Source organism: Poseidonibacter antarcticus, from assembly GCF_003667345.1.
Taxonomy (GTDB): Bacteria; Campylobacterota; Campylobacteria; order Campylobacterales; family Arcobacteraceae; genus Poseidonibacter; species Poseidonibacter antarcticus.
Window position 1 is genome coordinate 1 of the sequence record NZ_RCWF01000005.1, and the last position, 115,343, is coordinate 115,343.

124 protein-coding genes and 6 tRNA genes (1 of these 130 running past the window's edge) are annotated in these 115,343 nt (G+C 27.6%); 62 read left to right on the forward strand and 68 right to left on the reverse strand.

Annotated features, from left to right (window positions below):
- Positions 1-335: 335 nt before the first annotated feature.
- The 20 genes from D9T19_RS14530 to D9T19_RS07380 form a co-directional block, all read right to left on the reverse strand.
- Positions 336-485 (reverse strand): hypothetical protein, encoded by a 150-nt coding sequence (locus D9T19_RS14530; protein WP_162984558.1) that lies wholly within the window; start codon positions 483-485, stop codon positions 336-338.
- Between the two features lie 76 nt (positions 486-561).
- Positions 562-638 (reverse strand) — tRNA-Arg (locus tag D9T19_RS07290).
- A 62-nt stretch (positions 639-700) separates the two neighbouring features.
- Positions 701-777, reverse strand: a tRNA-Gly gene (locus D9T19_RS07295).
- Positions 778-821: 44 nt separating this feature from the next.
- Positions 822-906: transfer RNA gene (locus tag D9T19_RS07300), tRNA-Leu, on the reverse strand.
- A 32-nt stretch (positions 907-938) separates the two neighbouring features.
- Positions 939-1,015, reverse strand: a tRNA-Arg gene (locus D9T19_RS07305).
- Positions 1,016-1,032: 17 nt separating this feature from the next.
- Positions 1,033-1,109: transfer RNA gene (locus D9T19_RS07310), tRNA-His, on the reverse strand.
- An 11-nt stretch (positions 1,110-1,120) separates the two neighbouring features.
- A tRNA-Pro gene (locus D9T19_RS07315) sits at positions 1,121-1,197 on the reverse strand.
- Positions 1,198-1,318: 121 nt separating this feature from the next.
- Entirely contained in the window at positions 1,319-2,098 is a 780-nt protein-coding gene (locus D9T19_RS07320; RefSeq protein ID WP_121627578.1) for a thiazole synthase, read from the reverse strand.
- On the reverse strand, positions 2,091-2,405 hold the full coding sequence (cutA, locus tag D9T19_RS07325) for a divalent-cation tolerance protein CutA (RefSeq protein ID WP_121627579.1): 315 nt from the start codon (positions 2,403-2,405) through the stop codon (positions 2,091-2,093). The genes D9T19_RS07320 and cutA overlap by 8 nt, the downstream gene beginning before the upstream one ends.
- On the reverse strand, positions 2,396-3,787 hold the full coding sequence (locus D9T19_RS07330) for an NAD(P)H-hydrate dehydratase (protein WP_121627580.1): 1,392 nt from the start codon (positions 3,785-3,787) through the stop codon (positions 2,396-2,398). Before D9T19_RS07330 ends, cutA begins: the two co-directional genes overlap by 10 nt.
- 8 nt (positions 3,788-3,795) lie before the next feature.
- Positions 3,796-4,311 (reverse strand): permease, encoded by a 516-nt coding sequence (locus D9T19_RS07335; protein ID WP_121627581.1) that lies wholly within the window; start codon positions 4,309-4,311, stop codon positions 3,796-3,798.
- The gene (locus tag D9T19_RS07340) at positions 4,308-4,727 is read right to left on the reverse strand and encodes a permease (RefSeq protein ID WP_121627582.1); all 420 of its coding nucleotides are present in this window, start codon (positions 4,725-4,727) and stop codon (positions 4,308-4,310) included. Before D9T19_RS07340 ends, D9T19_RS07335 begins: the two co-directional genes overlap by 4 nt.
- Positions 4,728-4,737: 10 nt before the next feature.
- Positions 4,738-5,121 carry an SUI1 family translation initiation factor gene (locus D9T19_RS07345; protein WP_121627583.1) on the reverse strand — a complete coding sequence of 128 codons (384 nt, stop codon included), beginning with the start codon at positions 5,119-5,121 and terminating at the stop codon, positions 4,738-4,740.
- On the reverse strand, positions 5,122-6,123 hold the full coding sequence (gene tsaD, locus D9T19_RS07350; protein ID WP_121627584.1) for a tRNA (adenosine(37)-N6)-threonylcarbamoyltransferase complex transferase subunit TsaD: 1,002 nt from the start codon (positions 6,121-6,123) through the stop codon (positions 5,122-5,124).
- The gene (locus D9T19_RS07355; protein ID WP_121627766.1) at positions 6,120-6,650 is read right to left on the reverse strand and encodes an RBBP9/YdeN family alpha/beta hydrolase; all 531 of its coding nucleotides are present in this window, start codon (positions 6,648-6,650) and stop codon (positions 6,120-6,122) included. Before D9T19_RS07355 ends, tsaD begins: the two co-directional genes overlap by 4 nt.
- Before the next feature lie 13 nt (positions 6,651-6,663).
- Positions 6,664-7,086 carry an Lcl C-terminal domain-containing protein gene (locus tag D9T19_RS07360; protein WP_121627585.1) on the reverse strand — a complete coding sequence of 141 codons (423 nt, stop codon included), beginning with the start codon at positions 7,084-7,086 and terminating at the stop codon, positions 6,664-6,666.
- On the reverse strand, positions 7,086-7,376 hold the full coding sequence (locus D9T19_RS07365) for a hypothetical protein (RefSeq protein WP_121627586.1): 291 nt from the start codon (positions 7,374-7,376) through the stop codon (positions 7,086-7,088). The genes D9T19_RS07360 and D9T19_RS07365 overlap by 1 nt, the downstream gene beginning before the upstream one ends.
- On the reverse strand, positions 7,366-8,433 hold the full coding sequence (dxr, locus tag D9T19_RS07370; protein WP_121627587.1) for a 1-deoxy-D-xylulose-5-phosphate reductoisomerase: 1,068 nt from the start codon (positions 8,431-8,433) through the stop codon (positions 7,366-7,368). The genes D9T19_RS07365 and dxr overlap by 11 nt, the downstream gene beginning before the upstream one ends.
- Entirely contained in the window at positions 8,430-9,188 is a 759-nt protein-coding gene (locus D9T19_RS07375) for a phosphatidate cytidylyltransferase (RefSeq protein ID WP_121627588.1), read from the reverse strand. Before D9T19_RS07375 ends, dxr begins: the two co-directional genes overlap by 4 nt.
- A 73-nt stretch (positions 9,189-9,261) precedes the next feature.
- Positions 9,262-10,590, reverse strand: coding sequence for an NFACT RNA binding domain-containing protein (locus D9T19_RS07380; protein WP_121627589.1), 1,329 nt, complete (start codon positions 10,588-10,590; stop codon positions 9,262-9,264).
- Between the two features lie 91 nt (positions 10,591-10,681).
- On the opposite strand from D9T19_RS07380, the gene D9T19_RS07385 reads away from it, so the two are divergent.
- Both D9T19_RS07385 and D9T19_RS07390 read left to right on the forward strand, forming a co-directional pair.
- Positions 10,682-11,002: a cytochrome C gene (locus D9T19_RS07385; protein WP_121627590.1), complete on the forward strand. Its 321-nt coding sequence runs from the start codon at positions 10,682-10,684 to the stop codon at positions 11,000-11,002.
- A 146-nt stretch (positions 11,003-11,148) separates the two neighbouring features.
- The gene (locus D9T19_RS07390) at positions 11,149-12,687 is read left to right on the forward strand and encodes a DUF3373 family protein (RefSeq protein WP_121627591.1); all 1,539 of its coding nucleotides are present in this window, start codon (positions 11,149-11,151) and stop codon (positions 12,685-12,687) included.
- A gap of 30 nt (positions 12,688-12,717) precedes the next feature.
- Here D9T19_RS07390 and D9T19_RS07395 read toward each other — a convergent pair whose 3' ends face one another.
- Entirely contained in the window at positions 12,718-13,248 is a 531-nt protein-coding gene (locus tag D9T19_RS07395) for a hypothetical protein (protein ID WP_228197983.1), read from the reverse strand.
- Between the two features lie 96 nt (positions 13,249-13,344).
- On the opposite strand from D9T19_RS07395, the gene thrS reads away from it, so the two are divergent.
- The 4 genes from thrS to rplT all read left to right on the forward strand — a co-directional run bounded on the left by thrS (position 13,345) and on the right by rplT (position 16,488).
- Complete coding sequence (gene thrS / locus D9T19_RS07400) at positions 13,345-15,153, forward strand: threonine--tRNA ligase (RefSeq protein ID WP_121627592.1); 1,809 nt, start codon at positions 13,345-13,347, stop codon at positions 15,151-15,153.
- Positions 15,150-15,689, forward strand: a complete 540-nt coding sequence (gene infC, locus D9T19_RS07405; protein ID WP_121627593.1) for a translation initiation factor IF-3 — start codon at positions 15,150-15,152, stop codon at positions 15,687-15,689. The genes thrS and infC overlap by 4 nt, the downstream gene beginning before the upstream one ends.
- A gap of 140 nt (positions 15,690-15,829) precedes the next feature.
- Entirely contained in the window at positions 15,830-16,027 is a 198-nt protein-coding gene (gene rpmI, locus D9T19_RS07410; protein WP_121627594.1) for a 50S ribosomal protein L35, read from the forward strand.
- A 104-nt stretch (positions 16,028-16,131) separates the two neighbouring features.
- Positions 16,132-16,488 (forward strand): 50S ribosomal protein L20, encoded by a 357-nt coding sequence (rplT, locus tag D9T19_RS07415; RefSeq protein ID WP_121627595.1) that lies wholly within the window; start codon positions 16,132-16,134, stop codon positions 16,486-16,488.
- A 110-nt stretch (positions 16,489-16,598) separates the two neighbouring features.
- On the opposite strand, the gene D9T19_RS07420 is transcribed toward rplT, so the two are convergent.
- From D9T19_RS07420 to glmM, 5 genes are all read right to left on the reverse strand, one after another.
- Positions 16,599-18,068 (reverse strand): NAD(P)/FAD-dependent oxidoreductase, encoded by a 1,470-nt coding sequence (locus D9T19_RS07420; protein WP_121627596.1) that lies wholly within the window; start codon positions 18,066-18,068, stop codon positions 16,599-16,601.
- An 82-nt stretch (positions 18,069-18,150) separates the two neighbouring features.
- Entirely contained in the window at positions 18,151-18,750 is a 600-nt protein-coding gene (gene mobA, locus D9T19_RS07425; protein WP_121627597.1) for a molybdenum cofactor guanylyltransferase MobA, read from the reverse strand.
- Positions 18,751-18,752: 2 nt separating this feature from the next.
- The gene (locus D9T19_RS07430) at positions 18,753-20,033 is read right to left on the reverse strand and encodes a 3-isopropylmalate dehydratase large subunit (protein WP_121627598.1); all 1,281 of its coding nucleotides are present in this window, start codon (positions 20,031-20,033) and stop codon (positions 18,753-18,755) included.
- Between the two features lie 78 nt (positions 20,034-20,111).
- On the reverse strand, positions 20,112-20,576 hold the full coding sequence (gene lspA / locus D9T19_RS07435) for a signal peptidase II (protein WP_121627599.1): 465 nt from the start codon (positions 20,574-20,576) through the stop codon (positions 20,112-20,114).
- The gene (glmM, locus tag D9T19_RS07440) at positions 20,573-21,907 is read right to left on the reverse strand and encodes a phosphoglucosamine mutase (protein WP_121627600.1); all 1,335 of its coding nucleotides are present in this window, start codon (positions 21,905-21,907) and stop codon (positions 20,573-20,575) included. Before glmM ends, lspA begins: the two co-directional genes overlap by 4 nt.
- 83 nt (positions 21,908-21,990) lie before the next feature.
- Between glmM and rpsT the strand changes: the two genes are divergently transcribed.
- From rpsT to D9T19_RS07525, 17 genes are all read left to right on the forward strand, one after another.
- Complete coding sequence (gene rpsT, locus D9T19_RS07445) at positions 21,991-22,251, forward strand: 30S ribosomal protein S20 (protein WP_121627601.1); 261 nt, start codon at positions 21,991-21,993, stop codon at positions 22,249-22,251.
- A 24-nt stretch (positions 22,252-22,275) separates the two neighbouring features.
- Positions 22,276-23,343: a peptide chain release factor 1 gene (gene prfA, locus D9T19_RS07450; RefSeq protein ID WP_121627602.1), complete on the forward strand. Its 1,068-nt coding sequence runs from the start codon at positions 22,276-22,278 to the stop codon at positions 23,341-23,343.
- Between the two features lie 30 nt (positions 23,344-23,373).
- Positions 23,374-23,559 carry a DUF1653 domain-containing protein gene (locus tag D9T19_RS07455; RefSeq protein ID WP_121627603.1) on the forward strand — a complete coding sequence of 62 codons (186 nt, stop codon included), beginning with the start codon at positions 23,374-23,376 and terminating at the stop codon, positions 23,557-23,559.
- Positions 23,560-23,641: 82 nt separating this feature from the next.
- The gene (locus D9T19_RS07460; RefSeq protein WP_121627604.1) at positions 23,642-24,703 is read left to right on the forward strand and encodes a substrate-binding domain-containing protein; all 1,062 of its coding nucleotides are present in this window, start codon (positions 23,642-23,644) and stop codon (positions 24,701-24,703) included.
- A 156-nt stretch (positions 24,704-24,859) separates the two neighbouring features.
- The gene (gene pstC, locus D9T19_RS07465; protein ID WP_121627605.1) at positions 24,860-25,789 is read left to right on the forward strand and encodes a phosphate ABC transporter permease subunit PstC; all 930 of its coding nucleotides are present in this window, start codon (positions 24,860-24,862) and stop codon (positions 25,787-25,789) included.
- A complete protein-coding gene (gene pstA, locus D9T19_RS07470) occupies positions 25,786-26,970 on the forward strand; it encodes a phosphate ABC transporter permease PstA (protein WP_162984559.1) in 1,185 nt (394 codons plus the stop codon). The genes pstC and pstA overlap by 4 nt, the downstream gene beginning before the upstream one ends.
- 14 nt (positions 26,971-26,984) lie before the next feature.
- Complete coding sequence (gene pstB, locus D9T19_RS07475; RefSeq protein ID WP_121627607.1) at positions 26,985-27,755, forward strand: phosphate ABC transporter ATP-binding protein PstB; 771 nt, start codon at positions 26,985-26,987, stop codon at positions 27,753-27,755.
- Positions 27,755-28,423: a phosphate signaling complex PhoU family protein gene (locus tag D9T19_RS07480; RefSeq protein ID WP_121627608.1), complete on the forward strand. Its 669-nt coding sequence runs from the start codon at positions 27,755-27,757 to the stop codon at positions 28,421-28,423. Before pstB ends, D9T19_RS07480 begins: the two co-directional genes overlap by 1 nt.
- A 19-nt stretch (positions 28,424-28,442) precedes the next feature.
- Positions 28,443-28,895, forward strand: a complete 453-nt coding sequence (locus D9T19_RS07485) for a phosphate-starvation-inducible PsiE family protein (RefSeq protein WP_121627609.1) — start codon at positions 28,443-28,445, stop codon at positions 28,893-28,895.
- The gene (locus tag D9T19_RS07490; protein ID WP_121627610.1) at positions 28,882-29,559 is read left to right on the forward strand and encodes a response regulator transcription factor; all 678 of its coding nucleotides are present in this window, start codon (positions 28,882-28,884) and stop codon (positions 29,557-29,559) included. Before D9T19_RS07485 ends, D9T19_RS07490 begins: the two co-directional genes overlap by 14 nt.
- Positions 29,553-30,929, forward strand: a complete 1,377-nt coding sequence (locus D9T19_RS07495; RefSeq protein ID WP_121627611.1) for a sensor histidine kinase — start codon at positions 29,553-29,555, stop codon at positions 30,927-30,929. The genes D9T19_RS07490 and D9T19_RS07495 overlap by 7 nt, the downstream gene beginning before the upstream one ends.
- 76 nt (positions 30,930-31,005) lie before the next feature.
- The gene (rplM, locus tag D9T19_RS07500) at positions 31,006-31,425 is read left to right on the forward strand and encodes a 50S ribosomal protein L13 (protein WP_076083216.1); all 420 of its coding nucleotides are present in this window, start codon (positions 31,006-31,008) and stop codon (positions 31,423-31,425) included.
- Between the two features lie 5 nt (positions 31,426-31,430).
- Positions 31,431-31,820 (forward strand): 30S ribosomal protein S9, encoded by a 390-nt coding sequence (gene rpsI / locus D9T19_RS07505; RefSeq protein ID WP_121627612.1) that lies wholly within the window; start codon positions 31,431-31,433, stop codon positions 31,818-31,820.
- Positions 31,821-31,926: 106 nt separating this feature from the next.
- A complete protein-coding gene (locus tag D9T19_RS07510; protein ID WP_121627768.1) occupies positions 31,927-33,426 on the forward strand; it encodes a peptide-binding protein in 1,500 nt (499 codons plus the stop codon).
- 24 nt (positions 33,427-33,450) lie between these two features.
- Positions 33,451-34,101, forward strand: a complete 651-nt coding sequence (locus D9T19_RS07515; protein WP_205588699.1) for an HAD family hydrolase — start codon at positions 33,451-33,453, stop codon at positions 34,099-34,101.
- 21 nt (positions 34,102-34,122) lie between these two features.
- A complete protein-coding gene (locus D9T19_RS07520; RefSeq protein WP_121627613.1) occupies positions 34,123-34,686 on the forward strand; it encodes a pyruvate flavodoxin oxidoreductase subunit gamma in 564 nt (187 codons plus the stop codon).
- On the forward strand, positions 34,687-35,721 hold the full coding sequence (locus D9T19_RS07525; RefSeq protein ID WP_228197984.1) for an AbrB family transcriptional regulator: 1,035 nt from the start codon (positions 34,687-34,689) through the stop codon (positions 35,719-35,721).
- 7 nt (positions 35,722-35,728) lie between these two features.
- On the opposite strand, the gene D9T19_RS07530 is transcribed toward D9T19_RS07525, so the two are convergent.
- Genes D9T19_RS07530 through D9T19_RS07545 form a run of 4 tightly spaced genes read right to left on the reverse strand, consistent with a single transcriptional unit; the run spans position 35,729 to position 39,070 of the window.
- The gene (locus D9T19_RS07530; RefSeq protein WP_121627614.1) at positions 35,729-36,319 is read right to left on the reverse strand and encodes an ABC-type transport auxiliary lipoprotein family protein; all 591 of its coding nucleotides are present in this window, start codon (positions 36,317-36,319) and stop codon (positions 35,729-35,731) included.
- Positions 36,309-37,223, reverse strand: a complete 915-nt coding sequence (locus D9T19_RS07535) for an MlaD family protein (protein WP_121627615.1) — start codon at positions 37,221-37,223, stop codon at positions 36,309-36,311. Before D9T19_RS07535 ends, D9T19_RS07530 begins: the two co-directional genes overlap by 11 nt.
- Complete coding sequence (locus D9T19_RS07540; RefSeq protein WP_121627616.1) at positions 37,224-37,961, reverse strand: ABC transporter ATP-binding protein; 738 nt, start codon at positions 37,959-37,961, stop codon at positions 37,224-37,226.
- Positions 37,961-39,070, reverse strand: coding sequence for an MlaE family ABC transporter permease (locus tag D9T19_RS07545; RefSeq protein ID WP_121627617.1), 1,110 nt, complete (start codon positions 39,068-39,070; stop codon positions 37,961-37,963). The genes D9T19_RS07540 and D9T19_RS07545 overlap by 1 nt, the downstream gene beginning before the upstream one ends.
- 153 nt (positions 39,071-39,223) lie before the next feature.
- Between D9T19_RS07545 and D9T19_RS07550 the strand changes: the two genes are divergently transcribed.
- From D9T19_RS07550 to D9T19_RS07575, 6 genes are all read left to right on the forward strand, one after another.
- Positions 39,224-40,183 carry an HlyD family secretion protein gene (locus D9T19_RS07550; RefSeq protein ID WP_121627618.1) on the forward strand — a complete coding sequence of 320 codons (960 nt, stop codon included), beginning with the start codon at positions 39,224-39,226 and terminating at the stop codon, positions 40,181-40,183.
- 5 nt (positions 40,184-40,188) lie between these two features.
- The gene (locus D9T19_RS07555; protein ID WP_121627619.1) at positions 40,189-41,889 is read left to right on the forward strand and encodes an ATP-binding cassette domain-containing protein; all 1,701 of its coding nucleotides are present in this window, start codon (positions 40,189-40,191) and stop codon (positions 41,887-41,889) included.
- A complete protein-coding gene (locus D9T19_RS07560) occupies positions 41,876-42,988 on the forward strand; it encodes an ABC transporter permease (protein WP_228197985.1) in 1,113 nt (370 codons plus the stop codon). Before D9T19_RS07555 ends, D9T19_RS07560 begins: the two co-directional genes overlap by 14 nt.
- Positions 42,988-44,082, forward strand: coding sequence for an ABC transporter permease (locus D9T19_RS07565; RefSeq protein WP_162984560.1), 1,095 nt, complete (start codon positions 42,988-42,990; stop codon positions 44,080-44,082). The genes D9T19_RS07560 and D9T19_RS07565 overlap by 1 nt, the downstream gene beginning before the upstream one ends.
- A gap of 92 nt (positions 44,083-44,174) precedes the next feature.
- Complete coding sequence (locus D9T19_RS07570) at positions 44,175-44,735, forward strand: cysteine hydrolase family protein (RefSeq protein ID WP_121627621.1); 561 nt, start codon at positions 44,175-44,177, stop codon at positions 44,733-44,735.
- A gap of 8 nt (positions 44,736-44,743) precedes the next feature.
- Positions 44,744-45,427 carry a response regulator transcription factor gene (locus D9T19_RS07575; RefSeq protein ID WP_121627622.1) on the forward strand — a complete coding sequence of 228 codons (684 nt, stop codon included), beginning with the start codon at positions 44,744-44,746 and terminating at the stop codon, positions 45,425-45,427.
- Between the two features lie 4 nt (positions 45,428-45,431).
- On the opposite strand, the gene D9T19_RS07580 is transcribed toward D9T19_RS07575, so the two are convergent.
- On the reverse strand, positions 45,432-46,361 hold the full coding sequence (locus D9T19_RS07580; RefSeq protein ID WP_121627623.1) for an HNH endonuclease: 930 nt from the start codon (positions 46,359-46,361) through the stop codon (positions 45,432-45,434).
- A complete protein-coding gene (locus tag D9T19_RS07585) occupies positions 46,354-47,856 on the reverse strand; it encodes an ATP-binding protein (RefSeq protein ID WP_121627624.1) in 1,503 nt (500 codons plus the stop codon). Before D9T19_RS07585 ends, D9T19_RS07580 begins: the two co-directional genes overlap by 8 nt.
- A gap of 125 nt (positions 47,857-47,981) precedes the next feature.
- Between D9T19_RS07585 and D9T19_RS07590 the strand changes: the two genes are divergently transcribed.
- The 3 genes from D9T19_RS07590 (at position 47,982) to D9T19_RS07600 (ending at position 50,773) form a co-directional block, all read left to right on the forward strand.
- Positions 47,982-48,488 (forward strand): GNAT family N-acetyltransferase, encoded by a 507-nt coding sequence (locus D9T19_RS07590; protein WP_121627625.1) that lies wholly within the window; start codon positions 47,982-47,984, stop codon positions 48,486-48,488.
- 241 nt (positions 48,489-48,729) lie between these two features.
- Positions 48,730-49,518 carry a substrate-binding periplasmic protein gene (locus D9T19_RS07595; RefSeq protein WP_121627626.1) on the forward strand — a complete coding sequence of 263 codons (789 nt, stop codon included), beginning with the start codon at positions 48,730-48,732 and terminating at the stop codon, positions 49,516-49,518.
- Positions 49,490-50,773: a GGDEF domain-containing protein gene (locus D9T19_RS07600; RefSeq protein WP_121627627.1), complete on the forward strand. Its 1,284-nt coding sequence runs from the start codon at positions 49,490-49,492 to the stop codon at positions 50,771-50,773. The genes D9T19_RS07595 and D9T19_RS07600 overlap by 29 nt, the downstream gene beginning before the upstream one ends.
- A 31-nt stretch (positions 50,774-50,804) precedes the next feature.
- Here the strand turns inward: D9T19_RS07600 and D9T19_RS07605 are convergent, their stop codons facing one another.
- From D9T19_RS07605 to D9T19_RS07630, 6 genes are all read right to left on the reverse strand, one after another.
- Entirely contained in the window at positions 50,805-51,698 is an 894-nt protein-coding gene (locus tag D9T19_RS07605; protein WP_121627628.1) for a LysR substrate-binding domain-containing protein, read from the reverse strand.
- Positions 51,699-51,892: 194 nt separating this feature from the next.
- A complete protein-coding gene (locus D9T19_RS07610) occupies positions 51,893-52,684 on the reverse strand; it encodes an amino acid ABC transporter ATP-binding protein (protein ID WP_121627629.1) in 792 nt (263 codons plus the stop codon).
- Positions 52,685-52,711: 27 nt separating this feature from the next.
- A complete protein-coding gene (locus tag D9T19_RS07615) occupies positions 52,712-53,371 on the reverse strand; it encodes an amino acid ABC transporter permease (protein WP_121627772.1) in 660 nt (219 codons plus the stop codon).
- Positions 53,372-53,383: 12 nt separating this feature from the next.
- A complete protein-coding gene (locus D9T19_RS07620; RefSeq protein ID WP_121627630.1) occupies positions 53,384-54,034 on the reverse strand; it encodes an amino acid ABC transporter permease in 651 nt (216 codons plus the stop codon).
- 1 nt (position 54,035) lies between these two features.
- Positions 54,036-54,983, reverse strand: a complete 948-nt coding sequence (gene speB / locus D9T19_RS07625; protein WP_121627631.1) for an agmatinase — start codon at positions 54,981-54,983, stop codon at positions 54,036-54,038.
- Positions 54,983-55,876: a transporter substrate-binding domain-containing protein gene (locus D9T19_RS07630; RefSeq protein WP_121627632.1), complete on the reverse strand. Its 894-nt coding sequence runs from the start codon at positions 55,874-55,876 to the stop codon at positions 54,983-54,985. Before D9T19_RS07630 ends, speB begins: the two co-directional genes overlap by 1 nt.
- A gap of 284 nt (positions 55,877-56,160) precedes the next feature.
- Here D9T19_RS07630 and D9T19_RS07635 point away from each other — a divergent pair, with 284 nt between their 5' ends.
- Positions 56,161-56,997: a DMT family transporter gene (locus tag D9T19_RS07635; RefSeq protein WP_228197990.1), complete on the forward strand. Its 837-nt coding sequence runs from the start codon at positions 56,161-56,163 to the stop codon at positions 56,995-56,997.
- A gap of 137 nt (positions 56,998-57,134) precedes the next feature.
- Here D9T19_RS07635 and D9T19_RS07640 read toward each other — a convergent pair whose 3' ends face one another.
- Positions 57,135-57,767, reverse strand: coding sequence for a LysE family translocator (locus tag D9T19_RS07640; RefSeq protein WP_121627634.1), 633 nt, complete (start codon positions 57,765-57,767; stop codon positions 57,135-57,137).
- A 330-nt stretch (positions 57,768-58,097) separates the two neighbouring features.
- Between D9T19_RS07640 and D9T19_RS07645 the strand changes: the two genes are divergently transcribed.
- The 6 genes from D9T19_RS07645 to D9T19_RS07670 all read left to right on the forward strand — a co-directional run bounded on the left by D9T19_RS07645 (position 58,098) and on the right by D9T19_RS07670 (position 61,738).
- Positions 58,098-58,580 (forward strand): GNAT family N-acetyltransferase, encoded by a 483-nt coding sequence (locus D9T19_RS07645; protein ID WP_121627635.1) that lies wholly within the window; start codon positions 58,098-58,100, stop codon positions 58,578-58,580.
- A 3-nt stretch (positions 58,581-58,583) separates the two neighbouring features.
- The gene (locus D9T19_RS07650) at positions 58,584-59,123 is read left to right on the forward strand and encodes a DUF1439 domain-containing protein (protein WP_121627636.1); all 540 of its coding nucleotides are present in this window, start codon (positions 58,584-58,586) and stop codon (positions 59,121-59,123) included.
- Positions 59,124-59,209: 86 nt separating this feature from the next.
- Positions 59,210-59,725 carry an S-ribosylhomocysteine lyase gene (gene luxS, locus D9T19_RS07655; protein WP_121627637.1) on the forward strand — a complete coding sequence of 172 codons (516 nt, stop codon included), beginning with the start codon at positions 59,210-59,212 and terminating at the stop codon, positions 59,723-59,725.
- A gap of 6 nt (positions 59,726-59,731) precedes the next feature.
- Positions 59,732-60,175, forward strand: a complete 444-nt coding sequence (locus D9T19_RS07660; protein WP_121627638.1) for a hypothetical protein — start codon at positions 59,732-59,734, stop codon at positions 60,173-60,175.
- 2 nt (positions 60,176-60,177) lie between these two features.
- Positions 60,178-60,936: a tRNA (5-methylaminomethyl-2-thiouridine)(34)-methyltransferase MnmD gene (locus D9T19_RS07665; protein ID WP_121627639.1), complete on the forward strand. Its 759-nt coding sequence runs from the start codon at positions 60,178-60,180 to the stop codon at positions 60,934-60,936.
- The gene (locus D9T19_RS07670) at positions 60,917-61,738 is read left to right on the forward strand and encodes a hypothetical protein (protein WP_121627640.1); all 822 of its coding nucleotides are present in this window, start codon (positions 60,917-60,919) and stop codon (positions 61,736-61,738) included. Before D9T19_RS07665 ends, D9T19_RS07670 begins: the two co-directional genes overlap by 20 nt.
- A 6-nt stretch (positions 61,739-61,744) precedes the next feature.
- On the opposite strand, the gene D9T19_RS07675 is transcribed toward D9T19_RS07670, so the two are convergent.
- Positions 61,745-62,242 carry a hypothetical protein gene (locus D9T19_RS07675; RefSeq protein ID WP_121627641.1) on the reverse strand — a complete coding sequence of 166 codons (498 nt, stop codon included), beginning with the start codon at positions 62,240-62,242 and terminating at the stop codon, positions 61,745-61,747.
- A 98-nt stretch (positions 62,243-62,340) separates the two neighbouring features.
- On the opposite strand from D9T19_RS07675, the gene D9T19_RS07680 reads away from it, so the two are divergent.
- Positions 62,341-63,216, forward strand: coding sequence for an AraC family transcriptional regulator (locus D9T19_RS07680; RefSeq protein WP_121627642.1), 876 nt, complete (start codon positions 62,341-62,343; stop codon positions 63,214-63,216).
- A 16-nt stretch (positions 63,217-63,232) separates the two neighbouring features.
- Here D9T19_RS07680 and D9T19_RS07685 read toward each other — a convergent pair whose 3' ends face one another.
- Positions 63,233-64,378, reverse strand: coding sequence for an iron-containing alcohol dehydrogenase (locus tag D9T19_RS07685; RefSeq protein WP_121627643.1), 1,146 nt, complete (start codon positions 64,376-64,378; stop codon positions 63,233-63,235).
- A 99-nt stretch (positions 64,379-64,477) separates the two neighbouring features.
- Positions 64,478-64,723, reverse strand: a complete 246-nt coding sequence (locus D9T19_RS07690) for a hypothetical protein (RefSeq protein ID WP_121627644.1) — start codon at positions 64,721-64,723, stop codon at positions 64,478-64,480.
- A 208-nt stretch (positions 64,724-64,931) separates the two neighbouring features.
- On the opposite strand from D9T19_RS07690, the gene D9T19_RS07695 reads away from it, so the two are divergent.
- Together D9T19_RS07695 and D9T19_RS07700 are read left to right on the forward strand one after the other, a co-directional pair.
- Entirely contained in the window at positions 64,932-65,642 is a 711-nt protein-coding gene (locus D9T19_RS07695; RefSeq protein WP_121627645.1) for a peroxiredoxin, read from the forward strand.
- A gap of 99 nt (positions 65,643-65,741) precedes the next feature.
- A complete protein-coding gene (locus tag D9T19_RS07700; protein WP_228197986.1) occupies positions 65,742-66,341 on the forward strand; it encodes a DUF2238 domain-containing protein in 600 nt (199 codons plus the stop codon).
- On the opposite strand, the gene D9T19_RS07705 is transcribed toward D9T19_RS07700, so the two are convergent.
- The 5 genes from D9T19_RS07705 to D9T19_RS07725 all read right to left on the reverse strand — a co-directional run bounded on the left by D9T19_RS07705 (position 66,334) and on the right by D9T19_RS07725 (position 72,795).
- The gene (locus tag D9T19_RS07705) at positions 66,334-67,200 is read right to left on the reverse strand and encodes a DMT family transporter (RefSeq protein WP_121627646.1); all 867 of its coding nucleotides are present in this window, start codon (positions 67,198-67,200) and stop codon (positions 66,334-66,336) included. The two genes, D9T19_RS07700 and D9T19_RS07705, sit on opposite strands and share 8 nt — an antisense overlap.
- 11 nt (positions 67,201-67,211) lie before the next feature.
- Positions 67,212-70,688 (reverse strand): methionine synthase, encoded by a 3,477-nt coding sequence (gene metH / locus D9T19_RS07710; RefSeq protein WP_121627647.1) that lies wholly within the window; start codon positions 70,686-70,688, stop codon positions 67,212-67,214.
- 156 nt (positions 70,689-70,844) lie between these two features.
- Complete coding sequence (locus D9T19_RS07715) at positions 70,845-71,444, reverse strand: SAM-dependent methyltransferase (protein ID WP_121627648.1); 600 nt, start codon at positions 71,442-71,444, stop codon at positions 70,845-70,847.
- Between the two features lie 27 nt (positions 71,445-71,471).
- Positions 71,472-72,035: a GTP cyclohydrolase II gene (gene ribA / locus D9T19_RS07720; protein WP_121627649.1), complete on the reverse strand. Its 564-nt coding sequence runs from the start codon at positions 72,033-72,035 to the stop codon at positions 71,472-71,474.
- 70 nt (positions 72,036-72,105) lie between these two features.
- The gene (locus D9T19_RS07725) at positions 72,106-72,795 is read right to left on the reverse strand and encodes a hypothetical protein (RefSeq protein ID WP_121627650.1); all 690 of its coding nucleotides are present in this window, start codon (positions 72,793-72,795) and stop codon (positions 72,106-72,108) included.
- Positions 72,796-72,948: 153 nt separating this feature from the next.
- Between D9T19_RS07725 and D9T19_RS07730 the strand changes: the two genes are divergently transcribed.
- The 5 genes from D9T19_RS07730 to D9T19_RS07750 all read left to right on the forward strand — a co-directional run bounded on the left by D9T19_RS07730 (position 72,949) and on the right by D9T19_RS07750 (position 76,395).
- Complete coding sequence (locus D9T19_RS07730; protein WP_121627651.1) at positions 72,949-73,869, forward strand: branched-chain amino acid transaminase; 921 nt, start codon at positions 72,949-72,951, stop codon at positions 73,867-73,869.
- Positions 73,870-73,954: 85 nt separating this feature from the next.
- Entirely contained in the window at positions 73,955-75,040 is a 1,086-nt protein-coding gene (locus tag D9T19_RS07735; RefSeq protein WP_121627652.1) for a prohibitin family protein, read from the forward strand.
- A 35-nt stretch (positions 75,041-75,075) separates the two neighbouring features.
- Positions 75,076-75,342, forward strand: a complete 267-nt coding sequence (locus D9T19_RS07740) for a hypothetical protein (RefSeq protein WP_121627653.1) — start codon at positions 75,076-75,078, stop codon at positions 75,340-75,342.
- An 11-nt stretch (positions 75,343-75,353) separates the two neighbouring features.
- Entirely contained in the window at positions 75,354-76,037 is a 684-nt protein-coding gene (gene hisIE, locus D9T19_RS07745; protein WP_121627654.1) for a bifunctional phosphoribosyl-AMP cyclohydrolase/phosphoribosyl-ATP diphosphatase HisIE, read from the forward strand.
- 100 nt (positions 76,038-76,137) lie between these two features.
- Positions 76,138-76,395: a DUF2116 family Zn-ribbon domain-containing protein gene (locus tag D9T19_RS07750; RefSeq protein ID WP_121627655.1), complete on the forward strand. Its 258-nt coding sequence runs from the start codon at positions 76,138-76,140 to the stop codon at positions 76,393-76,395.
- Positions 76,396-76,440: 45 nt separating this feature from the next.
- On the opposite strand, the gene D9T19_RS07755 is transcribed toward D9T19_RS07750, so the two are convergent.
- Positions 76,441-77,616, reverse strand: coding sequence for an Mrp/NBP35 family ATP-binding protein (locus D9T19_RS07755; protein WP_121627656.1), 1,176 nt, complete (start codon positions 77,614-77,616; stop codon positions 76,441-76,443).
- 155 nt (positions 77,617-77,771) lie between these two features.
- Between D9T19_RS07755 and D9T19_RS07760 the strand changes: the two genes are divergently transcribed.
- The 6 genes from D9T19_RS07760 to D9T19_RS07785 all read left to right on the forward strand — a co-directional run bounded on the left by D9T19_RS07760 (position 77,772) and on the right by D9T19_RS07785 (position 84,356).
- Positions 77,772-79,826: a 4Fe-4S binding protein gene (locus D9T19_RS07760; RefSeq protein WP_121627657.1), complete on the forward strand. Its 2,055-nt coding sequence runs from the start codon at positions 77,772-77,774 to the stop codon at positions 79,824-79,826.
- A complete protein-coding gene (locus D9T19_RS07765; RefSeq protein WP_121627658.1) occupies positions 79,819-80,763 on the forward strand; it encodes an FAD:protein FMN transferase in 945 nt (314 codons plus the stop codon). Before D9T19_RS07760 ends, D9T19_RS07765 begins: the two co-directional genes overlap by 8 nt.
- 240 nt (positions 80,764-81,003) lie before the next feature.
- Positions 81,004-81,801, forward strand: coding sequence for an HDOD domain-containing protein (locus D9T19_RS07770; protein ID WP_228197991.1), 798 nt, complete (start codon positions 81,004-81,006; stop codon positions 81,799-81,801).
- A gap of 57 nt (positions 81,802-81,858) precedes the next feature.
- The gene (locus D9T19_RS07775) at positions 81,859-82,983 is read left to right on the forward strand and encodes a bifunctional 2-C-methyl-D-erythritol 4-phosphate cytidylyltransferase/2-C-methyl-D-erythritol 2,4-cyclodiphosphate synthase (protein ID WP_121627660.1); all 1,125 of its coding nucleotides are present in this window, start codon (positions 81,859-81,861) and stop codon (positions 82,981-82,983) included.
- The gene (locus D9T19_RS07780) at positions 82,980-83,870 is read left to right on the forward strand and encodes a DNA-binding transcriptional response regulator (RefSeq protein ID WP_121627661.1); all 891 of its coding nucleotides are present in this window, start codon (positions 82,980-82,982) and stop codon (positions 83,868-83,870) included. Before D9T19_RS07775 ends, D9T19_RS07780 begins: the two co-directional genes overlap by 4 nt.
- Positions 83,871-83,879: 9 nt before the next feature.
- Entirely contained in the window at positions 83,880-84,356 is a 477-nt protein-coding gene (locus D9T19_RS07785) for a phosphatidylglycerophosphatase A family protein (RefSeq protein ID WP_121627662.1), read from the forward strand.
- Between the two features lie 216 nt (positions 84,357-84,572).
- Here D9T19_RS07785 and carA read toward each other — a convergent pair whose 3' ends face one another.
- The 9 genes from carA to D9T19_RS07830 all read right to left on the reverse strand — a co-directional run bounded on the left by carA (position 84,573) and on the right by D9T19_RS07830 (position 95,608).
- Positions 84,573-85,694, reverse strand: a complete 1,122-nt coding sequence (gene carA / locus D9T19_RS07790) for a glutamine-hydrolyzing carbamoyl-phosphate synthase small subunit (protein WP_121627663.1) — start codon at positions 85,692-85,694, stop codon at positions 84,573-84,575.
- Between the two features lies 1 nt (position 85,695).
- Entirely contained in the window at positions 85,696-86,247 is a 552-nt protein-coding gene (locus D9T19_RS07795) for a DUF507 family protein (RefSeq protein WP_121627664.1), read from the reverse strand.
- A gap of 4 nt (positions 86,248-86,251) precedes the next feature.
- The gene (locus D9T19_RS07800; protein WP_121627665.1) at positions 86,252-87,505 is read right to left on the reverse strand and encodes an adenylosuccinate synthase; all 1,254 of its coding nucleotides are present in this window, start codon (positions 87,503-87,505) and stop codon (positions 86,252-86,254) included.
- Between the two features lies 1 nt (position 87,506).
- Positions 87,507-88,352, reverse strand: a complete 846-nt coding sequence (locus tag D9T19_RS07805) for an ATP phosphoribosyltransferase regulatory subunit (protein WP_121627666.1) — start codon at positions 88,350-88,352, stop codon at positions 87,507-87,509.
- A gap of 5 nt (positions 88,353-88,357) precedes the next feature.
- On the reverse strand, positions 88,358-89,467 hold the full coding sequence (locus tag D9T19_RS07810; RefSeq protein ID WP_121627667.1) for a pyridoxal-phosphate-dependent aminotransferase family protein: 1,110 nt from the start codon (positions 89,465-89,467) through the stop codon (positions 88,358-88,360).
- A 77-nt stretch (positions 89,468-89,544) separates the two neighbouring features.
- Entirely contained in the window at positions 89,545-90,849 is a 1,305-nt protein-coding gene (locus D9T19_RS07815; RefSeq protein ID WP_121627668.1) for a dicarboxylate/amino acid:cation symporter, read from the reverse strand.
- 10 nt (positions 90,850-90,859) lie between these two features.
- Complete coding sequence (locus D9T19_RS07820; protein ID WP_121627669.1) at positions 90,860-93,913, reverse strand: efflux RND transporter permease subunit; 3,054 nt, start codon at positions 93,911-93,913, stop codon at positions 90,860-90,862.
- 1 nt (position 93,914) lies between these two features.
- Positions 93,915-94,997 (reverse strand): efflux RND transporter periplasmic adaptor subunit, encoded by a 1,083-nt coding sequence (locus tag D9T19_RS07825; protein ID WP_121627670.1) that lies wholly within the window; start codon positions 94,995-94,997, stop codon positions 93,915-93,917.
- Positions 94,998-95,005: 8 nt separating this feature from the next.
- Positions 95,006-95,608 carry a TetR/AcrR family transcriptional regulator gene (locus D9T19_RS07830; protein ID WP_121627671.1) on the reverse strand — a complete coding sequence of 201 codons (603 nt, stop codon included), beginning with the start codon at positions 95,606-95,608 and terminating at the stop codon, positions 95,006-95,008.
- A gap of 223 nt (positions 95,609-95,831) precedes the next feature.
- On the opposite strand from D9T19_RS07830, the gene D9T19_RS07835 reads away from it, so the two are divergent.
- The 4 genes from D9T19_RS07835 to D9T19_RS07850 all read left to right on the forward strand — a co-directional run bounded on the left by D9T19_RS07835 (position 95,832) and on the right by D9T19_RS07850 (position 98,404).
- Positions 95,832-96,284: a MarR family winged helix-turn-helix transcriptional regulator gene (locus tag D9T19_RS07835; RefSeq protein ID WP_121627672.1), complete on the forward strand. Its 453-nt coding sequence runs from the start codon at positions 95,832-95,834 to the stop codon at positions 96,282-96,284.
- 47 nt (positions 96,285-96,331) lie between these two features.
- A complete protein-coding gene (locus tag D9T19_RS07840; protein ID WP_121627673.1) occupies positions 96,332-96,898 on the forward strand; it encodes a YceI family protein in 567 nt (188 codons plus the stop codon).
- A gap of 33 nt (positions 96,899-96,931) precedes the next feature.
- Positions 96,932-97,693, forward strand: a complete 762-nt coding sequence (locus D9T19_RS07845) for a DODA-type extradiol aromatic ring-opening family dioxygenase (RefSeq protein ID WP_121627674.1) — start codon at positions 96,932-96,934, stop codon at positions 97,691-97,693.
- An 84-nt stretch (positions 97,694-97,777) separates the two neighbouring features.
- Positions 97,778-98,404 (forward strand): LysE family transporter, encoded by a 627-nt coding sequence (locus D9T19_RS07850; protein WP_121627675.1) that lies wholly within the window; start codon positions 97,778-97,780, stop codon positions 98,402-98,404.
- A gap of 15 nt (positions 98,405-98,419) precedes the next feature.
- Here D9T19_RS07850 and D9T19_RS07855 read toward each other — a convergent pair whose 3' ends face one another.
- A complete protein-coding gene (locus D9T19_RS07855) occupies positions 98,420-99,571 on the reverse strand; it encodes a multidrug effflux MFS transporter (RefSeq protein WP_121627676.1) in 1,152 nt (383 codons plus the stop codon).
- Positions 99,572-99,628: 57 nt separating this feature from the next.
- Here D9T19_RS07855 and D9T19_RS07860 point away from each other — a divergent pair, with 57 nt between their 5' ends.
- On the forward strand, positions 99,629-100,660 hold the full coding sequence (locus D9T19_RS07860) for a glyceraldehyde 3-phosphate dehydrogenase NAD-binding domain-containing protein (RefSeq protein WP_121627677.1): 1,032 nt from the start codon (positions 99,629-99,631) through the stop codon (positions 100,658-100,660).
- A gap of 50 nt (positions 100,661-100,710) precedes the next feature.
- Here D9T19_RS07860 and purM read toward each other — a convergent pair whose 3' ends face one another.
- Entirely contained in the window at positions 100,711-101,706 is a 996-nt protein-coding gene (gene purM, locus D9T19_RS07865) for a phosphoribosylformylglycinamidine cyclo-ligase (protein ID WP_121627678.1), read from the reverse strand.
- A gap of 153 nt (positions 101,707-101,859) precedes the next feature.
- Here purM and coaE point away from each other — a divergent pair, with 153 nt between their 5' ends.
- Genes coaE through purT form a run of 4 tightly spaced genes read left to right on the forward strand, consistent with a single transcriptional unit; the run spans position 101,860 to position 105,104 of the window.
- The gene (gene coaE, locus D9T19_RS07870; protein WP_121627679.1) at positions 101,860-102,450 is read left to right on the forward strand and encodes a dephospho-CoA kinase; all 591 of its coding nucleotides are present in this window, start codon (positions 101,860-101,862) and stop codon (positions 102,448-102,450) included.
- Complete coding sequence (gene dapF / locus D9T19_RS07875; RefSeq protein ID WP_121627680.1) at positions 102,447-103,184, forward strand: diaminopimelate epimerase; 738 nt, start codon at positions 102,447-102,449, stop codon at positions 103,182-103,184. The genes coaE and dapF overlap by 4 nt, the downstream gene beginning before the upstream one ends.
- 2 nt (positions 103,185-103,186) lie before the next feature.
- A complete protein-coding gene (locus tag D9T19_RS07880) occupies positions 103,187-103,918 on the forward strand; it encodes a glucosaminidase domain-containing protein (RefSeq protein WP_205588701.1) in 732 nt (243 codons plus the stop codon).
- 16 nt (positions 103,919-103,934) lie between these two features.
- On the forward strand, positions 103,935-105,104 hold the full coding sequence (gene purT, locus D9T19_RS07885) for a formate-dependent phosphoribosylglycinamide formyltransferase (protein WP_121627681.1): 1,170 nt from the start codon (positions 103,935-103,937) through the stop codon (positions 105,102-105,104).
- A 21-nt stretch (positions 105,105-105,125) separates the two neighbouring features.
- On the opposite strand, the gene D9T19_RS07890 is transcribed toward purT, so the two are convergent.
- The 9 genes in view from D9T19_RS07890 to D9T19_RS07930 are tightly spaced (at most 19 nt apart) and all read right to left on the reverse strand, a layout consistent with a single transcriptional unit that may run on beyond the window.
- Positions 105,126-106,199 (reverse strand): ATP-binding protein, encoded by a 1,074-nt coding sequence (locus tag D9T19_RS07890; protein ID WP_121627682.1) that lies wholly within the window; start codon positions 106,197-106,199, stop codon positions 105,126-105,128.
- A gap of 8 nt (positions 106,200-106,207) precedes the next feature.
- Positions 106,208-107,239: an SH3 domain-containing protein gene (locus D9T19_RS07895; RefSeq protein WP_162984562.1), complete on the reverse strand. Its 1,032-nt coding sequence runs from the start codon at positions 107,237-107,239 to the stop codon at positions 106,208-106,210.
- 19 nt (positions 107,240-107,258) lie between these two features.
- Positions 107,259-109,523, reverse strand: a complete 2,265-nt coding sequence (locus D9T19_RS07900) for a hypothetical protein (protein WP_121627684.1) — start codon at positions 109,521-109,523, stop codon at positions 107,259-107,261.
- Entirely contained in the window at positions 109,523-110,014 is a 492-nt protein-coding gene (locus tag D9T19_RS07905) for a hypothetical protein (protein ID WP_121627685.1), read from the reverse strand. Before D9T19_RS07905 ends, D9T19_RS07900 begins: the two co-directional genes overlap by 1 nt.
- Positions 110,007-110,759 (reverse strand): hypothetical protein, encoded by a 753-nt coding sequence (locus D9T19_RS07910; RefSeq protein ID WP_121627686.1) that lies wholly within the window; start codon positions 110,757-110,759, stop codon positions 110,007-110,009. Before D9T19_RS07910 ends, D9T19_RS07905 begins: the two co-directional genes overlap by 8 nt.
- Positions 110,747-112,417, reverse strand: a complete 1,671-nt coding sequence (locus D9T19_RS07915) for a GspE/PulE family protein (protein WP_121627687.1) — start codon at positions 112,415-112,417, stop codon at positions 110,747-110,749. The genes D9T19_RS07910 and D9T19_RS07915 overlap by 13 nt, the downstream gene beginning before the upstream one ends.
- A gap of 10 nt (positions 112,418-112,427) precedes the next feature.
- Entirely contained in the window at positions 112,428-113,444 is a 1,017-nt protein-coding gene (locus tag D9T19_RS07920) for a hypothetical protein (protein ID WP_121627688.1), read from the reverse strand.
- A 2-nt stretch (positions 113,445-113,446) separates the two neighbouring features.
- Positions 113,447-115,123, reverse strand: coding sequence for a hypothetical protein (locus D9T19_RS07925; RefSeq protein ID WP_121627689.1), 1,677 nt, complete (start codon positions 115,121-115,123; stop codon positions 113,447-113,449).
- An 8-nt stretch (positions 115,124-115,131) separates the two neighbouring features.
- Positions 115,132-115,343: the final stretch of a hypothetical protein gene (locus D9T19_RS07930; protein ID WP_121627690.1), read on the reverse strand. The gene runs 2,803 nt beyond the window's last position; only the last 212 of its 3,015 coding nucleotides appear in the window; its start codon lies off the right edge, out of view; its stop codon occupies positions 115,132-115,134.

The following is a 115,343-nucleotide window of genomic DNA, read 5'->3' on the forward strand; positions in this document are numbered from 1 at the left end:
ATTATATTCAGTTTATAAAGATTACTTTACAAACTTAAATTACATTGTTAAAGATCATCCATTTTTCGTAACACTTGGTGTCACTTAAATTGGACGGGAATTATAGGGGGTTTTATTTGCTTTGTCAAGGGGATTTGCTAAATGTTCGCTTAAATTTGTTAATTTATGGGTTTTTTATATTTTAGTTAGTTTTATAATAAATTTGTAGATTCATATTAGAAGTGTAACGATTAGAAAGTTATAATTTTGATATTAGTGTGATTTTGAAATAGTGTTGGAATTTTTAATATGAGGTGTTCAATTGCTATAGGTAATGAGCCTATAGAATTTAACAATTATTTAGTAGTGTTTTTAAGTACAGTAAGTAATTCAGATGAAAGTATTATTCCTGCTTTACTACAAGCATCAAATATGTTTTCATTGTTTTGAACAAGTCTTATACAAACTTCTTCTTTTTCTGTTAGTGTTACATCAATTATTGACATGATTATCCTTTATTATTTTGTTTACATAAAAATAATTATTTAGAGAGGGATAAATTATTACGTTAGTATGTTTTAGTGGTACTCCCAGCACGATTCGAACGTGCGACCTACGCCTTAGAAGGGCGTTGCTCTATCCAGCTGAGCTATGGAAGCATTTGAGAAAGTAAAAAAGCCATAAATAGAAAGTCAAAAACTTTTTATTTATGGCTTTTTAATGGAGCGGGAAACGAGACTCGAACTCGCGACAATCTGCTTGGAAGGCAGAGGCTCTAGCCAACTGAGCTATTCCCGCAAAAGTATAAATTTTAGTAAACTAAAAGATACTTTAAGTATAAATGGTGCGGATGAAAGGACTTGAACCTTCACGCCGTAAAGCACTAGATCCTAAGTCTAGCGTGTATACCAATTTCACCACATCCGCATATATATCTTTTTTCAAAAAAGATTAAAAAGTGGTACTCCCAGCACGATTCGAACGTGCGACCTACGCCTTAGAAGGGCGTTGCTCTATCCAGCTGAGCTATGGAAGCATTTGTAAATTTTTAAATGGGGTAAGTGACCGGAATCGAACCGGCGACCCTCTGAACCACAACCAGATGCTCTAACCAACTGAGCTACACCTACCGTTTATAAAATGGTCGGAGTGAAAGGACTCGAACCTTCGACCCCCTGGTCCCAAACCAGGTGCGCTACCAGGCTGCGCTACACTCCGAACAATTACTCTTCTTATGAAAAGTGGACGGAATTATACAATGTATATTTAATTATGTCAAGAGTAAATGAAAGAAAATAGAAAGAATTTTGAAATTTCTTTCTATTTTCTATTTTTTCATCTAAAATTGAATCAATCCATCAACAGGAGATGAAGCTGTCGCATACGGTTTTTTGGGGATTCTTCCTGCTAAATAGCTTAATCTTCCTGCAATTGTTGCATATTTAAATGCTTCTGCCATTTGCATTGGATTTTGTGCTTGAGAGATTGCACTATTAGCTAAAATACCCTCAGCACCTAATTCCATAGCTTTTGCAGCATCACTTGCACAACCTAATCCTGCATCAACTAATACTGGAACTTTTACTGCATCTTTAATAAATGCAATGTTGTATGGATTTTGAATTCCAAGTCCTGAACCAATTGGTGCAGCTAATGGCATAATTGCATCTGCACCTGCATCTTCAAGTTTTTTTGCAATGATTGGATCATCACTTGTATAAGCCATAACTGTAAAACCTTCTTTTTTAAGAATTTCACAAGCTTTGATTGTTTCAATTACATCAGGGTATAAAGTTTTTTGTGCGTCACCTATTACTTCAAGTTTGATAAGATCAATACCTGTAGCCTCTCTCATAAGTCTAAATGTTGTAATAGCTTCTTGGGCTGTAAAACAACCTGCACTATTTGGAAGTAGTTTTATATTTGTATCTTTAAAATATTCTAATAAATTCTCTTCATTTGGGTTTGTTATATTTACTCTTCTAATTGCAACTGTAATTAGTTCACTTCCTGATGCTATTGTTGCATCTTTTGTTGTTTGAAAGTCTGGGTATTTTCCTGAACCTACTATTAGTCTACTATTAAATTCATATTTACCAACTTTTAACATTTCACTCATCCGTATTTTCTCCTATAAATTTTAAATATTTTTTATCTGCATTTGTTATATCAATTTCGATAATTTCAGGCACATCATAACTATGATATTCTTTAATTTTGCTTTTGATTTTTTCAAAGTTTTCTTTTCTAGTTTTTATACTAATTAGTGTTTCATTATCACAACAAAACTCATTATTCCAATTGTAAAAAGACTCAATTTCACTTAATTGCACACAAGCTGCAAGTTTTTCATCAATTAAGATTTTAGCAATATTCTTAGCTTCTATTTTAGAAGCACATGTTGTTTGTATTAGTGTTATATGCATAATCGTCTTACCTCTTCTATTAAATCTGATGGTATTAGTGAAAAATCATTCTTTTTGTAGTTTGCTGCTGCTAAGGCATGAGCTAAACTAGCATTTATACCTGCATCAATTGGTTTATAACCTTGTGCAAGTAAAGAACCTACTAATCCACTTAAAACATCACCACTTCCACCTTTACTTAAAACTGCTGAACCAAAAGTATTTATGTATAAATTTTCACCTTGTGAAATTATTACATTTGTTCCTTTTAATAATAAAACTACTTTTGGATATTTAGAACAAAATTTCTCTACATACTTAAATCTATTGTTTTGTAATTCATTTATAGATATATCTGCTATATCACATAATTTTAAAAATGCACAAAACTCTTTTGGATGTGGAGTTAAAACAATATCTTCATCTAAAAAATCTAGTAATAACTCATCATAAAATAAATCTGCATCAACTATTTTTGGAACATTTGTCGATAAAATATCTCTTGCCCAAGCTTTTTTATATTCTCCAAGACCCATACCAATTGCTATTGCTGTACAATTTTTGCTTAGTGAATTTGTTTGCATAATATGATAAGGTAAATCAAGTTTTTCATTTGCTAATACGCTTACAATTCCTGCACCAAATCCAAAGGCTGCTTTTGATGCTATTATTCCTGCGCCTACTTTAGAACCTGCTACTACATTTAAATGTCCATACGAACCTTTATGTGAATTCTTTTTATTTCTATGTGGTAGTTTTAAATCTTCTTTATCTAAAAGGTATTTATTTGTATTTGTTTCATACACTTCTCTTTGAACACCTAAGTTTGCAACTTCTATTTCCCCTACATAATCTTTTGCAATATCAGAAAAAAGTGAAGTTTTAAGTGCACCCATTGTAATAGTCGTATCAGCTTCATAGGCACAAGTAGTAATTTGTCCTATATTATTTACTCCACTTGGAATATCGCATGCTATTTTATAAGCTTTTATAGAGTTTAGAGTATTTATTATTTCTTGAGATTGTTTATTTAGGTCTTTATTTAACCCACTTCCAAATAATGCATCGACTATTATGTCACAGTTTATGATTTCAGAAGTGATATTTACACCTAAGAGTTCTACTCTTTTTAATTGTAGTTTTGCCATTTGTGATTTAACACCAAATGGAATATAAAGTTTTACATCATATTTATTAAATAGTAAACGAGATAAAGCAATACCATCTGCACCATTATTACCCATTCCACAAACTATTAAAATTGTTGAAGATATATCAAAATGTTTATTGATATATTCATACATAGCTAAACTTGCATGTTCCATTAATAAGTCTTCACTTAAGCCAAGTTCTTCGTAACATCTCTTATCTAAAGAAGATACTTCATTAAATATTTTTTGCATAAAAAGTCCTATTTTATTTTTTTATTTAAAGCCTCTATAAATATACCTTGAACAACTGCCCCAATTATTATATAAATGAAAAGAATCATTGTAAAAAGTACTCCGAAATAATCAATCATTATAGGAATAAATGGTATTTTTATAGCCCTTGTATACATAAAAGTTGCAAGTAAACCATCTTTTAATCCATTTTCTTTTAATTGTTTAAGCATTGGATACCAAACATACATTGGTCCAGGACTTAAAATTCCTCCTAATAAGGCATAAAACCAAGCTTTAAATCCACTATCTTTCCCAAAATGTTTCATAATAGATTTTGGTTTGAAAAAATAGTTTATCAAAGTTGTAATAACAATAATCATTACAAAAATAGGTAAAAGCTTTAATAATACTTCATAACTTTTACTAAGTGATAAACTAGAATTTTGTCTATCAAATAAAAAAATTATTATAGAAATAATTATAACGGAAAAAAGAAATTTAAGACCTTTAAACTCTATTTTATTACTCTTCTTTTTATTCATGATTGAATCCAATTTACAGTAGCAACAGTAGAAATAGAGATTATAAGAGTTGAGATGAAAGCAAATAGAGTTCTATAAAAAGTAAATCTTGCACCAAATACTTCAACCTCAGCAGGAAGTTGAACAAAACCTAGTGTTACCCAAGATAAAATAAAAGCAGTAACGGCATACAAGGATACGCCTGAATCTGTTAATTCTCCACCTAAAATATATGAAATCATTGGATTTCCAGTTAATACAGCACCCATTGAAGTTCCAATTATACTATCAACAAAATTATTAGATATAAAAATAGAAGATAGCATTTCATTTGTTACATAAGTATCAAAGATACCAAGGAGTAGGATTATTCCCAAAATCATAGGAAGCATTGAGAATAAACCAACTATAGCTTTTTTAAATGCGTCTTTAATCATAAGAACTCATTTACTTTCTAAATTTCCAACCATCACCTTGTAAAATAGTGATAATCTTTTCTTTTACATCACCTTGCAGTTCAATCCATTCATCTTTGATTGCACCTCCACAAGCTAGTTTTTTCTTTAGTAATTTAAGTACTTCTTTTTTATCTTCTACACTTAAAGAAAATCTACCTACTAAAGTAACTGGTTTACCTTTTCTTTTTTCATAAGTAAATATTAATTGGTGTTGTTCTTTTGGCAAAATCTCATTTTTATTAAAAGTACTTGGAGCTGTTGGTTTATTGTTTTTATTATTCTTATAACTAGGCTTTTGTTTTTTTGGCTTTTCATCATATTTTGATGTATCGTGATTATCTCCATCAAGTTTTGCACCCATTTCAAATATCATTTAGAATCCTTTTAATCTAGATTTTACATCAATATCATCTACTTCAATAAAATCATTTATTTTATATTGTTCAACTGCAACACGACCTATCATTGCTGAGTTATCACTACAGTATTTTAATTGACTTAGATATAAAGCTGTTCCATTCTTTTGACATAAGTCTTCTATTTGAGTTCGCAAGTGAATATTTGCACTTGCACCTCCAACTATTGCAAAATTTGTTGGTACTTTTTTCTTAAATAGTTTTTTTGTTTTTTGCATAATATGTGCAACTGCTGTTTTTTGAAAAGATGCACAAATATCATACTTATCTTGAAGTTCTATTGTTCCATCTTCTTTAGTACATTTTTCTATTAAAAGTCTTACTGCATTTTTAAGTCCTGAAAAAGAAAACTCAATATTTGGACTTTGTCTTAAAGGAATTGGTAATTCAAATCTATTTTCATCACCTTTTAATCCATATTCTTGAACAACTGGACCACCTGGATAACCAAGTCCTAACATTTTTGATACTTTATCAAAGCTTTCTCCAAAACTATCATCCATAGTACTTGCTATTAGATTCATTTCATTTAAAGAATTTGCTTCAATTATTTGAGTGTGTCCACCTGAAACTAAAAGAATTGTAATAGGTAAAACTTCTTCTTTTTCTATAAATAGTGAATAAATATGACCTTTTAAGTGATTTACAGAAATCAAAGGAAGATCTAAAGCAATACTTAAAGCTTTTGCCATAGTTACACCTTCTGTTAAAGTTACTGATAATCCAGGTGCAGATGTAACTGCTATTGCTTTAAGTTTAGGGAAATACTCTACACACTCTTCAAGTATTTTAGGTAAGGCTTCTATATGAAGTCTTGCAGCTAATTCAGGAACTACTCCACCATATATACTATGTTGTAATTCTTGAGATATTTTTTTATGATAAATAAGTTCTAAAGTTTCTATATTTGTTATTGCAATTGAGCTATCATCGCATGAGCTTTCTATACTTAAAATCATTTTGTCAACCAATCTAATGCAAAATCAATTGAACCAAAACCAGAATTGGCATTTATATGTCCTGCATTTCTTAGAACATTAATCTCAACATTTAATTTTTCTTTTAAATCAAGAGCTTCATCTTCACTCATATATGGGTCATTTGTTGAAGCAATCATCATCACTTCTTTTGCTTTTAAATCTTTTACAATTGGATAAGGATAAAAAGTACTTGCAGCTTCTACAACTCTATTTCTACTTACAGGTGCTACTAACATTAACTTTTCCAAAGAAATATCTAATTGCTCACAAGAATGAAACCATAATACATTTGCAAGTGAATGACAAACTACAATATCTGGTTGAAAATGCTTAATTTCTTTTTTTAAGTATTCTTTCCATTCTTTTAACTGTGGATTATCTCTAGAAGGAAAAGATGGAAAAGATACTTCATAATGTTGAGAAATTAATTCTCCTGCCAATTTAGCTTGCCAATGAGGATAATCACTTCCTCCTAATCCATGTAATATTAAAACTTTTTTATTCAAAATTAAACTCTCTTTATATATTTCTAACACATCTAACATATTTATTTTTATGTCTACTATCAAAATATGCTGTACCACTTACAAAGTGCATATAATCAGCATAAAACCATAACGTTCTCCAATGAGATTCTTCTGCCCAATATCCATCTGGTACATTATATTTAAAGGCCCTATTAATATAGTTTTTAAGGTTTTTTTTATCTACAATTAATTTAAACTCTTCAATTTTAGGAATTCTCCAATCTGAATATCCAATAAAGTTCAATTCTTCACAATAAGTTATTGCATCAGCATGAGTTTTTAATACTTTTAATACAGAAATATCATCAACCCACATAAGTTTAGCATTAGTATCAACAACAACTTTTGAGCTTTTTCTATATATTTGTGCATCTAATAAAGATACAAAAATAAGAAATAGAATTAAATACTTCATTATTTATCCTTTTTTATCTCACTTATTTCAAATTTTCCTTTTTCCAACATTGAAGTTGCACTTTCATCAAGAAGTTCTACATTTACTTTGTAACCTGTTTTATATACTAAACCTACTAATTTTTTTATAGGTTCTTTTTCTTTTTGGCGTATAGTTGTATGTTTTTTCCACTCTTCAAGTTTTTCTTCATATACTTCAACTACTTCTTTTTCAAACTTATTTCTTGAATAAATTAAATAAACAACTAAAATAAGAAGTATTCCAAAAGGAACTAATAAATCAAGACTCACAGTATGCTCTTACTTCTTTATCAATTGCAAAAATATCATCTAATGTATTTATTTTTACATTGTTAAATTTATTTAATGCATCTAATGATTTTTTTGAAATATCTAAAAAGCCAATTTGTGAGTTTAAAAACTTAGAAACACCAACTTCATTTGCTGCATTTAAAACAACACCTAAATCAAGATTATTTATTATCTCATCTTTTGCTTCCCAAATTGGATAACGTGAAGTTTCAATTTTTTTAAATTCTAAAGAACCTGCTTTGATTAAATCAACTGGTTCTAAAATAGAAGTGTCTACTTTACCTAAAATCGCATAAGCAATTGGAAGTTGCATAGAAGTATTTGCCATATGTGCTGTTGTACTTCCATCTTTGAAATTAACCATTGCGTGAATTAAAGATTTTGTCTCAATAATTGCATCTAGTTTTCGTATATCAAATAACCAAGCAGCTTCCATAAGCTCAAATATTTTATTTGTCATAGTAGCACTATCAATTGTGATTTTATTTCCCATTGACCAATTTGGGTGATTTAGTGCTTCTTTTATAGAAACATTTTTGAGTTCATCAAGTGGATAATCTCTAAAAGGACCACCACTTGCTGTTATTGTCATAGAATCAATAGCTTTATCTTGAAGTAAATACCATAAACCAAAATGCTCAGAATCAATTGGACTAAGATTAGTATAATCAATAAACTTACCAGCAGCTACAAGAGATTCTTTATTTGCAAGTGCTAATTTTTTTCCACATTCAATTGCTTTAAGTGTTGGTTTTAATCCTAAGAATCCAACTAATGAATTTACAACAGTTTGACTTTTAGAATTTTCAATTGCATTTAGTATTTCATTTTCACCAAAAGATACATCACTATGATTTACTTTTGTAATATCTTCTTTATTTGCAATTACTACTTTTTTTGGTTTAAACTCTTCAATTTGTTTATTTAACAATTTTATGTTTTTACCAGCTACTAGAACTTCAACATCTAAATTGAATTTTCTAGCAATATTTAAAGTATTTACTCCAATTGAACCTGTAGAACCTAGAATAATCATCCTACAACCCTAAGAAGAACCAACATTACAATAGCACCAAAAAGATAACCATCACTTCTATCTAATATCCCACCATGACCTGGTAAAATACTTCCACTATCTTTGATATTTGCTTCTCTTTTTAAATAAGATTCAAATAAATCTCCAAATACAGAAGCAAAAGCAACAATAATAGAAATGATAACAGCAGAAATAATATGAAGATTTTCATTTGCAAAATAAGTACCTAAAATAGCAGCCACAATCACACCACCAACAACACCTTCAATTGTTTTATTTGGACTTGTTTCACTAAACTTAGTTTTTCCAATACTTTTCCCAACAAAGTATGCACCAATATCAGCACCGGCAACAACTACTAATAACCATAAAAGAGTCATAACACCATATTCACTGTATAAAGATAAAAGAAAAAGAAAAGATGCTGTTGGATAAAAAAGAGGTAAAAACATTTTTTTATCAAGCGTTTTTTTGTAAGCTAATTGAGAAGCATAACCAATTGCAACAATAAAAATTAAATCTTCTGGAGTTGGATAAAAATATGCAGCAAACCATAAAAGCGCTGAATAAACATAAATACTATCACTTTCCAATTGGAAAAGTTTTTTAGCTTCTGAAATTGAAATCATAAGCAATATTCCAAGAACTGCCCATATTAAGAAATATGAATCAATATATCCAATGATTATCATTGCGATAATCAAAACAAGACCTGTTTTTATTCTAGTAGAACTTTCTTTTATAATGTTAGCCATTAAGTAAACCTTATATTGTTTAAATTGCTAAGATTATACTAAATTTTGGCTTTTGGTTATATTTTGGGTAAATTTAAATTTTTATTCCAATAGTAGTATAAGGATTATATAAAACATTCGCACCTGATTGGATTTTTACATTTCTTCTTTGAGTGAAGTCTACTTCATAATCACCTGGAAAATCTACTGAAAATTTTGCACAAATTACTGCTGCTTGTTCTATTACACTATCTGGAATTGTTTTTTTTGAGTTTTGAACTATTACATGTGAAGATGGTCTATCTTTTAAATGAAACCAAAAGTCACTTGCTTTTGAATTTTTTAGTAAAAATATATTTTCTCGTTCACTTGTTCCTAGCATTATTTTAAAACCTTCAAAAAAGAAGCTTTCATAAGGTTGTGCTTTTTTCGTTCGTTTTTGGTTTTTCTCTTTTTTTGGATATAAAAATTCACACTCTTCTATATCTTTTGCATTTTCTAAACCATTTACCATTCTATATAAGAATTCTAGTTTTTCATCTAAATTATCTTTTTCTAGTGATATATGTAAAGCTTTTTGCTTTGCTTTTTTTGCTTTTTTAAATAAATCATTTGAATATCTTGATGGTGAGGCACACTCTTCTAGTGATATTTCAACTTCATTTCCTTCATAATCATAAGTTTTGAATGATTTTTGATAAGATTTAATATTGTGTAAATTTGAAAGAATTAGATTTGCTTTTTCATATAAAGAGGTTGATTCTGCTTCTAATTCTTCTTTTTTTGCTAAAGAGTTAATTGTTTTTTCTAGTTTTTTTATTTTCTTTTTAATTTGACTTATTTTTTGTTTTTTAAGATTTTCAAGATTTTTAGATTCTTTTTCTTCATAAATCTTATATAAATGTTTTTCTATATCTTCAACAACTTCCATTTTTGGAATAAAGTTTTGTTTTGGGATTTCGTCAAGTTTAATCCCAACTTTTATAACTCTACTTGATGAAAATTCATCTATATGTCTTAAAGCTTCAATAATAATTCTATTTTCATCTAATATTATAATATTAGTATGTTTCCCTGTAAATTCTAACTGTAAAATCGTCGATAATTTTTTATATGATGAAGAAGAATTTACTTTTATATTTATAATTTTATCATCGTTATACATTTCAATATTTTCTATTTTTGAATTATAAAATCTTTTTTGCAATGCAACATCAAAAGGAGCATTAAAATCTTTCTTAGCATTTAAAATTTTTTGTGATTTAAATACCGTACTAGAACCCTTTGACATATCAAAATATATAATATTTCTATTATTAAATTCTATTATAATTATATTATTATCAATACGTTTAATAAGCTTTATATTTTGGGTGTTTTCTACTAGATACCTCACTAATTCTTTTAATAAAAAATACTTCACTGCAACTCCATTTTAATTTAAATTATATTCTAAGATTTATTTATACATATATTAGATATGATTATATCTAAATTTTCATTAGGAGATAAATATGAAATTATTAAAAATCGCATTAGCAAGTTCGTTAATATTAGGTATTAGCTCAACAATATTATTAGCAGACGCAACAAAAGGTCAAAAACTATTTGTAAAGAAATACAAAAGTTCTTGTGGTATGAGTGGAGATAAATTTGCTGCAAAGCACTCTCAAGACGAGTGGGAGACTATTTTTGAAGAAGGTAAATTTAAAGAAGAACTTATAAAAATTTGTCCAAAAGTAAAAGAATCAGAAATCAAAGACAAATGGATTCAACACCTTTATGATTTCACTTATAAATTCGCTAACGACTCAGGAAATGTTCCTTCTTGTTAATCATTAATTAGACAAAAAACTTTAAGGCTAATATCAAAACTATATTAGCCTTAGACCTATAATTATAATATTTACTTATATTTTATTAATCACTACTTAAATAGTTTAATCTTATAATACTCAAATAATTAATTATAAGGATGGTTATGAAAAAAAATATTATTTTACTTTCAACAATTGCTGCATTATCAACTGCAAGTTTTGCAGATGATTTAAATAAACAAATGTATGAACAACTCCAAATATTAAAAGCTCAAGTTGCTGCACTTGAAGCTAAAATGAATAAACAAAATGCAAAAGATGATGAAAAAAGAATCACAAAAATCGAAAAGAAACTTGCAAAGGTTTCAAAAAAAGCTAGTTTGGCAAAAGCACAAGGTGCCGGAGATAATCTAAAATGGGATGTAGATTTTCGAACACAAGTTGATAATTTACAATATAAACATGCAAATGGTTCTAAATCTAAAAACAATGCATTAATGACAAATAGATTATGGCTTGGTATGAAATATAAAGCAGATGAAAACTCTAGTTTTTTTGGAACACTATCATATTTAAAAGCATTTGGGGATTCTGCAAATCACTCACAAGCTAATACTCAAGCAGGATTTTCAAATTTTGATTGGGTAACAAATGAAAATGCTAATGATAATTCAATAAAAATAAAAGAAGCTTATTGGTTATACTCAAATGATACTTTTTTAGGAACTGATGTTTCATGGACTGCATCAGTTGGTCGTCGTCCATCAACTGATGGATTAGCGATAAATCTAAGAGCAGATCAAGAAAGAAAATCTCCTCTTTCTCATACTGTAAATGTTGAATTTGATGGTGCATCTGCAAAATTTAATCTTGATCAAGTAACAGGAATTGATGGTGCTTGGCTTAAATTTTGTGCAGGAAGAGGTTTAACAAATGCAAAACCAAGATTTCAATTTGATAATACTGATTACACTAGTGATGATACAAAAAATACAAATATTGATATGGCAGGAATTATAGCTGTTCCATATGATAATGGGCAATATTCAGTACATATGAACTATGCAAGAGCATGGAATTTAATCGGATACAACAATACACAATTATCACAATTTCAATCTGCATCTAAAAATACAGCTTCTGAAATCATGGACGCTTATGGAAACTTACAATTTCTTGATGTTGGAGATATTGATTTAGCAACTGTTATGTTTAAAGTTGATGGTATTGGAGATGGTATTTCTGATTGGTTAGATGATACTGTTGTATTTGCATCAGCTGCAATGAGTAAAACAAGACCTAATGAAAAAGGGATGTTAGGTTCAACTAATTCTCAAACGGGGCATTCATTTTGGATTGGTGTAAATGCACCTTGTCCTATTTCTCCTGATAATGCAAAAATTGGTATAGAATGGAATAAAGGTAGTAAATATTGGAGATCGATGACATATGCTGAAGATACAATGGCTGGTTCTAAAATATCAACAAGAGGACAGGCATGGGAAATTTATCGAACTCAACAATTAACTAAAGCATTAAGTTTTGGAGTTTCATATGTTTATATGGATTATGATTATATGGGAAGTAATTCATTCTTTGGGGCAGAAGGAACACCTTATAAAATAGGTGGAACATATGCAAATGCTGCTAATGCAGTTGAATCAGCTCAAGATATAAAAGCATATATGAGATATAGATTCTAAAATCATAAAAAGAAGGATTTTCCCTTCTTTTTATTTAAAAGAAAAAGAATCTAATTTATATATAACTTCTTCAGCAATTTCAATCATTGCAATATTTAACTTTTTAAAATTACTATTTTTAATCTTTACTAATAGTTCATCATATACATTTGCGTAAGTATAAATTGTGAAAAATATATATTCTTTAGAATGAGATTCCTTATTTAACTCTTTAAACCAAAGTGCGAGTAATGAAAAATATAACATTGAAGGATTAAAAGCTTTTCTATCCTCTAATATTTTTGATATTTCTTTATTAATAAAGTTATACCCATCTAAAATAGCTTTAATTCTATAATGCTTTTTATTTTTAATATAATAATTAGTAGGAAAAGTAACATTATTTATTTGAACTAGCATTTCATCACTAATTTTATTAAATTTAACAATTAATTCTTTATCTACTCCATATGTGCTAATATCTTCTTTATCTTTATAAGAAAGAATCAAATCTCTACAAAATAATAGTAAGCTTTCAGTTTTTATTTTCGATAAATTTAAAATCATACTTAATTGTAACAAAAGTTTATTAAATTTGTTTATAAATAATTTATTTTAAGTCTCTTTGCGGTAAAATAAGCTAAATTTAATATTATAACTAATTTATAAAGGAAACTATTGGAACCAATAGGAATAAAAAAAGAAGGTCAGATATATGACCTTCAGACTGCCGAAGCGTTAAATATCGAAGGTGATATTATAAAGTCTGATAACTCTGCAGAATCTTTAGAGATTCTTAGACATTCATGTGCTCATATGATGGCTCAAGCTATCAAAGAGCTTTATCCTGATGCAAAATTTTTCGTAGGACCTGTTGTTACGGAAGGTTTTTACTATGATTTTAAAGTAGATGAGAAAATCACTGATGATGATTTACCAACTATTGAAAAAAAGATGAAAGAAATCGCAAGTAGAAAACTAAAAATAACAAGATATGAAGCCTCAAGAGAAGAAATTCTTACAAAATTTGCTGATGATGAATTAAAACAAGCTGTTTTAAAAAATATTACAGACGATACTTTAACGATGTATAAACAAGGTGATTTTGAAGATTTATGTCGTGGTCCACATTTACCAACAACAGGAATGATTAGAGCATTTAAACTAACAAGAGTTGCTGGTGCTTACCTTGGTGGTGATGAAGAAAACGAAATGATTACAAGAATTTACGGAATTGCATTCTTTGATAAAAAAGAATTAAATGATTACGTAAGAATGCTAGAAGAAGCAAAAAAAAGAGATCATAGAAAACTAGGAACAGAACTAGAACTATTTACATTTAATGAAGATGTAGGTGCAGGGTTACCATTATGGTTACCAAATGGTTCAAGACTTAGATCAAAATTAGAACACCTTTTATATAAAGCTCATAGAATTAGAGGTTACGAACCAGTTCGTGGTCCAGAGATTTTAAAATCTACTATGTGGGATATTTCAGGACATAATGCAAATTATGGTGAAAATATGTATTACACAGAGATTGATGGTCAAAAATATGGAATGAAACCTATGAACTGTGTAGGTCATATTCAAATCTTTAAAAATGATATAGTTTCATATAAAGATTTACCAAAAAAACTTTTTGAATATGGTGTTGTTCATAGACATGAAATGTCAGGAGCTATGCACGGATTATTTAGAGTTAGAGAATTTACACAAGATGATGCACATATTTTTTGTACTCAAGCACAAGTAAAACAAGTAATTATCGAAGTATTAGAATTTGTTGATTCATTAATGAAAACATTTGATTTCAAATATGAAATGGAAGTTTCAACAAAACCTAAAAAAGCAATTGGTGATGATGCATTTTGGGAAACTACAACTAAAGGTATTATGGAAGCTTTAGATGAAGAAAACCTTCCTTATGGAATTGATGAAGGTGGTGGAGCATTCTATGGTCCTAAAATTGATATTAAAATTACAGATGCTATTGGAAGAAAGTGGCAATGTGGTACAATACAAGTAGATATGAATTTACCTTCTAGATTTGATGTTGAATTTATAAACGATGAAGGACATAAAGAACAACCTGTGATGATTCACAGAGCTATCTTAGGTTCATTCGAAAGATTCATTGGTATTTTAACAGAACACTGTGCTGGTGAATTCCCATTTGTAATAGCACCAACACAAGTAATTTTTGTACCAATTGCTAATACTCACGTAGAATATGCAAAACAGTTACAAAAAGAGCTATTAGAAGATGAAATGGATTCTAAAATCTTTGATATGAACGAAAGTTTAAATAAAAGAATTAGAATGGCAGAAAAACAAAGAGTTCCTATGATTGTAGTTGTTGGTGATGAAGAAGTTGCTAATGAAACAATTGCATTAAGAAATAGAAGAACAAGAGAGCAGTCAAATATGACTAAAGATGAATTTTTAACTATGTTAAATAAAATAAAAAAAGGAAGTAGAATTTGAGTAGAGACAACAAGAAGAATAATGTAATTATGAACGAAATGATTATGGCAAAAGAAGTAAGATGTACATCTGATGATGGGACAAATTATGGAATTATTGCAACAAGAGATGCGCAAAAAACAGCAGATGATTTAGGACTAGATTTAGTTTTAATTGCTCCTGATGGAAAACCACCTGTTGCTAAAATCATGGATTATGGAAAATTTAAATACCAACAAGAAAAAAAGAAAAAAGAAGCTAGAAAAAATCAAAAAGTAATTGTAGTTAAAGAAATTAAACTTTCTGTTAAAATTGCTGATAATGATATTAACTATAAAGTTAAGCATGCTAGAGAATTTTTAGAAGCGGGACACCATGTTAAGTTTCGAGTATTCTTAAGAGGTAGAGAAATGGCAAATCCAAAAGCAGGTGTTGACGTACTTAAAAGAGTATGGCCAATGGTTGAAGATTTAGCTGTAATGGATAAAGAACCAAAACTTGAAGGAAGATACGTAAATATGATGGCTCTTCCTAAAAAAGATGAAAAACAATCATAATTAATAAAAAAGAAGAGATTCTACTCTCTCTTCTTTTAACTCCCAACAATTCTTTTAAAGATATATTAAACAAGTTTTAAGTATAATCCAAAACTTTTTCATTAATAAATGAAACTGCAAATTTAAAAAAGGATTTTTCAATGCCAAAGATGAAAACTAACAGTGGCGCTTTAAAGAGATTTAAAATAAAGAAAAATGGTTCTATTAAAAGAGGATCAGCTTTTAGAAGTCACATCTTAACGAAAATGTCTCAAAAGAGAAAAAGAAATCTTAGAGGACCACAAACTGTTGCAGCTGTGGATTCAACAAGAGTTAAAAGAATGTTAAACAAAGCGTAATCATTTTCAAATGATTTTTTAGTCCCTCCACATTTTGTGGAAAAGTTCAACAATTATTGTTGACACCTTATTATTTTTAAAATAATGGTAAAGAAAGGAAATACATGCCTAGAGTTAAAACTGGTGTAGTTAGAAGAAAAAGACATAAAAAAGTATTAAAAGCAGCTAAAGGTTTTTACAGTGGTAGAAGCAAGCACTTTAGAAAAGCAAAAGAACAATTAGAGCATTCATTAGTATATGCTTACAGAGATAGAAGACAGAAAAAAAGAGATATTAGAAAGCTTTGGATTGTAAGAATCAATGCAGCTTGTAGATTAAATGATATCAACTATTCTAGATTTATGAACGGATTAAAAATAGCTGGAATTACTTTAGATAGAAAAATCTTAGCTGATATGGCTATGAATGATTATACATCATTTGTAACATTAGTTAATTCTGCAAAAGATGCATTAAAATAATTAAATTTGCATAAACTAAAAAAGGGATTGAAGTTTTCTTCAATCCCTTTTTTTTATATCTAAATAAAATCTATTTATTCTATAGTAAGTATCAATAGATACCTACTAAATTATACTTTTCCTGATAAAAGTCCATATTGAACCATTGGTTTTAATAAGTAAACTTTTAATAACCACCAAATATATCTTTCTTGCGTTGGATCTAAAGGAAATGATGGACTTGGTTTATTAGTCCAATCAAACTCTGCTAACATTACTTTTCCAATATCAGTAATTAATGGACATACAGTATACCCATCATATTTAGCATTTAACTCTTTACCTTCCATAGCAGCAATTAAGTTATCTACAAGTACTTTATATTGTTTTCTTACACTTCCACCTGTTTTACCCATTGGAACAGCTGCAACATCACCAAGTGAGAATATATTTTTATATTTAACATGTTGTAATGTTTCTTTATTAACAGGTACCCAACCTTTTCCTGAACCTACTGCTGAATTTCCAATTTCATCAGGTGCTTTCATAGGAGGAGTAATATGCATAAAATCAAAAGGAGTCTCTACTTTTTGATGTTTTGTTATCATAGAATATTCTTCTAAGTCTTCATCATAAGGTCCTTTTTCTTCCCATCTTTTGTCAAAAGTAGCAATTCTATTTTCTAGATCCACTTCTGTTAAATTATGGAAATAATTCCATTTAAAATTTCTTGCTTCGAATTGTTTTACAATAGCATCGTGATACTCTTTTATAACAAACATTTTTCCACCATTTGGATAAAATGTTAAATCTGCATTATCTCTAACCCCAGCTTCTACTAACCTAGCATTAGTTAGATACATAATCTTTTTAGGCGCCCCTGAACATTTTACTGCTGTATTTGGATGTGTAAAAATACCTTTTACCCTCTTACCACTTTTTGCTTTTTCTATAAATTTTTGCATTTGATTCCAAGTTTCAACAGCAGTATCTGTATTATAAATAGATGTTACTCCTGAATCTGCGAATTTACTAATTATTTTAGATCCATCACTTTGTGTATGAGAAACACCTAAATCTTCTAAACCTTTAATTTGTCCAAAATCCAATACTAAACCAGCCGCAATTACAAGAAAATCATAAGATAATGTTTCCCCAGAACCTAATACCACTTTATTCGCATCAGGATTAAATTCAATTGCTTTGTCTTTAATTAATTTCACACCTGCAGGTAGAAAATCTTTAATATCATATATAACATCTGATTTTTCCCATACTCCACCTCCAATTAGTGAATTACCTGGCTGATATGAAACTGACTTAGGATTAGGTTCAATAACTGTAATATCAGGTGTAACTAAAGTACTACTAAGTCTAGCTGCTGTTGAAATACCTGCTAGTCCTCCTCCTATAATTAGTATCTTACCTTTTGCTTCACTAGCTTGTGCAGAAGTTGATGCCTCCGCTTCTGTAGTATCACCCATTAAAAATGCAGCCGAACCAAGTCCTGCTAATTTAAAAGCTTCCCTTCTTGAAATACCAACTTTTTTAATTTCTGAATCAACTAGTTCTAATGCTTCCTCTAATTCATTTTTTGCCATATGAGTTCCTTAAACTTAATTTATTCTATTGGCTTAGGATATCAAAAAATTAATAATAATAAACTTTTTTTTAGAAAAAAATTTAAATATATTTATTTGATTTACTTATAATACTTAAAGCTCTTTTGTATTCATCTTTATTATTTAAATTGATAAACTCATCATCATTATCAAAATCAATATATTTAGTATTATTATTTTTAAGTAAATATCCTACTTTATGAATATCATTTATTAACATTTTATTTATAAAATTATCTAATTTAGTAGAGAATACTCCACATAGATTATGTACTCTTTGTGTTTGAGCAACACAAATATCACTATTTACTGATTCATTTATTAATTTTTCTATTGAATCAATTGAAACTAAAGGTGTATCTACAGTTAAAATAAATACCTTTGGTGTTTTTATAATTTTAAATATAGTCTGTAAAGCTACAATTGGAGAGAATATTTCATTTCTATCTAATATTAAATATTTATCTTTATTTATAAGAAAATCAAATTTATCTATTTTTGAAGACAAATATATTTCACTAAAAAAAGGTTTTAGTTTATCGTATTGATATTGAGTTAGTGAGTTAGAATTACAGAAAGGAAGAAGAGATTTATCTTCTCCCATTCGTGAACTTCTTCCACCACATAAAATCACACATGGGATTTTAAATGGCTTAGACATTTTTATAAACCTCTTGGGTCTGTAATATATCCAGAAATTGCAGAAGCTGCTGCTACTGCTGAGTTAGCAAGATAAATTTTTGAAGATCTTGAACCCATTCTACCTACAAAGTTTCTATTTGTAGTAGAGATACAAACTTCATTATCTCCTAAAATACCCATATATCCACCTAAACATGCTCCACAAGTAGGATTTGATACAACACCACCTGCATCAATAAGAATATCAATATATCCTGCTTTTGTAGCATCTCTTAGAATTTTTTGAGTTCCTGGAGTTAAGATAAGTCTTGCATGACGTGCAACTTTTTTACCTTTTAAAATTTCTGACGCAACTTTAAAATCAGATAATCTTCCATTTGTACAAGAACCAATAAATATTTGGTCTACTTTAATTTTATCAGCTACTGCTTGTGAAACTGAGTGTCCATTTGATGGTAAAAATGGATATGCAATTACAGGTTCTAATTTATCTGTATCAATTTCAATTACTCTACAATAAGTAGCATCATCATCTGAATAATGAATTTTTGGTTCTGCTCTTAATCCACCATTTAGCTCACGTGTTTGCTCTAAAAATTCTTTTGTAACATCATCGTAAGCTACAATACCATTTTTAGCACCTGCTTCAATAGCCATATTACATAATGAGAATCTATCATCCATTGATAAGTATTGAATTGCTTCACCTGTAAATTCTAAAGTTTTATATAAAGCACCATCAACACCTAAGATTCTAATAATTTCTAAAATTAAATCTTTTCCAGTAATTTGATCTGCTGGTTTTCCTTTGAATACAACTTTAATAGCTTCTGGTACTTTAAACCAGTTACCGCCTGTAATCATTCCAAATGAAATATCAGTTGATCCCATACCTGTTGAAAATGCACCTAATCCACCATGTGTACATGTATGTGAATCTGCACCAATGATAACATCACCTGGCAATACTAAACCTTTTTCAGGTAATAATGCATGTTCAATTCCCATATCTTTTTCATCAAAGAAATATTTTAAATCATATTTTATTGCGAAATCTCTAGATATCTTTGCTTGATTTGCTGAAGCAATATCTTTTGCTGGAATAAAGTGATCAAGCACAATTGCAAAACCTTCTGGATTCGCTAATTTTTTAAAACCACCATCTTCAAATGCTTTAATAGAAATTGGAGTTGTAATATCATTTCCAATAACCATATCAATTGGACTTCTTACAATTTCTCCAGCAAATACTTTTTTGCCTACGTGTTCACTAAAAATTTTTTCTGTTATCGTTTGACCCATATTAATCTCTTTTCTCTAAATTTTCTTAATTTTTTGCCATTATAGCTTATTTTATTTTAAGCTCCCAAATTACAATATTTAACTTTTAAGTTTTCTTTCATTTTTCCATTGTTTTATTTGCATATAAATAATAATAGCAACCGCACAATTTATAATTACATCTGCTAAATTAAAAATTGCAAATTCAAAACCATAATGCCAATAAAAGTAATCAACTACTCCACCATATGTAAATCTATCCAAGATATTTGATAAACCACCTGTAAATAGCAAGGCAATTGGCAAATAATATTCTTTAAATAAATTCTTATTATTCAATAAATAAATAAATCCAGCTGTAACCATTGCTAATTGTATATATTTTAAATATTCTGATAAGAATGAAAACATTGAAAATGCAACACCATAATTATATGCCAAATGTAAAGACATATAAGGGCCCTCTTTATTCCAATCAAAATTAGCAAATCCAAATTTTACTATTTGGTCAATTGAAAATAAAACTACAAAAATAATTATTGATAAAAGTAACTCTTTTTTCATAAAACTTTTTTGAAGAATGACTTTAATATTTCCATTCCGTCTTCAACATCTTTTTTGTTTTTACCTTCTAAGAGAAGTCTAATTTTATTTTCTGTTCCGGAATATCTGATTAAATCTCTCATACCTTTTTCACGTAAAGGTTTAAGTAATTCATCTAAACCTTTAATATCTGCTAAAGGTAATTTTTCACTTACTTTCATATTGAATAAGATTTGAGGATAAAGCTCAAATGGATTTAGTACTTCACTTACTTTTTTACCTGATTTTAGAATCAAGGCTAAAACTTGAAGTGCTGAAGCTAATCCATCACCTGTTTTTGCAGTATCAGAGAAAATTATATGACCACTTTGTTCACCACCAAAATTTATACCCTCTTTTTTCATAACTTCAAGAACATATTTATCCCCAACATTAGAACGATGTAATTTAATATCATCTTTTGCTAAATAATCTTCCAATGCTTTATTTGACATTACTGTTGCAACACATGCATTACCTTGTAATAATTTAATATCTTTTAAATATTTACAAAGTGCTCCAATTAATTTATCTCCATCAACAATTTCACCTGTTTCATCAACAACAACTAGTCTATCAGCATCACCATCAAGAGCAAAACCAATATCCGCTCTATATTCTTTTACTAGTTTTGATACTTCTTCAGGATGCATAGCCCCACATTTATCATTGATATTATAACCATTTGGTTTATGGTTTATTGTAATAACATCTGCACCTAATTCTTCTAAAATTGTAGGTCCAACTTTATATGCAGCACCATTTGCACAATCTAGAACAATTCTTAAACCATGTAAAGTTAAATCTTTAGGAAAAGAGCTTTTAATAGAAACAATATATCTTCCAATAACATCATCAATTCTTTTTGAAGCACCTATATTTCTACCTGTAAGTTGATTAGAACTCATAGTTTCTGTATCTCTAAAAATTTCTTCTATTCTTTTTTCAGAATCTACACTTAATTTATCACCATGATTATCAAAGAATTTAATTCCATTATCTTCATAAGGATTATGCGATGCAGAAATCATAATACCAGCATCACATCTCATACTCTCAGTTAAATATGCAATAGCAGGTGTAGGCATTGGTCCTATTTGTATAACATCATAACCTACAGCTGTAAGCCCACTTACAAGGGCATTTTCAATCATATATCCGCTTCTTCTAGTGTCTTTTCCAACAAGTATTCTTTTTGTTGTTGAATGTTTTCTAAAATAAATACCTGCAGCCATTGCTAATTTCAATACAGTGATTGCATCTAAAAAAGTACCTGCCTCTCCTCTTACTCCATCTGTTCCAAATAGTTTCATTAAATCTTCCTAAAATTAAACTTAGTTTAAGTTGTTTTGGGTAACATTCTACCCTTAAAAATTTTATAAAGAGGTTAATTAAAATGGCAAATCATAAATCAGCTGAAAAAAGAGCAAGACAAACAATCGTAAAGACTGAAAGAAACAGATTCTACAAAACAAGAATCAAAAATGTAACTAAAGCAGTAGTAACTGCAATTGAATCTGCAGACAAAGATACTGCAACTGTAGCAATGAAAACTGCAAATAAATATTTACACCATTGTGTATCTAAAGGTGTTCTTAAAAAAGGAACTGCTGCTAGAAAAGTTAGTAGATTACAAACTGCAGTTAACGCAATATAATTATTGCAATTAAAATAATAAATTATGCTACAGGATAAACTACAGCCTTTTATTAATAGATCTGAAGAAATTAATGAATTATTAATTGCTCCAGATATCACTAGTGATATAAAGAAAATGACTGAACTTTCAAAAGAACAGTCAAGTATCGCTCCAATTGTTAATAAAGCTAAAGAGTACATCCAATTAATCAATGATATAGAAGAGAATAAAATGCTTCTAGATGATGATGAATTAGGTGAACTTGCAAAAGAAGAGCTAAAAGACTTGGAGCCAAGAAAACCAGAATTAGAAGAAGAAATTAAATTTCTAATGATTCCTAAAGATCCTAATGATGATAAAAATATCTTCTTAGAGCTTAGAGCTGGTGCTGGTGGTGATGAAGCTGCTATTTTTGTAGGTGATCTTTTTAGAGCTTACTTAATATACGCAGAAAATAATGGTTGGAAAGTTGAAATCATGAACACTAATGATAGTGAATCTGGTGGATACAAAGAAGTTGTAGTCTTAATTAAAGGTGACCTTGTATACTCAAAATTAAAATTTGAGAGTGGTACACATAGAGTGCAAAGAGTTCCAGCAACTGAATCACAAGGGAGAGTTCATACTTCAGCAATTACTGTGGCAGTTATGCCAGAAGTAGATGATGTTGAAATTGAAATTGATCCTAATGATCTAAAAATTGACGTTATGAGAGCTAGTGGTAATGGTGGTCAATCTGTTAATACTACAGATTCAGCGGTACGAATCACACACCTTCCATCTGGACTTGTTGTAACAAATCAAGATCAAAAATCTCAACATAAGAATAAAGATAAAGCTATGAAAGTTTTAAAAGCTAGACTTTATGATTTAGAAATGAATGAGAAAATGCAAAAAGAAGGTGCTGACCGAAAAGAACAAGTCGGTACTGGAGATAGAAGTGGAAGAATTAGAACTTATAATTATCCACAAAATAGAATAAGTGATCACAGAATTAATCTAACTTTGTATCGTTTAGACTATATTATGAATGACGGTTTATTTGATGAAGTAATTGATCCTCTTATTGCTGATCATCAATCTAGACTTATTGAGGCTAATGGATTATAATCCATTAGTTTTCTTTTTTACTTCAATTAAATGCTTCAATTAAATCAAATATATACTCACTATAAAAATAAACAATCATATATAATAATCAATTTTTGTAAAATTCAAGAAAATGATATTTGGGTAAAAGCAGTTATTTATAAACCAGATAATTGTGAAGAACTATTTGTTAGAGAATACAAAGAGTTTGAAGAAAAGTTCATTTTAAAACCATAAAAAATATATATAATCCTTCCGTAACCAAATTGTAATCAACAAATATTAAACTTCTCCTATAAAAAATATTACGGAGAAAAATATGTCAATAAGAAAAACATCATTAGCTTTATTAGCAAGTGCTGCTTTAACAGTAAGTTTAAGTGCAAGAGATCAAATTAAAATCGTTGGGTCATCAACTGTATACCCATTTTCATCTTCTGTAGCTGAAGAATTAGGTGCAACTTCAAGTTTTCCTACTCCTGTTGTTGAATCAACTGGTTCAGGTGGTGGAATGAAATTATTTTGTGCTGGTAATGATTTAAATACTCCAGATATTACTAACGCATCAAGAAGAATGAAAACAAAAGAATTTAAAATGTGTGAAAAAAATGGAGTTACTGATATTACAGAATCAGTAATTGGTTATGATGGAATTGCATTTGCTCAATCTAAATCAAACGCTGCATTTGATATTTCAAAAGAAAACTTAGCTTTAGCAGTTGCTAAAGAAGTTCCTTCAAAAGATGGGAAAACACTAATTGCAAATCCATATAAAAAATGGTCTGATATTGATGCTTCATTACCAGATAGAGAGATTATTGTTTATGGACCACCTAAATCATCAGGTACTAGAGATGCATTTGAAGAATTAGTAATGCAAAAAACATTTAAAAAGATGTCTGTATATACAGATCTTTACAAAGCTGATAAAAAAGCAAACAAAAGATATAAAAAATACTCAATTGTAAGAACAGATGGTGCTTATGTTGAATCTGGTGAAAACGATAATTTAATTGTTCAAAAATTAGAAAAAAATAAAAATGCATTTGGTGTATTTGGATTTTCATTCTTAGAAGAAAATGATGATAAAGTACAAGGTGCTACAATTAATGGTATTCATCCAACTCCTGAAAATATCTCATCTTCAAAATATCCAGTATCTAGATCGTTATTTTTCTATATCAAAAATTCACATTCAAAAGATGTTCCAGCAATGAATAAATATGTTGATTTATTTATGTCAGAAAAAATGATAGGGACTGAAGGAATACTAGGAGAAATTGGATTAATTGCTTTACCTGATGAAGCAAGAAATGCAATTAGATCAAGTGTTTCAAAAAGATCTAAATTAACTTTAGCTGATTTATCTGCTAAACACTAAATAAAAAGGAGTTCTTCTCCTTTTTATAGCTAAATCTTTCATTACTATATCAATATTTTCATACCCCTTTTTATAATATCTTCTTAAAAAACTTGTAATCATTTTGTAACTAATCTTTTATATAATCCTTTATAAATTAAAATAAAGGCAAAAGTATTGAGCACTTTTGAAACAAGAAATAAACAAAGAGAATTAAGAGAGAAATTAATTAAATCAGCTTTAATTATTGCCTCTACTATTTCAATATTAACTACATTTGGTATTCTTTTCTCAATTTTGTTTGAGTCAATTGAATTTTTTAAATTAAGAAGTTTTTGGTACTTCATCTCTGGGACTGAATGGTCACCAGGTGTTGAAGGAAGTAAATTTGGAGCAATTCCAATTTTTGCAGGGACATTTGTAATTACTATTATTGCTCTTTTAGTTGCTATTCCAGTTGGATTAGGTTCTGCTATTTATATGAGTGAGTATGCAAGTTCAAATACACGAGATTATTTAAAACCATTATTAGAAGTATTAGCAGGTATTCCTACGGTTGTATATGGATTCTTTGCAGCAATTACAGTTGCACCATTAATCGTAAAAGCTGCTGATGCAATTGGTTTAGAAGCTACATTTAACTCTGCACTTGCATCTGGTGTTGTAATGGGGATTATGATTATTCCAGTAATTTCATCATTATCAGATGATGTTATTAGAGCTGTTCCAGATTCACAGAGAAAAGCAGCTTTAGGACTAGGACTTACTCATGGGGAAACAATTCGAGATATTGTTATTCCATCTGCACTTCCTGGAATCATTTCAGCTTCGCTTCTTGGTTTATCAAAAGCATTAGGTGAAACAATGATTGTTGTAATGGCAGCAGGACTTCGACCTAATCTTTCATGGAATCCATTAGAAGATATGACAACAGTTACGGTTACAATTGTTAATTCACTAGTTGGAGATTTTGAATTTAATTCACCTGAAACACTTTCAGCATTTGCACTAGGATTAATATTATTTGTTGTTACTCTGATTTTAAATATTATTTCATTGTCTCTAATTAGAAAATTTAAAGAAAAATATAAAGTGAATACATTATGATTAGAAAAAAAAATAAAGATATACAAAATCCTTTTTATGACCCAACTTTAAATAAAAGACATGCAAGTGCAAAAAGATTCAAGAGGTTTACATTAACTTCATTAGTCTTTTCAATTGCTTTTTTAGCATTCTTTTTAGTTGATATTATAGGAAAAGGAACACCTGCTTTTAAAGCTACTTATATGGAAGTAAATGTAACTTATAATCAAAAAATAATTGATGATTCAAGATTTGCAGTTGACAAAAAATATAGAAGAGTTGTGTCAAGATCATGGCTTAGAGATTTACCAAGAAAAGTTGAAAATAATCCTAGTTTAATGGATACAGTTCAAACTCAATGGGTTTTAGCTGATGATCAAGTTGATCAATATTTAAAAGGACATCACTATAAATTAAAAAATAAAGATAGAGCATTAGTTGATGATATGAAAGCTCATGGAAGAATTAAAACTGAATTTAATACTATTTTCTTTACAAATGGTGATTCGAAAATTCCTGAAAATGCCGGACTTTTTTCAGCGATGGTTGGTTCAATTCTAACCTTATTAATTACAATGTTAGTAGCTTTCCCTTTAGGTGTTATGACTGCGATTTATTTAGAAGAGTTTTCTGAAGATAATAAATTTACTAGATTTATTGAAGTAAATATCAATAATCTTGCAGCTATTCCATCTATATTATTTGGTTTATTAGGACTTGCAATATTTATTAATCTTTTTGGAATGCCAAGATCATCACCATTAGTTGGTGGACTTACTCTTGCACTTATGACCTTGCCTATTATTATAGTTAGTTCAAGAGCAGCACTAAGAGCAGTTCCTGATAGTATTAGACAAGCAGCTTATGGATTAGGATTAACAAAAATCCAAGTAACACGTGATCACGTTTTACCATTAGCCTTTCCTGGTATTTTAACAGGTTCAATTATTGGTTTAGCACAAGCAATGGGAGAAACAGCTCCTTTAATTATTATAGGAATGATTGCATTTATTCCAGATGCTCCAACTAGTGTTTTAGATGCAGCTACAGTTATGCCTGCACAATTATTTACATGGGCTGGAATGCCTGAGAGAATGTATATAGAAAAAACAGCTGCTGGTATTATGGTTTTACTAAGTGTATTAATATCACTTAATGCAATAGCAATATATTTACGAAAAAAATTCGAAGTTAAATGGTAGAAGGAAAAATTAAAATGGCAGTTGATAATAAAGTAAAAGTAAAAGTAGATGGTTTAAACCTTTGGTATGGAGAAAATCATGCCTTACATGGAATTAATGTAGATATATATGAACATAAAATCACAGCGTTAATAGGACCTTCTGGATGTGGAAAATCGACATTTTTAAGATGTCTAAATAGAATGAATGATTTAATCTCAATTGTTAAAATTGATGGTTCAGTTATAATTGAAAATAGAAATATTTATGATAAAGATATTGATGAAGTTAGTGTAAGAAAAAGAATAGGTATGGTATTTCAACAACCAAATCCTTTTCCTAAATCTATTTATGACAATGTTGCTTATGCCCCAATTAAACATGGAATTGTTCCAAAAGGTAAAGAGTGTGATGAATTAGTTGAATTATCTTTAAGAAAATCAGGTTTATGGGATGAAGTAAAAGATAAATTAAATGATCCAGGGACTTCACTTTCAGGTGGACAACAACAAAGATTATGTATTGCAAGAACAATTGCTGTTAAACCAGAAGTTATTTTAATGGATGAGCCAACATCAGCACTAGATCCAATTTCAACAGAAAAAATTGAAGCATTAATGCTTGAATTAAAAAAAGATTATACGATTATTACAGTAACACACAATATGCAACAAGCTGCACGTGTTGCAGATTATACAGCATTTTTCCATCTTGGAAAATTGATTGAATATGATGAAACAGAAACTATTTTTGTTAATCCTTCAAATAAAAAAACAGAAGATTATATTACAGGGAGATTTGGATAATGTTAAAAACTTACGAAGAAAAAAGAGATAATATTAAAGACGAAGTATTGTTAATTGGTAATAATGTAGTTGATGCACTAGAAATATCATTAACAATATTAAAAAGTGATGATATTTCAGCTTTAAAAGATATTGATTTATCAGTTAAAAAGTTATCAAATAAATCAAATGAAATTGATAATTTGATTGTTACAACTTTAGCTTTATATTCACCAGAAGCAAAAGATTTAAGAGAAATGGTTTCTTATTTAAAAATTACAAATGAATTAGTAAGAGCAGCAGGAAATGTAAAAGGTTTTATAAAAATATTTAGAAAAGCATTCTCAGATGATTTAGATACAAGTACTATTTTAGAATATACTATTCCATTACATAAATCTTCACTTTTAGCATTAAGAACATCAATATCAATGATTGAAGAAACAAATGATAAACATACAGAAGATAAATATCAAAGAGTAATTGTTGAAGAGAGTAAGGCAGATGATTTATATGCTATGGTTGAAAAAAATATTTTAAAACTAATAACAAAGAATCTTGAACTTTCAAAAGAATATTTTGATATTTTAAGTAGTCTTAGAAAATTAGAAAGAACATCAGATAGAGCATCATCAATTGCAAGTTTAGCACTTTTTGCTCAAATTGGTGGGGATATAATACAATCATAATTTGTGTTATAATTAATGTATGAAAAAAGCACTAATTAAAATAAAAACATACTTTAGTTCAAATTTTGAAGTACTTGCTGCTACAATTATATTTGTAACTATATTACTTACAGGTCACGATTTTTATAAAGCTATTATTCTTATGTTAGAATTTATAGTTATTATGGAAGTCGTGAAAATGATTTCAGATTTCATTAAAAATCAAAAACTTAGACTTAGATTTGTTATTGATATTTTTATTATCTTCTTAATTAGAGATGTAATTATATTAACAACTCATGTCCACAAAGACTATTTTGATATAAGTTTTTTGTTAATGGTAATATCTGTATTTTTTGTATTTAGGATTCTTGCTATTAAATTCTCACCTGGTGTTATAAAAGTATCTAGAGATACTATCATAGAATACGAAGATGATAGAGAAAACAAAAAAGTTAAAGATGATAAAAAGTTGATGAATAATGGAAGATAAATTAATACTTATAGTAGAAGATGAAGAAGATATCTTGGAATTACTAGAATATACTCTCCAAAAAGAGGGTTTTGATACAATTGGCTTTTTAAATGTTGATAAAACTTTAAAAAAAGTTTTAGATGAGGAAGATATAAGTCTAATATTAATGGATAGGAACCTTCCTGGAAAAGAAGGAACTAGCTTTGTAAATCAAATAAAAGAAGAAGGTTATAATAATCCTATTATTTATGTAACTGCAAAAGATAAAGATGAAGATATTCTTGATGGGTTTGAAGCTCACGCTGATGATTATATAACTAAACCATTTAACCTAAAAGAATTAACAGCAAGAGTAAAAGCTGTAATAAAAAGAACTTCTAAAGAAGTTAATATTATCAAAATTAAAGATATTATTTACAAAGCAAATAATAAAAAGTTTTATATAGAAGACAAAGAAATAGATTTAACCCACTTAGAACACGACCTATTTTTAGAGTTTATAAAAAACAAAGATATCTTGATGTCAAGAGAGCATTTATTAAATACCGTTTGGGAAGATTCTTTTGATAAAAAAGTAAAAACAGTAAATGTTGCAATTAAAAGATTAAAAGCGAAAATAGACCCAGAATCAAAAAAAGATTATATTAAATCTGTAAGAGGAGAAGGTTACATATTTTGCTAAAAATTCATCAATTATTTTTAAGAACTTTTATTTTAATATTTTTAGGATTATTTACAAGTCTTACCATTATTACTTATTATTGGTCGAAAAATATTTATATTGGTCAAATAGAAAAAAACCTTGTACAAAATATAGATGCTTTTTCAATTGTATTAAAAGATTTAAAAGATATAAGCACAATTATAAAAGATTTAAAAGAACATATAAGCCTTCGAATTACTATTATCGATGAAAAAGGTAATATCATAGCAGAGACTGATAATGATAAAGATTTAATGAAAAATCATTTAGATAGAGAAGAAATCTTAGAAGCAAATAAATTCGGTATTGGTCAAGTAATGCGTTATTCAAATACTCTTAATAAAGAACTCTTATATGTTGCTAAAAAAGTTACTATAAATAAACAAATGTACTTTATAAGAATGGCAGATTATACTGATAGAATAACGGATAATTTTCTAAAACTCACTGTTCAAATCTTTGCTTTTATTACATTTTTCCTCATTATTGGTTTTTCAGTGAGCTACTTTATTAGTAAAAGAATTCAAAAAGAAACAGATTCAATCCTAAATTTTTTAACAGAATTATCAAATAAAAGGCCTACGTATAGCTTAGATACAAGATATACAGTTGAATTTTATAAAATTACTAGACTACTAAACAAAGTTGCTTTAAAACTATCGAAAAAAGAGAAACAAAAAGCAAAACAAACAGCAAAATTAAAAATTGCTAATAGACAAAAAGATGAAATAATATCTGCTTTATCACATGAATTCAAAAATCCTATTGCAATTATTTCAGGATATACTGAAACTATTTTAAATGATAATGAAATGCCACTTTTAATGAAAGAGAAATTTCTAAAAAAGATTCATATAAATGCAAATAAAATGTCACATATTATTGATAAATTAAGACTAACTCTAAAACTTGAAGAAGGTAAACAAGAATTAATCCTTCTTCCTTGTTCAATAAAAAAAATACTTCATGATATAATCCCAGACTTAGAAGATAAATATAAAAATAGAGAAATTTTAATTATAGGTGAGGACATCAGTTTTAAAGTTGATGAAACATTAATTTCAATGGCTATTTCAAACTTAATTGAAAATGCATTAAAATATTCTGATGATGAAATAAATATCGAACTTACCAATGACTCTATTATTATTAGAGATAAGGGAATAGGAATAGAAGAAGCAGAATTAGAAAAAATTAGAAATAAATTTTATAGAGTTTCTAATAATGGGTGGAATAACTCTTTAGGATTAGGTCTATTTATTGTTCAAGCCATACTTTCATTACATAATTTTACGTTAATTATAAACTCAGAATTCAATAAAGGTTCTGAATTTATAATAAAATATTAAATAATACTTAAATTAAGGTTTATTTAAGTATTACTACACTATTATTCCACCTCATTAATAAAAGCGGAGAAAATAAATGAAATTTACTCAAATGGCAAAAGCTAACGAAATCGAAAGAGATTGGATAGTAATCGATGCAACTGATAAAGTATTCGGAAGAATAATCACGGAAGTTGCGACTATCTTAAGAGGTAAGAATAAGCCTTACTATACACCTCATGTTGATTGTGGAGATTACGTTGTAATCATAAATGCTTCTAAAGCAAAATTTTCTGGTAATAAACTAGAAACTAAAAACTATTTCACTCACTCAGGGTATTTTGGTAGTACAAAAACTCATAAAATGTCTGATATGTTTGAAAATAATCCTGAAAAATTATACAAACTATCAACTAGAGGGATGCTTCCAAAGACTACTCTTGGGAAAAATATGTTAAAAAAATTAAAAGTATATGCAGGTTCAGATCACCCACATACTGCGCAAATTAAAGGATAAGACTAATGGCTAAAGTTTATGCAACAGGAAGAAGAAAAACATCTATATCTAAAGTATGGTTAGAAGTTGGTACTGGAGAATTAACAATCAATGGTCAGTCTTTAGACGCATGGTTAGGTGGACACGAAGCAATTAAAAAAAGAGTTATGCAACCATTAGAAGTAACTAAACAAGAAACTTCTGTAAATATCGTTGTTAAAACTCTTGGTGGAGGTTACTCTGCTCAAGCTGATGCTGTTAGACATGGTATTTCTAGAGCTTTAGTAGCTTATGATGAGCACTTTAGAGCTGTGTTAAAACCTTATGGTTTATTAACAAGAGATGCTAGATCAGTTGAAAGAAAAAAATACGGAAGAAGAAAAGCAAGAAAAAGCGGTCAATTCTCAAAAAGATAGATTCAATTTTTCAAAGATTTTATATCTTTGTATTTTCAAAAAGGAAGCAATATTTATTGCTTCCTTTTTTTATGCAATTTTATATAAAAAAACTATACAATACCCAATGAAATTCTTAACAATACTCTTTATTATCTTTACATATATACAAGCTAGTACCTTAAACTTATCAATGAGTTCAAGTCCAAGTAGATTAAATCCTATTCTAGCTAATGATTCAGCAAGTTCTGAAATTGCAGATTGGCTTTTTAATGGATTATTTAAATATGATAAAAATGGTAACCCTACAGTTGATTTAGCCTCATCATATACTTTTGAAACAAAAACAAAATTACTTATAAAATTAAAAAGAAATGTAAAATGGCATGATGGAGTAGAATTTACTGCAAAAGATGTTGTTTTTACATACAAAAAAATAATTGATCCTAAAGTCTTTAACTCAATCAAATCTAACTATAAAGAAGTACAAAGCGTAAAAGCACTTGATGATTATACTATTGAAGTTATTTACAAAAAAGCATATTTTAAAGCACTTGAAATATGGATGGTTGGAATTTTGCCTTATCATATATTAAAAGATGACAAAAATTTAATGACAAGCTCTTTTAATAAAAATCCAATTGGAACAGGTTCTTATGTTTTAAATAGTTTTAAAGTAGGACAAGACATAAAATTAATAGCAAATGATAACTATTTTCAAGGTCGACCTAAAATTGATGAGATACTATATAAATTTATACCAGATTCAAATACATCTTTCTTATTTTTAAAACAAAAAAGACTTGATTTAGCAGGATTAACTCCACTTCAAATCGATAGACAAATAGATGAAAAATTCAAAGAATCATTTGAAATTATTGAAAAACCTAGTTTTTCATACTCTTATGTAGGATTAAATCTAAAAAATGAAAAGTTTAAAGATATTAGAGTTAGACAAGCATTATCACTAGCTATTAATAGACAAGAATTAGTTGATATTTTATTTTTCGGACATGGGAAAGTATGTAATGGTCCATTTTTACCAGGAAGTTTTGCTTATAATGATGAAGTAAAACAAATAACACAAAATATACCAAAAGCTAAAAAACTATTAAAAGAATTAGGCTATGATAAAAATAATCCCTTTACTTTTGAGATTATTACAAATACAGGAAATGATACAAGAATAAATGCAGCTCAAATACTACAATATCAATTAGCAAAAGCAGATATTCATATGAAAATAAGAGTAATGGAATGGCAGGCATATTTAAATACCATTGTTCATCCAAGAAAGTACGAAGCGATACTATTAGGTTGGTCTTTATCTTTAATGCCTGATGCTTATCCTTTATGGCACTCAAAATCAGATAAAATCGGAAGTTTTAATCTTGTTGGATATTCAAATCCAGAAGTTGATAAGCTAATAGAAAAAGGCTCAACAACAGTTGATAGAAAAGAATTAAGCAATATATATAAAGATATATTCAAAAAAATCACAGATGATATTCCATATTTATTTCTTTATATACCAAACTCTATAACAGTTGTAAATAAAGATATACAAAATATCAAACCTTCTTTTATAGGAATTACCTATAATCAAAAAGATTGGATAAAACCATAATTTTAAAATTACAAAAGGAAATACTTGAAAAAAAATATTATATTATTTGATTTAGATGGAACATTAATAGACTCAACAGATGCAATTTTATCTACATTCTACCACTCTTTTAAAGAGATGGAATATAACTTTACAGGATCACAAGAAGATATAAAAGCACTTATTGGTTATCCTCTTGATATTATGTATGAGAATCTAGGAATTCCAAAAGAAAGAGTTTGGGATTTTGTAAGTTCATATAAACATAGATATAGAAAAATTTCTACAATAAAAACTACTCTACTTCCAAATGCTCTAGAAGCTGTAAAATTAGCCGCTAGTTTTGCACGTGTTTCTGTAGTTACAACTAAAACTAGACTATACACTATTCCATTATTAAAACATTTTGAAATGCTAGAATATTTTGAAATTGTTACAGGACGTGAAAATGTTGAAAACCCAAAACCGCACCCTGAACCAATATTAACTACTTTAGAAAAAATGAATTACAATAATAATGAATATAAAGTTTGGATGATAGGAGATACAAAACTTGATTTAATAGCAGCAAAAGATGCAAAAGTTAATTCAATTGGCGTTCTTTGTGGTTATGGGGAAAAAGAAGAATTATCTACATACACAAACTTTATTCAAAACAATGCACTAGAAGCAGTTAAGTTTATAAAAGAAGTGTAAAACTAATTTTAAGGAGCCTCTATGTTAGAAATCAGATGGCATAGTAAAACAGGTCAAGGAGCAGTTACAGCAGCAAAAAGCTTAGCTACTGTACTTGCTAAAACTGGTAAACAAGTACAATCATTCGCTTATTATACTTCTGCCAAAAGAGGTTCTTCTATGACTGCTTATAATAGAATTGATGATAAAACAATTTCAAATCACGAGAAGTATATGGAACCTGATTATGTATTTGTACTTGACACTAATTTAATATACACAGATGATATAACAGCAAATTGTACAAATAAAACTAAATATATTATTACAAGCTCTATTAGTAAAGAAAAACTAATTACAAATATCCCAAAACTTCAAAGTATTCAAGAACGTGTATTTGTATTAGATTGTTTCCAAATAGCAAAAGATACTATTGGTAAAAAAATTCCTAGTACCCCAATGCTTGGTGCTTTTATAAAAGTAAGTAAAATAAGTGAAATAGAGTATTTTAAAAATACTATGAAAAGCGTATTAAAATCTTTACCAAAAAATCTTATTGATGCAAATATACTAGCAATCCAACGTGCTTTTGATGAAGTTGAATAAATGATGATTAAATCTTTTTCAAAAATGATATTTACTCTTTTAATATCTAGTATAGGTTCTGTACTTTTTATTTATTTATCTCTACCTTTGCCTTGGCTTTTGGGTGCTATATTTGCTTCATCAATTCTAATGAGATTTGATAATCTTCCTACAAAAACTCCAAAACCATTTTCATCACCTGCTAGGATTTTGATAGGACTTACAATCGGTGGAGCTTTTACACCCGAAATACTACAGTTTATTGATGTATATATTTTTAGTTTAATACTTGTTATTCCTTTTACAATTATCACTATTATTTGTGGAATGTATTATTATCAAAAAGTTCTAAACTTTGATAAAAAAACCTCATTTTTAAGTTCAATGCCAGGTGGTGTTATAGAAATGGTAATAATAGGAGAAGAGATAAAAGCAGATATATCCAAAATCACTTTGGTACAATCTTCAAGACTCTTATTTATAGTCATAAGCTTACCTTTTATAATCCAATATATTTTTAATATTGATATTAGTGGAAATAAAGTTTTAACAACCCCAATTGCAAATGTAAATATAAGCGAATTAGCTATTTTGATAATAATAGGATATATAGGTGCAATAAGTGCAAAAAAACTTCATATATCAGCAGCATATCTAATAGGACCTATGATATTAAGTATTTTAATTCATGCTAGTGGATATATGCATACTACTATTCCTGATGAATTATTAAAATTTGTACAAGTAGTATTTGGAACGATTATTGGCTTTACTTTTAAAGGTGTCAAACTAGAAACCATAATAAAAACACTAATAGCAACACTAGGACATTTTGTAATTCTTGCAATAATTTCAAGCACATTTATCACTATTGTATACTTTAGTTTTGATTTTCCTTTACTTTCAATTTTATTAGCTTTTTCACCTGGTGGACAAGCAGAAATAAATCTAATTGCAATACTAGTTGCTGCAAATATTCCTTATATCACTTTACATCATATTGTAAGACTTTTTATTGTTATGAATATAGCACCAATTTTTGCAAAAAGATTGTGATTGAAATCTATTTTATTTCACTAAGTTGGAAAGATAAATCATTTATAATTTCTTCAAAAGCCTTATTTGTAGATAAAACAAAACCATAAGGATTATTTTTTTGTGAAAGAATTCTTTTATTATAAGTAAAAGTTTTTACTAATTTTTTACCTGATACTAAAATAAATCTCACTTTAACAATTGCATAAGATTTTTCATTTTCAATACTATTATAAAGATTTATAACATTTGTTTTTAAAATATAATCAAAATCAATATTTGCTTTTTCTTGTAACACAATATTAAAAATATTACTGTCAATTATTCCTTGAGTTAAATTATTATGAATCATATAACTTGGAGAATTTATCCATTTATTTATTGCATATTTTTCAAATAAATATGGCTTAGTAGAATAAAATATTTTTCTAGAATTAAAGTTTTTATTTACTTTAGGTATTTCTACATATATTGATTTTGAATTAGTAGAAAAAGTATTTTTATTTACTTTAAAATCAATAGAATATAAATTAGTAGGTAATACATCTTGTTTTAAAGTACATCCAGAAACAATAATACTTATAAAAAAACAAATAAAAAAACTAACACTATTTTTCATCTTTTTCTCCTGGTCCATATTTTATATTTTTTTGTTTAAAAAGTATATCACTTGGACTCTCCTCTAAATCATCAATTAATTTTTGACCTTGAGTTAAAGTATCATCCAAATTATCTAAGACCTTATTTATTTTATTAAGACTCTCTTGCGATAATTCTTTTATATTAAATGAACCTTCTTGTAATTGTTTTAAGAATTCATTAGAAAATTCTTTAAAACTATTTGCACTTTTATTTATATCTGTAAACGATTTACTACTTACATCTGTTAAATTAGAAAGCTTTTTTAATAAATCATCAATTCTTTTTTCACCATCTACTAAATAAGAACTTATTTGATCTATATTTGACATACTTCGTTCACTTGAAGTTAGAAATTTAGAAAATGCTTCTATATTTTCATCATTTATTACTTTTTTAATTTGATTTAAAACTATCATAAATTCAGTTGTAATATCTTCTGTTGAATCAAATAAAGTTGCTAAAGCCGATGGCTTAGAAGGTATTACTTTCTTACCCTCTTCATTTGCTTTTAATAAAGCAGAATTATTTGTTCCACCTTTTAACTCAATATATTTGAGTCCAGTAATTCCTAAGCTTCCCAATATTGCATAATTATCTTCTTTAATAGGCGTTCCCTTTTTTATCTCAATGTCAAGTTCTATTTCTTCTGAATTTTCCGGATTTATTTTTATTTCATTTACCTTTCCTACTTCAAATCCTTTATATTTAATAGCAGAACCAATATTCAATCCAGAAATTGACTCTTTAAAATATATAGAATAATCATCATATTTTTTCTTTTCAAAGCCATATTTCCCTAGCCAAAAAACAATTCCTAGAAGTAACAATGTAAAAATTACTATAAATATACCTATTTTAAAAAAATTTATTTTAGTATCCATCTATTTAGCCTTTTTATTTGTTAAAAAATCTTTTATAAACTCATTATCTGATTTAAGTGCATCTGATATATTACCATCAAATATAATGTCTTTTTTTAATATTATAAATCTATCTAAAACTGTTTTTATAGTTTCTAAATCATGAGTTATCACTACAATTGTAATATTTAAAACATCTCTTAAATAATTTATCAATTCGTTTATTTTTTCCGTACTTGCTGGGTCTAAACCACTTGTAGGTTCATCCAAAAATAATATCTTAGGCTCTAGGGCAAGACTTCTTGCAAGTGCTACTCTTTTTTTCATTCCTCCACTTAATTCAGAAGGATAAAGTTTTGCACAATTTTTAGGAAGTCCAACTATTTCTAAATTGGTATAAGCTATTTTTTCTATTAAATCCATTGGTAAATTTGTATATTCTTTTAACATAACACTAATATTCTCAATTACATTTAAAAAAGAATATAATGCTCCAAATTGAAAAAGATATGAAAATTGTTGTTTTATTATTTGACTCTCTTTTAAAGTTAAATTTGATATATCTTTATCAAATATCTTAATAGTTCCTTTTTGAATTTCATTTAACATTACTATTTGTTTTATTAATACTGTTTTCCCTGAGCCACTTCCACCTAAAATTCCAAATATTTCTTTTTCATTTATTGAAAATGAAATATTATTATGAACAATATTTTTGCCAAAAGCTGTTGATAAGTTTTCTATTTTAATAATTTCCATTATATTCCAATTTCTGTAAAAATTATTGAGAAAATGGCATCTAAAAAAATTACAACAAAGATTCCATTTACAACACTCATAGTAGTAAACTTACCTATACTTGTAGTATTATTCTCAACTTGAAACCCTCTATAACACCCAATTAAAGCAATTGCCATTCCAAAGAATACTGATTTAAATATTCCTAATAAAAAATGCTTCAAAGGAACTTCTTGGCCTACTCTATTAATAAACTCTAAAAATGTAATATCTAAATCGATATAAGATATAAGCATACCGCCAAATAAACCAACAATATCTGCAAAAAATACTAATAAAGGTAAAGAAATAACTAGGGCAAAAATTCTAGGAAGAGTTAAGAATAAAATTGGTTCAAAATTCATTGTACGCATAGCATCAATTTCATCTGTTATTTTCATAGCTCCAATTTCGGCAGTATAAGAACTAGCACTCCTCCCAGCAATTACAATGGCTGTTAATAAAGGGGCAATTTCTCGAAACATTGTAATTGAAATCATCTCAACTATAAAAATATTTGCACCAAACTTTTCAAGTTGAACTGCACCTTGATAAGCTATAACTACACCAACTAAAAAAGATGTAATTCCCACAATAAATAAAGCATTTATAGCTGATGTATCTATATATTTAAACATTGCTTTTATTCTCATCTTTTTAGGATTTAACAAGGAATAAATAAAAAAATAAAATACTTTTCCTAGAAATTTTATAAAATCTAAAGATCCAAGATAAAATTGATATGTTTTTTTCCCAATATTTTCAATAAAATAATTTTTTTCTTCAATTACAAAATCATTATCTTGATAATGTTTTTCATAAAATCTATATTTATTTTCATTATCTAACAAATTTTGTACAGATATATTTTCGTTCTTAAAAGTTTTGAAAAAAGAGATTAAATATATAAGAGCATTAGAATTACACTCCTTTACATTTCCAAAATCTATAATAAGTTTTGAACTTTTTGATATATTTAATTTATTTAATTCTTTAATATTTTCAACAAGTGTTTCATTATTCCAAATATTAAAAAGAGTTAACTCAAAGGTATTATTTGATAATTGTTTTAATCTAAAATTATTATTCATTTTATAATGACCCTTTAAACTATTGTATTAATTATTAATATAATATCTAAAATTTGATTACACTAGGAATAAAAAATATTTATGTTAATTACAAATTTATTATCTTTAATGTATTATATTAACTTATGTTAAATAGCTTATTTAAGGTTCTTTATGAAAAAAATATATTTACTTTTACCTTTTTGTATTCTTTTTTTTACAGCTTGTTTTAATGAAGAAAAAGAAGTAAAATTTTATGGTAACGTTGATGTTAGAACTGTTTCTTTAGCATTTAGAGTTTCAGGAAGACTTGATACTTTAGATTTTGATGAAGGTCAAGACTTAAAAAAAGGTGATGTTATTGCCACAATTGAAAACTCTATTTTCAAAGAAAATTTAAATCAAATAAATGCGCAAATAAAGCTTCAAGAAATACAAATACAAAAGTTAGAAAAAGGTTATAGAAGCGAAGAAATAGAAAAAGCTAAAGCCCAACTCTCGCAAGTAAAGGCAAATTTAGATAAAACAAATAAAGATTTTAAAAGAGCTCAAAAACTTTTAAAATCAAACTCTATATCTACACAATCCTATGATAATACAAAAGCTTCTGCACTTAATTTAAAAGCACAATATGATTATGCAAAGAGTTCATTGAACTTACTTCAAAATGGATATGAAATAGAAGATATTTTATCTGCTAAAGCTACTTTAGAATCATTAAAAGCACAAAGAAATATATTACAAATAAATCTTGATGATACAGTTTTATATTCACCCGTTGATGGAACAATTATAACAAAAGTTTATGAAGTTGGCTCTATTGTAAATGCTTCGCAAACTATAGTTGAAGTTGCAAAAAGTGATGAATATTGGGTTCGTAGTTATATCTCTGAGAAATACCTAGGAATTGTAAAAGCTGGAATGAAGGCTAGTATTTCTACAGATAGTAATAAAAGTTATGAAGGAGTAGTTAGTTTTATATCTCCTCTTGCAGAATTCACTCCAAAAACAGTACAAACAGAAGATTTACGAACAGACTTAGTTTACAGATTTCGAATAGTTTTAAAAAATGTTGATAATGATTTAAAACAAGGAATGCCTGTAACTATAAGTTTTCCAGAACTTGATTTGTAAATAAAATGTCAATACTTTCTGTAAAAAATCTTACAAAAGAATTTTCAAAACAAAAGGCATTAAATAATATATCTTTTGAAATACAGCCTAATAAAATAACAGGAGTTGTAGGTCCAGATGGTGCAGGTAAAACTACACTTTTGAGAATACTAAGTGGACTTTTAACTTTTGAGGCCAAAGAAGTCCAACTTATGGACTTAGATTTAGAATCAAATATCCAAATAATACAAGAGCAAATAGGTTATATGCCTCAAAAATTTGGATTGTATGAAGATTTAACTGTAGAAGAAAATTTAAGATTATTTGCAAACTTACAATCAATTCCTTTAGAAAATCTTGAAAATAGAATAAATGAGTTATTGCAGTTTACTTCACTTTATGACTTTAAAAACTTCTTAGCAAAAAACTTGTCAGGTGGAATGAAACAAAAATTAGGACTTGCTAGTGCATTGATTAAAAAACCAAAGATTTTACTTCTAGATGAACCAGGAGTTGGAGTTGACCCAATTTCTAGAAAAGAGCTTTGGTCTATGGTTGAAAATCTTACAAAAGAAAATGTGACAGTTTTATGGAGTACTGCGTATTTGGATGAAGCAGAACTTTGTGATGAAGTTATACTTCTAAATGAAGGAGATATTCTTTTTTTTGGAAATCCTGATATTTTGAAAAATAAAATGGCTGATAAAGTATTTGATATTGTTGGAGATATAAAAGACAAAAGAAAAACACTGCAATTAGCGCTTCAGTATGATTATATAAAAGATGGTTTGATTTTAGGAAATAATATTAAAATCATCACAGATGAAAGTAAACAATTACCTCCTTTAGAAGATATAAAAGCTTCAAATTGTGAATATAAAAAATCTATTCCTACTTTTGAAGATGGTTTTATGAATATTTTAAAAGCTGATTTTAATGGTATTTCAAAATTAGCAGAGCAAATAGAGTTTATAAATACAGACGAAGAAAATATAATAGAAGTGAAAAATCTAACTAAAAAATTTGGTGATTTTACAGCTACTGATAATATTAGTTTTAATATTAAAAAGGGTCAAATATTTGGATTTTTAGGACCAAATGGAGCAGGAAAATCAACTACTTTTAAAATGCTTTGTGGCTTATTAAAACCAACAAGTGGAGAAGCCAAAGTATTAGGCTATAACTTTATGGAATCTTCACTAAAAGCTCGATGGAAAATAGGATATATGTCTCAAAAGTTTTCACTTTATTCAGATATAAGTGTCTATGAAAATCTTAAATTTTATGCAGGAATTTACGGACTTATTGGAGCGAAAAAGAAAAGAAAAATAAACAATATGTTGGAAATATTTGAACTTTCTAAATTTAAAAATAAACAAGCAAAAGATTTACCACTTGGATTTAAACAAAGATTATCTTTAGCTTGTGCCATTATGCACGATCCTGCTGTACTTTTCTTGGATGAGCCAACAAGTGGTGTTGACCCCGTAACTAGAAGAGAGTTTTGGAATCATATCTATGCAATGGTACAAAAAGGAATGACTATCATGGTTACCACTCACTTTATGCAAGAAGCTGAATACTGTGATGAAATTGCTTTGATATATAAAGGAAAAGCAATTGCAATTGATCCACCACAGGAGCTTATTTTAAAAATATCTCCAAAAGCCACAATGCAAGAAGCTTTTATAGAACTAATAAAAAGAAGTGATGATGTTCAAAATTAGAAGATTTAAAGCTCTTTTCATAAAAGAATCTTATCAAATAATACGAGATCCAAGCTCTATACTTATAGCTTTGGTTTTACCATTGATTTTGCTTTTTTTAATGGGATATGCAATATCGCTTGATTCAAAAAATATACCCGTAGGAATCGTGGTTGAAAAATCTTCAAAAAATACACTAAGTCTAGTAGATGCCTTTAGAAACTCTGAAAGTTTCAATGTCCAAGTAACAAATAATAGAATAGATTTTCAAGATAAACTACAAAGAGGATTAATACGAGCTATTATCGTTATTCCTTCAACTTTTGAGAAAGATTTAGAAACACAAAACACAAAAATACAAATTTTATCAGATGGAACTGAGCCAAATGTAGCAGGTTTTGTTCAAAAATATACTAGTGGAGTTTGGAGTAATTGGCTTGTTCAAGAAGGTTTTGATAAAAAATCTACGCAATCTTCATTTGAGATACAAACAAGATATTGGTTTAATTCACCTCTTCTTAGCTCTTACTTTTTATTACCTGGTTCTATAGCTATTATTTTAACACTTATTGGTACTTTATTAACAGCTCTTGTGGTTGCTAGAGAATGGGAGCGAGGAACGATGGAAGCTATTATGTCAACTCCTATTACTATAATGGAATTACTTTTAGGAAAACTCCTACCCTACTTCATACTTGGAATGATGTCTATGATTATCTGTGTGGCTATTGCTATTTTATGGTTTGAAATACCATTTATTGGCTCATTTTTCTTGCTTTTTCTTACCTCAGCATTGTATCTTTTTCCAGCACTTGGTCTTGGACTTTTGATTTCAACTTTGGCTAAGAATCAATTTGTAGCTGCACAAGCTGCACTGATAGTTGGGTTTTTACCTGCACTGTTATTATCAGGGTTTATATTCCAAATTAGTAGTATGCCTATATGGCTTCAATATATAACTCATATTATTCCTGCTAGTTATTATATAGTGATATTACAATGTATATTTTTAAGTGGTGATATTTATGAAGTGATTCTTCCTAATGTAATTGCTATGTTAATAGTAGGTACAGTCATCTTTTCAGTAATCGTTAAAATCACAAAAAAAAGGTTGGACTAATGGTTTGGATTTTTCAATTATTAGCTTTGATGAAAAAAGAATTTTTAGCTATTTGGAGCGATAAAAAATCTAGAATGATTATCATAGTTCCACCACTAGTACAACTTTTACTTTTTTCATTTGCAGTAACACTAGAAGTTAAAAATATAGATATTGCAGTTCTTGATAGAGATAACAGTCTAAAAAGCCAAGAGATAGTAAGAACACTTGAATACAGTGATTCCTTTACAAACATTTATAGACTTTCTAGTGAAGAACAATTAAAAGAATATATAGATTCTCAAAAAGCTTTAATAGCTATTTATATTCCACAAAATTTTGCAAAGAAAATACTAAAAAACGAAAATGTATCGATACAAATAATTGCAGATGGAAGAAAATCAAACAGCTCACAAATAGCACAAAAATATGTTCAATCAGCTATACAAAAAGTTGTAGTTAGTACATCTACTGATAATACAATCATTTCAAGAAACTTATACAACCCAAACCTTGATAACTTTTGGTGGATACTTCCAAATCTAATGGGAAGCTTATCAATGCTAATTGCACTTTTATTAACATCATTATCAGTTGCGAGAGAGCGAGAACTTGGTACGTTTGAACAACTTTTAGTTTCTCCTCTTTCTTCAACTCTATTAATCATTGGAAAGACTATTCCACCTCTTTTGATAAGTATTGTTGAAGCTAGTTTTATATTTTTTGTAGCAATTGTCTTTTTTAAAGTCCCTTTTGTAGGCTCACTTCTTATTCTTTATATAGGATTGATCTCTTTTTTATTTTCAATGGTAGGAATTGGACTTTTTATCTCTTCACTATCATCAACACAACAACAAGGTATTTTAGGAGCATTTGTCATAATGGTTCCTTTTATTTTGATGTCAGGATTTGCAACACCTGTTGAGAATATGCCTGAGTGGTTAGTACCTTTTACAGATATTATTCCTTTAAAGTATTTTCTAGTTTTACTAAAAGGTGTATTTCTAAAAGACATAAGTTTTGATATGGCTATCTCTCTTATACTTCCTATGTTGGCACTTGGGTTTATATCACTATTTTTTGCTTCGTGGATGTTTAGGAAAAAGATTCAATAGTTTAATCAAGAAATTTTCCTAATCCTTCTTTTTTCCCTCTATTAATTTATATACTTTTAATCACAATAATTTAAAATATAAAAGGAAAGATAATGGAAAATACAGCACTAATAATTATAGATTTACAAAACGACTACTTTGGAAGTATCAAAGATGCAAAATGGCAACTAGATAAAACAGAAGAAGCAGCAGACAATGCACTGAAAATACTAACAAAATGTAGAGAAAAAGACATAAAAATAGTTCATGTAAGACATGAGTTTGAAAGTGAAGAAGCTCCATTTTTTACACCTAATTCAAATGGTTCAAAAATTCATGAATCTTTAACTCCAAAAGAGAATGAATCACAAGTTTTAAAACATAATGTAAATGCATTTAAAGATACAAATTTAAAAGCTATTTTGGATGATTCTAATATTACAAATGTTATCATCGTTGGAGCAATGTCATATATGTGTATTGATGCAGTTACAAGAGCTGCTAGTGATTATGGATATAATTGCTTTTTAGCTCACGATGCTTGTGCTACAAGTGATGTAGAGTTTAACGGTGTAAAAGTAGAAGCTAAACTAGCTCATGTGACAATTATGTCAGCACTTAGTTTTGCTTATGCAAATGTACAAACAAGTGAAGAAATACTAGAACTACTATAAGGGAAGAAATGGAACTAAGTGATTTATCTGTACTTTATATAATGGATAATCAATATAAAGAAGAGAAACTATATTCTCTTCTTAGCCATACTGTAAATAAAGTAAGTTGTGCTACAAATATAAATGATGCAAAAACACAATATATAAAGCAATCTCCTTGCTTAATCATCATAGATAGCAATTTTGAAAATAAAGATATTATTGAGTTCTTATGTGACTTACGAAAAGATGATATAAAAACTGCTTTTATAGTAATATCAAACAATAAAGACAATCAATATTTAAGCCAATTATTAGAACTTTATATTACAAAGTATTTGATAAAACCTTTTAAAGCAGAAGTTTTAATCCAAGCACTAAACAAATGTATGGAAATCATAGAAAGAAGAATATATAGCAATTTTAAAATAGCTGATAATATCTTCTTTAACTTCCAAACTCAAAGTATCATCAAAAATAATGAATCATACGTGTTAAATAAAAAAGAGAGTTTACTCCTTAATCTACTAATACAAAATCAAGGAAGAATTATCACCTATGAAGAAATAGAGTATGAAATTTGGAACAACGAATGCACAAATGCAGCTTTAAAATCTTTGATTAGAGATTTGAGAAAAAAGACAGCTAAAGATATTATAGTTAACTATTCAGGAATTGGATATAAGTTAGAATTACAAAAGATTAGTGCCTAATAAATTAGATTAGGTTTAACTCTTCACTTATGTCTTTGATTAGTTTTGATAATGGGCGTTTGTGTAAATCTTCTTCTTTTTGATAGTTTCCTAATAAATATCTATAAATTTCATCTTCACTAAATCCAAAATTTTTTTCTAATTCTTCTATATATGACTTTGGATAATATGCTTTTTTCATAAGTAAATCAATAACTATATCTTTGTGTTGTTTGTATAGTTCATCTAGTTTAAAAGTTTCTATATTTTTATTACTATTTTTAAATTCTATTTCAAAACTATTTGTATCATATTTTTTACTATCAATTTGCGTAAAAGATATATCAGTAGGTTTGTATGTAAATTTAAAATCATTCTCCTTAATATCATAAGGGTTAATCAAATCATTACTAATTTTACTACTTTTTGTATGATTACAAATAGGACAACTAGGAATTAAGTTATAAAAACTCATAGCTAAAAAAGGATATATTGATTTTGGATAAAAATGGTCTATTTCAGGTCGTAATTTTCCACTATCTTCATCAACTGTAAAAGTATAATTTCTATTACAATAAGGACAAGTTTTTAAATCTAAGGACTTTACAAATTCATAAGTATTATATTGAACTTTTCTACTTCCCCAATTATTATATTCTTTTTCAAAAATTTCATCTCTTATAATTTTATACAAAGGCTTCCAATCTTCTTTCTTTTGATTTTCAATTCCTATAGAGTTTTCATAATTATTCTTAAAATGATTAATATATACTTTTAATTGTTCATTATTCGCTTTTAAAATATCTTTTAAATTATTCTCAATATATTCTAAACAATTTTTATCTATGCTATTTAATCCTGTCTTATTTATTCCAATAATTAAATCTTTTAATTTTGAATAAGTTTGATTAATATGCTTATTCAAAAGTTCTTGATTAATATTAATTTTAATCATTTCTTAACTTCTTTAATTCTTCTTCTAATTGTTTTATTTTTTCTTCTTTAGAGATAGGAAATCTTTCATCATACATTCTTAAAAGTTTTTCTCTTAAAAAGTCTTCTCCTATTATTTTAATAATAGGCTTTATTTGATTTATTGGTATATCGATAAATTTATTTTTACCATTAAGAAAGTTTAATATTTTAGATATCTTATTTTTTGCAAACTCACCCATAAGTCCATCTTTCATAAAAAATCCATGAGAAAGTAAAGTATGAATATTTGCTCCAAAAGTTTGTTGATTATCTTCAAAAGGATAAACTTGTTTTCCTTTTTCTAAGAAAATTACATTTTCTTTTGGTAAATCTGAAAGGATGAATGGAGAATGTGATGTTATTATCAAGTGAATATCTTTTTTATAATTCTTATAAATGTTTAATAATTGATTTACATACTTTTTCTGCCAATTTGGATGTAAAGTTGTATCTGGTTCATCAATTAGAAAAAAAGCATTTTCTTTTCCTTTAGATTTTGAATGATTTTTATTAATATACATCAACAGTAAAAAATGATTATAGAAATTTCTTTCTCCTTGCGAAAACTCACTAAAACTTATATCTTTTTCATTATAAAAATCAATATCTAAGTACTCTTGTATTGCCAATTCAAAAAATATCTTTATTTCATCTAAATTATTTACAAATATTTTTTGATTATATTTTAATTTAATAAATAAATCTTTTTTTTCTTTTAATTTATTAATTATGTCAATATCTATTTCTTCATTAGTTAAACTTTCAATAATTTCATCAATCTTTAAATTACTATTACTCATATCTAAATTTGAAATTTTCATATAAATTGGTCTAAAAAAAACATTTAAACTAATTAATTCATCTCTTAAGATATATATTAAAAAATTTGAAATATGTTTATATTTTTCAATATTAAAAATCTTATTGTTATTTTCAAGATACTCTTTTTTAAATGAGAATCCATAATTTGTCAAATCATCAAAGAATTTAAGTATATCTTTGTCTTTAAAATTTTCTTTTGCAAAATCAGTATCATAGATTATTGTTCTAAGTTCATATTTCTTTTCAATATTATCAATATCTGCATATAATGTATAATTAACTTTTTCATAATTATTATTAAGAATAATTATATGTTTTTTAGTATTTAAATTTAACAATATATATTCTTCATTCTTATAAAAAAGAAGAAATACTATATTATCATTTATTGTTGATTTTGGACCATAAGGTAATAATTCTAAAATACTACTCTTTCCACTCCCATTTTCACCAACAATAGCAGTCACATTTATATTATCAGGAAAGATACTCACATAATCTTTTTTTTCTTTTATGATTAATTCACAATTATCTTTTAATTTTCCTTCATCATCATATTCATCTTTAAACTCACACTCAAACCTAGGCGAAAAATTAAATCCTTGTTTATGTATATTTTTATAATCCTCAACCCATAAATAAACTAATTCCATATAAACTCTTTATCATCATTTTTATTATTAATATAATAGTTAAATAGTTATTTAATCAAGTTTAACACACAAAAAGCACCACCTTTTAGACTTATATTTGTATAATTATACAAAGGAATTATCATATGAATATAATGGAAACAGATAGATTAATTTTAAGAACTACAATACTTCAAGATACAAATGATTTATATAAACAAGTATTTTCTAATGATGATGTTGTAAAGTTTACTTTTGGAAGTGATGGTTTAAATATTGATAAGACAAGAGATTTTATAAAGAACAATTGTAATTTTGATAAAAAACTTGGATTATCCACATTAGTAGAAAAGACTAGTGGAAAAATTATTGGTCTTGCTGGAAATATAGAATGTAATTACTTAGAAAAGAAAGATTATGAGTTTGGGTTTATATTAGGAAAAGAGTTTTGGGGCAAAGGATATGCAACAGAAATAGGTAAGGCACAAATTAATTTTATACAAAATAAGTTAAAAGCAAAAAGAGTCTTAGCCTTAGTACATAAAGACAATATAGCTTCAATCAAAACAATTAAAAAACTTGGTTTAAGTTATTTAACAACAGTGTCAACAAATGGTAGAGGAAACAGAGAAATATATATAAAAAACTTTTAATAAAAACTAAAAAATATAATACCCTAACTCTTTTACTTAACATTAAAATATCTTTTTAACTCTTACTTTTAGAGCAATTTTTACTAATGAAAAACTTGTTCCAAAATGTTATTTTTTCAAAACTACTTTAATTTCAAAGCTTAGATAAAAGAAATTAAAGACATAATATTAAATATTAAAAAGATAGAATATGATTTAAAAATTGATGAAGAATTCAAATAATTTATTAAGGGGAACGTAGATGAAAAGTTTAAAAAAAACAGTAGGTATAGCAGTATTTAGTTTAAGCATACTATTTCCACTACATTTGTTTTCAGATACGTTAAAAATAGCTACAGATGAATGGTGTCCTTATGATTGTTTGAAAGGACAAAATGATGGAAAGGTTGGTTATTTAGGTGATTTATTAGTTGAAACTATGAAAGCAAGAGGTCATAAAGTTGAGTTTGTAGAGGTTAATTATACTCGTGGTTTAGAATTGGTTCGAGAGGGGAAATTAGATGGTACGATGGCTTGTTTTAGAGAAGAAGCACCTGATTTTATTTTTCCAGATTTTCCACTTGGAAAAAGTAACAGCACCTTTTTTACCCTTAAAAACTCTTCTTGGAAATATACAGGAACCCAATCACTTAAACAAGCTAATATGATCGGCGTGATTGATGGTTATGATTATGTTGATCCAACTGTGATGGAGTATCTTAATAAAAAACCAAATAATGTTTTAGCAATGAAAGGTGAAAAACCATTAGAAAGATTGTTAGAGATGTTAATTAGTGGCAGAATAACTACTATTGTTGAAGATAAAAGCGTTTTGGAATATAAAATCACACAAATGGGTAAAGCAGATTTAATAAAAGTCTCTGGAGTAACAAACGCAGTTATTGATGTTTTTGCTAGTTTCTCACCAAAGAAAAAGAGCTCAAAAGAGTATGCTAAGATTCTTTCAGAAGAAACTATAAAAATGCGAGAAGATGGGCGGTTGCAAATTCTTTTAGACAAATATGGAATTAAAGACTGGCAATCTAAGTAAAAATTTGATTATGAACTCTCTATTAAAACGTTTTCGCCAAAGTATTGCTTTACATCTATTGACTACGATTTTTGGCTTTTATTTTTTAGTTGCAGTGGTGGTAACAGTTGTTCAACTTTATAAAGAGTATGAAGATACTAAAATTAATTTTTATAAAGAGATTCAAACCTTACCAGCTACTTTTAATCGAGGTATTATAGACTCAGTTTGGACTTACAATAATGAATTATTGCAATCTATTTTACTTGGTATGTACAATTTGCCAATAATAGTTGGGATTAAAGTTGAATCTCTTGATCATAAAATGGATTTACAAATTGGAACTGTACTCAATGAAAAAGATGAAATAACTTATTATGATTCTTCAGGAAGAGTAACGGAACAAAAAGAGTTTGGTTTTGGTACTGATACATTATTTAAACATGAATTCCCCCTGCAATATCAAGGAACAAGTTTTGATCATAAAATACCTTTAGGTCAAGTTACATTATACTCTAATAATCAATTGGTATTTGATCGGGTTAAATATGGTTTTATTCTTATTTTAATCAATTCCATCATTAAAACAATTGCACTTTGGTTTATTATCTTTTATTTTATAAAAAAATATCTAGGACAACCTTTGAAAGAGTTTACAACTAAAATACGTGAACAGGATGTGCAGTCTCCTCAAGCTATTGATTTAAACCTTCATTGGACAGATACAAATGAACTCTTAATATTAAAAGATAGTTATAACCATATGATTCAACGTTTAAATGAGCACAAGCTCCTTAGCATTACAGATAAGCTTACTGGACTATTCAACAGGCTAAAACTTGATGAATCACTTAATAATGAGTTTAATCGTAGTAATCGCTTCAAAAGAAGTTTCGGTATCATCATTATAGATATTGATTATTTCAAAAGGGTCAATGATACCTATGGTCATCAAGTTGGAGATCAAGTACTTATTCAATTTGCCAAAATACTTAAAGAAAATATACGTAAAGTTGATATTTTAGGACGCTGGGGTGGGGAAGAGTTTATGATAATATGTCCAGAAACTAATTTTCAGGGTACTATAAAACTAGCTCAATCACTTCGTAAAATAATTAGCAAATATGATTTTCCAAACATTGGAAATTTTAGTGCAAGCTTTGGAGTATCTATCTATAATAATGATGAAAATATAGATAAAGTTATTGCACGTGCTGATAATGCTTTATATAAAGCAAAAGAGAATGGTAGAAATAGAGTTGAAGGTAAGCAATAGTTATATATAACCTCTTATAAGCGAAGTATTATTATTTAGCAATATTTTCAAATGCAAATTTTCTAAAGGATTCAAAGATAATATTCTTGAATTTATTTTTGTGATAAATCATATACGTATTTCTTTCAAACTTCATATTAATAATATCAATTTTGTATAATTTATTAGAACGAATTTCGGTTTCCACACTTTTCGCTGGTAAAATAGAAATTGCATTTTTATGCTTTATGAGTAGTTCCTTTATAGATACTGTATGTTCAAGTGCCAATGTGATATTTAGATCTGATTTCACATCTCCTAAATAATCAAAAAAAGTTTGAGTAACTGCTGAAGATATTTCTCTTACTATCCATTCTTTATCAAATAATTGATCAATATAAAAACTTTTTTCTATAAGAGATTTATCTGAACTCACAACAATAAGTTCATCTTTATAAAGTAATTCCTTTACAATATCTTTATCAAAAAGTTCAAATTCAATAAATCCAATGTCCACTTTACCTTCATTAATCAAAGAGATAATATGATTAGGTTCTGGATATAAATGAGTAATATTTATATCCTTATATAGTTTCTTATAATCATATAGAACATCAGCTAAAACATAGGCGCCTATTGTGTTTGAAGCTGCAACATTAATATTTCCCGAAAATTTATTCTGGATAAATCTTTCTTCAAATCCTTTTAATTGTAATAATATAGGAGTAACTTCTTCATATAATGCTCTACCCCTTTCATTTATGATTAATTTTTTACTTATTCTATCGAACAACTTTTCATTAAATTCTTCTTCAATTGATTTGATAGCCATAGAAATACTTGGTTGAGTTAAATTCATTTTTTCAGAAACTTTTGTTAATTTTAATAATTTTGCAACGTTTACAAATATATCCATCTCTCTTATTGTCATTTTTAGTTTATCCAATTTTGGTCTTTTATAATATATTATATTACCAAAATAATGTGAGGTCTATATACTATATAGTTGTATATATATTATACAGAGTAAAATGGATGAGTAAAGTTAGAGAAGTAGAAGAGAACAATACTTTGTTATTGCTCTCTTTATTCAAATGGTTTTGTTATTAAAAAAATGGTTTATAACGCATTATGGAAAAACTATACAATTCCACTATTTCGTTCAGACCATGTGCTTAAAAAACTTTTTAATTTTTCTGATTTTGGTTGGCTAAAAAGTATTTTTGGATTGCCTTGCTCTTCAATTAAACCATTTGCAAGAAAGACAACCTTATCTGAAACTTTAGCTGCAAATCCCATTTCATGTGTCACTATTACCATAGTCATACCATCTTGAGCAAGTGATTGCATTACTTTTAATACTTCACCTACTAACTCAGGATCAAGTGCTGAAGTAGGCTCATCAAATAACATAATTTTAGGCTCAGTACCTAATGCTCTTGCAATTGCAACACGTTGTTGTTGCCCACCTGATAATTGTTCTGGATAAGCATCCTTTTTATGTAACATATCCACTCTTGTAAGTACTTTTACTGCTCTTTCCTCGGCTTCTTTTTTACTTAAACGATTAACTCGTAATAGTGGAGACATAACATTTTCAATCACACTCATATGTGGCCATAGATTAAACTGTTGAAAAACCATACAAACTTCTGCTAAATCTTCTTGTATAACATTACTTGGTAATAGTTCTAAATTACCTAAAGAATCCGAACCATAACCTATTAGTCTCCCATTTATTAATACCTCACCTCCATCGTACTGTTCAAGGAAGTTCATACATCTAAGCATTGTACTTTTCCCAGATCCCGATCCTCCAATAATACAAACCACTTCTCCATAATTGATATCGAGATTAATTCCTTTTAATACTTCGTTATCGCCAAAGTGCTTTTTTAAATTAATAAGTTTTATTGCTTTTTGTTGTGACATGATTATAACTCCTTCTGAATTCTTAAATTAGCTGCGTTGCAAATGAATAGTAGCTCGATTTTCACACCAAGAACCAATTTTTGCGACAATAAATGTAATACACCAGTAAGCTACAGCTAAAAACACATAAGGTTCAAGCATACTAAATGTTTCTGTTGCCATGGTAACTGCTGATGTTGTGAGTTCAGCTACTGTAATAATAGAAAGAATTGCAGATTCTTTAATTAAAATGATAGTTTGATTAATACTTGGTGGTAAAATCAAACCCAACATCTGTGGTAGTTGAATATGTATCAAAATTTGGGCACGCGAATAACCTAAATCTTCTGCTGCCTCAATATGTCCTTTAGGAATGCTTTCAAATCCTGAGCGAAATATTTCAGTAAAATAAGCTGCACCATATAAACTCAGACCTAAAATACCCACCTGTTCTGCTGTTAATTCTAATCCAATAAATGGACCACCATAATAGACTAAATAAACTTGAACAAGCAAAGGAGTACCTCTGAACACATTTAAATATATAGAATAAATCAAACGAGTAATAAGCAAATTAATTCTATTAATACGATAGAGTATTAATCCTCCAATAAGAGCCAAAAATATACCTATTGAGCAAATGTAAAGAGTAAATAAAAGTCCTTTAAGTAATAAAGGCCAATAAGTAATGTAAAGACTTAAATCCATTTTCATAATCTCCTAATGTGTTGTTAAACGGGATTCGATATAACGTCCCAAAATTGTAATACAAGAAGTAAGGAGTAAATACAATACCGCTGCTGAAACAAAAAATTCAATTGGACGATAGGTTGTTGATGAATAAACTTGCGTAATTCGCATTAAATCAGTTACTGCTATTGTTGAAATAAGTGCAGAGTTCTTAATGATATCAATCGTTTCATTGGTTAATGATGGCAGTGTTTTTCTTAATACTTGCGGTAATTCAATGTAATATAAACATTGAAAAGCTGTGTAACCATAGCTCCAAGCTGATTCTTTTTGACCGTGTGGGATTGATTGAAATCCCCCACGTAAAATTTCAGCTTGGAATGCTGCTGTGTTCATTGATAATGCAATAATTGCAGCCAAAACTGATGGTATATTTATTCCCCAATATGGTAAAAAATAAAAAACAATCGTCAATTGTACTAGGATAGGCGTCCCTCTTATTGCACTAATATAAAATCGGCAGATAAAATTAATGAAAGCATGAGAAGATAAACGACCTAGACATAAAAAAATACTAAATACAAATCCAATAAGAATCGATAGCAAGGATATCCAAGTGGTCATCCATAGCCCATTTAGTAAAGAATCAGTATGTTCAAATACAACACTAAAATCGAACATCTTAAACCCTATCTTTACGCTTAGCTAATGATTCAGCAGTAACACAAAGTAATTCAAACATCATAGTTGCACCCACTAATGCCGTTGCACCAGATGGATCAAAGGGAGGTGAAACTTCAACAACATCTCCTCCAACTATATGTAAACCTGTTAAACCACGAATCAGTTTAATTGCTTCAAATGTAGTAAAACCACCAACTTCAGGTGTCCCTGTACCAACTGCAAAAGCAGGATCTAAACCATCAACATCAAAAGTAACATAAGTAGGTGTATTACCAATTAGACTGTGAACTTCAGATAAAATACCTTCAATACCTAATTCATAAAATTCATCCATATAGATAACCCTCATACCACTATCATGACTAAATTTCCAAATATCCTTGTGATTGACTGAACCTCTGATACCTATTTGAATAGTTTTTTTAGGGTCAATTAAACCTTCTTCAACCGCAACTCTAAAAGGAGAACCATGATGAAATTTAGATCCTAAATAGTGTCCACCAGTATCACAATGAGCATCAAAATGTACTAATGCGATAGGACTATTTTTAGCAAGGGCCCGTAAAATTGGTAGACTGATGGAATGATCTCCACCTGCTGAAATTGGGAGTACTCCTGCTTCAACAACTTTTTCAAAAAAATCTTGAATAGATCTGTGGCTTCGTTCAAGCTCAAATGGACTTTCAGGTAACGCATCACCAACATCAGCAACTTTACATAATTCAAAAGGTGAAATATCTGTACTTTGGTTAACAGATCGCATTAGACTTGATTGATTCCGAATTTCTCGAGGACCATGTCTTGTACCCGTACGGTTAGTTACTCCACCATCAAAAGGAACACCAATCAATCCAATGTCAATTCCTTCTAATGATTCTTCATAAGGACAGCGCATAAAAGTAGCAATCCCACTATATCGAGGTAATTGTTGTTGGTCTTGACTCATTATAGTTCCTTATCTGCAGGAGTAGGTATATATCCCGTTGGAAAATCCATTGTAAATCCGAACCATTTCATTTGTAGTTCCGTTAACTTACCACTTTTGTGTAATTTTTCTATTCCATCACTAAAAAATTGTACTAAAGTAGCTGATTCAGAATCTTTTCTACCTATCCAAGCATAATAAGCATCAGGACCAAAAACGGGTTGTACAATCTCAAATATATCTGGACGTTTTTTAACTACTGCAGCTAAGTTTGGTAGTGCTTGTGGCACAATGTCTACTCGTCTTGATGCTAAAGCGGTATAAGCTTCATTATAGTCAGTAAATTTTTTAATATTTTTATACCCTTTCTTTGAAAGTTCAGCCTTTTCATATATCTTTATTGCACCTAGTTGCTCTGAACCACCTTGTATCCCAAGAGTCATACCTGCCATATCTTTTGCTGAAGTGATACGCTTATCACCTTTACGTTTTAAGATAGCAAGTGATGCTGTTGAAATTGGATAAGTAAAGGCATATTTAGTCATTCTATTTTTGCTTATCGTTAATGTTGTTGCTACAAAATCATAACGTTTTGCACTAAGCCCAGATAAGATTCCTTGAAAAGGCAAATCCAATTGAGTTAACTTTACTCCTGGTAAATCTTTTAAAATTTCATCTAAAATATCTTTACCATAACCAACAATCTTTCCATCTTCAAGCATTTCAAAAGGAGCGTAACGAGCTTCAGTAGCAATAACTATCTCCCCTTTTGCCTTAATCTCTTCAAGTAAATCAGCTTGAACAGTATGAGTAAAAGCAGTGCATGCTAGACTTACCGTCAATAACGTTCTCTTAATAGGTTTTGTTAACCCAACTTTATCTGCCATCACATTCATTAAATTACTTTTCTTCATTTTAATATCTCCTGTTTTTTTAATAAACTCTCAAGTAATGAATATATAAACTATACAATATAAGGATATATAAACTATGCAGAATTATATCAAATTAAATAATAATTAGTATACAAATCATTTATCAAATAAATTTATATAAACAATCAATAAATTTTATTTGTTTATATATTTATTATTTTCTATAATTCAAAGATATATATAAACTAGTCAGAAAAAATATAAAGTCCACTATATAACCAATCTCTTAAAAACAAAGGAAAACCTTGCATTTAAAAGCTATTTTGATAACAATATTAGGAGTATTACTTATGAGTCTAGAAACAGTTTTTATGAAAGTAACTTCTATTGAGTCAGTTACATTTACATTTTATATTGGTATTTTTATGTTTTTAAGTTTAAATATTATTTTATTGATAACATTAAAGAAAAAAACAATTTCAGTATATAAAGTAAGTCTAAAACCAATTTTGATGTGCGGTTTTATATTGGGGATATCAATTATTTTTTTTGTTAGTGCAATTAAAACAACAACCGTTGCAAACACTGTTTTCTTACTAGCTTCTTCCCCTTTATTTTCTGCTTTTTATTCATATTTATTTTATAAAGAAAAAAGCAAAAAGAATATTTATATTGTATCTTTTTTTATTTTTCTTGGGCTAGGTGTGATTTTCTTTTCCCAATTAGGTAGTGGTGACATGATGGGTAATATTTATGCACTTATTTGTACAAATTTTTACGCTTTATATTTTGTAGTACTTTCAAAACACAAAGCAGCCAATAGATTTGCAATTATTTCATTTGGAGGTTTCATCGCTGCAACTATATCTTTTTTTCTTGCAAGTAGTTTTGTTATTGATATGAGTACTTTGATGATTTTATTATTAGCAGGTCTTTTAGTGGTTCCTATATCAAGAGTTCTTATCTCTGCTGGAACACAACATTTACCCGCTAGTGAAGTTACTTTATTGTTGACTTTAGAATCTGTAGCTGCACCATTTTTTGTTTGGTTGATTTTAAAAGAAGTTCCTTCAAATGGTACTTTTATAGGTGGTTTGATTATAGTATTAGCTTTATTTATAAACTCTTTATACTTATTAAAGGTATCTAAAAATACTTGACTCAAAAAAGATAGACTAGGCTAAATTATTATGTACAATATCAATATTAAATCCACTCCAATAATTTAATTCTAGCTAGTTTACTTGAATGATTTTTGTTTTTTTTCATATTTCATTATTTATGTATAAATGAAAATTTATTCTCTTTTCTCAAGTAAAAGTTTTATTCCTAAAACTATCATAACAACTCCAGAAAATAATTCTAATCGTTCTCTTACCTTTGGTCTTGTTATAAAACCATTTGCAGATATTATTGTATAAGATAAAAAACCTAACCAAATAAATGAAATACAAAAATGAAAAAATGCTAAATAAATCGATTGAAATAAAACAGAACTACTATTGTCAATAAACTGAGGTAAGAATGCCATATAAAAAATCACAATTTTAGGATTTAAAGCATTTGATAAGAATCCTTCTTTTATAGAACGAGCAAATATAAACTCTGAAGTTTTTACATTTAATTTTTCTTGATTATTCCTTGATTGTAAATATATTTTAATATTTGAAAACCCTAACCATAATAAATATATTGCACCCAATGTTTTAAGTAACGCAAAGGCAGTTACTGAATACAAAAGAATTGCAGATATTCCAATAGCAGAAAGAACTGCATGAAACATTAACCCTAAACTAATCCCAAAATTCGAAGTTAAACCATCTTTGATTCCACCTCTTAACGTATTTCTAAACATTATCATAGTGTCTGCACCAGGAACCATTGTTAAAATCGTAATTGTAATAAGAAATGTTGTTAATGTATTGTCCATTTTATACCTTTTATTCAAATAATATTTGATAACATCATAACTTCTTTATTCTTCAAATCATCAAAAAACTAAAATTCATTTATTTAACATTTTACATAAGATGTAGAATAAAATATCAGCTCCTGAACCATTTTTATAGGAATCTAATAATCACTTTAATTCTCTTAAAATTATGGATTTATTAAGTTCTAATATTTCTGCTTTTTATAAGTAAAAATTTGATACGGTAATCCTAAGATTATTATTTATACTTTCTCATTAATTGCTCAATTTATCTGCCACGATAATAAGCTTTAATTGTATATCAAGTATAAAAAAGGAAAAGAATTAATGAAATTAGATTTTAAATGGTCACGATTAGATGATTTAAGTGCTCTTGAGTTATTTGAAATAATAAAAGCGCGAGAATCAGTATTTGTAGTAGAACAAAAATGTGCTTATCAAGAAACTGATGATATGGATCTTCATTCATGGCATCTTTGTGCTTTTTTAAATAATGAATTAGCTGCTTATGTAAGAGTTGTAGACCCAGGTATTAAATATGAACAACCTTCTATAGGTCGAGTTCTAACTTTGCAGAAATTTAGAAATCTAAAAATTGGTCGTTCTTTGATGAATGAAGCTATTAATTTTACAGAAAAAAAGTTTCCCAAAATGAATATAAAAATTGGTGCTCAAGTATACTTACAGAATTTCTATGAATCTTTAGGGTTTAAAACAATAAATGATGGATATGATGAAGATGGTATTCCTCATATAGATATGATTAGAACATCAATAATAAATAAGCAAAACAATTATAAGAAAAGGTAAAAAATGTTTACTTTCAAGAAAACGCAATTAATACTTATGCTAACTTTATTACTTCTATTCTCAGGATGTATTAAAAGAATTGGTAGCGATGGTCTAACTCTAAAACTTGACCCAAATGAACTAAATATGCAATCAAGTATGTTCCCAATAGAAAAGAATTTTACTATTGCAAAGGTTTTAGTCAATAAACCAGATTTAGGTATTAATACTACTAACCAAATTACGGCTATTGTTGATGTAGATTTAAAAGTTATATTTATGCCAGATACAAAAGCAACTTTGGATATTGCAGGAGAACCATATTTTAATAAAGAGAGAAATGCAATCTTTTTAAAAAATGTTGATATAAATAAAATAAGTTTCCAAAACAATGATATAGCAAAAAACTTCTCTTCTGAACTTATTTCAAGTCTTGATCCTCTTATTGATGAAGTATTTAAAAACATACCTGTTTATACGATAAAAGAGAACTCTTTTAAAGGTTCTTTTGTAAAAGATATAAAAGTTGAGGATTCTGAACTTCTTGTGACTTTTGGACTATAGATTTTTAATTTATTAATATTTAGATACAATCACGTTTTAAAGAAGTGAATATATTATAAAATAAATAAAACAAGAGGAATTATAAAATGCCATTATTAGACAGTTTTAGAGTAGACCATACAATTATGCCAGCACCAGCAGTAAGAGTTGCAAAAACAATGAAATCACCATCAGGTGATATTATTACAGTTTTTGATTTAAGATTTTGTGTACCAAATGAATCAATGATGAGTGAAAAAGGTATTCATACTTTAGAACACTTATTTGCAGGATTTATTAGAAATCATTTAAATAGTGATACTGTAGAAGTTATTGATGTTTCTCCAATGGGTTGTAGAACTGGTTTTTATATGAGTTTATTAGGTAATCCTGATGAAAAAACAGTAGCAGTAGCATGGAGAGCAGCAATGCAAGATGTAATAAATGTAGAGAAACAAGAAGATATTCCAGAATTAAATATTTTCCAATGTGGAACATGTGCAATGCACTCGCTTTCAGAAGCTAAAGAAATTGCGCAAAATATCTTAGATAGTGATATTGGTGTAATGTCAAATGAAGAATTATTTCTTTCAGAAGAAAAATTAGCTTCATTAGGAAACTAAAAGTTTATGGATAAAAAACTATCTTTATTTAAAGAGTTGTTTTCAGATTATATCAATATCGCTATTTTGCATATTGATAACTCTTTAGGTTTAGTAGATTCAGCACTTGAAGAAGTTCGAGAAAAAAATGAAGGGAATATCAAATATATTCCTTTTGTAGACGAATCAAGTGCAAAACTTCGTGCAACTGCTAGAGAATACGAATATGTAGTTTTAGGAAATATTTTAACATCTTGTCCAAATAAGGAAAAAATCCTAAAAATTATGTACAAAGCTCTTGAAAATTCAGGGAATATTATTATTTTAGAGAAAATTGAAAATAATAATAGATATGAAATTCTAGATTTACTAGAAGAAATAGGTTTTCAAGCACCAAATTGTATTGAACTTTTTGATGATACTTATATTTATACAGCAAAAAAAATGCATCATTGGGACAACGGTCTTTAATATTGCAAGATAATATTAACAGTGTTGTTAAAACCAAAGATGGTTCTAACACACTTTTTTCACAAAAGTATAATCAACACTATCATAACCCTGATGATGGTGCTATTAATGAATCTCTTAGTAAACATATACTTCCAACATTTCAATATCACAAAGAAAAAGATGAATTAACTATTTTAGATATTTGTTTTGGAATTGGATATAACACTTTTACTACACTTTTGTATGTTAAAAATAACAATCAAAGCAAAAAGATTAATATCTATTCTCCAGAATTAGATGGTAATCTTGTCTCATCATTAGAAAATTTCAACTTTCCAAAAGAGTTTGAAGAAATAAAACATATTATAAAAGAAGTTGCAATAAATAAGAAATACGAAGATGAGAATATTAAAATTGAAGTAAATATTGGTGATGCAAGAGAATATATAAAGACTTTAGAAAAAAATAGCTTTGATATTATTTATCAAGATGCTTTTTCTTCAGAAGTAAATCAAGAACTTTGGACAAAAGAGTACTTTGATGATATATATAAACTTTGTAAACAAGACTGTGTTATGAGTACATATTCTGTTGCTACACCAATTAGGCTTTCAATGAATGAAGCTGGATTTTATATTTATGAATATCGACCAGTAAAAAGAAAAATAACTCTTGCTAGTAAAATAAAGAAAACTATTTTGGGAAAATTCATAGATATGGATTTGAAAAGGCAGAGGAACAAAGAAGCAAAAGCAATATATGACAAAAGCAATAACTAAAAACTATATAAAATATTATAAAGGGAACACTCCTATAATACTAAGCGCTCCACATGGTGGAGATGCACAACCAAAAGATACAAAAACTAGAACATCAGGTGTCTTTGATAAAGACGATTATACTTATGAATTAACACAACTAATAGTTGAAGAATTTTATAAACAAACATCACTTACTCCTTATGCGGTAATCGCTGAAATATCAAGAGAAAAAGTTGATTTAAATAGAAAAAAAAGTGAGGCTTTTGAAGATGAAAAAGCAAGTCTAGTATATAACCAATTTCATAATTCTATAGAGAAATCTAAGCTAGAAATAGAAGAAGATTTTGGAAAAGGTTTATATATAGATATTCATGGACAATCGCATCCAAAGGCATATTTAGAATTTGGATATTTACTTGATAATGATATTTTAAAACAACACGATGGTGCATTAAAAGAACATAGCAAAAAATCTAGTATATCTTCACTATCAAAGTTTTCAAGAGAGTGTTTTATCGACCAATTAAAAGGGCCTCATTCTATGGGAAGTCTTATGTGTAATCAAGGTTTTGATTCAATTCCTTCTATAAAATTACCTTATGCAAGTGATGAAAACTATTTTGAAGGTGCTTATAATACTAGAACACATGGTTCTTTAAATGGTGGAAATATAGTAGGAATACAAATAGAATTTCCCTATAAAGATGTAAGAGATACACATAAAAATAGACAAAAATGTGCAAAGGCATTTGTAAAATCTTTAATCGATTTTAAACAAGTGCATTTTGATTTTGATTTTGATTTACGAAAAATAAGTTAGCAGAAATTATTCTGCTAGGTTATCTAATATATACTTTTCTAACTCTCTTTTAGGAATATCTTCTTTAAATGAACGCTCGAAAATCTCTTCTATTTTTTCTGAATACTCTTCATAAGAGAAAAAAGGAAAGTGTAATTTCCAAGATTTTTTTATAAGAATAATAGTAATTGCATCTCTCATTTTAGCTATAAAAAAGTTAAAACTAATAAATATTACAGCAGTAATTAAAACAGCACCTATAATTGAGATATGAGAATCAAGATGTGCTAAAGGCTTATGGAAAAGACCTGATAATGGAATTAGTATAGCCAAAATTATTCCAGTATAAACTGTATATGCACGTGTAAGTTTTAGTCTAAACCCAAGTTTTGCAGGATCTACCAACATACCTTCTTTATACTGTCTATTTGCAAGGAGTAAATCTCTTAATAAGATTGGTTGCTTAGATACTATGTATATATAATTTAAAATCATCTCTTTTATTGTTTTCTTTTCTTTTTTCATTTAAAACCCTATAAATTTGTTATCCTTATTTTATCCAATTAAAGATAATAATGCGTTAATCTTATGTATAATACATAAAAGAATAATTTGGGAAAAGAATGAATGATAAAATATTAAAAGAAGTAAATAAGCTTGTAAAAGACAATTCTCTTACACACACAAATATAAATGCTGTTAGCTTATATAAAACTACTACTTTTTTACCACGAACTCCATTAACTTATGATTTTTGTCTAGTATTTGTTTTACAAGGTAAAAAAATAGGTTACCTTCCAAATAAAAAGTTTGAATACGATTCTAAAAACTATTTAGTAGTTCCAACAACTTTACCTTTTGAGTGTGAAACTCACGCATCAAAAGAAGAACCATATATTTGTATTTTAATAAATATAGAAAAAGAAATTATGTATGAGATAATTTCATCATTATCAAAAGAAGAATCAAAAAAATGCAAATCAGTACAAATGGCAATTTTTCAAGATAAAGTTACGCCTGATTTAGAAGATTCTATTTATAGATTATTAAAAACACTTCAATCAAAAGAAGAATCAAAAATATTAGGCGAATCAATTTTAAGGGAGATTTTTTATAGAATTGCAATAGGTGAAAATGCTCATTTTTTACATAAAATGTTTTTAGAAAACAAAATGGAAGCAAAAATGACAAGAACATTAAAAACTATTCATAATCAATATCAAAAACATCTTGATATTCCAACACTAGCAAAAGAAGAGGAAATGAGTGTATCATCTTTTCATACACATTTTAAAAAAGTAACTTCATTAAGTCCTTTACAATATATTAAAAAAATACGATTAAATAAAGCAAAAGATTTATTAACAAGAAATGATTTACAAGTAAATGAAACAGCTTATGCAATAGGATATGAAAGCTCTTCACAATTTTCAAAAGATTTTAAAAGTTACTATGGCTATCCACCAAAAGAGGCAAAAGCCTCTTTTGAGATTGTTTAAGAGATTTTATTAAGAATTATTGCATAGCCATTTTAAGAATTTTTTCTGAAATTTCTAATGTAATATTTTGATTTTCACCAATTGCAGTCATTCCATGAGCTTTTAATGATGGAATGATATTTTCAATAACTTTATCATCAACACTATCATAATCATTTAGATTTGTAGTAACACCAACACTATGATACATATTTTCAATTGCCACAATTACCGCTTCATTATCATTTTTGATTCCAAAAACATTTTCACCCATTTGAGCTAATTTTTCTTTTTTGTCTTCAATCATAACTCTTAATAATTGAGGTTGAACAACAGCTAAACTTTGAGCATGGTCAACTCCATAAAATGCAGTTAATTCATGTCCAATCATATGAGTAGCCCAATCTTGTTTAACACCTGAACCTATAAAACCATTTAAAGCTTGATTTGCAAGAAGCATTAAGTTTTCTTCCCAAACTGGATCTTTTCTATTATCCCAAGTTTTTGCAAGAGTATTTAAACCTCGAAGTATAGTTTCAGCATAACCATCATGTAATAAAGATGTATTTGGACATGTTAAATATTGTTCACAAGTATGAACAAATGCATCAACTAAACCATTTGCTAGTTGTCTGTCTGATAATGTACTCATTACACTTGGGTCTAATACTGCAAATTTTGGATAAACAAAAGATGAAGCAAAAAATCTTTTTTCATTTGTAGCTTTTTTAGATACAACAGCACTTCCATTTGATTCACTTCCCGTTGCAGGTAATGTTAAAACAGCACCAATAGGTATAGCTTTTTCAACTTTTGCAATTCCATCAAGGAAATCCCAACCATCACCATTATAAAGTGATGAAGCTGCAATATATTTTGAACCATCAATTACAGAACCACCACCAACTGCTAAAATAAAATCAATTTTTTCTGCTTTACAAATAGCAACTGCTTTGTTCAATGTTTCATAATGTGGATTTGCTTCAACACCTGAAAACTCTTGCCAATTATAACCTTCAAGTACAGATGAAACTTCATCATAAACACCATTTGATTTAATTGAACCACCACCATAAACTACTAATATCTTATTATTTTTATTTAAATGTTTAACTATTGAAGCAATTTGACCTTTTCCAAAGTGAATTGCTGTAGGATTTGAATAATCGTATACTAAACTCATTTGTTTTTCCTTCATAATATTTTATATGTGTATTATAGAAGAAATTTACAATTATTGAAATAGGTATTTATTTAAATCCTATGTAAATTTATACAAATTTTATCTTTTTTTCATACCTTCTGGCATACATACAAAATATTTTTCATCAGGTGTATTTTGACAAGTACCGCTAATACTATTACCTCTTTGTGTCGTCATATTACAAGTATCATTAGTATTTAAACCTTCACAAGCTGTAATCGCTTCTACTGGTGGTGTTCCATTTCTTGAACCTTGACCATTTTGAGGTCCATTTGCAAAACTAAGTGTTGCACCTAATAATGTAATTAATATAAGTCTTTTCATTTTTTTTCCTTGTTTAATTTGAGGAAGTCTATACTTTTAAATTAAATGTTCTTTAAATAAAAAGTAAATGAAAGTTAATATAATTCTATATTATAAGTTTAACTTATTATAAATTTATAAAAATAGATTATATTTAAGCATTGTTTAATATCTTAAATAATAAAATACTTTTATCAAAGGATAATTATTATCCAAATAAGGAAAGATTATGGCTTGCGATACAGGTGTTAAAGCTAGAGAAGAAAGTGTTGCTATAGAAAATAGTCAAATAGATTCAAATACAGAAATAAAAAAGGATAAAAAAATGAGTTCAACAATGGTTCAAAGACAAATACCAGAATTTAAAATGGATGCATACGATGCAAAAACAGGTCACTTTACAACAGTATCAAGTGAAGATTATAAAGGTAAATGGGCAGTAGTTTGTTTTTATCCAGCTGATTTTACATTTGTATGTCCAACAGAAATTGCAGCTATGAATGCTCATTATGATGAATTCCAAGATTTAGGTGTTGAGATTTTAGCAGTATCAACTGATACAAAATTTTCACATAAAAGATTTGTAGAAACTGAACCAGTTTTAGCAGGTTTAAAACTTACAATTGGTGCTGATACAACAAATGCAGTAAGTGAAGCATTTGGAGTTTTAATTGAAGAAGAAGGAATGGCTTTAAGAGGAAGATTTTTATTCAATCCTGAAGGTGTTTGTGTAGCACAAGAAGTACAAGCTCCAATGGTAGGAAGAAATGTAGATGAGTTCTTAAGACAAGTTAGAGCTTGGCAACACGCAACTGCAACAGGTGAAGTTTGTCCAGCAGGATGGAGACCAGGTAAAAAAACACTTCCTGTAAATACAGATGCTGAAAAAATGACAGGTAGAGTTGGTGATTATATTACTATTGAAGAGATTTTATCTTAATAGTTTTTATTGTCTAACTTGATTTATAATTAAAAGGAAGTATCAAAAGATGCTTCCTTTTTTGTTCTTTTTTATCTATTAACAAAATAGTTGTATAATATGATTATGAAATTTTTATGGATAATCGCATTTTTTACTATTTTACTTTGGTCAGGAATTAATCCAAAAGATCAGTTCACTTGGTTTTTAGAAGTGATTCCAGCAATAATTGGCTTTATAGTTTTAGCTTTTACTTTTAATAAATTTAAACTAACTCCCCTCGTCTATACTCTTATATTAATTCATTGTATTATTTTAATGGTTGGTGGTCACTATACTTATGCACAGGTACCACTTTTTGATACTATTAAAGAAGTTTTAAATCAAGATAGAAATAACTACGATAAATTAGGTCATTTTGCACAAGGATTTATTCCGGCACTAATTGCAAGAGAGATTTTAATACGAAAAGATATTATTCCAAAAGCAAATTGGAGAAACTTTTTTATAGTTTGTTTTTGTCTAGCCTTTTCAGCTTTTTATGAACTTATAGAATGGATAGTAGCACTATTTAGTGGTGAAGATGCCGATGACTTCTTAGGAACACAAGGCTATGTTTGGGATACTCAAAGTGATATGGCACTTGCACTAATTGGAAGTATTTTTGCACTTATTCTTTTAAGTAAATTTCATGATAAACAGTTGAAAAAGATTAAATAGATTTTACTTTATTTCTCTTCAATGTATATAATGAATTAGCTACTAGAGTTAGAATAATAATACTTCCTCCAATAAATGTATTTGAATTTGGTATTTCATTTAAAAACATCCAAACCCAAATAGGTGCCATTATTGTTTCAATTATCATTAAAAGTGTTGCTTCACTTGCACTAATATATTTTGTTCCATTTGACATTAAAACTCTAGCAAAGGGATTAACAAGTAATCCCATTAAAAGAAGTACTCCTAAAGTCCTTAAATCAATTATCAAAGAATCACTCAAAATAAATGAAGTAATTGCCATATAAAGACCTACTGTTGCAGTTAACGCAATACGATTTATATTTATATGCTTAGATAGAAAAACAAACGCTAAAGAAAAACAACTCACAGCTAAAAGTGCGTAAATATTTCCAATCATATTTCCTAAACCCAAGTCATCTTTGAAGATTATAAAAAGTCCAAAAATCATAAAAGTAGAAGCTATAAGAATATTCTTTGTAACTTTTTCTTTATAAATCAAATAAGCATATAGTGCTGAAAAAAGCGCTGATGTACCAAAAATGATTACAACATTTGCAACTGAGGTATTTTTAATTCCTGAGATAAAAAAGAAGTTTGAACTTCCCATTAAAATCGCACATGCAATTAAAATAGGAAAAGATTTTTTTGTAATTACTTTAATTTCTTCTTTTTCTTTTATAATCAATGTTATAGCCATTGAAATAAATATAAAGATTCCTAAATAAAAACAAAAAGTAATTGTATCAATATTTGTAAGTTTTACAAGTAAAGATTCTAAGCTCATTATCAAAACGCCTAGCGATGTTATAGCTAGACCTTTTGCATTATTACTCAATAATCATACTTTTAAATATTATAATAATTTGCATCTTTATGAGGCACAACTATTGCACAAGTTGTTTGTTCTGGATGCATTTGGAATGTTTCAGATAATTCTATTCCAAACTCTTCTGGTTTTAGTAAATCAAAGAAATCTTTGTTCATTGCTAAATCAGGACAAGCTGCATATCCAGGAGAATATCTACAACCTGTATATTGTTTCATTTGAACATCATTTAAAGTAATTCCTTCTTTTGGAACAATATCTAAATCAAGTCTAATTTGTTTATGTAAAACCTCTGCTAAAGCTTCAGCTAACTCAACTCCAAGTCCGTGAACTTGGTAATATTCTGTAAATTTACCTTCATCATAAAGTCCTCTTTCATAATCAGATACTTTAAGTCCAGCACTAGCAAGTGTAAATGCAACCACATCTAATCTATCATTTGCAAAGAAATCAGGAATACATCTAAATGGTTTTCTTTTTTGTCTAGGAAATTCTAATACTTTTATAGCTTCTTCTAAAGGTGGTACATTTTGTGCTTCTTTTTCAGAATTAAATAAATGTTCTTTATCAAAAATATAAAGTTTATTATCATGCGAAATACAAGGATAATAAACATAAATAGCAATTGGTTCAAAAATATTTTTATCCATAAAATCATCTTTTAATTTTCTATATAATGGTTCTACTACTTCATTTTCATATTTTAAGAATTTTTCACTAGATTGTTTACCTCTTTTGTATCCCCATCTTTGTCTAAATAATACTCTATGATTTATCCATTTAAAGATTAATTCTTTATCTAATTCATTATTACTTTTAGCAACTCTATCCCATAATGGAGGGAAAACAAACGGTGCTTTAGCAGGTAATTGTATTTCTTCATAAGGAGGAATAATTACTTCTTTTTCCTCTTTTTTCTTACTTGTATCTTTAACTTCAATTAAATCAGCAGCAAGTGCAGTATTATCTAAATCACCTGTCTCAATTCTTTGCATAGAAACTACACCATCAAAGGCATCTCTACAATAAAAAATTGGTCCATCATAAATAGGTCTACAAAAATCATTTACAAAAGCTTTTGTAAGTGCTGCTCCACCAATAAGAACAGGAATATCAATTCCCATTTTTTGAAGCTCTTCTAAGTTTTCTTTCATAACAGCAGTTGATTTTACAAGTAATCCACTCATTCCAATTGCTTGAGCTTTATGCTCTTTTGCAGCAATTAAGAAGCTATTTAAATCAGCTTTAATACCAATATTTATAACCTTAAATCCATTATTAGATAAAATAATATCAACTAAGTTTTTACCAACATCATGAACATCACCTTTTACAGTTCCAACTACGATTACAGTTTCAGTAGCTTTTTCTTCTTTTGGTAAATAAGGGTTTAAAGCATCAACAGTAGCTTTCATAGTCTCTGCACTTTGAAGTACAAACGGTAACTGCATTTGTCCGCTTCCAAATAATTCACCAATGATTTTCATACCATCAATTAACCATTCATTTACAATAATTTCAGGTTTAATATCGTGTCTTAATTCTTCAACTAAAGGAAGAAGTCTATCTTTATCACCATCTAGTAAAAGCTTTTTCACTTTTTCAATTGGTTCTAACTTTTGATACTCTTCATCACTTTGTTCTTCTAAATCATCAACATTTGAGAAGTGTTCAATAAATGCAAATAATGGATCACCATCTTCTTGATTATTAAAAATTAAATCATCACAAGCTTTTTTATCAGCTTCACTAATTTTATTTAGTGGTAAAATATGCTTAACATTTACAATAGCAGATGTTAATCCAGCTTTTACACAATAATCTAAATAAATAGAGTTTAAATAAGCTCTAGCTTTTATATCTAAACCAAATGAAATATTTGAAAGTCCAAGCGTAGTTCCAACTTCAGGATGAAGGATTTGGAATTCTCTAATAGCTTCCATCGTTTCCATACCAGCTGTTCTATATTCATCATCACCAGAACCTATAGTAAATGTTAACATATCAAATACTAAATCTGCTGGATCAAAACCATGTCTATTTACACATAAATCATAAATACGTTGGGCTATTCTTATTTTATCAGCTGTAGTTTTTGCCATTCCAACTTCATCAATTGTAAGACAAACAAGTGCAGCTCCAAATTTTTTGGCTAATTTACAAACCGCATCAAACTTTTCTTCTCCATCTTCTAAGTTAACAGAGTTGATAATAGGTCTTCCACCTATTTGTTTAAGTGCTGCTTCAAGTGCATAAATTTGAGTAGAATCAGGCATTAAAGGAAGTGATATTTTTTGAGAATACAGTTTAACAACTTCATCCATATCTTCTCTTTCATCACGTCCTGCAAATCCAACAGATACATCAATAATATGAGCTCCTGCACGAACTTGTTGTTGTCCAACAGTTAGTGTTCCTTCATAGTTGTTTTCTTTTAATAATTCTCTAAAAGCTTTTGAACCAGTTGCATTTGAACGCTCACCAATTAAAAGTGGGGCTGGTTCTTGTTTTAGGCTTACAGTAGAAAATAATGAAGCTAACGATGCTTTTAAAAATCCACAAGGTTTTAAAGGTATTGCATCTTTTACAGCATGGGCTAAAACTTTTATATGCTCAGGAGTAGTTCCACAACAACCACCTAAAAATGAAACACCATTAATAGGTAAAAACTCTTTTTGAAGTTTTGTAAACTCATCAGGTCCCATTGGATAATAAGAAACTCCACCTTTATTTTGAGGAAGTCCTGCATTTGCATGAACTGAAATTGGGAATTTAGAAACTTCACTTAAAGTTTTTACATGTTTATAAACTTGTTTAGGTCCAGTTCCACAGTTAAATCCAAGTGATAAAATATTAAAAGGAGCCATAATCGCTGCAATTGTTTGAGCATCAGTTCCTATTAACATTGTTCCTGTTAATTCAATTGTAATAGATACCATAATAGGAATTTGTGGTGCTGCATCTGTAAGAGCATGAAGTGCTGCTTTTATTTGCAATGGATCTTGACAAGTTTCAAGTAAGAAGATATCAGTTCCACCATCAGCCAAACCTTGTGCCATAATCTTATAACCTTCGTACATTTCATCATATTGAATATGACCTAATGAAGGAAGTTTAGTTCCAGGTCCAACAGAACCTAATACAAATCTTGGTTTTTGGGGCGTTGAGTATTTATCACAAGATTCTTTTACAAGTTGAGCTCCAAGTTTTGAAAGCTCATAAGAAGTCTTTCCAATATCATATTCATCTAAAACCCAAGGCATAGAACCAAAAGTATTAGTTGTGATTAAATCAGCGCCAGCGCTCGCATAAGCATCATGAATATTTCTTAAAATATGTGGTGCAGTTAAGTTTAAAAGCTCATTACAACCTTCTAAATCTTCGCCTTCATATATCCATTCTTCTGCTTTTATATCTGCTATTTGAAGCTGTGTTCCCATAGCTCCATCTATTATTAGTACTTTTTCTTTTATTATATTTTGTATTTTTTTTAACATTTTATTCTCTATTTTGATTAATTTGTTCTATTATAATTATTGTGAGTGTAGTTAAATTTTTGTTAAATTTTAGTTAAGTGATATTTAATAAATACCCTAGTATAAGAGTCTAGATAAAAAATCATAAAATAGATTTTTTATCCTAAAGCTATTATCTTATAGTTTTTGAATTACTACTCTAATAACACAAGCTTCACCTTGATGACCTTTTCCTTCATCTAAAATTGTAATTTGTTCTTTTATATCTTTATCACATAAAGAAAATGAGCTTTTAAAATCATCTACAGTATAAAGTAAATCTTCATCACGTGGTCCTCCACTTGAATAATTTACTTGTTTTGTAGAGAAAAACTCTCCAATAAAGTAAGCATTTTCATTTAATGATTCTTCAATTTTTTCAAATAATTCTTTTCTTTCATTTTTATACATATGTAAATAAGAAGCTACAATCACATCATATTTATGTTCTACTTTCCAATGGTTTAAATCCATACATAAAGTATGAATTTTTAAACCTTCTTCTTTTGCTCTATCTTGTAGTTTTAATAAGCCAATATCAGAAGCATCAACAGCTGTAACATCAAAGTCTTTTTTTGCAAGGAAAATAGCATTTCTACCTTCTCCCTCACCAATACAAAGTACTTGTGAGTTTTTTGCTAAAAGTTTTATTTTTGAAGCTATGAATGTATTTGGTTTTAAACCATATAAAAAACCATCTCTTGAAAATTTACTATTCCAAAATTTTTGTTGACTCATATCTTACTACCCTTTTTATTTTCTAATTTATAATAAATGTCCCATTCTGTTCTTTTTTGTTTCTAAATATTCATAATTAGAAGCACAACTCGTCATAATAACAGGCACTCTATTTTCTATTTTTATTGCTTTTAAAGACTTTAATTTTAAAGGATTGTTTGTCATTAGATTTATTTTCTCTATTTCAAAATGCTTTAAAATTTCATCAACTATTTCATATTTTCTATAATCTTGTTCAAAACCTAAAAGCTCATTTGCTTTCATTGTATCATGACCTAAATCTTGTAAAGAATAAGCATTTACCTTATTAAAAAGTCCAATACCTCGACCTTCTTGTCTAAGATAGATAATCATTCCACCTTCTTTTGCAATATATTTTAATGCATAATCTAACTGTTCTCCACAATCACATTTAATACTTTTAAATACATCCCCTGTCATACATTCAGAATGAATTCTAACTGTTGGGATTGAAGGTAAAGTATTAGTATAAACTGCTAAATGTTCTTTATCATTATCTTTAAAAGATTGTATTTTGAAGTTTCCATATTTTGTTGGAAGATTTGCTATTTTTGATATTTCTAAATTCATATAAATTATTCACTTTTTTTTAGGAATTTTATCAAAATATCCTTATTTGCAACTTAGTCGCAACTTAAGTCTATGAGCTACAATCAGATGTAATTCTATCAATTAATGTTATATACCAATTCTTATCAATTTCTGTAAGATAAAAAGATAATTCTGGTGTTAAAACAACTTTATAACTAGTTTTTTCTATTCTTATTGCTTTTTCATAATCTTTTATATTGTAACTATTTAATTCTTTCATCATTTGAGATAGAGATATATCCATTTTATTTGATATATACAATCCATCTGCATCCCAACCATAAAAGGCATCATCATTAGGACTACAATTAAACTTTATATTCTTTTTAATGATTTTAAGTTTTGCTGAACTAGGGTTCACTCTTGAAATTATATGTGAAAGTTCTTCTGTATGTTCATCAATTATATTATAAATCATTTTTTGTTCTAAAAAAACTTTTGAACCATCAGTTTTATATAAATTGAAAAATCCAAAATCAGGATGTATATATTCTTCATTTAATTTAAATATATCATTATTTGACATTGCATTTAAAATACCCCTGATTCTATTTTTTAATAAAAAAGAAACAGCAGGTCTTTTATATTTAACTTTTTCTAGCTTTTTTATTATATTCTTCTTTTCTAATTCTACTTTCTTGTCCATTTGATTTTCACTTGTTTGATTAAGAGTACAACCTGATAAAAGAAGAATTAATGATGTTGATGCGATTGATTTTATAATATTTTTATAATTCATATTAGAAATTTAAACCTTTGAGAAATTTTCGTTAATATACCATAAATACAAGTAATTTTCTATAAAAAACTACTAAAAAATTCTTAAGAGGTATATTTAATAATATCTTGGATAAAATATTAACTTAAATTAAATCATATAGGAATTTATAAAATGACTGAAGCAAAATATATATGGATGGATGGTAAGTTTGTAGATTGGCATGAAGCTAAAGTACATGTTTTATCTCATACTCTTCATTATGGGAATGGTGCTATTGAAGGTACAAAAGCATACAAAACTTATGATGGAAGATGTGCTATATTTAAATTAAAAGAACATACTAAAAGACTTATTAACTCGGCTAAAATGACATTAATTGATGTTCCTTTTACTGAAGATGAATTAAATAAAGCTCAAATTGAACTATTACAAAAAAATGAATTGACTGAAGGTGCTTATATTAGACCATTAGTTTATTTAGGATATGGAGTTATGGGACTTTATCATAAAGAAGCACCTGTTAATGTTGCTATTTCTGCATGGGAATGGGGAGCTTACTTAGGTGAAGAAGGAATGAAAAAAGGCGTTAGAGTTAAAATTGCTTCAATGACTAGAAATTCTAATACTTCAGGAATGGGTAAAGCAAAAGCAGTTGCAAACTACTTAAATTCTCAAATGGCAAAATTTGAAGCAGTTGAATGTGGATACGATGAAGCACTTTTAAGAGATGACCAAGGTTATATAGCTGAAGCATCTGGAGCTTGTTTCTTTATTGTTAGAGATGGCGTAATTATTACTCCACCAAATGACAACTCTTTAGAATCAATCACACAAGCAACTGTTATTGATTTAGCCCAAGACTTAGGTTATGAAGTTATAAGAAGAAGACTTACAAGAGAAGAAGTTTATGTAGCAGATGAAGCATTCTTTACAGGAACTGCTGTAGAAGTAACTCCTATTAGAGATATTGATGCAAGAATTATAGGTAATGGACAAAGAGGTCCTATTACAGAAGCTTTACAAACTGCATATTTTGATGTAGTTGCAGGGAAAAACCCTAAATATGTAAAAGATTTAACTTACATTAATTAGAAGATATTTTGAAGTACAATAGATTAAAGTTTATTTTACTCTTTTGTGCTTCTAAAAAGCCAATAGAAAAAATTTAAGGACGATTATGCCAATAGATAACGATTATTTTAAAAAGAAACAACAAAATGGTGGAGGAAACTCTTCTAACAATAATGGAGGTGGTGGAAACTATCAACCTCCTTTCCAACCACCTGAATTTTTCAAAAATTTAGGTAAAAAAGCTGGAATAATATACGCAATAATTGCAGTAATTGTATTATTATTTATATTTAAACCTTTTGTAATAGTAGAATCAGGTCAAGTAGGTATTAAAAGTACAACAGGTAAATATGAAGAAGTACCATTAAGACCAGGTATTCATTTATATATTCCAGGTTTCCAAAAAGTTGTATTAGTAGATACAAAAGTAAGATTAATGAACTATGCTTCAGTTGAAACATCAGGTGGGTTTGATCAAAGTATTAGACTTAATCCTGCAATTAATATTCTAGATGCCAGAGGATTACCTGTTTCAATTGAATTAACTGTTCAATATAGACTTACAGCAGAAGGTGCACCAACAACTATTGCTAACTGGGGATTCTCATGGGAAGATAAAATTATCAATCCTGTAGTAAGAGATATAGTTAGAAATGTAGTTGGTGTATATACAGCTGAAGAATTACCAACAAAAAGAAATGAAATTGCTGTTAAAATTGAAAATGGTGTAAGATCAAATATCGATGCACTTCCTACTAAACCAGTTGCATTATTATCAGTTCAATTAAGAGAAATTGTTTTACCTACAAAGATTAAAGAACAAATTGAAAGAGTTCAAATTGCAAATCAAGAATCTGAAAGAGTTAAATACGAAGTTTTAAGAACTAAACAAGAAGCTGAAAAAAGAGCTGCAAAAGCTACTGGTGATGCTGAAGCTAATAGAATTGAAGCACAAGGTCGAGCTGATGCTGTAACTATTGAAGCAAAAGCACAAGCTGCTGCGAATATGGAAATTGCAAAATCTTTAACACCTAACTTACTTAAAATGCAACAAATTGAAATCCAAGGGAAATTCAATGAAGCACTTAAAGTTAATAAAGATGCAAAAATATTCTTAACACCTGGTGGTTCAACTCCAAATATTTGGGTTGACACTAAAAACAAAACAAGAGATACGGCAATAAGCCAATAAGGAGAAAGAGTAGTTAAAACTACTCTTTACTTATTATGAAAAATATTACAATATTAATACTAATAAAACTTTTCTTATTTACATTCTTAGTAAATGCAAAACCACTAGAAGAAATGACTATAAATTTAAATCCTGAAATAATCAAAGATAAATATCAACCAACAGATCGATATGAAAAACCTGAAGAATTACCTTTAAAGGATAAAAAAGAAGAAGATACTTCTATAAATTTAGATGTTGATGTAAATAAAGAACAAAAGCAAATAGATAGTTTAAAACTAGATGTAGGCACAAAATTTTAAGGATTTAAATAATGAATCAAATAGATAAAATTGACTGGGAAAAAATGGATGGACTTGTTCCTGTTGTAACACAAGAAGCATCAACAAATGAAGTTCTTATGCTTGCATATATGAATAAAGAAGCACTAGACTTAACTCTTAAAACAAATACAGCTCATTACTTTAGTAGAAGCAAACAAAGAATTTGGAAAAAAGGTGAAAGCTCTGGTCATACTCAAGAAATCGTTGATATTATGATTGATTGTGATGATGATACTATTTTATTAAAAGTTAATCAAACAGGTGTAGCTTGTCATACAGGAAGAAAATCATGTTTCTTTACAAATCTTAAAACAAATGAAATAATTTCAGATGTAGAAGTAAATACAACAGAAGCTTATGGAGTAATTGATACTTTATACCATACAATTTTAGAAAAAAAGAATGATGATCCTACAAAATCATACACATCAAAACTTCTTAATGGAAAAGAAAACTCTATGCTTAAAAAAATAGTTGAAGAAGCTGGTGAATTAACTTTTGCAATAAAAGATAATGATACAGAAGAAATCATCTATGAAGCAGCTGATCTTACTTATCACGTTTTAGTAGCACTTGCATCTAAAAATGTAAGTCCTGATAGAGTAAAACAAGAACTAGCAAGAAGATTTGGTATGTCTGGAATTGAAGAAAAAAATTCAAGAACTGAAAAATAAACTTATATATTTAATGTTTTAACTCTCCATTAATTAAATGCAACTAAGTTGCATTTAATTAAGCCTTGATATAATTTTGGAAATTTTATTAAGGATAATTATGAAACACTCATGCCAAAACTGTTCTAAGCCTATCCCTCTTACAAAAGTTTTTTGTTCAAAAGATTGTAAAGAAGCTTTTTTCCAAAAAATTGCAATTTCTATACCTAAACCATTCGTTAAAAGGCTTTATTTTTTTTGTAGTGAAGAAGAAAAAGAAAAAGAAATTTTTAACTTTGCAAAAAGACATAATTGGAATAAAAAAATAGTTAAAGAAAAAATTGAAGAAGCTTATAATTTATACTATGAATGTGCTTAGAAATATTTAAAAATAAAAAGAGCAAAGCTCTTTTTATTTAATAAATTAGTGACAACCACATCCAGTACCACAACTTCCACCACTTGATTGCTCTTTTGGAGCAGATGCAGCAGCACTTGTTGAACAAGCACTAACACCAGGAGGTGTAGTTGGTTGAATATCTTCATTTGTTCTTTCATCATCAATAGCATCTACGAAAGCAATAACTTTAGCTGCTGCTTCCATATATCTTTTTGCTGAAACACTTTCAGGTGCAAAGTAAACAATTGGTTTACCGTTATCTCCACCTTCTCTAATAGCAGGTTCAATTGGTAATGATCCTAATACTTGAGTATTATATTGATCAGCTAAAGCCTCACAAGTTCCCATTCCAAAAATATCTGATTCAGTATTACAAGATGGACAAATAAATCCACTCATATTTTCAACAACACCAGCAACTGGAATATGTAATTTATCAAACATATCTAATGATCTTCTAGAATCATCAAGTGCAACGTGTTGTGGAGTTGTAACATTAATACCAGCAGCAACAGGTACACTTTGTGCTAGAGTTAATTGTGCATCACCAGTTCCTGGAGGCATATCAATAAATAAGATATCTAAGTTTTCCCATAAAATATCTCTTAATAATTGTTGAATAGCCTTCATAATCATAGAACCTCTCCAGATTACAGCTTGACCTTCTTCCATTAATACACCCATTGACATTACATCAACACCATATGCATGTAGTGGTTTAGCTTTATCACCAATTACTTCTACTTCTTTACCATTTAAACCCATCATACGTGGAATATTTGGACCATAAATATCAGCATCTAAGATACCAACTTTTTTACCTTGCATTGCTGCTGCTACTGCTAAGTTTACAGTAGTAGTTGATTTTCCAACTCCACCTTTTCCTGAACTTACCATTACAATTTTTTTAATTTGTGGTGCGATATTTTTACCACTTACAGTATTACTGTTTTGTTTTGGGGCTTGAGGCTTATTGAAATTTAATGACGCTTTCATTCCAATAGCACTAATACATGCTGTAATATCTTTTCTTAATTGTTCTTCAACATCTGCTGCACTAGATGTAATATCTAGAGAGATTAAACAGTTTTCACCATCTACTTGAACATCCTTTACAAAACCAAATTCTATAATTGATTTTGCAAAACCAGGATATTTAACTTTCTCTAGTTCTTTCTTAATATCTTCGATATTTGCCATAGAAAATTTCCTTTATTGTATTTATATTTTTGTATTATAATTAAAATAGGATAATTATTGTCTTAATTAAAAATCTTTTTCATAATTATCGCTAAACCAAAGCTATATTAGTAGTATATACTCTTTACTAACTTAAAAAATTAAGGATATATATTATGTTCCGTTTATTTCTTATAATCTTTATTCTATTTATGTCCCTTACAAATATTAATGCTTCTATGAGTAAAGAACAGATAAGTAATTATATCAAAAATCCAATGCACCTTGGTAAAAAGGATGATAAATTACCCGTTTGGGAAGTCTTAGATGAAAATAATGAACTTCATTCATATATCTTTGAAAGCTTTGATTATGCACCAATAGCTGGTTTTTCTGGTGGTAAAATGAATTTACTTATTAGAATTGATTTAGAAGGTAATTTTTTAGATGTAGAAGTTTTAGACCAAGATGAACCTGTATTTGTTTCAGGTTTGGGAATTGAACCTTTTATAAAATTTTTAAAACAATATAAAGGTAAATCTTTAAAAAATAGTATCAAAGTTGGAACATCAAAAGATCAAACAAGTTCTGTACATATTGATGGTGTTACAAAAGCGACTGCATCTGTTAAAATAGCAAATGATATTATTTTAGGTTCTGCTGTCCAAGTTGCAAAAACAAAACTTATGGGTATAGCTCCAAAAGAAATACATCATCCCAAAGAAGATTTATTTGAAAAGTATACATGGAATGAACTATTAGAAAATAAATTAATCACACATATTAAAGTTACAAAAGAACAAATTGAAAATCTTTTTAAAGGTAGTGATTATATCTTAGATTTAACAGATAAAGAAAAGAATGAAATTGCCTTAGATTTATATATAGCTGATCTAAGTATTCCTAGTGTAGCAAAAAATCTTATCAAGACATCTACTCAAAACGAAATAAGTGATGAATTAAGAAAAACAGATGAAGCTATATTAATATTTGCAAATGGGGAATTTAAATTTTTAACAGAAAAGTTTATTCCAAGATCATCACCTGATGAGCTTGGAATACTACAAGATGGTTTTAATCTAAATATTAGAGATGGTGATTATATTATTGAATTTTTGGATAATATTCCTAAATTTGAACAATCAATAATCTTAGAAGTTGATAAAAGATATGACTTTGATCCTTCATCTTTATGGACATTAAATATAAAAACTGCAAGAGGAACAGATAGTATATTTTTAACTCCTTTGGCTGGTTATTTAAGTTTTGATATAGAACCAATAAAAAAATATTTTAATATTATAAAAAAAGAAAAAGAAACTCCTTTATGGTTAACATCAATATATGAGCAAAAAGTAAAACTAATTACTTTAACATTGTTTTTAAGTTTCTTATTTATTATGCTTTATAAGTATCAAACACTTCTTACAAAATTAAGATACAAAAGAACAATACTACTAACATTTACACTATTTTTTATAGGTTGGTATGGACAAGGGCAACTTAGTATGGTTACTGTTTTAGGAGTTGTAAAAGCCATTGTAAATTCTCAAAGTTTAATGTTTTTACTTTATGATCCATTTTCACTTATAATTTGGTTTTTTGTTTTTGTATCACTAGCTATTTGGGGAAGAGGAACTTTTTGTGGTTGGTTATGTCCTTATGGTACATTACAAGAATTTTCACACTATCTTGGAAGATTATTAAAACTTCCTAGAATAAGAGTATCAGAAAGTTTAAATAACAAACTTGTTTATATAAAATATGTAGTTTTAGCTGCATTAATTTTATCAGTAATTTTTGCACCAAATATTAGTGAATATTTAATAGAAATCGAACCTTTCAAAACTTCAATTACCTTAATTTTTGATAGAGAAATTCCTTATGTTTTATATGCACTATTTTGGTTGTTTTTGGGGATGTTCTTATTTAAAGGCTTTTGTAGATATTTCTGTCCATTAGGTGCATTTCTTTCGCTAATGGGAAGGCTAAAAATACTTGACTGGTTACCAAGACGAGCTGAATGTGGAAACCCTTGTAATAACTGTCATAAATCTTGTAATTATCAAGCAATTGATAAAAAAAGTGGCGCTATTAAATATGCAGATTGTTTTCAATGTTTAGATTGTGTACAAATATATAGTGATGCAAACCTTTGTAAGATTTTAAAAAAAGATGCGAAGAAAGAAAAAGATATGTTGATTAAAGAATGGAGAAAAACTAATGGCTAATTTATATAAAAGTAACTTATCAAGAAGAAAGTTTTTAACAATATCCGCAACATCAATTGCACTTGCTTTAAGTCCAAGTATTCTTAATGCAAAAACAAATCAAGAAAAAATTACATGGAGTGGAACTGCTTTAGGTGCACAATCAAATATGACACTTTTTCATAAAAACCCTACTTTTGCAAAAGAAACTTTAAGTATTTGTGTAAATGAAATAAAAAGATTAGAAAATATTTTCTCACTTTTTATTCCAAACTCTTCTATTTCAAAATTAAATAAAAATGGAATACTAAAAAATCCACCAAAAGAATTAGTAGAAGTTTTAAGCTTTGCTAATACAATATCAGAACAAACAAATGGTGCTTTTGATGTAACAGTTCAACCTTTATGGTTAGCTTATTCTAAATATTTTAATAAAAAAGATAGATTACAAAAAGCAATCAATAAAGCTAAGAAACTAATATCTTATAAAAATATTCAAATAAATGAAGAAAAAATTAGCTTTAAAAAAACAAATGTTCAAATTACACTAAATGGTATTGCGCAAGGATATATCACAGATAAAATCACTAATATTTTAAGACAAAAAGGTTTTACAAATGTATTAGTTGATTTGGGTGAATTTAATAGTATTGGTGGATATGATAAAAATAGAGACTGGAATATAGCAACACCATATTTAAAAGATATTTCTTATTTAAAACTAAATAATCAAGCAATAGCAAGTTCAGGGGGATATGGCACAAGATTTAATAAAAAGTATCATCATTTATTTGATGCTAAAACAGGAACTAGTGCAAATTATGTAAATTCATGTACAGTAAAAGCCAAAAATGCAATGTTAGCAGATGCAATAGCAACTTCAGTTTGTGTAATGCAAAAAAATAAAAGTATAGAATTAAAGAAAATATATCCAAATATTGAAATATATACTTCTTAGAAAAATAATACCTTGTCTTGAATAATCAAATTTATTTAGTGGGGATTAATTAATAAATATAATTCTATTTATTATTGATATAAGTTTCTTTTCTATATAATGATAAGGAAAACTAAGGGCTTATCTAAATTATTACTTTAGATTTATATTATCAAAACAAAATTATCTTAATTTACTTTATTATTTATTATAAAATTAATCCGTAGGAGAATTATTATAAAAAAAGATTTAATACAAAAAATAGATTCTTTACCTCCTTTACCAAGTAGTATTATTGAATTATCAGATTTCAAGAAAGTTAAAAATTCAAATCCTGAAAGATTAATAAAAATCATTGAAAAAGATCCTTTAATGGTTGCAACTATTTTAAAAACTGCAAACTCTTCATTATTCGGATTTAGAAGTAAAGTTGACACATTAAGTAGAGCCATTTATTTACTAGGTATGAATTTTACAATTTCAATAGCAATGAGTACAGTAATTCAAGATACTTTGAAATCAAATCTTTGTGCCTATGCTGTCAGTACTCAAGATTTTTTATTCGCAAGTTCACTTGCAACAAAAATAGTTAATACTTGGATATCAAGTATTGATTTTGATTTAAATAATGAATTATTGATACCTGCATTTTTACAAGAAATAGGTAAGTTCGTTATCTCTGAAATAATACAAGAGAACAAACAAACAGAAGAATTTTTAAAACTCATAAATGAAAAGAAAGATATTGCATTTTGTGAAGAAAAATTTACGGGATATTCTTGTGCAAGAATAACAGCAAATATACTTAAGAATTGGTCATTAGGTCATAATATAGTATTTTCTATTGGATTTGTAGGAAATATAAAAAATTGTCCAGAGGAGTTTATTAAAAAAGTTCAAATTCTTGAAATAATTAAAATACTCACAGATATAAGAGCTCCATTAAATGATTTAGCTATAGAAAAAGCCATTGCAAAAGTAATTGAATACGGCTTTGATTTAGAGCACTTTATAAATTCAATAGATATAATCAAAGAAGAAATTGAAAAAAACTCTTAACTTATGCATAAGTAACATTCAACTATAATATGTAACTTTTTTACACAAGGGATGTATGTGCTAGATGTGACTTTAATAGTATTGTGTGCTGGGAATTCTACAAGATTCGAGCATAAAACAAAAAAACAATGGTTAAGAATTGATAATGAGCCTTTATGGCTTAATGTTTCTAAAAAACTAGCATCTTATGCAAACTTTAACAAAATAATTATAACTTCTCATAAAAATGAACTCAATTATATGAAAAACTTTTCTGATAATTTCTGCTTTGTAGCTGGTGGAGAGACAAGACAAGAATCAATCTTAAATTCTTTACAAGAAGTAGAAACTTCACATGTTATGATTTCAGATGTTGCAAGATCTTGTATTCCCAAAAGGGTAATTATAGAACTTCTAGAAAATAGAAATAATGCTGATTGCATTGTGCCTGTTTTAAATGTTTCTGATACAGTTATTTATGAAGAAAATACAATAAATAGAGATGATGTAAAATTAATACAAACACCACAACTTTCAAATACTACAATATTAAAAGAATCACTAGATACAAAAATTGAATATACTGATGATAGCTCTGCTATAAAAGCAAATAATGGAACAATTAAATATATCCAAGGAAGTTTAGAAAGCAAAAAACTAACATTTGGTGATGAACTGAGTAGTTTATCTTGTCTAAAAGCTCCTAGTAATAACTTTTTTACAGGAACTGGTTTTGATATACACCAATTTGAAGATAATAAAGAGATGTTTTTAGGTGGAATTAAACTTCCAAGCAACTATGGTTTTAAAGCACATAGCGATGGAGATGTTTTAATTCATTCTGTTATTGATGCACTACTTGGAGCTAGTGGAGCTGGTGATATTGGCGAATTTTTTCCAGATACAGATGAACAATACAAAGGTATTGATTCAAAATTTTTACTAAAAACAATTATTGAATTTATTTATAATGTTGGCTATGAAATAGTAAATATTGATTTAACAATAATTGCACAAAAACCAAAAATAAATCCCCATAAAAATGAAATAAAAAATTCAATTGCTAAGTTATTAGGGATTGAAAAACAGTTTGTAAACATAAAAGCAACAACAGCAGAAAAGATGGGTTTCATTGGTAGATCTGAGGGTGTTGCAGTACAAAGTATAGCTACTTTAAAATATTATAATTGGACAAAAAAATGAATATACTAATAATAGAAAATGAAATTTACTTAGCACAAAAAGTAGTTTCAAGATTACTTGATGATGGACATAGTTGTGATTATATTGAATCACCTAATATTGATAATCTTTCAAAAGATTATGATATCGTTTTATTATCCACTTCTTTACCTTCTGCTTTATGTAAAAATATAATTAAAAAATATAATAATAATGCAATTATTCTTTTACTAGTTTCATATATATCAGATGAAACTGTTACTAATCCAATTAAAGATGGTGCTAAAGATTATATTATGAAACCATTTATTATGGATGAACTTGTACGAAAAATTTATCATTACAAAGAGTGTCGATCAATTAGAAGAGAACTTCAAACATTAAGAGAATATGTTGATTTTATGATGGAAGATATTGATACATCACCTGTTCTTTTACCTCCATCATTCCCATCATTAATAGAATCAAATTCACAAAAATGTGCTGATAAATTAGTATTTGAATTATCAAGAAAATTAGATAAACCTATCACTTTTATTTCTCTAGGTTCTTCTTCTTGGCAAAAAAAATTAAATGCAATTGATAAAAAATGTATTATATATCTAACAGATTATCATTCATTAAAAAGAAGTGCAAAAGAAAACTTAATAAAATTAATAGAAGAAAAAGATTGTATTATTTCTTCCTTAGAAACAGAAGATGATTTTCCATACAGAAAAGTAGAGTTTAATGATGGAAACTTGCTAATGAGTAATACCAATATTATGACAATAAATGATTATGTAAAACTAATGGTTTTATCATATCAATCAAAATACCCAGATACTGAACTTTCTAAAAAATTAGGGATTTCTAGAAAATCTCTTTGGGAAAAAAGAAAAAAACTTGGTATTGAAAAGAAAAAATAAGGATTAATTTTGAATTTAAGAAAATTTTTTTTAACAGTAGGTTTTAGTGGTTTAAGTCCTAAAGCACCAGGAACAGTAGGTTCATTTGTATCATTGCTATTAATATTACCGTTAATACCATTTTTACATGTTTCAACTATTTTTATGCTAGCAATTTTAATAACAGTACTTGCTGTAAAACAAATTGATATCTATGAAGATGAAGTTGGCGTTCACGATGGAAAAGAAATAGTAATAGATGAATTAGCAGGAATGTGGATAGCAATATCAATATGTGGAATAACATCAGAAAATATGATAATCCTAGCACCGATAGCATTTTTATACTTTAGACTATTTGACATCTGGAAACCATCAATTATTGGAAGAATTGATAGAGAAGTAAAAGGTGGATGGGGAGTAATGGGCGATGACATAGTTGCAGGAATAGCAGCAGGAGTTGCAACAGCTGGAACATATGAAGTTTTAAAGATGTTTGTTTTATAAATAAGTATTTAACACCTTAAATAAACAGAAAAAAGGGAAAGAGTAAAAACTCTTTCCCTTTTTTATATCTAAATAACTAACTTACAAAAAGATTGAAAAAGAAGTTATCGATTTTTGTAAGGTCAAGGCAAAAGTTTAAATTCAAGAGGAGCGTACATCAAGTACGTAACGAATGAATTTAAACTTTTAACGCAGAGATTGCGAAAATAAGATGACTTATTTTACAATCTTTGCGAATTCGTTGAAGATATATTTCGACTCATGCGGACCAGGACTAGCTTCTGGATGATGTTGCACTGAAAAAATATCTTTGTTTTTATATTTTACACCTTCTATTGTATTATCAAATAAATTTTGGTGTGTTATTTCTGCTATTTCTATAATATTATCAGGAACATTATAATTATGATTTTGAGCAGTTATTTCAACTATATTATCAGGATTAGCAACTGGATGATTTCCACCATGTTGTCCAAATTTTAATTTATATGTATCAAAACCATGTGCAATTGATAACATTTGATGTCCTAAACAAATTGCAAACATAGGGATATTTGCATTAATTAATTTTTGAACTTCTTTCTTCTCTTCAGTAAGAGTTAATGGATCCCCTGGACCATTTGAAAGAAAAATACCACCAATATCATTCTTTTCAAATCTAGCAATTAAATCTTCTGCTTTAAAAGAAGAAGGTATTACTTCAACCTCAAGACCTGATTGTACTAATTCATTTAGTATATTTCTTTTAACACCAAAATCAACAACAACAATTTTTTTATCGCTCATCACTGCTTTATTGTATGCTAATTTTTGATGATCCCAAGCTCCAAATTTATGTACATAAGCTTCTTTTGTAGATACTTGTTCAATGTAATTAATATCTTCAATTCTTGGACTTGATGCTAATTGTTTAGCTAATTCTTCTTTAGAAGAAATTTCTGTTGATGCTATCATCATCATAGAACCTTCATCTCTTAACATCTTAGTTAAATATCTAGTATCAATATCACAAATACCTAAAACATTATGTTCTTTTAATAAAGAATCTAAATCACCCTCAGCTCTATAATTAGAATATTCATTATGATAATTTCTAACTAATACACCTTTACAGTGACAAGTCTTGCTTTCCATATCATTTGCATTTACTCCAACATTTCCAATTTCAGGCATCGTAAAAGTAATAAATTGTCCAGCATATGATGGATCTGAAATAATTTCTTGATATCCAGTTAATGATGTATTAAAAACTATCTCACCAACAGATGTACCTGATGCTCCAAATGATTTTGCTTCTAAAAATGTTCCATTTTCTAAATATATCCATACTTTTTGCATATTATATCAATCCCCTTTTTATTAATTCTTCTTCGTATAATCTATGATAAACCGTATCATAATCTTCAGTTCCTGGAATTAGTTTTCTTTTATATGTTTTAATTTTAGCTAAAACATCAGAATCTGCTTCTTCAAAACCTTTCATAAATTCATCAATTGAAGTAAAGATTACATTCTTAATTTTATTATCAGAACATGTATAATGGATATAATCTTCATCCCATAAATAATCTAAAATTTGATGTGCAATATCAGAAAATCTATCTTCATTATTCAAAATTACACCAAAATCATTTGCTAATCTTTTTTTAGTCATCCAAAATAACTGTCTTCTATCTGCATGATGAAATTCTATTTCTTCTTCTTGTTCGTCAAGAATATCATCAACTTTTTCATCTAAATCATATTCTTTATTGATATCTTCATCTAAGATTCTCTCAATTTGAGCTTCAATACTATTCTTTTCTTTTCTAATTTCAACAAATTCACAAGTTAATAAATCCCTTGTGATTCTTCTTGAAATATATGGTGTATGGTGTGTTTTCATTCTCATGATTTTAGCCCCTTATAATTGTATCAGCTCGCTCTGGTGAAGTCGAAACAATTCCTACTTTTACAGATGTTACTTCTTCGATTTTTTCTATATATTTTTTTGCATTTACAGGTAGTGAATCATAATCTCTAGCACCTGCTAATGTATCCCATCCATCAAATTCTTCATAAATTGGTTTAACATTTTCTAAATCAGATGGCATATAATCAATTCTTTTTCCATCTAAATCATATGCTACACATATTTTAATTTTAGGGAATCCATCAAGAACATCTAATTTCATTAATGATAATTGGTCACAACCATTAAGTCTAGCTGCGTGCTTAACTGCAATTGCATCAAACCATCCACATCTTCTTCCACGTCCTGTTGTAACTCCAACTTCTTTACCAATATCAGCAATTTTTTGACCTTCAGGAGTAAAATCTTCTGAAGGGAAAGGACCATTTCCAACTCTTGTAGTATATGCTTTTACAATACCAGTTACAATACCAATATCTTTTGGACTAATTCCTAAACCAGTACAAGCACCAGCACTAACACAAGATGAAGAAGTCACATAAGGATAAGTACCATGATCAATATCAAGTAATGTACCTTGTGCACCTTCTAAAAGAATTTTTTTATCTGAATCAATTGCATCCCAAACCATATTTGTAGTATTTGCAATAAATGGCTCTAAATGTTCTTTATAATTCGTTAACTCTTCTAATAATTGAGCTTCATTAGGAGTAGAAATTTCTAATACATCAAAAATTGCTTTATTTTGTTTGAAATATTCTAAAATTCCAGTTGTTAATTTTGAAGGATTTAATAATTCCCCTACTCTAAAACCAGTTCTAGAAATTTTCTCAGCATATGCAGGTCCAATTCCTTTTCCAGTTGTACCAATAGCTTTATCACCTTTTAGTCTTTCTTTTGCTTGGTCTATTAAAGCATGGTATGGTAAGTTTAAGTGAGCTTTATCTGAAATAAATAATCTACCCTCTAAACCTTCAAATTGTTCCATTTCTTCAATAATTGATTTAGGAGATAGAACAACTCCATTTCCAATAATATTAATAGCTTTTGGATTTAAAACTCCAGAAGGAATTAAATGTAGAGCATATCGTACTCCATCAACCCAGATTGTGTGACCAGCATTGTGACCACCTTGACTTCTACAAACCATATCATAATTTTGGGCAAGCATATCAACCATCTTACCTTTACCTTCGTCACCCCATTGTATTCCTACAATTAAATCTGCCTTACTCATATTAATCCTCTAAAATTTTTAATAAACTATCTGTATAAAGTGCAAAACCTAATGAACATGAACCCTCACTTGAATACATACCACCTTTACACACTGTTAAATTATCACTAATTACTCTATAATAAATACCATTATAGTATTTTAATGAACCATAATATAATGGTGCAATAATCATATTCGAATAGTTAACTTCTTTAGCTCTAGTTAATAACTTTTCTACTTCTTTTTTAATAGAAGTTGGAACTATATTAACAATATTCTGTAAGTCTTCAATGCTCTTAACTTTTATTAATTTATCTAACCAATCACATTTAAGTTTAAATAACGATGCCATTTCACCATTTTTCAATATATTAATATCAATATTTAGTTCACTTGCTATTAGCTTTGGAATATTGATATTTGATATTTGTAAAATTGGCTCAACCTCTAATGCTTTTAATATATCTGTAGTTAAGTTCATAATATCAGCTATATTATCATGTCCAATCCACTCACATCCAATTTGATATTCTTCATTAGAAGGATATGAAAAAACAGGTTGAACATAAAACCATTTTTTATTATCTGTTGCTCGACCTAATCTTTTTGAGATAATTCTAACAACATCTAATGTTGAATCAGCTCTTAATGAAACTTGTTCATTTATTTCATCAGAAAATTTAATCAATTTTCTTTGATTTTCAATTGATTGATGCTGTGAATATGAAAAATTAGGAGTAACTATTTCTTCAAAATCTCTTGCTTCTAAAATTTCACATACTTTATTTTCTAAAGCTCTTTTTGCTCTTGCAGATTTTCCAAAATATAATCTACTTCCTTTAGGAATTTCATGTTCAAATACCATTTATTCTAATTTCCTTTAAACATATTTGTAGAAAATACTTTATTTGCAGTTCCGTCAAATTCTCTAATATTTAACTCATCAAGTGCCAATTCAATTGTATTTAAAACCCATGCAGCTTCATTATCTTCTACTAACCCCATATGATTAATTCTAAAAATCAATGATTTTATATGATCTTGACCACCAGCTATATTAACACCATATTTTGTTTTTAATATTTTTCTAATAGCAGGTGCATGTTCAGTATAAACAGTTGTCATAGCATCAGCAGGAGTTGTTGGATAAATTTTACAACCTATTGCTTTTAAAGCTTCTCTTGAAGATTTTGCTCTTAATGCAGTATTTGCATAGAGTGCATCGAAACCACCATTATTCTTGATACTTGATAAAATCTCTCGTAAACCAATAATTAATGTAGTTGCAGCTGTCCATGCTGTTGTATTTTTTCTTTGTTGCTTAATTTCAGTTGCTAAATTAAAATAAAAACCTCTAGATTTCTTTTCAATTTTTGCCACAGCATCATTTGATAAACCTATTATTGCAAGTCCTGGTGGAAGCATTAAAGCTTTTTGACTTCCTGTAATTACTGCATCCAAGTTTGTCGTATCAATTTTTTCAACACCAATTGCTGTAATACCATCTGCAACAATCATAATGTCTCTATCTAATTTCTTAACTGCTTGTGCAATTTCTTCAACTGGATGTCTTAATCCTCCAGCACTTTCACAAATTTGAATGAATATCGCATCTATACTACTATCTTGTTCTAAGGCATAAAGTACTTCTTCTACGCTTACAGCTTTATTCCATTCATTCTTAATTTCAGTGAATTCAATATCAAATGCATTACAAATCTTTCCAAATCTTTCACCAAACTTACCTGAATTAATAGTAAGTGCTTTTTTATGTGTTAAATTTGTAATACAAGCTTCCATTGCCCCTGAACCACTAGATGCAAGCATTATAACCTCATCCATTTCATATAGTTCAAATAATAACTCTCTCGTTTGAGCAAAAATAGCTTCGAACTCTGGAGTTCTATGATGAATTGTAATATCAGCCATTGCCTTTCTTACGAATTCTGGTACAGGAGTAGGTCCTGGAGTTAATAACATATTAGTTTCCTTAATTTCTTTCTTTATAGCAAATCGTATTATTTTATCTAAGGTTTTATTATGAAGAGGTTAAGGTTTTATTTCTCACCTCTTATTTTTTTTGCAATTTCTTGTGAACTACTAGATATAGAAACAAACTTTTTCATAACAAGAGTAGCTGTTAAATCTCCCGTAACATTTATAGTTGTTCTACACATATCTAAAATTCTATCAACTCCTAAAATAAGTGCAACACCTTCTACTGGAACCCCTAAACCTTGGAGAATTGTCGCAAGTATTACAATCCCAACTCCAGGTGTACTAGGAGCTCCAATTGATGCACCCACTGTTGTAATTGCTAATATAATAACATCTATTAAATCTAAATCTATTCCAAAAAGTTGTGTTAGGAATATTGCTGCACACACTTGATAAAGAGCTGTTCCATCCATATTAATAGTAGCTCCCAAAGGTATTACAAATTTTGATATTGATATTGGAACATTAAGCTCATCTTCTGCAGTTTTCATTGATAAAGGCATAACAGCAGCTGAAGAAGAAGTTGAAAAAGCCATAAGCTGAACTTCTCTAATTCTTCGTAAAAAGTCAAAAGGTTTTATTTTTGAAGTAAAATACACAATTATTAAATAAAAACAAAGAAGTATTCCAAGTCCTAAAAGAACTGTAAATACATACATAGACATAGAAGAAATTGCATCAAAACCAATTTTAATAGTAATATTACATAATAACCCAAATACTGCATAAGGTGCTAACATCATAGCCCAACAAACAACTGTTAAAGAAAAAGCTTGTAAAGATTTTGCCAAATCTTTTAAAGGTTTTGCATCTTCTTCTTTCATACTCATTAAAGCAACACCTACAAAAATTGATAATATTACAAAGGCTAAAATATTTCCATCAAGTCTTTCTTTTACACTATTTACAGGAATTAAATCTACTATCATATCTGGAATAGAAATATCTTTTAATGCAGTAGCTTCTTTTAAAACAATTTGCGTACTTGAAATTTGATTTACAATATCTGCTGATACATAAGTTCCTGGATGAATAAGATAAGTAATAAAAATTCCAATAGTAACTGCAACAATTGTTGTAAAAATAAAATAAGGTGCTATTTTAAGTCCTAATTGCTTTAATGTTTGAGTATCATCAGCACTTGTAATTCCTAATATAATTGAACTCATAATAAGTGGAATTACAATCATTTGAATTAAAGCCAAAAAAACATTACCAACTAAAGCCACCCAAGGAGCAATACCTAAGGCAATATCTTTAGGAATTAAGGCAAAGGCTGTAGGAGATAAAAGTAATCCAACTATAACTCCTAAAAACATTCCAATAATTACTTGAACCCATAGTTTTTTTAATAAATCTTTCATTTTAACTCTCTCATTTTAATTTTTCCGCTTTAAAAAATATTGCATAAAATACTGGAACTAATATCATTGTTAAAAAAGTTGCAACCATAAGTCCAAATATAATTACAACTGCCATTGATGCAAAGAATGGATCAAAAACTAAAGGAATCATTCCAAGTGCAGTTGTAAGTGCTGCCATTGCAACTGCTCTTAATCTATTTAATCCTGATATATAAATTGCTTTGTTTAAAGGTATATTATTCTCTTCATTTTCTAATGTTATTTCATCAATTAAAACAATTGCATTTTTTATTAACATTCCTGATAAACTTAAAAATCCTAGAAGAGATGCAAAACCAAAAGGTAAATCCATTACAAGTAACCCAATTACAACACCAATTAATGAAAAAGGAACAGTAAGCCATATAATCAAAGTTTTTTTCAATGATCTAAATAGTCCTATAATGATTAAAGCCATTACAACAATAAATAGTGGTAAAGATGCAATAATTGGCTCTTTTGCATCTTTTGAGTTTTTATACTCTCCATGCCATTGTAGATAATAACCATCTTCAAAATCTATACTCTCAACTTTTTCTTTTATATCTAATAATAAATCGTTTGCTAATTTTCCTTCAACTGGATCTGCGTGAATTGTAATAGCTCTTTTTCTATTATATTCATAGATAATATCATCTTCAAAAACTGTTTCATATCCTGAAATCAACTGTTTTAGAGGAATCATTTTATTTGCCATTGGTGAAAAGATTTGAATATTTCCAATATTTTTTATATCTTCTCTCTGTCTTTGTTCTGCTCTTATAATAATTGGTAATAACTCTTTTCCATCTCTATAAACACCTATTGTTCTTCCTTGGAATGTATCCAAAATAGCTTGTGCAATAGAGTCTTTTGAAATACCATTTAAGTTCGCTTTTTCATATGAAATAATAGGTTTTAAAACCTTCACCCTATTTTGCCAATCACTTTTTATAGCTTTTGAATAAGGTGAAGAAGCTATTATTTTATAAACTTTTTGCTCGTACTGTCTTAATTTATCTAAATCTTTTCCAAATATCTTAGCTTGAACTTGTCCACCATCACTTGGTCCTAAAATAAACTTTTTACCATATACATTTAAATCTGGATAGATATTTTTTGCTAGGGTTTCTATTTCTTTTATAATTCTATTTGGCTGCTCATAATCTCCTACATCAATCAACATTTGAGCAAAGGCTGAATTTGGTTTTTCAGGATTATAAGTAAGAATAAATCTTAAACTTCCACTCCCTATAAAAGTTGAAATATGATCTACTCCTTTTACTTTTGAAACTTCTTTATTTAATCTATCCATATAAGCAGACGTAGTTTTTATAGAACTAGCCTGTGGTAAAAAATAATCAACTGTTATTTGAGGTCTAGAAGAATTTGGAAAGAAACTTTGTTTTACATATTTAAAACTCATTATTGATGTTATAAAAACAACTATTGCTAGTAATACTACTAAATATCTATAATTTAAAGCGAATTTCAAAACTACACCATAACTTCTGTATATAAATGAATCGTATTCTTCTGATGCTTCTTCATTTTTACTATTCTCTTTTACTTTTGAAGCTTTTAAAAACTGTACTGCTAAAAGAGGAGTTAAAGTCATAGCTATAATCCACGAAAGACCAAGTGAAATAAGTACTACATAAAAAAGTGATTGTGTAAACTCACCCGTTGAATCATCAGATAATCCAATAGCACCAAAGGCTAAAATAGCAACAATTGTTGCAGCTAAAAGTGGTAAGGCTGTTTGTTTTACAACTTGCGAGGCAGCTATTTTTGCATCTATCCCTCTATTTATTCGTACAAGAATTCCATCAACAACTACAATTGCATTATCAACAAGCATTCCAAGTGCAATAATAAGTGCACCTAAAGATACTCTTTCTAATAAAATATCAAATAAAGGCATAAGAATAAAAGTTGTAGTAATAGTTACAAGTAAAACTGAACCTATAATAAGTCCTGAACGTAAACCCATAAATAAAAGTAAAACAATAATTACAATAGAAATAGCTTCTATAAGATTTATCATAAATGAATTTATAGCTAAAGATACATCATTTCCTTGATGTGATATTGTTCCAATCTCAATACCTAAGGGCTTTTTATATTCTAATTCTTTTAATTTTGAATCAATTAGCTCTCCAAGTTTTACAACATTTCCACCTTTTTGTGTTGAAATTCCAAGTGCAATAGAATTATGACCATCATATTTTAATATTTCAGAAGAAGGCTCTTGATATGTTTGTCTAATATTTGCAATATCTTTTAATAAAATTTGTGAAGTACTATTATTACCTTTTATTACAATATTTTCTAGCTCTTTTACACTATTAAAACCATCTGCACTTATTCGTACAAATTGTGTTCCTACATCAACTTTCCCAAAATTTGCTACAAGATTTTTTGAATATAATTCTTGAATAATAGCATCTTTGCTAATTCCTGATTTTGCTAATTTCTCTTTATTTATTTCTACAAGCAATGCTCTTTGTTGTTCACCGTATGTTGCAACTTTTCCAACACCATCAACTAATATAAGTTCTTTTTTTAAAAAGTCTATATAATCTTTTAACTCTTCATAGGAATATTCATCACCATAAATAGCTAGCATAATTCCATAAACATCACCAAAATCATCATTTATATAAGGAGTTCCAACTCTTGGTGGAAGATATGTTGTATTTATCTTTTTTCTAAGTTCATCCCAAATTTGTTGAAGCTCTTTTGATTTATATTGGTCTTTCATACTAACTTGAATTATTGATTGACCTGAACTATTCTTTGTAATAATTCTTTTTACATAAGGAAGAGTTTGAAGTGTTTCTTCCAATCTATTAGATACTTCTTTTTCAACTTCAACAGCACTTGCTCCTGGATAATTTGTAACAATAAGCGCATCTTTGATTGTAAATTCAGGATCTTGAAGTTTTCCTATTTTGTCATAAACAATTAAACCATAAGCAATACTAAGAATTGTAAGTACATAAATTAAAAGTTTGTTTTTTAGACTAAATTTTGCAATATCCATATTATTGACCTATTTTCTCATACTCTTTAACTTCATCATTTGACTGTAAAAATCTAAGTCCTGAAGTAACTATTTTTGAAATACCATCAATTCCACTTATAACTTCTATAGAATCACCTGATAATTCCCCTAAGTTTAGTTCTTGTTTGTATACTCTATTTTCATCATTTATTGCCCAAACAAAAGATTTCTTTGAATCATCTGTGAAAACTGAATTATAAGGAATAAAAACTCTTTTCTTTTCTTGCTGTTTTACAATAGCTTTAACCTCTGCTGTCATTCCTGGTAAAATAGTCATATCATCTTGAATTTGCATTTGTAGCGTTGCTTCAAATGTTCTTGTAACTTTTTGGGCAGTTGTTGAAATATCTATAAGTTTTGCATTATATTTTTTATTTTTATCATTTGCAAAAGTTACATAAAAATCAACAAGTGATGAAATATGATTTGTACTTACTTCACCTTTTAGCATTTGAATATCATTTTCAGGAACAAAAAACTTAATCTTATATGATGAATTATCTTGAAGTCTTACAATTGCTTGTTTTGCAGTAATTCTTGCAAAATCATCAAGCATCTTTTTTGCCATAATTCCATCAAATTCAGCTATTAGTTTTGTCTCTTCTAGATTCTTTTTTGCAACTTGCATTTTTGCTCTTGTAACTTGAAGATTTTGTCTTTTCTTTTCAAAATCTATTTTGGCAACTGCTTTTGATTTGAAAAGTTTTTCAAATCTTTTATAATCATCATAAGCCTGATTATAGTTTGCTCTTGAAGCATTATAATTTGCTTTATATATTGTATCGTCAAGCTTTGCAATTACAGAACCTTTTTTTACTTTTTCACCCTCTTTATAATAAAACTTTACGATTTTTCCATCTACTTCAAAGGCCATTGTTACATCTTGAAAGGCGTATATTTCAGCTGGATAAGAAAATGACCTAGCAAAATTTTCACTATTTTTCAAGTCAAATATTTTCACTGTTTTAACACTTGGTTTTTCTTCTATTTTTTCGTCTTCATTTGTACAAGCTGTAAATAAAAGCATTGAAATTGTACATATAAGTAATGTTTTGAATATCATTGTTTTCCTTATTTTTTAACTATTGCATCTAGTATAATATTTGATACAAAATATGAAATATAGTTTAAAGTCTTTTGGCTATTGTGTTTTAATTCTTTATTTTCACCAATAGGTAATGTACTCATTTGTATCGCATAAAAAGTTTGTATTGTTCCATTAATAAAAGCAAATAAAGTATGAATATCCATATTTTTATATTCTTCTTTTAGTTTAAGTTCTTCCAAAACTTTTTCTAAAATATTAATAGCCTCTTGTATATATGGTATAAAACTTTCATCAATATTTGCAGAAAAATTTGCTAGTTCATGTAAAGAAAGAGAAACGACATTAGGATTTTCTTTTATAGTTATTACTATAGCTTCTATATAAGCTTCTAAAAGAGTTTTGTGCTCTTCTTTTTCTTCAAATATTGCTTTTATATTGGTATTTGATTTTTCCAAGGCATTTTTTATTATTGTTTGATATAAGTTCTTTTTATCTTTAAAGTGATAATAAATCGTAGCTTTGTTTATATTTAGTTTTTTAACTAAATCATTCATACTAACAGCATCAAAACCATATTTACAAAACTCTTCTTCTGCAACTTTTAATATATGTTCTTTCTTTGTCATCTTAAATCCTAACTAACCGTTCGGTTAGTTTTATTGTATTGTAATATATTTTTATTATTTTTACAATAGTAAAAGAAAAAAATATTTTGTAAATTTCAAAATTTAGCTAAAGCCTATAGAATAGTATTTTTATATATATTTATAACTAGTTAGTAATAAAAAATCGGGAAAGCATTTGACTTTTATTACTAGTTAGTACTATAATGCACTTCAAGGATGTAAAATGAATATGAAAAAAGTTAAATGTTATGGGACAAGAACTAATAAATCTATGAAAACACTAGTTAAATTAGAAAGAGTCGCTTTAAAAAACCATAATAAAACTGTTACTTATTTATCAAAACATAACCTTACATTTAATCAGTTTAAAGTACTTGAAGTACTTTATCATAGAGGTGATTTAAACATTACTTCAATTACAAAACTTACGATGAGTACACCTGGAAATATTACAGTAGTTGTAAGAAATCTTAAAAGAGATGGATGGATTAATTCTATTAAAGATCCAAATGATAATAGAGCATCAATTCTTACTATTACTCAAAAAGGTATAGAAGTTATTGAGGAAGTATTTCCAAATCATGCAGATAATTTAACAGACTTTTTTAAAATATTAAGTGATGAAGAGTTAGATACTTTATATGAACTTTTAAATAAAGTTTACAAAGAAAATTAAAAAAAATTAAACATATACTACTAATTAGTATAAAATAAGGAATTAAAATGAAATTAGTAAAATTAGCATTAGTAACAGGATTAACAGCAGCGGCACTTTTTGGTGGGACATATAACTTAGATAAAAGTCATTCAAATGTTGGGTTTAAAGTAAAACACTTAATGATTTCAAATGTAAGTGGTAAATTTGATAACTTTACAGGTTCATTTGATTATGATGAAAAAACTAAAACTTTAAAAAGTTTAAATGGTAATATTGAAGTTAGTTCAATTAATACTGAAAATGAAAAAAGAGATGCACACTTAAAGTCAGCAGATTTCTTTGATGCACAAAAATATCCAAATATTACATTTAAACTTTTAGAAGTTAAAGATGATAAAGCTTATGGTGAATTTACAATGCATGGAGTAACAAAAAAAATCTCTTTAGATTATGAAAATAATGGAACAATTACAGATCCATGGGGAAATCAAAGAGTTGGATTAGAATTATCTGGAAAAATAAATAGAAAAGATTATGGTGTAACTTGGAATAAAGCTTTAGAAGCAGGTGGTGTTATGGTTGGTGATAAAGTAAAATTAACAATAGATTTAGAAGGAATTTTAGCTAAATAATTAGCTAAAGTTCAAATTTAGAAAAGAGATACTATGTTTCCTACACTATTTATTTCACATGGAGCACCGAATATTATTTTAGGAAATTCTTATTCAAAAAATAATATTAGGAAGTTTGCGTTAACATTACAAAAACCTAAATATATAATTATATTTTCTGCCCATTATCAAACAAATGATTTAAAAATTATTAACTTTAATACAAAAGATCTAATGTACGATTTTTATGGGTTTGAAGATGACTTATACAAATTCAAATACAAAATAAGTAGTGATAAGGATATTAGCCTAAAAATAATTGAAGAATTAAAAAAACATACTATAAACATAGAGATTGATAAGCAAAGAACAAGTTATGATCATGGGGTATGGACTACACTTTCAATGATGTATAAGAACTTAGATATTCCAATAATTCAATTATCAATTCCTAAAAAATATACAGCTGAGGAATTAATAAATTTAGGTGAAATTTTAAAAGAATTTAAAGATGATGCAATGATAATTTGTACAGGAGGAATAACACATAATTTATCAAAAGCTAGTAGATATAATGCAGTTGATAAAGATGCTTATATCTTTAACCAAAAGATAGTAGAAATTATAAATAATGCGGATGATAAAGAGTTATTATCAATTCTAAAAAAAGAGTTATTCTTGAAAAATCATCCAAGTAGTGAGCATTTTATGTCCTTGTATATAGCTTTTGGAAATGCATTCAATAAAAAAGGTAAATCTTTTAACCATGAGATCCAACTTTCAAGTATTTCAATGGAAAGTTTTATATTTGATTAAAAATAATAACTCTCTACATCTTTAGTTTGCAATATTATTTTTATGTTATAATCCCGTAATTATAAACTCTTCTAGGAAAATCTCATGGAACTAAATATCTGGTTAACTTTATTACTTGCTACAATTGCTATTTCAATTTCACCAGGTGCTGGAGCTGTTGTTTCTATGAATTATGGAATAAAATATGGTCTTAAAAAATCTTATGCAGCTATTTTTGGTTTACAAGCTGGTTTACTAATTCAAACATTTATTGTAGTCATTGGGCTTGGTGCAATTATTGCAAAATCAGTTTTAATATTTTCAATAATAAAATGGATTGGTGTTTTATATTTAGTATATATGGGATTATCAAAGATATTTGAAAAAGTTGAATTAGCACAAAATGGGGAACAAGTAAAACAATATAGTGCAAAAAAAGCTTTTATTTCTGCAACATTAATAAATCTTACAAATCCAAAAGCTACAGTTTTTTTAGTAGCTTTTATTCCACAGTTTTTAAATCCTAATGAATCATTATGGGTACAATTTGGAATAATATGTCTTACATTATGTGTAATTGATATTATCGTAATGACAGGCTATTCATCAATGGCATCAAAACTAAAGTTTTTAATAAAAGATGCAAAAGCTATGAAAATTCAAAATAGAGTTACTGGAACTTTTTTGATAATCGCAGCAATATTTTTATCAACTACAAAAAAAGTTTCATAAATTATCTAAGTAATATTACTTAGATAATCTCAAAGATAATAAAGCACAAAGTGCTGTTATTAACATCATTATAAATATAGCACTTAATTCTCCTGTATGAACTAATGATGCTATAAATCCAATTACTCCAGCTATTGCAAATTGTGTTACTCCAATTACAGAGTTTGCAACTCCTGTGTCCTTTTTGAAAAAGTCTAATGCTAATCCCATTGCATTCCCAAATATAAATCCTAATGAACCTACATAAAAAATCATTGCAATAAAAATTGTATAAAGATTTGCATCAAAAGAAAAAACCACTAAACAAAACGCTGATAATACTTGTAAAAGTATTCCGTATTTTAAAATATCTTTTGTATTAGAAGTTTGAATAAGTTTCATACTAACTTTTGTAAGAACAATCATCATTAATACATTTGAGCCAAAAAATAAAGGGAAAAATTCTTTTGATATTTCGAAATATTCCATATAAATAAAACTGCTCTTTTGTATAAAAATAAACATACCTGAAAAAGCAAATGATAAACTCAAAATATATCCCATAGCTTTTTTATGTGTAAGTACTTTTTTATATGCAACTTTTATTTTTGTATTACTTTTACTTCCTGTAAGAGGTAATTTTAAATATATTAAAATCATTACTAAAGCTGAATATAAAGCTAAAAATAAAAAAATATAATTCCAAGTATAAAAGGATATTACCAATGAACCCAAAGCAGGTGCAACCATTGGTGCTATCATTCCAACAGATGCAATTGCTGAAAATGTTTTTGCAGCTTCTTTCCCATGAAATAAATCTCTTACAATAGCTCCTGCATTAACAGTTGACATTGCACCAAAAAAAGCTTGTGTTGCACGAAAGAAATATAAACTTTCTAAAGATGTAGAAAAGAATAATGCAAAACTAGAAATACTAAAGCCAAATAATCCCAATAATGCTATAGTCTTTCTTCCTTTTCTATCTGATAATACTCCACCTATTAATTGACCAATTGCAAAAAATATTAAAAAAATACTTAGTGTTGCTTCAATTTTATTTATTTCTACACCCATATCTTTTGATATATCAAGCATAGAAGGAAGATACATATCAGTTGCTAAGGGAGTTACTGAAGATAGAACCGCTAGCAATACTATTAAAAGTATATGATTATGTGCTGTTTTCAAAAAAAAGTCCTTTTATGATACAATCCTAAAATTTAATTCGTATAGGTCTTATAAATTATGAAAACAAAAATACTATTAAATGGTGTTGGTCGGATTGGTAAATCTATATTAAAAATATTACTTCAAAATAAGAATTTTGAAATTGTTGCAATTAATGAAATAAACCCATATATTGAAAATATAGTCTATTCTATTAATTATGATTCAACATATGGAAATATATCTAATAAATTTAAAATATTAGATAATAACTATATTCAAAATAAGTATGCAAAAATAAAAATATTAAATCATTCTTCTTTATCAGATATAAATCTTGATAATATTGATATTATAATTGATGCAAGTGGGAAAAAAGAGGATATAAATCTTTTAAAAAATCTTCCCATTCAAGCTATCTTTCAAACACATGCAAATACAAATGCTGATATAAATATAATTTTAGGTGTAAATGAAGAAAAGCTTGATAGCACAAAACATAAGGTTATATCAACAAGTTCATGTAATGCAACAGCATTATTACCAGCACTTAAATTAATAAATAATAAAAAGAAAATTCTATGTGGAGATATTGTTACCATTCATCCTTTATTAAATCATCAAAGAGTTTTAGATGGACATTTTGTAGGAAGTCCAACAAGAGATGTTGATTGTAATTTTGAGTTTGGACGATCTTCAACACAAAATATTATTCCAAATAAAACTACAACAATAGAAGCTTGTTCTTACGTATTAAAAGAGATTAATAAAAATTTAATTTCTTCAAATTCACTTAGAGTCCCAACCGATACCGTAGGAGCAATAAATGTTACACTTTTTGTTGAAAAAGTATGTACAAAAGATGAAATAATATCAATATTCCAAGATTATGAGAATAATCAAAAGTTTAATATTGTATTAAATAATTATGAACCATTGGTTTCAAGTGATTTTAAAAAAGAGCACAAAACTACAATAATTGATCATAGGTATACTGATATTAGAAATAAAAAAATGATTAAGCTTTTAATTTGGTATGATAATGAATGGGGATATGCATCAAAAGTTGTTGATATTTTAGATTATTATATAAATATAAAAAAAGGCTAAGTTCATTTAAACTTAGCCTTTTTATTTTTTATATATAAGAGAAAAGTTTATTAGATAAACTCAACACCTTTTTCACCCTCTGCAATTTCACCAATAACATAACCATCAGTGTTAGCTAAAACGGCATCTACCTTAGAAGGATTAACAACTAGAACCATACCAACACCCATATTAAATGTTCTGTACATTTCTTCAAGTTCTACGTGTTGTCCCATAAATTCAAAAATAGGTAAAACTTTAATAGAATCTCTTTTTACAATAGCTTTTAAATTATCAGGTAAAACTCTTGGTAAGTTTTCAGTAATTCCACCACCTGTAATATGTGCTAATGCGTTAATACTTTCTTTATTAGCTTTGAATTCTTTTACATAAATTCTAGTTGGTTCTAATAAAACATCTTTTAAAGGTTTTCCTTGGAAATCATCATCTAAAGTCATTCCTAATTTGTCTAATAATAGTTTTCGCACCAAGCTAAAACCATTTGAGTGAACACCTGAAGATGGTAATGCAATTAAAGTATCACCAACAGCAATTCTCTCAATTCTATTTAACTCATCTTTTTCTGCAATTCCAACACAAAAACCAGCTAAATCAAAATCACCCTCTTTGTACATTCCAGGCATTTCAGCAGTTTCTCCACCAACTAAAGCACATTCAGATCTAATACAACCCTCTGCAATTCCTTTTACAACTTGTGTTGCTTCTTCAACTTCAAGTTTTGCAGTTGCATAATAATCTAAGAAAAATAATGGTTCACCAAAATTACATAATAAATCATTTGTACACATTGCAACTAAATCAATCCCAACTGTATCAAATTTTTTAGCATCAATTGCTAACTTTAATTTTGTTCCAACACCATCAGTTCCTGATAAAATAACTGGTTTTTTATAACCTTCTGGCAATTCAAAAGCACCAGCAAAAGAACCAATTCCGCCAAGAACACCAGGAATCTTAGTAGATTTTACATATGGTTTAATATTTTCTACGAACTGATTTCCTGCATCTATATCTACGCCTGCGTCTTTGTAACTTACTGTGCTCATTATTCACCTTTTTATTATGACTTTTGTTTAATCTTAATTGATTTAAAATTTTTGGTATTATATCAAAATATTTATAAATATTAAGGGCAAGGGAATAAAACTTATACAAGTTATTCAATATAAATAAATCATTATTATTGTAGAATTGATCTTATGACAAATGATTTATTTAAAAATGCAATCGCCTTAACAGGTGGAATTTCTACAGGGAAAAGCACAGCGTGTCAGCTTTTCGAACAAAATGGTTTCGTAATAATTGATGCTGATAAAATAGCACATATATTATTAGATGAAAATTCAGACAAAATATCAAAAATGTTTGGAGAACAATACGTTCAAGATGGCAAGGTTATAAGAAAAGAGTTAGGGAAAATTATCTTTTCTAATGAAAAAAATAAATTACAACTAGAAGCATTACTTCATCCTTTAATAAAAGAAGAAGTAATAAAAGAAGCAAAAATTAATGATGTTATAAATAAACCTTATTTTATAGATTTACCTTTATTCTTTGAAAAAACACATTATAATATTCCTAAGTGTTTACTTGTTTATACACCAGCTTACATACAAGTACAAAGATTAATGAAAAGAGATAATATAACAGAAGAAGAAGCAAGATTAAAAATGTCAAATCAAATGGATATTGAAGAAAAAAGACATTTAGCCCATTTAGTAATAGATAATTCTAAAGATTTAAATCATTTAGAAAGAGAAGTAAAAAGAATAATTGGAGAAATAATATGACATATACAAAATACAGTGCAAGTGGAAATGACTTTGTAATATTTCACACATTTATAAAAAAAGACTATTCACAAGAAGCAATTAGTCTTTGTAATAGAACAGAAGGAATTGGTGCTGATGGATTAATTGTATTAGTTCCAAATGATCAAGCTGACTTTGAATGGTTATTTTACAATAATGATGGAAGTGATGCTTCAATGTGTGGCAATGGTACAAGAGCATGTGCTCATTATGCATATACAAATGGATTAGCAACTTCTACAATGCAATTTAAAACAGGTGCAGGATTAATAAAATCTGTAGTTGAAGATAATATAGTTCAAACACAATTAACAGCTCCTATTATAATGAAAGAAGAGTTCCAAGAGCTTGGATTTACTTGGTATCAAGTAGATACAGGTGTTCCCCATCTTGTAACAATTGTTGATGACTTAGAAAAGTATGATCATGATTTATGTGCAAAAATGAGATACAAATATAATACAAATGTAAACTTCGCAAAAATTGAAGATGGTAGTATTAAAGTGAGAACTTATGAAAGAGGAATTGAAGGTGAAACACTAGCATGTGGAACAGGAATGGCTGCTTGTTTTTTAAGAGCCCATAACTTGAATTTAGTTAAAGACAAAACTTTTGTTTATCCAAAAAGTAATGAAGAGCTTACCTTATCATTAGTTGATAATTGCATTTATTTTAAAGGCGCTGTTAAAAAAGTCTTTATAACAAGTAGTTAAAAATGAATTTGCATAAATTTTCTTTTTTAATTCTATTATCTACTGTAACTTTATTTTCAAAAGGTATGCCAAAAGAGTATTTTGAAATTAAAGCTAAGAAAAAAGTTAAAGAGTATTTCTTTGAATATATCTACAAACTAAGTGAATCTGAAAATAAGAAAATTTTGCAAGAACGGAATATTGTAAAAAGCATTTTAAATTCAAATATATTAAGAATTAATACTAAATCAGAGAATTTCTCACAATTCCTAAAAATAAAGAAAAAATACAGAATCAAAAAACTTTATGATTTAAAATCTTATTTATCAAAAATTGATACAATTCCTCCTGCTTTATGTTTAGCTCAAGCTGCTGTTGAAAGTGGTTGGGGGAAAAGTCGTTTTATAGCAAAAGCAAATAATATCTTTGGACACTGGACATATAATCCTAATATTGGGATTGTTCCTGAACGAAGAAATGAGGGGGATAGACATCTTATTAGAGTATTTAAATCCTTACAAGACTCTATTAGTGCTTATATGCTAAATTTAAATAGAAACCCTGCATATAAATCTTTTCAAGAAAAGAGATATGAAATAAGATTAGAGAATAAACAAGCAACAGGTCTTGAACTGTCACAAACTATGATAAATTATTCAGGGATAGGAAAAGAATATCTATCTATTCTTAAAAATGTAATAGAAAAAAATAATCTAGAAAAATATGATAAAGAATTTTATCAACAAATTAAATAAACTTAAGGAAAAAAATATGAATTTCACAGCACCTTTAAAATCTGACTCAATAAAAATAATGCTTTTAGGAAGTGGTGAGTTAGGAAAAGAAGTTGTAATAGAAGCACAAAGACTTGGTATTGAAACTATTGCAGTTGATTCTTACAACAATGCACCAGCACAATTAGTTGCAAATAAATCTTATACAATTAATATGAAAAATAAAGAAGAAATATTAGATGTAATAAGAAGGGAAAAACCTAATTTTATTTTGCCAGAAGTTGAAGCTATTAATATTCAAGCACTTTTTGAAGCAGAAAAAGAAGGTTTTCACGTAATTCCAAATGCTGATGCTGTTAATAAAACTATGAATAGAAAAAATATCAGAGAATTTGCAGCAGTTGATCTTGGTGTTAAAACAGGAAAATATGAGTTTGTAAGTACCTTTGAAGGTCTTAAAAGTGCAGCCAATAAAATGGGATTCCCTTGTGTAATTAAACCTGTAATGAGTTCATCAGGTCATGGACAAAGTGTTGCTAAAAGTGAAAATGATTTAGAAAACTCTTGGGAAGTTGCAAAAGAAGCTAGAGGAGATGCTAGTGAATTAATAGTTGAAGAGTTTATCACTTTTGATTATGAAATTACAATGTTAACTGTAAGAAACGAAAAACAAACAGTATTTTGTGAACCAATTGGACACATACAACAAGATGGTGACTTTATATTCTCATGGCAACCTATGAATATGAGTGAAGATGCAAAGAAAAAAGCTCAAGATATTGCAAAGACAGTAACTGATGGTTTAGGTGGTCGTGGTATCTTTGGCGTTGAAATGTTTGTAAAAGGTGAAGAAGTTTATTTTTCAGAAGTAAGTCCAAGACCACATGATACAGGAATGGTTACTATGATTACTCAAAGTCAAAGTGAATTTGCACTTCATGTAAGAGCTGTACTTGGACTACCTTTAGATTATATTGATTATGGAGCAGGTGCTAGTGCTGCTTATAAAGCTAGAAATGATAGCTTTAATCCAATTATTGATATATTTGATTCATCATTTAGAAAAGAGTCAATTATACGTGTATTTGGTAAGCCTCAAAGTCACAAAGGTAGAAGAATGGGAGTTGCTCTTACATTTGATAAAGATTCAAGTGATAAAGCATTACAAAAGGCCAAAGAAATTATTGGTAACTTTGATGATCAATAAGACTAAAGTATATCTTTAGTCTTATCTTGTTTTTAATGTTAGAATATACTGCATACCTTCATTTTCAATAGGAATAATATCAATAGTACCATTCATCATATTTGCTAAATTTTTGGCTTCTAAAATATATTTATTATCAACATCTGATAAAAATAGTTTATAAATATTTTTTACATCAAAACCATTATTTCTAACTATTACTTGAAGACTACGTTTATTCTTTACAATAGCCACATCAATCTCTTTTTGTATTTTCCCTTTTTTTAACTCTTTTTTTATCAGGTCCATACATGATTGTTCAATAAATGACGATATGATATTTTCTAAATAACTTTTATTAATAAGTATTCCCTTATTTAAAGTGATATCACAATCATAATTAAGAAATATTTTATATCTTACTTTTGCATATGTAAAATTGTCAACTCTTCTTTTATGTAATTCTAATAATGGATTTAAAAAATATAAACTTGTAATCTTTTCATCATAATAATCAAGATTATTTACTAATAAACTAAATCTTTTTACCTCTTCATATTGTAAACCATAAGAATCTATTATTTCAAAAATCATACTACTATTAACCAAATCTTCTACACCCAATTTTGTAATATACTTATCTAAAATGGTCGTATCAATCATATTAAGTAAATATTTAAGATTAAAGATTTTATTTTTTAAAAATAATAAGTTTTTAATATCAAGTAAACATTTATTCTTTGATTTTAAATCAACTCCATGTGTAGTAAGATTCATTCTTAATATATCTAAGAAATTCTTATCATCAAAAACTAAAGTATGTAAATCTACTTTTTCTTTTTCATCATATTTTTCTAAAATAGCTATTATTTCTTCTCTGATAACATTTAAAGCTTCAGTTAGATATATATTCATTTCAGAAACATCAGAATGAATTGATTCATGTTTATCATGGAAAAGTTGTCTATTTAGCCTTGTTTTCCCATTACTTTCACTTGAAAAAAGCTCTTCAAAGTTAAATAACTTTGTATATAATCTAGTTAAATCTTTCAATATCAAAACAATTTCATTTATATTATAAGAAATAGACTTATTATAATTATTTAAACTATACAAGGTATGTCCTATCTACAATTTGTATTTGCTGCAATTACATTACCATCTATAATTTGAAGCCAATTATTTTCATTTGAAACATTCATAATATCTCCTGATTTCTTTTTATAAACAGTATTCAAATTAACCCATTCATTATTTCTTTTTTGAATTGTAAATTGATCATTCATTTTTAATACTCTTAAAATTTTAGCATTTAAATTACTATTATTTCTTACATTTAAATTATATCTTTTTACTATATATTTACAATCATTAACTTTTGTATTAACACTATTCATTAATGACTTTATATCTCTTTTTACTACCTTTTTTTCTATTTCTTTTTCTACTTTATTTACTTCTTTTACAAGTTTCTTTTCCATTACTTTCTTAAGCTCAGGAATCTTTTTTAAATCACTAATTGATATTCCATAATTACTTAAATAAATAGTATAGCCATACTCTTCATCAAGTTTTTTATATAATTTAATACTTTTAGTTCTTACATTAATATCTATTAATTTATGACCTAATATAATATCACCTTTTATATATCTTCCCTCAATATTTGCACTTAATTCTGTTTTATTTTTTGATGATGTATTATTTGATAATTCTAATACTACATAATCATTCCCATTAAAAGAGTACATACTTTTTATATTTAAATCTTTTAATTTTTTTGTTCTAGTAAAATCTGTAGTTAATCTAGCCATCTCATTTTGATGAGTAAAAACACTCTTTTCATAATCTTCTTGAGAAATCTCTACTTCAGGACCTAAATCACCTGCTTTATTAATTCTATTTTTATTTGAAGATCTAGGGTATTTAGTCTTTTTATTTTTTATTGAATCCATTTGTTCTTCTAAATAATCTTTTTTTAGACCAGTAATTGCATTAAAAAACTCTTTTGATTGTTGATCTAAGATATCTAATTTATCAATATTTCTCATTTCATCTATTTCTTGAATACTTTTTGCAATTTCTACATTTTCTTCTAAAGCGTATAAATTAAATGTTATTAAAAATCCCATTATTATCAAACTAAATTTTTTCATTCTTTCCCTTTTTGATATTTTATTTAAATATAAAATCATAATTAAATCCACCTATATATGTAGGATAGTTCAATATAAACGAACTTGTTCCACTTTCTTTTTGTATTAAATCAGAAGAAGTTAAATCATTTAAATTTGTGTTAAAAATAGGTAAAATATAAGTTTTTATCCCATTTACTTCTGAGTATAATTCACCCCAACAATACATTTCATTTGTTTCTACTTCTGTGCTTTCTTCTATGTGAATACTTATTCCACACATACTATTATTTTCATTTATAACTTTTATCTTTTTCCATTTTATTTTATTTATTGCTGTTTCAAATGCAATTTGATCTGAAGAACTTAAAGTACTTGGATAATAATCACCTTTTAACTCATTTTCTCTATTTACCCAAACAATACCTGTACTAACACTAGAAGTTGATAATTCATCAATAGTTCTTGAAAAATCTACATCAATTATAAAGCCAAGACTCTCTTCATTTTCACTATAATTAGGATTAGCTAATATTAAATCATTTACTTTACTTACACTTATCTTTTCATCTTTATGATGTGTTATTTTATAAAAATATCCATGTTCATCTTTTGCTATAAAAGCATCAACACCACCTCGAATAGTTTCGAAACTTATGTTTTCAATTCCAATTTTTTTAGGAGTACATAAATCATAATTTATTCCATCCCAAGTTACACTACAATTCCCAATTCCACTTTGAATATCAAGTCCCCAAATATAAATATTTCCACTTTTTGATAATGCTACTATTTTTCTTTGACCTAATGAGCTTATTGAACTAATATCTTCAATTTTTTCAATATCTTCAATTTTTTCTGGTTCTTTTGCTGTATCTCTAGGAATATTATTAAATGTACTAAGACCATTACCTGAAAAACCATTTCCTATATCATATCCCCAATTATATATATCACCATCTTTATCTAAAATAGTCCACAAAGTATCATTTGCAAAGATTTTCTTTGCTTCTTTATCCTTTGATCCATCAAAAAAAGTACTTTTATAAAGCATTTCACCACTTTGTGAAGAGTCTACTGCCGTAAAATATTTTCCAAATGAATAATCACTTGCACTTGTACCACCACAATATAAAGCACCTTCTCTTCTATTTTCCAAAGCATCCTTTTTTGTAATTCCTAAAACATCCTTTCTTGTAATTCCACATGTACCTGAGTCAACTGAGGAAAAGATCTCTTTAAATTTTGGTCTTAAAGGAGATGAAAAATAATTCTTTTCATAAAAAGTGGATGTATCAACTTCATCTGAGTCATCATCATAAACTTTTGCTTTTAATCTAACAGGAGTTGTAATCACAGCATTTGATTCTAAATTAATTCCTGTTAATCTACTATCATTATTCCCCCAAGAATAAATATCACCATTTATAAGCATTGCGCCTGAAATATTACTAAGTTGTATTAAATCAGGATACTCAATATTGACTTTATTCGTTTCAATTACTGTATCTAAATCAATTGCAACATACTCATCTGCTGTATTACCATTTTCATGTAATACTAACATTCCTGCATACATAAAATCTTTTACTATATTTTTATACTCATCTGTTGTATTTTTTTTAGTAATTGGATCTACAAAAAGGTCTACTTCTTCATCTATCAATAAAACCTTATTATATGAAGCTCTATGTTCAATTGGCTCATCAGTTCCAGATTTGGGGGCATATCTATGTAATACATGGTCTTTATCAAGACAATATCCATCTTCAGGATTTTCCCATTCTCTACAATTCTCTGAAACTTTTTTAATCTTATCTTGAAGATCATAAATAAGTCTTTCTTTTTCTGATAGATTAATTTTTACACTAATTACAATCTGTTTTTCTTCACTTCCATCACCCATGCTAACTTGTTTTTCTTCTATTTTTGGAGTTTTAGTATATTTTCTATATTTATTAGAAAAATAATAATCATATATATTTGATTTTAATCTTTTGCTAGAATTTTTATCAAAACTAATTAAGGTAAAAGCTTCTTCAGAGAGTTTAATGCTATTCCCAAAATAATTATTTACTTCAAAATTATTAGGTAAAAGCTTATCATTTTCAGAATTCTTTAAATCACTTATAGTATCAGGTTTTTTACCTTTTGTAAGTAAATATTCTTTATAAGCTAAAGCTATTTTTTCTTCTTTTTGTATTAATTTTTTAACTTTTGTTGTAGTTAAAGAATCTAAGTAATCATTTGCAAGTAATATATTTGAAAATAATAGGAATATGGTAAATAATTTTAATAAATACATTATTTTATCCTTTTAGGTGTTGCTATATAATCTACAAAATAAACACTATCATAATCTTCACTTTTTTTAATATTACCCAGATAAGATAATATTCCTTTTGCTGCAGTTAATCCTTCTTCACTTTGTGCATCAACTTCTGTTATTAATAAATATCTATCGATACACATCTTTTTTGCACCTAAATAGTTTATTTGATAATCAAATATAGACATTCTTTGAAAAATACCTTTTACTTTTGATTCAAGTTCTTTTTCTGTTAAATATTGCTTCTTTACATCTTTAATTTTCTTTTTTACTAATGAAACTTTATTTTTTAATACCTTTGTTTCGTTCTTTTTAGTCTGTAACTCTTGAGATATAATACTTTTTTTATTATATATTCTATAATACTCAACTAGTGTATAAGAAATAAAAATTAAAGAATAAATAGCTACTAAAATAAAGACTGTTTTATTTATAAAAGATAGTTTTTTAGCACTAATACTAATCATTTTTGACCTTAATAGTAGAGATACACCCTATCATTTTTTTATATTCTATATTATTTTTAGCTAAAATAGTTTTTTCTCTTTTTATAATTCTTTTTTCTACATTAAGTTCTCTGTTTAATAATTCCAAAGATTGTTGCTGTGAAAGTTTATCTGCAAATAGTTCTAAACCATAAAAAATTATCCAGAAACTAAAACAAAAAGTAAATAATAAAGATGAAAGTTTGAAAAAATGTGTTTTATATGTAGTTAGTTCATTTAATGGTTTTATTAATTCTTCTATCTCACCTAATGATTTGGCAACAACCTCATTTCTTTCATTTTTTGTATTTTCTTTTAAAATATTCTCTTTTGCACTTTTATATTTTGAATTAATTATATAATAAATATTTTCAATAGAACCACCACTAGAAAGCATAGCTATATGTTTTGTAATAAGAATAGATTTAATTGTATCATCTATTAAAAAATTCTGATTTATTTTTGCTGAATATACTGTTTTATGATTAAATAATATTATATATTCTTCATCAGCAACATATATCAAAAATTGATTTTTTAATAAATATTTTCTTGATAAAAGATTTAATGAATATATTTCATCATTATCATATCTAGAAAGATATACATTGTTTTTTTTGAATTTTCGATATACAAACATATGTTGTGATTCTTCAAATTCATCTTTCATATAAAAAGCTTCACAATCTTCTTTAGTAGGAAAATCGGTAATTACTAATCGTACCATAATTCTTCTCCTCTAATAATAGCAGATGCATCTGCTTTTGTAATAAGACCTTCATAATATTGTGCCATAGAGGCTTTTTCAACAGTCATATACTCAGCTGGGTTTTCAAAATCTCCACCTGAACCTATTTTAAATCTTATAACCTCTGCAATAGGGACCCTATCTTTAAAACCAGTATCATTACATTCATTACATCCAACTTCTTTATAGCCACCTTCACCATCTTTAACTTTACAATAAGGACATAATTTTCTAACTAACCTTTGAGAAACAATACCTCTTAAATTATCAACAATATCTCCTTCATTTATCCCAAGAGAACTAGTCATTCTAGATACTGTAGCTGATGCTGAGTTCGTATGCATAGTTGAAAATACTAATTGACCTAAATTTGAAGCATTTACAAGTTCTGCTGCAGTTTTAGGTTCTCTTGTTTCCCCAATAAGTATGATATTTGAATCTTGTCTTAAAATATCCACAACAGCTTCAGGATAACCATATTTAAACTCTTCGCTAGCACTTGCATATTCTGATAAATCTATTTGAAAAAATGATTCATCTACATACTCAACTGGATCTTCAATAGTTACAACATATTGTTGTTGTTTTGCTAATTGATGTAATAATGCATACATTAAGTGTGTTTTACCAGAACCAACCTGCCCTGTAATTAATATCATTCCATTTGCATATTTTGTAAGATTTGATAATATATCAATAGTCTCTTGAGGATAATTTAATCCTCTTAAATTATGTGCAACAACTCCACGCCCACCAATCATTCTCATTACAAGAGAAAAGTTTAATTTTGAGTTTATAAGTCCTAATCTAAACTTAATATTTTTTTTACCATATTCATAATTTATTACACCATTAATTGATTCATAATCTGAATCTTCTTGATCAGCCATGGTAACTAATCTTCTTTTTAATGTCTTTGCAATTGTAATAGGCATTGTTCCCATATCAACTTTAATACCATCTATTCTAAACCATAAAGTTGCATATCTACTTGTTTTCTGAATATGAATATCAGAAGCTCCAAGTAAAATTGCTTGTCCCATCATCTTGTCAAAATATTTATTTAACTCTTCATCATTTTCATCATCATTATTAGAATCAAAAACAATTTCTCTATCTTCTCCAAAAACAGAAGATAAAACACCCTCACCTAAAACAACAATTTTATTAAAATAAAATTTGCTTAAGATATCAAAATCAAGATTTACAACATCTCTAATACCCAAAACCTTATTCTTGTTTTTTTTATCTTCTAGAGTAATAATATACATTGTTGTACAGAATTCAAGTTTCTTTTCATCTAATTGAAAAGAGGTATCTTGATAATGTTCAGATAATTCTTTATATGTGTCATAATATTCATAACCTAAAGAACGAACAAACTGTGCATATTTCTCTTCATTAGCTATTAAATCTCCATAGCCACCTTTTAAATTATATCTATTTTGGACTACTTCTTCTATAACGCCAGCTAAGTGTATATCAGTATCATCTTTTTCACCAAATAAATTTATAAATGTTTTTTTTTGTTTTTCTATTTCATTATTCACATTTTTTAAAGAGAAAAAATTATCCTCTTTTTTATTTAAGTTAAGTTTTGGTGTTTTTTTTAATTTAGAAAAAATTTTTTTAATCATATTTCATCTTTTATTGGTATAAAGTTTTAAATGTAAATGTACTAATAACAAGATTAATAACATCCGAGCCAATAATAACTGTAACTAACATAGCTATTAACCAAAAAGAAAATCTCCATTGCAAAACAATATAATCTATATTCTTTTCATACAGAGTGTCACATGTTTGATATAGCGCTTTTGTTACATCAGAAAAGCTTGTTTTACTAAGCTCTGAAAGTTTTATATCTGCTGTAACAATCATGGGAAAATTATATTTTTCAAATACTGTATATAATTTTCTATTTTTACTTATGATGTCAGCTAATTCTTTAAAAAAAGGTCGTAAACCCTCTTTGAAATAATCTTTAGATAAAATCAAAGAACATTTGTGAAAAGAAATACCTGCACTTAACATACCATTTAAAATTCTAAACATAAATCTACCATCTGAAAAAGCCTGAGTTTTAAAAACTTTATACAATAATGCAGGTTTATATCTTTCAGTATATAAATATCCAAAAAAAATAAATGCTGTTATAAATATAGAAACAGCCAAACCAGCATATGCAAAATCATAATTAAAATATTTTGGTATTCCTAAAAATTGAACAACATCAGGATTTAATTTTTTTAATAATATTAAATCTTTATCTAACATACCAAGATATAAAATAAGACTATAAAAAGAAAATATAACAATAATCAATGGAATAAAAATTGGGTTAATCATCTTTATTATTAAGTTTGAATTTGCTTTATTAAATGTTAAAACAAGCTTTATCCCAGCAACAGTATTAGTACTATTTACAACCAAACTATATTGAAAAGCATTTAAAAACTTATGCTTATGTAAAATAGCTTCTAGCTTATGCTTCCCTATTTCCATATCTTTTATTGCAGCCATCAATCTTCTTTTGAATTTTGTATCTTTAGTTATTTGTTCACTATACAATATCAATGCACGTCTTGTATTTGAACCATTCTCTAGTTTTGTAACTAAATAATCCAATAAAAATTGTTCATAAGGATCAGTGAACATACTCATAGCTAGAAGCCTTTTATATTTCTAAGAGTAACTACATAAACTATCTCTCTTCTTACATAAGATTTAGAATCACTTCCACCTATTGCAAATCCTTCTAAAGGTAAAACACCTTGATAAGTTTTTGCATCATCATGAACAATAATAGAACCAACAATAGATGTTTCGCCAAGTCTTATTTCTTTTGAAATATTATAACTTTGGTCATTATATTGTGGTAATTTTATAGTTGTTAAATCAACATTAACTTCATCAAATTCAATAAGTTTTTTTATACTAGGTGTAATATTTAAAAATATTTTATCTCTAGATATTTTTGCCATTGCAGTTATTGATGTACCTTCTTTTAAAGTATTTACAGTTATATCTGATGTTGTTTCATTTGTATCAGTATCTTTTGTTGTTTCGATTTTTTCAACATAATCTGTATTATCAGTAATTGATTGAACTGTTGGAATATTATTTTTTAAAACTAATACATTCTTACTATAATTTAAAATTTTCCCAATTTCATTATTTGCAGTAGCTGTTATTTGAAGTAATCTTGTAGCATTATCACTAATAAATGAAAAAGCCCCATTTTCTGCTAATCCTCTTGTTACTCCAGTTGCTGCATTATTTTGTCTACTATCTGAAATAGTTCCTATACCATACTCCCTACTTTTATTTAGAAGTAATTCTATTCTTTCAAACTCAATTACTGCTTCTCTTGCAAAAGATGATTCATAAGCTTTTGCAATTGTTCTTACAGTATTAGCAATTGATTTTGTTGATTTTAGAAAAATTAAACCACTAGCTTTATCTATATGATAAGTTGAAATTTTATCTGTAGAAATTATATTTTTCAACATTTGATCAAGCTCATCATAAAGAACTATTTGAGAATTATTTTCTAATTTACTTTCACCGCTTGTATCTTCAGATGATGTTTGAGTTAATGATGTTGTATTTGATGATGTTATATCTAATAATGGTATATTTAATTCAATTACTACATCTTTAAATCGTTGGATATTTATAACTTCTTTATCATAATCAACATCAACAAAAACATCTTTTGCATGAGCTAAAGAGTTTAATGCATCTTTTAAATTTTTTGAACTAATGCTAATAACACTATTTTGGAAATCATCTCTATTATCAATATAGTTTCCTATACTAACTTCATATCCTGATTCTGCTGTAATTAATTTTATTAATTCTTCTACAGAAATTTGACCATTTAATCTAAAAGGAATATGCTCGATTGATCGTTTTTTTGTTTCACTTAGACTTAAAAGTTTTACTAAATAAATAGATCCATTTTTTTTGATAAATAATTCTTTTTCTAAAACTGCATTTAGATATTGATTTAATTCTTCAATATTATGAATTTTAATTCTACTTTTTGGTATTAAAATATCACTACTTTTTAAGTAATAAAAATTACCATCTAATATTTCCATTTCTTTTAAAATATCAGCTAATGACTTATCTTCTAAAACACTTATAAACTCTTTTGATTTTGTTTTTTCTGTAACCAAAGAATCTGAATATGATCTTTTTATATCTTCATAATTCTTCTTATCCAAAGATTTCTTTGTTTTAACAATCATATCATTATGAAAACTTTTTGAACTACATCCTACTAAACCAAAGAGTAAAATTGTAAAAAAAAGTATATTCCTAAATTTATTTAACATGTAATTCCTTATTTAAAATAAAATCCATAATCAAAACCACCTATGTATGTAGGGTATTTTAAAAATAAATTTCCATTATTATTATAATTGTCAAAAGACATTTGTTTTGCCTCATCCTCTACTTGTGATATAAATAAATCATTTATATCTCCTATATTATCTATTTTACTAACATCGTACAAGGATGTATTCAAAATGGGAATAGCTCTTGCTACATTTC

Excerpts from the sequence above, each read along its gene's own strand:
- D9T19_RS14530 (WP_162984558.1), bottom strand. The coding sequence starts at position 485 with ATGTCAATAATTGATGTAACACTAACAGAAAAAGAAGAAGTTTGTATA.
- D9T19_RS07320 (WP_121627578.1), bottom strand. The coding sequence starts at position 2,098 with ATGAGTGAAATGTTAAAAGTTGGTAAATATGAATTTAATAGTAGACTA.
- cutA (WP_121627579.1), bottom strand. The coding sequence starts at position 2,405 with ATGCATATAACACTAATACAAACAACATGTGCTTCTAAAATAGAAGCT.
- D9T19_RS07330 (WP_121627580.1), bottom strand. The coding sequence starts at position 3,787 with ATGCAAAAAATATTTAATGAAGTATCTTCTTTAGATAAGAGATGTTAC.
- D9T19_RS07335 (WP_121627581.1), bottom strand. The coding sequence starts at position 4,311 with ATGAATAAAAAGAAGAGTAATAAAATAGAGTTTAAAGGTCTTAAATTT.
- D9T19_RS07340 (WP_121627582.1), bottom strand. The coding sequence starts at position 4,727 with ATGATTAAAGACGCATTTAAAAAAGCTATAGTTGGTTTATTCTCAATG.
- D9T19_RS07345 (WP_121627583.1), bottom strand. The coding sequence starts at position 5,121 with ATGATATTTGAAATGGGTGCAAAACTTGATGGAGATAATCACGATACA.
- tsaD (WP_121627584.1), bottom strand. The coding sequence starts at position 6,123 with ATGATTTTAAGTATAGAAAGCTCATGCGATGATAGCTCAATTGCAATA.
- D9T19_RS07360 (WP_121627585.1), bottom strand. The coding sequence starts at position 7,086 with ATGAAGTATTTAATTCTATTTCTTATTTTTGTATCTTTATTAGATGCA.
- dxr (WP_121627587.1), bottom strand. The coding sequence starts at position 8,433 with ATGATTATTCTAGGTTCTACAGGTTCAATTGGAGTAAATACTTTAAAT.
- D9T19_RS07375 (WP_121627588.1), bottom strand. The coding sequence starts at position 9,188 with ATGGCTAACATTATAAAAGAAAGTTCTACTAGAATAAAAACAGGTCTT.
- D9T19_RS07385 (WP_121627590.1), top strand. The coding sequence starts at position 10,682 with ATGAAATTATTAAAAATCGCATTAGCAAGTTCGTTAATATTAGGTATT.
- D9T19_RS07390 (WP_121627591.1), top strand. The coding sequence starts at position 11,149 with ATGAAAAAAAATATTATTTTACTTTCAACAATTGCTGCATTATCAACT.
- rpmI (WP_121627594.1), top strand. The coding sequence starts at position 15,830 with ATGCCAAAGATGAAAACTAACAGTGGCGCTTTAAAGAGATTTAAAATA.
- rplT (WP_121627595.1), top strand. The coding sequence starts at position 16,132 with ATGCCTAGAGTTAAAACTGGTGTAGTTAGAAGAAAAAGACATAAAAAA.
- D9T19_RS07420 (WP_121627596.1), bottom strand. The coding sequence starts at position 18,068 with ATGGCAAAAAATGAATTAGAGGAAGCATTAGAACTAGTTGATTCAGAA.
- mobA (WP_121627597.1), bottom strand. The coding sequence starts at position 18,750 with ATGTCTAAGCCATTTAAAATCCCATGTGTGATTTTATGTGGTGGAAGA.
- D9T19_RS07430 (WP_121627598.1), bottom strand. The coding sequence starts at position 20,033 with ATGGGTCAAACGATAACAGAAAAAATTTTTAGTGAACACGTAGGCAAA.
- lspA (WP_121627599.1), bottom strand. The coding sequence starts at position 20,576 with ATGAAAAAAGAGTTACTTTTATCAATAATTATTTTTGTAGTTTTATTT.
- glmM (WP_121627600.1), bottom strand. The coding sequence starts at position 21,907 with ATGAAACTATTTGGAACAGATGGAGTAAGAGGAGAGGCAGGTACTTTT.
- rpsT (WP_121627601.1), top strand. The coding sequence starts at position 21,991 with ATGGCAAATCATAAATCAGCTGAAAAAAGAGCAAGACAAACAATCGTA.
- prfA (WP_121627602.1), top strand. The coding sequence starts at position 22,276 with ATGCTACAGGATAAACTACAGCCTTTTATTAATAGATCTGAAGAAATT.
- D9T19_RS07455 (WP_121627603.1), top strand. The coding sequence starts at position 23,374 with ATGCTTCAATTAAATCAAATATATACTCACTATAAAAATAAACAATCA.
- D9T19_RS07460 (WP_121627604.1), top strand. The coding sequence starts at position 23,642 with ATGTCAATAAGAAAAACATCATTAGCTTTATTAGCAAGTGCTGCTTTA.
- pstA (WP_162984559.1), top strand. The coding sequence starts at position 25,786 with ATGATTAGAAAAAAAAATAAAGATATACAAAATCCTTTTTATGACCCA.
- pstB (WP_121627607.1), top strand. The coding sequence starts at position 26,985 with ATGGCAGTTGATAATAAAGTAAAAGTAAAAGTAGATGGTTTAAACCTT.
- D9T19_RS07480 (WP_121627608.1), top strand. The coding sequence starts at position 27,755 with ATGTTAAAAACTTACGAAGAAAAAAGAGATAATATTAAAGACGAAGTA.
- D9T19_RS07485 (WP_121627609.1), top strand. The coding sequence starts at position 28,443 with ATGAAAAAAGCACTAATTAAAATAAAAACATACTTTAGTTCAAATTTT.
- rplM (WP_076083216.1), top strand. The coding sequence starts at position 31,006 with ATGAAATTTACTCAAATGGCAAAAGCTAACGAAATCGAAAGAGATTGG.
- rpsI (WP_121627612.1), top strand. The coding sequence starts at position 31,431 with ATGGCTAAAGTTTATGCAACAGGAAGAAGAAAAACATCTATATCTAAA.
- D9T19_RS07510 (WP_121627768.1), top strand. The coding sequence starts at position 31,927 with ATGAAATTCTTAACAATACTCTTTATTATCTTTACATATATACAAGCT.
- D9T19_RS07520 (WP_121627613.1), top strand. The coding sequence starts at position 34,123 with ATGTTAGAAATCAGATGGCATAGTAAAACAGGTCAAGGAGCAGTTACA.
- D9T19_RS07525 (WP_228197984.1), top strand. The coding sequence starts at position 34,687 with ATGATGATTAAATCTTTTTCAAAAATGATATTTACTCTTTTAATATCT.
- D9T19_RS07530 (WP_121627614.1), bottom strand. The coding sequence starts at position 36,319 with ATGAAAAATAGTGTTAGTTTTTTTATTTGTTTTTTTATAAGTATTATT.
- D9T19_RS07535 (WP_121627615.1), bottom strand. The coding sequence starts at position 37,223 with ATGGATACTAAAATAAATTTTTTTAAAATAGGTATATTTATAGTAATT.
- D9T19_RS07540 (WP_121627616.1), bottom strand. The coding sequence starts at position 37,961 with ATGGAAATTATTAAAATAGAAAACTTATCAACAGCTTTTGGCAAAAAT.
- D9T19_RS07545 (WP_121627617.1), bottom strand. The coding sequence starts at position 39,070 with ATGAATAATAATTTTAGATTAAAACAATTATCAAATAATACCTTTGAG.
- D9T19_RS07550 (WP_121627618.1), top strand. The coding sequence starts at position 39,224 with ATGAAAAAAATATATTTACTTTTACCTTTTTGTATTCTTTTTTTTACA.
- D9T19_RS07555 (WP_121627619.1), top strand. The coding sequence starts at position 40,189 with ATGTCAATACTTTCTGTAAAAAATCTTACAAAAGAATTTTCAAAACAA.
- D9T19_RS07560 (WP_228197985.1), top strand. The coding sequence starts at position 41,876 with ATGTTCAAAATTAGAAGATTTAAAGCTCTTTTCATAAAAGAATCTTAT.
- D9T19_RS07565 (WP_162984560.1), top strand. The coding sequence starts at position 42,988 with ATGGTTTGGATTTTTCAATTATTAGCTTTGATGAAAAAAGAATTTTTA.
- D9T19_RS07570 (WP_121627621.1), top strand. The coding sequence starts at position 44,175 with ATGGAAAATACAGCACTAATAATTATAGATTTACAAAACGACTACTTT.
- D9T19_RS07575 (WP_121627622.1), top strand. The coding sequence starts at position 44,744 with ATGGAACTAAGTGATTTATCTGTACTTTATATAATGGATAATCAATAT.
- D9T19_RS07580 (WP_121627623.1), bottom strand. The coding sequence starts at position 46,361 with ATGATTAAAATTAATATTAATCAAGAACTTTTGAATAAGCATATTAAT.
- D9T19_RS07585 (WP_121627624.1), bottom strand. The coding sequence starts at position 47,856 with ATGGAATTAGTTTATTTATGGGTTGAGGATTATAAAAATATACATAAA.
- D9T19_RS07590 (WP_121627625.1), top strand. The coding sequence starts at position 47,982 with ATGAATATAATGGAAACAGATAGATTAATTTTAAGAACTACAATACTT.
- D9T19_RS07595 (WP_121627626.1), top strand. The coding sequence starts at position 48,730 with ATGAAAAGTTTAAAAAAAACAGTAGGTATAGCAGTATTTAGTTTAAGC.
- D9T19_RS07600 (WP_121627627.1), top strand. The coding sequence starts at position 49,490 with ATGGAATTAAAGACTGGCAATCTAAGTAAAAATTTGATTATGAACTCT.
- D9T19_RS07610 (WP_121627629.1), bottom strand. The coding sequence starts at position 52,684 with ATGTCACAACAAAAAGCAATAAAACTTATTAATTTAAAAAAGCACTTT.
- D9T19_RS07615 (WP_121627772.1), bottom strand. The coding sequence starts at position 53,371 with ATGGATTTAAGTCTTTACATTACTTATTGGCCTTTATTACTTAAAGGA.
- D9T19_RS07620 (WP_121627630.1), bottom strand. The coding sequence starts at position 54,034 with ATGTTCGATTTTAGTGTTGTATTTGAACATACTGATTCTTTACTAAAT.
- speB (WP_121627631.1), bottom strand. The coding sequence starts at position 54,983 with ATGAGTCAAGACCAACAACAATTACCTCGATATAGTGGGATTGCTACT.
- D9T19_RS07630 (WP_121627632.1), bottom strand. The coding sequence starts at position 55,876 with ATGAAGAAAAGTAATTTAATGAATGTGATGGCAGATAAAGTTGGGTTA.
- D9T19_RS07640 (WP_121627634.1), bottom strand. The coding sequence starts at position 57,767 with ATGGACAATACATTAACAACATTTCTTATTACAATTACGATTTTAACA.
- D9T19_RS07645 (WP_121627635.1), top strand. The coding sequence starts at position 58,098 with ATGAAATTAGATTTTAAATGGTCACGATTAGATGATTTAAGTGCTCTT.
- D9T19_RS07650 (WP_121627636.1), top strand. The coding sequence starts at position 58,584 with ATGTTTACTTTCAAGAAAACGCAATTAATACTTATGCTAACTTTATTA.
- luxS (WP_121627637.1), top strand. The coding sequence starts at position 59,210 with ATGCCATTATTAGACAGTTTTAGAGTAGACCATACAATTATGCCAGCA.
- D9T19_RS07660 (WP_121627638.1), top strand. The coding sequence starts at position 59,732 with ATGGATAAAAAACTATCTTTATTTAAAGAGTTGTTTTCAGATTATATC.
- D9T19_RS07670 (WP_121627640.1), top strand. The coding sequence starts at position 60,917 with ATGACAAAAGCAATAACTAAAAACTATATAAAATATTATAAAGGGAAC.
- D9T19_RS07675 (WP_121627641.1), bottom strand. The coding sequence starts at position 62,242 with ATGAAAAAAGAAAAGAAAACAATAAAAGAGATGATTTTAAATTATATA.
- D9T19_RS07680 (WP_121627642.1), top strand. The coding sequence starts at position 62,341 with ATGAATGATAAAATATTAAAAGAAGTAAATAAGCTTGTAAAAGACAAT.
- D9T19_RS07685 (WP_121627643.1), bottom strand. The coding sequence starts at position 64,378 with ATGAGTTTAGTATACGATTATTCAAATCCTACAGCAATTCACTTTGGA.
- D9T19_RS07690 (WP_121627644.1), bottom strand. The coding sequence starts at position 64,723 with ATGAAAAGACTTATATTAATTACATTATTAGGTGCAACACTTAGTTTT.
- D9T19_RS07695 (WP_121627645.1), top strand. The coding sequence starts at position 64,932 with ATGGCTTGCGATACAGGTGTTAAAGCTAGAGAAGAAAGTGTTGCTATA.
- D9T19_RS07700 (WP_228197986.1), top strand. The coding sequence starts at position 65,742 with ATGATTATGAAATTTTTATGGATAATCGCATTTTTTACTATTTTACTT.
- metH (WP_121627647.1), bottom strand. The coding sequence starts at position 70,688 with ATGTTAAAAAAAATACAAAATATAATAAAAGAAAAAGTACTAATAATA.
- D9T19_RS07715 (WP_121627648.1), bottom strand. The coding sequence starts at position 71,444 with ATGAGTCAACAAAAATTTTGGAATAGTAAATTTTCAAGAGATGGTTTT.
- ribA (WP_121627649.1), bottom strand. The coding sequence starts at position 72,035 with ATGAATTTAGAAATATCAAAAATAGCAAATCTTCCAACAAAATATGGA.
- D9T19_RS07725 (WP_121627650.1), bottom strand. The coding sequence starts at position 72,795 with ATGAATTATAAAAATATTATAAAATCAATCGCATCAACATCATTAATT.
- D9T19_RS07730 (WP_121627651.1), top strand. The coding sequence starts at position 72,949 with ATGACTGAAGCAAAATATATATGGATGGATGGTAAGTTTGTAGATTGG.
- D9T19_RS07735 (WP_121627652.1), top strand. The coding sequence starts at position 73,955 with ATGCCAATAGATAACGATTATTTTAAAAAGAAACAACAAAATGGTGGA.
- D9T19_RS07740 (WP_121627653.1), top strand. The coding sequence starts at position 75,076 with ATGAAAAATATTACAATATTAATACTAATAAAACTTTTCTTATTTACA.
- hisIE (WP_121627654.1), top strand. The coding sequence starts at position 75,354 with ATGAATCAAATAGATAAAATTGACTGGGAAAAAATGGATGGACTTGTT.
- D9T19_RS07750 (WP_121627655.1), top strand. The coding sequence starts at position 76,138 with ATGAAACACTCATGCCAAAACTGTTCTAAGCCTATCCCTCTTACAAAA.
- D9T19_RS07755 (WP_121627656.1), bottom strand. The coding sequence starts at position 77,616 with ATGGCAAATATCGAAGATATTAAGAAAGAACTAGAGAAAGTTAAATAT.
- D9T19_RS07760 (WP_121627657.1), top strand. The coding sequence starts at position 77,772 with ATGTTCCGTTTATTTCTTATAATCTTTATTCTATTTATGTCCCTTACA.
- D9T19_RS07765 (WP_121627658.1), top strand. The coding sequence starts at position 79,819 with ATGGCTAATTTATATAAAAGTAACTTATCAAGAAGAAAGTTTTTAACA.
- D9T19_RS07780 (WP_121627661.1), top strand. The coding sequence starts at position 82,980 with ATGAATATACTAATAATAGAAAATGAAATTTACTTAGCACAAAAAGTA.
- carA (WP_121627663.1), bottom strand. The coding sequence starts at position 85,694 with ATGCAAAAAGTATGGATATATTTAGAAAATGGAACATTTTTAGAAGCA.
- D9T19_RS07795 (WP_121627664.1), bottom strand. The coding sequence starts at position 86,247 with ATGAGAATGAAAACACACCATACACCATATATTTCAAGAAGAATCACA.
- D9T19_RS07800 (WP_121627665.1), bottom strand. The coding sequence starts at position 87,505 with ATGAGTAAGGCAGATTTAATTGTAGGAATACAATGGGGTGACGAAGGT.
- D9T19_RS07805 (WP_121627666.1), bottom strand. The coding sequence starts at position 88,352 with ATGGTATTTGAACATGAAATTCCTAAAGGAAGTAGATTATATTTTGGA.
- D9T19_RS07810 (WP_121627667.1), bottom strand. The coding sequence starts at position 89,467 with ATGTTATTAACTCCAGGACCTACTCCTGTACCAGAATTCGTAAGAAAG.
- D9T19_RS07815 (WP_121627668.1), bottom strand. The coding sequence starts at position 90,849 with ATGAAAGATTTATTAAAAAAACTATGGGTTCAAGTAATTATTGGAATG.
- D9T19_RS07820 (WP_121627669.1), bottom strand. The coding sequence starts at position 93,913 with ATGGATATTGCAAAATTTAGTCTAAAAAACAAACTTTTAATTTATGTA.
- D9T19_RS07825 (WP_121627670.1), bottom strand. The coding sequence starts at position 94,997 with ATGATATTCAAAACATTACTTATATGTACAATTTCAATGCTTTTATTT.
- D9T19_RS07830 (WP_121627671.1), bottom strand. The coding sequence starts at position 95,608 with ATGACAAAGAAAGAACATATATTAAAAGTTGCAGAAGAAGAGTTTTGT.
- D9T19_RS07835 (WP_121627672.1), top strand. The coding sequence starts at position 95,832 with ATGAATATGAAAAAAGTTAAATGTTATGGGACAAGAACTAATAAATCT.
- D9T19_RS07840 (WP_121627673.1), top strand. The coding sequence starts at position 96,332 with ATGAAATTAGTAAAATTAGCATTAGTAACAGGATTAACAGCAGCGGCA.
- D9T19_RS07845 (WP_121627674.1), top strand. The coding sequence starts at position 96,932 with ATGTTTCCTACACTATTTATTTCACATGGAGCACCGAATATTATTTTA.
- D9T19_RS07850 (WP_121627675.1), top strand. The coding sequence starts at position 97,778 with ATGGAACTAAATATCTGGTTAACTTTATTACTTGCTACAATTGCTATT.
- D9T19_RS07860 (WP_121627677.1), top strand. The coding sequence starts at position 99,629 with ATGAAAACAAAAATACTATTAAATGGTGTTGGTCGGATTGGTAAATCT.
- purM (WP_121627678.1), bottom strand. The coding sequence starts at position 101,706 with ATGAGCACAGTAAGTTACAAAGACGCAGGCGTAGATATAGATGCAGGA.
- coaE (WP_121627679.1), top strand. The coding sequence starts at position 101,860 with ATGACAAATGATTTATTTAAAAATGCAATCGCCTTAACAGGTGGAATT.
- dapF (WP_121627680.1), top strand. The coding sequence starts at position 102,447 with ATGACATATACAAAATACAGTGCAAGTGGAAATGACTTTGTAATATTT.
- D9T19_RS07880 (WP_205588701.1), top strand. The coding sequence starts at position 103,187 with ATGAATTTGCATAAATTTTCTTTTTTAATTCTATTATCTACTGTAACT.
- purT (WP_121627681.1), top strand. The coding sequence starts at position 103,935 with ATGAATTTCACAGCACCTTTAAAATCTGACTCAATAAAAATAATGCTT.
- D9T19_RS07895 (WP_162984562.1), bottom strand. The coding sequence starts at position 107,239 with ATGAAAAAATTTAGTTTGATAATAATGGGATTTTTAATAACATTTAAT.
- D9T19_RS07900 (WP_121627684.1), bottom strand. The coding sequence starts at position 109,523 with ATGTATTTATTAAAATTATTTACCATATTCCTATTATTTTCAAATATA.
- D9T19_RS07905 (WP_121627685.1), bottom strand. The coding sequence starts at position 110,014 with ATGATTAGTATTAGTGCTAAAAAACTATCTTTTATAAATAAAACAGTC.
- D9T19_RS07910 (WP_121627686.1), bottom strand. The coding sequence starts at position 110,759 with ATGGTACGATTAGTAATTACCGATTTTCCTACTAAAGAAGATTGTGAA.
- D9T19_RS07915 (WP_121627687.1), bottom strand. The coding sequence starts at position 112,417 with ATGATTAAAAAAATTTTTTCTAAATTAAAAAAAACACCAAAACTTAAC.
- D9T19_RS07920 (WP_121627688.1), bottom strand. The coding sequence starts at position 113,444 with ATGAGTATGTTCACTGATCCTTATGAACAATTTTTATTGGATTATTTA.
- D9T19_RS07925 (WP_121627689.1), bottom strand. The coding sequence starts at position 115,123 with ATGTTAAATAAATTTAGGAATATACTTTTTTTTACAATTTTACTCTTT.